The following is a 112,367-nucleotide window of genomic DNA, read 5'->3' on the forward strand; positions in this document are numbered from 1 at the left end:
TGCTCCTCGGCGCCGCTGCGGTCATCGTCGGCGACATGAACGCCGACCGGCTGGCGCAGGCGCGGAGCTTCGGTTGCGAGACCGTCGACCTCACCAAGGGCGAGCCGGCGGAGCAGATCGAACAGATCCTCGGTGTCCCGGAGGTCGACTGCGCGGTCGACGCCGTCGGGTTCGAGGCTCGTGGTCACGGCGGCGACGCGGGTCACGAAGCCCCGGCGACCGTGCTCAACTCGCTCATGGACATCACGGCGGCCGGCGGTGCGCTCGGCATCCCCGGGCTCTACGTGACGGGTGACCCGGGCGGTATCGACGAGGCCGCGAAGAAGGGTGCGTTGTCGCTGAGCCTCGGTACCGGCTGGGCGAAGTCGCTGTCGTTCACCACCGGTCAGTGCCCGGTCATGAAGTACAACCACGGCCTCATGATGGCGATCCTGCACGACAAGGTGCACATCGCGAAGAACGTCAACGCCACCGCGATCACCCTCGAGGACGCCCCGCGCGGGTACGCCGAGTTCGATGCGGGGGCTGCGCAGAAGTTCGTCCTCAACCCGAACGGGTATCTGGACGCCGCGTAGGCGGCGCTGCGACATCACCGAGAGCGCCCGTTGCGTCGTCTGGAGAGCTGCAGGACGACGGAACGGGCGCTTTCGGCTGCCCTTCGACAGGCTCAGGGACCGAGAACAGCCAGCTCCGGGGCCGAGAACAGTCAGCTCAGGGACCAGGCGCCGGAGGGCGGATTCACGTTGTCACCGGGAGGTCTCGACTACTGAGTTTTCACCGAAACGCGTCCTGCAGGGCATCCGGTACAGCGTTGTCTGACGAACTGCTGAGTGAACCGTGAGATTCCCTCCTCTCGGTCCGTCTCTCCAATGACGCGGGAAACCGACGGGGCCCTGGGGCCCGTCCCGCGACGAAGAGACCCCCACTCGCACAAGGACGACCATGCAACACTCCTTCCTCGCATCCGAATCAGATCCGGAGAGCGACTCCAACACCGGCCCGCTGCTCGGCAGCACGAGCAGCTCGGTGTCGACGGTTCCGATCCGCAAGGTCACGGTCAGCGGCGACGACCCGGCGGTCGCCCGGCAGAACTACGAGCGCGCCTACGACGGCAGCCGATTCACCGTCACCCGCGGTACCGATCCGTTCTCGTTCCAGTGGGTGTCGATCGGCGACGACCGGGTCTCGCTCCGCACCGCGACGATGACCGGGCACGTCACCGGCGAGACCCCCGGCCTCACCGACTACGTGGTCTCGTGGGTCCAGACCGGCGGTGGCTGGATCGTGCGTCGCGACGGCCAACGGATGGAGATCCCGCGGACGCCATTCGTCCTCCCGTTCCACCGGCCGTACACGGTGCACCTCACTCCGCACCGGCAAAACTCCGTGCTGTTCTCCGCACCGTACCTCGAGGACATCGCGACCGAGATCCACGCCGGCCCGAGTCAGCAGGTGTCCTTCGACCTCGAGGCGACGCCGACAGCCGAGGCGATCGAGCGCTGGCGCGTGGCGCTGAACGCCTCCACCCCGGTGCTCACCGACGAGTCGGCGCCTCCGCTGCTCCGCATGAACGCCCAGCGACCGCTCGCCCTCGCGCTGCTCCAGCTCGCGCCGTGGGCGGTGGTCGACCTGCCGGAGCCGCTCCGCGAGCCCTCGATGGCGCGCACGCGCCTCGCGGTCGAGTACCTGCACCACCACGCCGCCGAACCGATCACGCCTGCCGACGCGGCGAAGGCGGCCGGGCTGCACACGAGGACGCTGCAGCTCCACTGTCGTCGCGAGCTCGGCATGTCGCCCACCGCCTACCTGCGGGACATCCGACTCGACCGCACCCGGCGCGACCTCGCCGACAGCTCGCCGCAGGAGACGACGGTCGGCGAGGTCGCGAAGCGGTGGGGGTTCGTCCACCTCGGCCGCTTCGCGTCCGCCTACCGGACCCGCTTCGGCGAGGGCCCGAGCCAGACTCTCCGCGGCTGATCGACCGACTTCGGATATCCAGAAAATGAGTGCTTCGGGACAAATCCACGATCGACCGTGAGGTTCGGGCGTGACGCGCAGTCTCATAGATGTCGCCCGGAACACGGGCACCGCGACCGGGCATCCGGAACGCGAAACCGCAGTACCAGCCACCGAAGGAGCAACACCATGTCGAACACCACCGACACCGCGAACCACGCAGCCACCACCTCCACGGGCAAGAACGTCATCGCCGATGGCGTCGTCCAGAAGGTCGCCGGCATCGCAGCCCGCGAGGTCCCCGGCGTGCACGACCTCGGCGGCGGAGCAGCTCGCGCCATCGGCGCCATCCGCAACGCCATCAACGCCCAGGACCGCGGTCAGGGCGTCTCGGTCGAGGTCGGCGAGAAGCAGGTCGCCGCTGACATCGTGATCGTCGCCGAGTACCCCGTCGACCTCCAGCGCGTCGCGGACGACGTCCGTCGCAGCGTCACCGACGCGATCTCGAACGTCGTCGGTATGGACGTCACCGAGGTCAACGTCACCGTCTCCGACGTCCACATCCCGTCGGACGACGACAACGACGCTGACGAGAGCCGCGTCCAGTGACCACGACCGATCGCGGCATCCTCGTCGGAGCCGTCCTGGCACTGGCGGCCGTCGCATTCGGGTTCTGGAGCATGATCCTCGTCGCGCTGTTCATGCTGATCGGATTCGGCATCGGACGCGTCCTCGAGGGCAAGCTCGACCTGCGCGGTGTCGCCGACGCGCTCCGCGGGCGGCGGTCGTCGTGACCGCGGCGGTGACGGCCGAACAGGCCGTGCATGGTCGCAACACGATCAGCTCCCGCGCCGTGCGTCGCGTCGTGTCTGCCGTCACCGCGGAGGAACTCGGTGTGCGGGCGTCGGAGGTCTCGGTCGAGCTCTCCGACGCCCAGGGGGCCCTCACGGTCACCGCGAGCACGCCCATCCACGTGTCGCCGCTCGGCGCCGGATCCCGGACCTCGGGAACCGTCCTCGAACGCCTGGCACGCGCACAGACCAGCATCCGTGAGCGGTGCCTGGACCTGACCGGGTCGACGATCGGACGCGTCGACCTCCACATCACGGGCGCGAAGCTCGAAGAACGAAGGAGGGTGTTGTGAGCACCCCAGCCCTGTACCGCCGCGCGGTGCGTCGCGAGACCCACTCGCCGCGGTCGACGCTCGCGATCACGATCGCGATCATCCTCGCGCTCGTGCTCGCCTGGCTCGGCACCGAATCGGTCCTGGCCGCGATCGGGCAGCCGGCGCTCCTCGTCGCACCGAAGGACATCGTCACCGCGGTGCTGACCGCGGCGACCGCTCCGGCCCCGCTGCTCGTCGCCATCGGCGCGGTCGCGGCGGTCATCGGCCTCGTGCTGATCGTGCTGTCGCTGGCTCCCGCCCGCCAAGGGCGTCGCGGGTCGATCGCCGACCGCACCGCGGCCGTCGTGGACGACCGCGTGATCGCGCAGTCGCTCGCCCGCGTCGCCTCGTACGCCGGTGACATCGACCCCTCGCAGGTGAGTGTCAGCGTCGGCGCCCGGAGCGCCCGTGTCGACGTCACGCCGACGAGCGGCCGACGCGTCGACCAGCGCGAGATCCAGCAGGCCGTGGACGCGGAGGTCGCGTCCTACGACTACCGACCGGCGCTCCGCGCCAAGGTCCGCGTGAGCAGCAAGGGAACGGTGGCCTGATGAACTCCACGAATCGATTCCTCAACCGGTTCTTCATCCTCGTCGTGGGACTCGTCGTCCTCGCGGCCGGCGCGGCCCTGTCCGTGGGTGCGCTCCTGCCGGACGTGCAGCGCACGATCAGCGAGAACGCCGAGCGGGCCGTCGGACCGACGAACGACACCATCGACGCCCAGCCATGGATCCTGTGGGTCGTGGCGGTCGTCGCCCTGCTGCTCATCCTGGTCATCCTCTGGTTCGTCTTCCGGCAGGGCCGTGGGCACACCGGAACGCTGCTGCAGGTCGACGAGCAGCGGACGAAGGACACCCCGACCGGTGGTCGCGTCGTGCTCGACGTGAAGGTCGCCGAGCAGGTCCTCGAGGAGGCGATCGGGCGCAACCCCGACGTGGTCGCCGTCGACGTCACCGGCTTCCGGATCCGCAAGCAGTCCACGCTGCGCCTCACCGCACACGCTCGTCGCGGCGCCTCGCCCGTCCAGCTGCGGCGCGACATCGAGGCGGCCATCCACGAGTGGGACGGCGTCCTCGGGACGTCCACCCCGGTGGTCATCCAGATCGTCAGCGGACTGCGCACGCGGCTAGCCAGCACCAACCGGGTCGTCTGACCCGACACTCCGCGGTGCCACCGCGGCACCCGAATCGACAGCAGCAGGACCGATGCACCGCCGACGCGGTGCGAGGAGGATCGCATGAGCGACGACACGAAGCACCCGGACCAGCACCACATCCCCACCCCGGCCGAGGTCCGGGCGGAGCACCCGACGGTGCTCGTGCCCGCGCATCCCGATGACGAGGTCCGCCGCATCGAGTCGCACGACGGCGAGCACGCGGGTGGGACCGCGCCAGCTCCTGTGGTCGCGCCGGCGAACGGGGCTGTCGCTGGTCCGGAGGCCGCTGAACCGGCCGTGGCCGACTCGGTCTCCGCCGAGACGCCGACGGTGACGGTTTCGGAGCCGGTGGCTTCGCCGGAACCCGCGGACGCACCGGTGGTCGAGCTCGACTCCGGCCGGCGACGTGAGCAGGAGGCCGACGAGCTCGCCCAGGTCATCGCCACGACGGCCGAGACGGTCCCCGGCGTGCACGCCCTCGGTTCCCCGACGGCCCGCGCCATCGACAGCGCCCGTACCCGCCTGCTCGGTCGCACCGCCGTCCCCGGCGTCAACGTCCTGGCCGACGACGACGTGCTGAACGTCGAGGTCTCACTGGTGGCGGAGTACCCGGCCAGCATCGACGAGGTCGCGGACACCGTCCGGGCCGACGTCGCGGCCGCGCTGGAGGCCCGCCACCCCGGACCGGTCGACATCGACATCAGAGTCACCGACATCCACGGGCCGTTCGACCCGATCGAGCCCGATCCGGGCGAGGCGATCGACGACGCGAAGGCCGCCATCGGCAATGCGACGTCTGCGGCGGGTGCCGCGATCGGCGATGCAGCAGAGGCCGCCGGGGATGCCCTCGGCACGGCGAAGGCTGCTGCATCGGACGCGGTGGACTCGGCGCGAGCGGGAGCGGCCGACCTGGCCGATGCCGCTGGCGACGCGGTGGAGCAGCGGACCGACCGGTCCGAGGGCGACGACGGCCGGTCGCTGGAGAACGAGCAGCCGGGCGCGGCCGCCGGTGCCGACGGCGAGCTCGTGGCTGACGGCGACGTCGCCGGTGAACCGATCGACGCGGTGGTGTCGGAACCCTCCGACGACGTGTCCGAGGAACTCGCTGAGGCCGCCCGTCAGCTGGCCACTGCGGCCGACTCGCTCGCGACCGTCGCCGAGGAGGTGACGCACGGCGCCGACCCGAACCTCGCCGACGCTGAGCCCCTCGGGGCGGCTGACGCGATCCACGACGCTCCAGCGGAAGAGCCTGCCGCAACGAGCGCGGATGCCGACCTGGTTTCGGCCCCCGAGCAGGACGGCGGCGCCGCGGCGCCCGTCGACGGTGTCCCGGAGGCGCTCGAGCCCGTCGACGAGGACACGCAGGACCAGCCTGCCCCGAAGGTCGCTGACGTCACCGAGGTGGCGGACGGGGCGGACGCCTCCGCCGAGGCAACGGCCGTCCAAGCTGCTGCGCCGACGAAGGAGCAGTGACATGCCGCTCTTCAGCCGGACCACGTCGTACGGCGCCCGCCCGCGTCCGCGTGCCGTGTGGGCCGCCGCGATCACGGGGGTCGTCCTGCTCGTCCTCATCGTCGTCGGCGTGCTGATCCCGATCCTCGGGCTCATCGGCGCCGCCGACGGCGCGACGGTCGGTGCGCTCAGGGTCCCCGTCGGCGGCATCGTGGTCGCGCTGCTCATCGGGTACGTGGTCGCGCTGCTGTTCCTGCTCGGATGCGTCCGCAGTCGCAACGGCGCACTCTCCTGGGTGCTCGCCGTCGCCGCGGTGATCTCGGCGCTCCTCGTATCGCTGTGGCCGCTGCTGGCGGTCGCCTTCGCGGGCGTCGACCAGGCGTCGGACGTCGTGCCGTTCATCCAGGACCTCATCCGCCGGGTCACGGGCGGCTGAGCACAGGAGATCCGCGCGGCAGCAGGAGGTTCTCCCTCAGGATCTCCTGCTGCCGCGCGGATCTCCTGTTCTCAGCTGAGGCGGTGGGTGAGGTGGACGTCGACGGTGTCGCCGATGTCCTTGCCGAGACGCTTCCGGAGCTTCGCGCTGATGGACAGCATGTGACCACCGGAGCCGGTCGGCATGAGGCCGACGTTCGGGAGCTCGACACCGTCGACGGTCGCGTCGACGCGGACGGATTTGCCGGTGCCGAAGAACTCGGCCGAGCCGGGCATCTCGACGCAGGACCAGACGTCGCCCTTCACATCGACGCCGATCGGCGCGGTGAAACGGTGATCGAGCTCGGTCGGTTCGATGGCCATCGGTGGCGCCCCTCGTCGGTCGTGGTCGGCGGGGCCATTGTCGCGGCTGAGTCCGACCCGTGGCAAGGGTGGGACCAGGGACCGCCCTTCGACAGGCTCAGGGACCAACACCACCCGCCGGTCCCTGAGCTTGTCGAAGGGCCAGCCCCCGCCGCGCGAACCTCAGTTCTGGGGGAAGCCGAGGTTGATGCCGCCGTGGGAGGGGTCGAGCCAGCGGGAGGTGATGGCCTTCTGCTGGGTGAAGAACCGGACGCCCTCGGCGCCGTGGGCCTTGGTGTCGCCGAACAGGGAGTCCTTCCACCCGCCGAAGGAGAACGTCGCGACCGGGACGGGGATGGGCACGTTGATGCCGATCATGCCGACCTGGATCTCGTTCTGGAACCGTCGTGCGGCGCCGCCGTCGTTGGTGAAGATCGCGGTCCCGTTGCCGAACGCACCGCCGTTGATCAGCGCGACACCCTCCTCATACGAGGCCACCCGGACGACGGCGAGGACGGGTCCGAAGATCTCCTCCGTGTACACCTTCGACGTGGTCGGGACGTTGTCGATGAGGGTCGGGCCGAGCCAGAACCCGTTCGGGTCGCCGTCGATGGGGGTGTTGCGGCCGTCGACGACGATCGTGGCGCCGTCCTGTTCGGCGATGTCGAGGTAGGAGGCGACCTTGTCGCGGTGCACCTTCGTCACGAGCGGGCCCATGTCGCAGTTCCGACGTCCGTCACCGATCCGCAGGGTCGCTGCACGTTCGGCGATCTTGCCGATGAGTTCGTCTGCGACGGGCTCGACGGCGACGACGACGCTGATCGCCATGCACCGCTCGCCCGCGGAGCCGAAGCCGGCGTTGATTGCGGAGTCGGCGACGAGGTCGAGGTCGGCGTCGGGCAGCACGAGCATGTGGTTCTTCGCCCCGCCGAGCGCCTGGACGCGCTTGCCGTGTGCGGTGCCGGTCTCGTACACGTACTTCGCGATCGGCGTGGAACCGACGAAGGAGATCGCGCGGACGTCGGGGTGGGTGAGGAGCCCGTCGACGGCCTCCTTGTCGCCGTTCAGCACCGTGAACACGCCGTCGGGGAGGCCGGCTTCCTTCCAGAGCTTCGCGAGCCAGATCGCCGCGGACGGGTCCTTCTCGCTGGGCTTCAGCACGACCGTGTTCCCGGCGGCGATCGCGATCGGGAAGAACCACATCGGCACCATCGCGGGGAAGTTGAACGGCGAGATGATGCCAACGACCCCGAGCGGCTGCTTCGTGGAGTACACGTCGACACCGGTGGAGACCTGCTCGGAGAACTCACCCTTGAGGTGGTGCGCGAGGCCGGTCGCGAACTCCACGACCTCCTGCCCGCGCGTGATTTCGCCCAGCGCGTCGGAGAGGACCTTGCCGTGCTCCGCGGTGATGATCTCCGCCAGCTCGCCCTTCTTCGCCTCGAGCAGCTCACGGAACTTGAACACGATCTGCTGGCGCTTCGCGAGCGGCAGGTCGCGCCAGGCCGGGAAGGCGGCGGCGGCGGATGCGACGGCGCGGTCGATCTCCGACTGGTTCGCGAGCGCGACGTGCTTGGTCGCGACACCGAGCGCCGGGTCGTAGACCGGGGCGGTGCGACCCGAGGTGGACGGGGCCTCGGCTCCGTCGATCCAGTGCGGGACGACCGGCAGCGAACCGGCGTCGGTGGTGGGGGTGGTGCTCGTGGCGGTGGTGGTCATGCGGAGGGCTCCTGGGCGTCGTGGGGTGCAGGGGTGCTGGGTGCTGGTCGTGTCGGGACGGGTGCCGGGAGTCCCGACACCGAGTCCCAGAACGGGTCCGGGTCGCCGCTCATGCGCGCAGCTCCCCGAGGGCGGCATCGATGATCGCGATGCCCGAGGCGACCTCGTCGGCGGTCACGACGGCGGGCGGGACGACGTGGATGCGGTTCTCGCTGATGAACGGCAGGAGGCCGGCCTCGAGCAGGGACGACTTGAACCGACCCATCGCCGCCGCACCGAGCGGTGCGCGGGTGTCGCGGTCCTCGACGAGCTCGACCGCCCAGAACACGCCGCTGCCGCGGACCTCGCCGATGAGCTCGTGGCGCTCGGCGAGGGAGCGGAGCGCGGGGCCGATGTGGTCGGCACCGATCGCCTTGGCGTGTTCGACGACGCCTTCCTCGGCCATTGCGGTGAGCGTCGCGACGACACTCGCGGCGGCGAGCGGGTGGCCGGAGTACGTGAGCCCACCGGGGAACACCTGCTCGTCGAAGACGCGGGCGATGTGCTCCGAGACGATGACGCCACCGAGCGGCACGTAGCCGGAGTTGACGCCCTTCGCGAAGGTGATGAGGTCTGGGCGCACGTCGAACGCGTCGAACGCGAACCACTCACCGGTGCGGGCGAAGCCGGCCATGACCTCGTCGAGGATGAGCATGATGCCGTAGCGGTCGGCGATCGCGCGGACCCCCGCGAGGTAGCCGGGCGGCGGGGTCAGGATGCCGGCGGTGCCGGGAACGGTCTCGAGGAGGATCGCGGCGATCGAGCCGGGGCCTTCCGCCTGGACAGTGCGCTCGAGGTGACGGAGGGCGCGCTCCGACTCCTCCTCCGGCGTCGTCGCCCAGAACTCGGTGCGGTAGAGGTAGGGGCCGAACACGTGCACGTGACCGCGCGCGTACTCGTTGGGGATGCGGCGCCAGTCGCCCGTCGCGACGATGGCCGCGCCCGTGTTGCCGTGGTACGAGCGGTAGGTCGAGATGACCTTGTCTCGGCCGGTGGCGATGCGCGCCATGCGGATCGCGTTCTCGTTCGCGTCGGCGCCGCCGTTGGTGAAGAAGACCTTCTCGAAGCCCTCGGGCGCACGCTCGAGGATGAGCCGCGCCGCCTCGGCGCGGGTCGCGTTCGCCGCAGCGGGCGCGATCGTCGTGAGCTGCGCCGCCTGCTCCTGGATCGCCGCGACCACCTTCGGGTGCTGGTACCCGAGGTTCACGTTGACGAGCTGGCTGGAGAAGTCGAGGTAGTGGCGTCCGTCGTGGTCCCACACGGTACTGCCGAGCCCACCCGCGATGGGGAGTGGCTTGAGCGTGCTCTGGGCGGACCAGGAGTGCAGGACGCGCTGGGTGTCGGCGTCGCGGACGCCGGCGTTGTCGAGGCCGGAGAGGAAGTCATTGATCACCCCTGCAGCCTGGCAATCGATGCTGCCGATGTACATGGCGGGATCGGTGATAGCTTCGGCACATGCCCACCACTTCAGTGATCGCTGGCGAGGTCGGCCGTGCGTCCTCGAACGTGTCCCTGCGCACGCTCATGGCCGAGCCGGTCTTCAAGCTCGGCCTCGTCGTCGCGGGTGACGCCGACGTCCTCGACCGCGACATCGCCTGGGTGCACAGCTCCGACCTCGGCGACCCGACGCCCTGGCTGGAGCCCGGTCAGCTACTCCTCACCGACGGCATGCAGTTCACCGGCGAGATGAGCGACGAGCTCGCCGACCGCCGCGCCGACGAGTACGTCCGCCGCCTCTCCGCCCGGGGCGTGCTCGCGCTCGGGTTCGCCACCGGGATCATCCACGCCGACATCCCGCAACGGCTCGTCGACGCCTGCGGGCGTCACGGGTTCACCCTGCTCGAGGTGGGGGAGCGGACCCCGTTCATCGGCATCATCCGGTTCGTCGCCGACGCGGTCGCAGCCGCGCGCGTGGCGTCGCTCGAGTGGTCGCTCGCCGCCCAGCGTGCGGTCGCGAGGGCGGCGCTCCGACCCGACGGCCTGACGGCGATCCTCGCGGAGCTGGGGCAGCAGCTCGGGTGCTGGGTCGCGCTCTACGACGCGCTCGGCAACCGGGTCACGACGAGGACGCGTGAGCCGGTGCCGGAAGGTGTGGAGACCGCTGTCGCCGAGGTGCTGCGCCGCGGGTCGCGGGCCGGCCTGCACCTCGCGGACGGAGCGGAGGGCGCGACGCTGCTGACGCTCGGTCGCCGGGGCGAGCTGCGGGGCATCCTCGCCGTCGGGTCCAGCGTGCCGCTCGACCACGCCGAGCACGACCTCGTCTCCAGCGTCATCGGCCTCGCGAGCATCGCCCTCGAGCAGCACAGTGCCCTGGACCTCGCACGCCGGCAGTTGCGCTCCGGGCTCCTCGAGCTGCTGCTCTCCGGTGACCGCGCCGTCGCCGAGCGCACCGCCCAGCGGCTCTGGGGGCCGCTGCCGCCCGACCCGATCCGCGTCGCCGTGGTCGACATCCCCGAGGGTGAGCTGGGCTTCCTCTCGGAACTCGACGTGCAGGCCGCGGCGCACGGCGGCAAGCTTTTCTTCGCCGAGCAGGACGAGCGGATCGTCATCGTGTCGAGCGACGCGGACACCGGACTCTGGGACGCCGTCGTCGGCCGCCACGGGCTGTCCGGCGGGGTGTCGGCGATGACGAGCTGGGAGGGTTTGCGGAACGGGCTGGCCGAGGCGGAGCGGGCGCGCGCGTCGGCCGGGGAGACGCCGCGGCTCGTGCGGTACGAGGCGCTCGCCGAGCAGGGGTTGCTCGGGTTGCTGAGTGCGTCGGGCGGGTCGGTGCTGGCGAACCGGCTGCTGGAGCCGTTGGGCGGGCTCGGAGCCGAGGCTCGGGCGGTCCACGTGGAGACGGCCCGGGCATGGTTGGAGGCGAACTGCGTCACCGATCAGGCGGCTGGCCGACTCGGGATCCACCGGCAGACCCTCCGCGCGCGCATCGGCACGCTGGAGTCGCTGCTCGACCTCGACCTCTCGCGCTTCGGCGACCGTGCCGAGCTGTGGAGCGCCCTCCAGCTCACCGACGGCTGAAGGTCCTTCGGGCCCAGGTCACCGAGCCCATCCCGGTCACCGAGCCCAACCCCGGTCACCGAGCCCAACCCCGGTCACCGAGCCCAACCCCGGTCACCGAGCACAACCCCGGTCACCGAGCCCAACCCCGGTCACCGAGCCTGTCGAGGTGCCTCCGTGGGCCCTTCGACAGGCTCAGGGAGCGGAGAAGGTGCTCGGCTCGGGGTGACCGCCGCTTGCAGACGAACCCCAGCGGGGTTCCGGTCCCCCAAGTCGCACCCTGCCGTCCAGGTCCCCGAGCCGCACCATCCCGGTCCCTGAGCCGCACCATCCCGGTCCCTGAGCTTGTCGAAGGGCAGCGACCGCACGACGGGACCGCACTTCGACAAGCTCAGTGACCGGAAAGCGTTCCGCGGGTGAGGAGCGCGGTGAGCGGGTGCACCGTGTCCCGGTCCTCGCGCGCACCCCATCCCGGTCCCTGAGCTTGTCGAAGGGCGGTCGACATGGGGCGGGACCGCACTTCGACAAGCTCAGTGGCCGGATGGGGGCGTCAGTGACCGATGGTGCGAGCTCAGTGACCGGTGGTGTGAGTTCGGCGACGGCGGCCGAAGCGCCTACGCGATGCGGATGAGCTTCTTGTTGACGAACTCGTCCATCGCGGGCTTGCCCATCTCGCGGCCGGTGCCGGAGCGCTTCACGCCGCCGAAGGGCAGCTCTGCCGCGTCGCCGAGGACGAGGTTGATCCACACCATGCCGGCATCGATCCCGTCCGCGACCCGCAGTGCCTGCTCCTGGTCGGTCGTGTAGACGTAGGAGCCGAGGCCGAACGGGGTGTCGTTCGCGAGGCGCACGGCCTCCTCCTCGGACGAGACCCGGTAGAGCGACGCGACGGGTCCGAAGAACTCCTCGTGGAACGCGTCCATCTCGGGGGTCACGTCGGTGAGCACGGCCGGCGGGAAGAAGTTCCCATTCGGCTCGCCCGATGCCAGGATCGTCGCACCCTGTGCCTTCGCTCGTCCCAGCTGCTCGCCGAGTCGCTCGGTCGCGGCGGCCGACGACAGCGGGCCGAGCTGCGTGCTCTCCGCCATCGGGTCGGCCGGCGCGTTCGCGGTGAAGACCTCGGTGAACTTCGCGGCGAAGTCGTCGAACAGCTCGTCGATGATGATGAACCGCTTGGCGGCGTTGCAGGACTGTCCGTTGTTGTCGATGCGGGCGTTGACGGCGTCCTGGACGGCGGCGTCGAGGTCGTCGGTCGACAGCAGGATGAACGGGTCGGACCCGCCGAGCTCGAGCACGACCTTCTTGAGGTGCTTGCCGGCCAGCTCGGCGACGGCGGAACCGGCGCGCTCCGAACCGGTGACCGAGACGCCCTGCACGCGCGGGTCGGCGATGACCGTCGCGATCTGGTCGTTCGTGGCGAAGATGTTCACGTACACGGAATCGTGGGCGCCCAGCTCGGCTTCGGCGTCGTCGAAGATCTGCGCGATCGCCAGCGCCGACTCGGGGCACTGCGGTGCGTGCTTGAGGAGGATCGTGTTGCCGTTGACGACGTTCGGGCCGACGAACCGGGCCACCTGGTAGTACGGGAAGTTCCACGGCATGATGCCGAGCAGCACGCCGAGCGACGCGCGACGGATGAACGCCGAGCCGGTGCCGTCGGACAGCTCGATCGGCTCGTCGGCGGAGAAGGCCTCGCCGTTGTCGGCGTAGTACTGGTAGATCGCGGCGGCGAAGTCGACCTCGCCGAGCGCCTGCTCGTACGTCTTGCCCATCTCGCGGACGGCGATCTCGGCCAGCTCCTCACGGCGCTCCGTGTGGAGGGCGGCGACGCGGGCGATGAGCGCAGCGCGGTCGGCGACGGGAGCGCGACGCGACCACTCCTCGTGGGCGGCGGACGCGGCGGTGATCGCCTGCTGCAGCTCCTCGTCCGTGATCGTCGGGTAGTCGCGGAGAGTCTCTCCGGTCGCGGGGTTGACGACGGCGTAGTCGCTCACTGGTGTGCTCCTTTGTCTGAGGTGCTGCTGGTGCGGTGCGGTGTCCGTTGCGGGCCGACGCGAGCTGTGCGGGTTCGACGTGAGCGGGACCACCACCTGCACCGTATCGAACCAGGCTCCGCCTGTCATGGGTTGGACGGCGGCTCCTGCGTCGAAACCCGGCTCAGGAGTCGAAGCCAAGCCCGACGGCGTCCATCACGCGGAGCCAGAGCCCGCGTTTGCCCTCGTTGCGGTCGGCCCGGGCCATCTCCGACAGCGAGATGCGCGCGCCGATGAATGCGAGCGGGTCGGGCGGGAACGGCGTCGGCTTCTTCTGGACGAAGTCCATCGTCGTGCGCTCGGTCGGCGTGCCGGCGAGGAGGTCGAGCATGACGTTCGCGCCGTATCGCGTCGCGCCGACGCCGAGGCCGGTGAACCCGGCCGCGTGCGCGACCTTGCCGCCGTGCGCGGTCTCGAAGAAGGAGAAGAACCGCCCGCAGGTGTCGATCGCGCCGCCCCACTTGTGGGAGAAGCCGAGGTCGGCGAGCTGCGGGTAGGTGTGGGCGAAGTGGGCGGCGAGCTTGAGGAAGGACTCCTCACGCTGGTCGAACCGGGGCTCGACCCGCCCGCCGTAGTTGTAGACCGCGTCGTAGCCGCCGTAGAGGATGCGGGTCGACCCGTTCGCGTCGGTCGTGAGCCGCGAGTAGTGGAACCGGTTGTCGAGGTCGGAGATGCCCTGCCGGCCCTTCCAACCCAGGCTCTCGAGCTGCTCGGCGGAGAGCGGGTTCGTCATGAGCGCGTAGTCGTAGACCGGCACCGTGTATTTCCGGGCACTCGGGATGAGGGCCTTGAAGACGTTGGTGCCGAGGGCGACATGCTTCGCGACGACCGAGCCGTGCGTCGTCGTCAGGGTGACCGACGTCGCGTCCGACCGGATCGAACGGACGTGCGTGTACTCGTGGATCTCCACACCCAGGTCGAGGCAGACGCGTCGCAGCTCCCACGCCAGCTTCGCCGGGTTGACGAGCGCCGCACCGGTCGGCTCGAACAGGCCGGCCTGGAAGATCGGCGAGTGGACCTCCGCCTGCATCGCCTCGCGGTCGAGGAACCGCGCGCCGTGCTCCTCGGCGCTCTCCCGCAACCAGTCGACGTGGTGTGGAGCCGTCGCCGCCTGCAGCAGCCCCGTCTCCTCCCAGTCGCAGTCCATGCCGTACCGGGCGATGGTCTCGCCGATCTCGCGCAGGTTCTCGCGCCCCAGCTCCTCCAGGCGGTCGAACTCGTGCGGCAGGCGGCTCTTGCCGTTCGACGATCCGTGGGTGAGGCTCGGCTCGCAGAACCCGCCGTTGCGGCCGGACGCCGCCCACGCGATGCGCCGGCCCTCGAGGAGCACGACCCGGCGGTCCGGGTCGCGCTCCTTCGCGAGCAGGGCGGTCCACAGGCCCGAGTACCCACCACCGACGATCGCGAGGTCTGTCTCGACGTCCGCCTCGAGGCGGGGGAGTGGAGCGGGCCGTGCCGGGTCGTCGAGCCAGTACGGCTCCGGTTCGGCCGAGTCCAGCTGGTCCCGCAGGCGTGCGGTGTCGGCGAGCTCTTCGGCCAGTTCGTAGGTGGTTCTCATGGTGGGTCCCCTGTGGTGCGTGGTTCGGTGCGGTCGCGTGGTGCGCGGTCAGTCGGTGCGGGCGGCGTCGGTGCGTTCGGCCTCGGCACGTGGGGTTCCGGCGGATGCCCCGTCGGTCCCGAGCCCCACGTCGCGCTTGGTGCTCCGTTGGACGAACAGCCAGATGACGACACCGAGCGCGAGCAGGCCGAGCGCGATGCCGAGCTCGAGGAACCCGCCGTAGCCCGTGGTGGAGAAGCCGGTGGCACCGACGATGAGGATGATCGCGAGGATGACCGACAGCACGACCGACAGCGGCACGAAGAAGCGCGGCAGGCGGATCGGGCGGACGGCGTCGGGGCGGTCCTTGCGCAGCAGGAAGAAGCCGGAGACGGCGAAGAAGTGCGTGAGGATGTAGCCGAGGTTGCCGGTCACGATGATCGCGAGCGGGTTCTGCAGCACGACGAGGATCACGACGTTCATGACGAGCATCACGTTGAGCGAGCGGAACGGCACACCGCGACGGTTGAGCACGCCGAGCGACGGGACGGTGACGCGCTCCTTGCCCATGTTGAACAGCACGCGTGAGGCGTCGGCCACCGAGGTGGTCATGATGAGTAGCAGCGAGGCGATGAGGCAGAGCACCATGACGTCCGCGGCGCCACCGACGAGCGAGGCGAAGCTGGCGACGAAGAAGGTCGCCGGGTTGTCGGCGATCGCTGCTTCGCCCGCGTAGCCGCCGAGGGTCAGCGGGATGACGAAGAAGACGCCGAGGCAGAAGAGGACGGAGGCCTTGATCGCCTTGGTCGTGTCCTTCACCGAGTCGCGGTATTCCGGGGCGAAGGTCGCGCAGACCTCGATGCCGAAGGTGGTCCACGCCATGATGTACAGCCAGACGATCGCGGTGTGCAGGCCCTCGATGCCCTCGAGCTTCCAGGTGAGGTCGAGCGGTGCCCAGTCGGCGCTGAAGAGCGGGAAGACGATGAACACGAACAGGGGGATGAGCAGGATGCCGGCCGTGATGTAGACGAACGCCATCGTGACGCGGACGCCGATGACGTTGATGAGGTACATCACGCCGATGACGCCGAGTCCGATGAGGATCGGGAAGGTGATGGAGATCGGGCCGAGCTGGATCACCCAGTCCTCGTTCGGGAACCACTGCGCCTGGATGAGCGCGCCGGTCACCGCGCCGTAGGTGGCGAGGTTGGTGCCCCAGGGGAGCCAGTAGCCGACGCCCGTGATCGGCGCGACCCAGGGCGCACGCGACTTCCACGCTTCGGCCGCGTAGTGCGCGATGCCGCCGGAGGAGTTCGGGAACATGGTGGCGAGCTCGGTGTAGATCCAGTTGACGCCCATGGCGAGGATCATGGAGATCGCCCACAGGACGGCGGCCCCCCAGCCGCCGAGACCGGTGATGGACGCGCCGAGGGTGGCGATGAGCGCGGCTGGCATGGTCATCGCCATGGCGAAGCCGTCGAACCAGCGCATCCGTTTCGGCAGGTGCGTGGTCTCGTCGGTGCTGGTGACGTGTTCGGTCGACATGGGCTCTTCTCGATTCGTGGGGGACGGGACGTCGCTGTCTCGCTGCTGGTGCACTCAATGTGCCGAAGAATTGTTGTGACGACAAGATCGTGTCGGTCTTGTTGTTGTAAGCGTAACTTTGACGAAACAATACTGCTTGTTCGAGGAATCGCAAGGTCCTAGGCTGATCCCACATTCTCCCGACGACATCCGCACGACGCTGTTCGGCGTCGTCGGCCCAGCCACGACACCAGGAGGTCCGGAATGACCACGTTGCCGACACCCACTCGCACCCAGCTCTTCATCGCCGGCGAGTTCACCGACGGATCCAGCTCGGAGCGCTCAGAGGTGATCAGCCCCGTCACCGGTGACGTCATCGCGTCGATCCCCGTGGCCGGCACCGCCGAACTCGACGAGGCGGTGCGACGTGCGCACGAGGCGCAGCGGGAGTGGCGCAAGCTCGGCGTGTTCAAGCGTGCCGAGATCTGTCACCGCGTCGGCGACGCGATCAACGCCCGCGTCGAGGAGCTCGCCCGCCTGCAGACGCTGGAGCAGGGCAAGCCGCTCGCCGAGTCGATCGCCGACATCGCCGAGGCCGCGCAGCTCTTCCATCTCCACGCCGAGGACGCCCTCCGTCTCTACGGTGAGACGCTGCCGTCGAGCGACATCGACAAGCGCATGTTCACCTGGCGCGCGCCGGTCGGCGTCTGGGGCATCATCACGCCCTGGAACTTCCCGCTCCTCATGTTCAGCGAGTTCGTCGCCCCGGGCCTCGCGACCGGCAACGCCTGCATCGTCAAGCCGCCGAGCAACACGCCCCTCGCGGTCCTCGCGGCGATGGACTGCCTCGTCGAGGCGGGCGTCCCGGCCGGGCTCGTCAGCGTCCTCCCCGGCGACGGCGCGTTCGGTTCCGAGCTCGTCTCCCACGACGGCATCGACGCGATCGGCTTCATCGGCTCGTCCGCCACCGGGGCGAAGATCGTCCGCACCGCAGGCCTCAAGCGCTCGCTCATGGAGTGCTCCGGCAACGGCCCGATCGTCGTCCTCGAGGACGCGAACATCGAACGCGCTGCGAAGGCCGCCGTCGACTCCGCGTTCTACAGCGGCGGGCAGGTCTGCTGCGCGACCGAGCGGCTCATCGTCCACCACAACGTCCACGACGCCTTCGTTGAAGCCGCCCTCGCCTACGCGAAGGCCACCGTGCGACTCGGCAACCCCTTCGACGAGGGGATCAACCTCGGCCCGCTCAACAACGAGGGCGTCGCCGCGAAGATGGACCGCCACCTCGACGAGGCCCGCTCGCTCGGCTTCGACATCCTGCTCGGCGGTGGTCGTGCCACCGGCCACCCGACGGACCTCTACTACGACTTCACGATCGTCGACGGCGTCTCCGAGGACAGCCTGCTGTCGCGGGAGGAGTCGTTCGGTCCGGTCCTCCCCATCCTCACGGCCAAGGACGACGACGACATCCTCCGCATCGCCAACGCCGACGCGCTCGGCCTGCAGTCCGCGGTGTTCACCGAGAGCCTGTCGAAGGCCTACCGCTTCATGGAGGAGCTCGAGACCGGCCAGGTCATCGTGAACGACTCCAACGGCTGGTGGGACATCAACATGCCGTTCGGTGGCGCGGGCGGCAAGGGCACCGGCTGGGGTCGGATCGGCGGCATGTACACGCTGCACGACATGACCGACCTCCGCACCGGCGCGATCCACGTCCGCTAGTCGGACCGATCCGCCGATCAGCGACCTCCCTCGGTCCGCTCGATCGGCGTCGCCCCGGTCGACCGCCCGCGTTCGGGTCGGTCGGTCGGCCGGGGCTCGTGGCTCGGGTGGGGCGGACACCGCACCCGGGCCGCACGGCTTCCCTCGCTACGCTTGCCAGATGACCATCCGCCCGCTGCCGGAGGAGCCACATGAACGACCTTGACGACATCGATCGTCGGCTGATCGCGATCCTGCAGCAGGACGGACGGAAGGCGTTCTCTGAGATCGCCACCGAGACCGGGCTGCCGGCATCGTCCGTCCGCTACCGGATCCAGCGACTCGAGGACACCGGGATCCTGCAGATCGTCGGCATCGCGAACCCGCTGTCGATCGGCTTCGACCACCTGGCGCTCATCGGCATCCGCTGTGAGCCGGGGATGGCGCGTGGGGTGTGCCAGGAGCTGTCGAAGCACGCGGAGACGAGTTACGTGGTGCTCACGAGCGGCGGCTTCGACGTGATGGTCGAGGCCGTGTGCCGTGACATGGACCACTACAAGACCTTCCTCCTCGACACCCTGCAGCCGACGCCCGGGGTGCGGTCGACCGAGACCTTCTTCGTGCTCGAAGCACACAAGCTCGCCTACGGCTGGGGCGTCGGGTAGGTCGTCGGGCTGCGCCGACCCCGCTCGTCTCCTTCTTGCTCAGAGAGGTACCTCATGACCGACCACCTGCTCGCTCCGAATGCGGTGCTCCAGGGTGCCGACGTGGCGCTCGCCGACAACCCGCTCGCGCCCGAGGACGTCGTCTCGGGGTCGCCGCGGAGCGGGATCGTGTCCCTCACGGCCGTCGGTGACACCGAGGTGGGCGTCTGGGAGCTGGGTGTCGGCGTCGTGCAGGACACCGAGATCGACGAGGTGTTCGTGGTCCTCTCCGGCGAGGCGACGGTCGACTTCGCCGACGGCACCCCGTCGCTGGAGCTCCGTGCCGGCTCCATCGGCCGACTCGCCGCCGGCGCCCGCACCACCTGGACCGTCCGCGAGACCCTCCGCAAGGTCTACGTCGCCTGACCCGCGCGACTCCCGGCGCGGCAGCAGGACATCCGCCCGACAGCAGGACGCTTCGCGCCCGCCCGTCCTGCTCTCGCGCCGATCTCCTGCGTTCCTGCCACTCCGGTCCCTGAGCTCAGCCTCATCCGGTCCCTGAGCTTGTCGAAGGGCTCCGGGGTGACCTCCTCTCTCGGGGAGGTGTTCTCGGTGTGCACTTCGACAGGCTCAGTGACCGGGGTGGGTTCTCCGATCGGGTGCCTTCTTTCGGTCCCTGAGCTTGTCGAAGGGTTCTCGGGCTGGCCTCTGCTCGCCGGGTGGTGTTCGCGGTGTGCACTTCGACAGGCTCAGTGACCGGGGTTCGTTCTCCGATCGGGTGTCTTCTTTCGGTCCCTGAGCTTGTCGAAGGGCTCCGGGGTGACCTCCTCTCTCGGGGCGGTGTTCTCGGTGTGCACTTCGACAGGCTCAGTGACCGGGGTGGGTTCTCCGATCGGGTGCCTTCTTTCGGTCCCTGAGCTTGTCGAAGGGTTCTCGGGCTGGCCTCTGCTCGCCGGGTGGTGTTCTCGGTGTGCACTTCGACAGGCTCAGCGACCGGTGGAGGGCTCAGTGACCGGGGTTCGTTTTCCGACCGAGGTCCGTCACCGCGGCCGCAATAGGCTTGTCGCATGAACCTGCGCACCGTCGAGCTCGACCACACGGACCACGCCGCCCTCGACCTCTGGTGGGGTGCAGCGTCCCGCGGCTTCCTCTCGAAGCCCGACACCGACGTGGCGGTGCGTGCCGAGCGGCGTCAGCTCCTCGTCGGCAGCTCCATCCTCGGGGTCTACGACGACACCGCGGCCGAACCACTCGTCCCCGTCGGCACGCTCGGCTCCTTCCCGACCGCCCTGTCGATCCCCGGTGGCTCCGTCCGAGCCCTGGCCATCACCGAGGTCACCGTCTCGACCTCGCACGAACGTCGCGGTATCGCCCGATCGCTGATGGAGAACCGACTCCACCACGCGAAGGCCACCGGTGCCGCAGTCGTCGCGCTCACCGCGAGTGAGGCGACCATCTACGGCCGCTACGGCTTCGCCCCGGCGACCTGGGAGTTCACGCACGAGGTCGACCCCAAGCGCGTCGCTTGGCGGGGTGCGCCGCCCGCCGGCCGCGTCCACACGCTCGACCCGCGCTCGCTCGCCACCGTCGCACCCGGGCTGTTCGAGCGCTCCCGCAGCACCGGTGACATCGACCGCGGGGTCGCGTGGTGGAAGCAGGCCCTCCGTGAGGTGACCATCCGGCACTTCAGCCACGGTGAGGGAGACACGCTCGCCCTCCGCTACGACGACGCCGACGGCGAACCACAGGGTTACGCGCTCTACCGCGTCGGCGAGGAGTGGGGCACGATCGTCGTCGACGACCTCGTCGCCACCACCCCGGAGGCCCGCTACGCGCTCTGGCGGCACCTCACCGGGATCAGCCTCACCACGAAGGTCACCTTCCACCAGGCTCCGACGGTCGAAGCCATCCAGTGGCGACTTGTCGACCGCCGCGCCGTCAAGACCACCGCGCGAGCCGACTCGCTCTGGCTGCGCATCGTCGACGTGCCGGCCGTGCTCGGTGCGCGCCGGTTCACCGTCCCCGGGGCATCCGAACCTCGCGAGCACCTGCTCGACGTCGAGGATGCCCTCGGACTCGCCGGCGGTCGGTTCGCGCTCCGCATCGACGAGCACGGTGCCGCGGTCGCAGAACGCCTCGGCGACGTGCCGGAGTCGGCCGACGACGACGCCGCTGTGCGCCTCACCATCAACGAGCTGTCGGCCGTCCTCCTCGGCGGCCCGCGCGTGTCGGCGCTCGCCGAAGCAGGGCTCATCACCGGTTCATCGGAGGCGGTCCGAGCGCTCGACCTCGCATTCGTGACGGAGCAGGCGCCCTTCCTTCGGACGCACTTCTAGGTGCTACCCGCCAAGGTGATGTAGCTCGGCCGATCGATCAGGGAGCGGTTGCGCCGAGGAGGATCGCCGCGGCCGGGAGGGCGAGCAGCATCATCCAGCCGGTGATGAGCGCACCGACGAGGCCTGCCAGGAGGGTGAAACCACCGATGGTGGCGGCAAGGGTGCGGCACAGCTGGCGTTGCTCGGCCGGGATGCTGCGACGCAGGGTGCGGGGAAGTGCCGCGAGCTGCGGGCGTGGGGTGGGGATGGAGCCGGTGGTGGCTGGGTGCTGCAGGGTCGTCATCGGGGTCGGGTGGTTCCTGGTCGGGTTCGGATGGGAGGCGCGCTTCGGGAACGGCTGATCGGTCGGATCCGGATCTGTATTTCGAAGTGCAGATTTGTTATACACCGTGGTAGATGTGCCTGCAAGTCGTCGAGGCGGCATCGTCGACGGTGCACAAGCTTGACACCGCTCCACAGGCACCCGATCCGCGCTCGCCGCGTCATGCCCGCCAACTGTCGAGCCGTCGACCGGCTCCCGATCGATACCGTCGCTGCAGCATCGCGACGGCCATCGTCGCGACACACGGCCAGACAGGAGTAGGCGTGGACACGATCCCGGACGAAATGACCACCGATGCGCGCGCGGAGGCGCCGCCAGGGCGCCGTTCCAGGTCGCTCGGGCGGCGCTCGATCATGGCGATCGTCGTCGCGGTGGTCGCCCAGCTGAGTGTGTTCGCGCTGGTGATCGTCGCCTGCACGGGTCAGGTCGGGGAGCCGCGGGGTGATCGTGCTTCGACGGTGCCCGAGGCGCCGGCGATCGACCCGAGCGCTCCTCAGCGTGACGACGAGCTTCCCACCCGAGACGAGGTGTTCGCCGTGGCTGCAGACCTCCTCGGGCAGATGGTCAACACGGCGACGGGTGGGCAGCCGTTCGCGTTCTCGCCCCAGGCCTCGGAGGCGCCCTGCAGCAGTCTGGCGCCGTCCGGTCGGGCCACGAAGCTGGCGCGCATGGCCGTCGAGGTCGAGCTGCCGGTCGGAACGAGTCGCGCCGTGCTCGTCGACCTCATCAACGGGTACGCGCCGCCGCTCGAACTCGCGGCCGACTCGGACGAGTTCCGGTCGGAGCTGATCGTGCCCTCACCCGGCGAGCTGGAGCTGTCGGCGCAGCTCCGCGACGACGCCATCATCTTCGAACGCGAGCTCCGACCCGATGCCGACGTGCTGCGGATCACGGTCGAGAACGGCTGCTTCCTCCCGCCGATAGAGTGACATCCGTCGAGCAGAGGGGAGTGTCGCATGAAGATCGTCGTCGCAGGAGGCAGCGGGATGGTCGGGCGACACGTCGTCGCGGTGGCCCAGGAGCGCGGACACCGGGTGGTCGTGCTGTCGCGTGCCACCGGCGTCGACCTCGCCACTGGAGCCGGGCTCGCCCAGCAGTTGGAGGCCGCGGACGTCGTCATCGACGTGACGTCGACAGCCACGCAGTCTACCCAGCAGTCGCGCCAGTTCTTCGGGGCGGTCACCCGCAACCTGCTCGAGGCCGAGGGCGCCGCAGGCGTGCCCCACCACGTCGCGCTGTCGATCGTCGGAAGCGACAAGGCACCCTTCGGCTACTACGCGGGCAAGGCGCTGCAGGAGGAACTCGTCAGCACCGGGCGCATCCCGTGGACGATCCTGCGCGCGACGCAGTTCCACGAGTTCGCGCAGCAGATGGTCGAGCGGTTCCGCTTCGGGCCGGTCACGATGGTGCCCACGATGGCCTCGCAACCGGTCGCCGCGCGCGAAGTCGCCGAGCGCCTGGTAGAGCTGGCCGAGGGCGAGCCGCAGGGGCGCCCGGCTGATCTCGCGGGCTCCGAGGAACTTCGGATGACCGCGATGGTCAAGGCCTACACCGCCGCCACGGGCATCCGTGGCCCGGTCGTGCAGATCCCGCTGCCCGGCGGCTTCGGCAAGGCGATGCGCGACGGCACCACCCTCGCCGGGCCAGATGCGCAGCGCGGTGTGCAGACCTTCGCGCAGTGGATCGACGGGCTCAGCGCCGCTCGCTGAGCGTCAGCTCCGCTGAGCCGCCCGGACGTCCTGCATGAGTCGAGGCGTACGCCACTCGCCGATCCGCTTGAACCACACGGGCGGTGGGTAGGCGAGCCGGACGACGAAGTAGTTCACGTATTCGGTGGCGCCCAAGAGCCAGACGAATGGGATGCCGATGGCCGCGAAGGGGTGGGCGGGGAACCAGACGATGATGCCGACGAGTCCGGCGAGCAGCAGGACCGCGTCGAGCACGCGGAACCCGCGGTAGGTGGCGGCTAGTCCAGGAGGCATGGTGCCCTGCTTGACCCACCGCCGGGCGAGCAGCCAGTAGACGCCGGCCTGCACGAGGATCAGCAGCAGCGGTACGAGGGCCGACCAGAACGCGAGCGCATCGGTCGGCTGTTCGAGCAACGGCAGCGCCGAGACGAACGCGACCCAGATGAACACGACGGCAGCGAACAGTTCACCGAGGCCGAGGCTCAGGTACCGGCCCCGGAGGACCGTGCGGCGATCGTCGGTCATGTCACCAGCCTAAACACGGTGTGCCGGGCCGGTCGAGTGCGCTCGACAGATCTTCAGATGCTCAGAACGTGACGGTCGGCAGCGTCATGATCTCGGCGCCGTCCTCGGTGATCGCGATGGTGTGCTCACTGTGGGCCGTGCGGCTGCCGGTCACGCTGCGGAGGGTCCAGCCGTCGGCGTCGGTGACGAGCTTGTCGGTGTCGGCCATGACCCACGGCTCGATCGCGAGGAGCAGGCCCGGGCGCAGCTTGTAGCCGCGGCCGGCGCGACCGTCGTTCGAGACGTGCGGGTCCTGGTGCATCGTCGTGCCGATGCCGTGGCCGCCGAACTCCATGTTGACCGGGTAGCCGGCGCCACGCAGCACGGTGCCGATCGCGAAGGAGATGTCGCCGATCTTCGCACCCGGCTTGGCAGCTGCGATTCCGGCGGCGAGGGCCTCCTGGGTGGTCTCGATGAGTGCGAGGTCTTCGGGGGTCGCCGTGCCGACGACGAAGCTGATGGCCGAGTCTGCGGCGATGCCGTCGAGGAGGACGGCGAGGTCGAGGGTGAGGAGGTCGCCGTCGGCCAGCGTGTAGTCGCGGGGGAGGCCGTGGAGGACGGCGTCGTTGACGGCGGTGCAGATGTAGTGGCCGAAGGGTCCGCGGCCGAAGGAGGGGGCGTAGTCGACGTAGCAGGAGACGGCGCCGGCCTCGAGGATCATCGCCTTGGCCCAGCGGTCGATCTCGAGGAGGTTCGTGCCGACCGTCACGCGGTGCTTGAGCGTGTGAAGGATGTTCGCGACCAGCTCGCCGGTGCGACGCGCCTTCGCGACCTCGGTGGGGGTGAAGATCTCGATCATGCGGGGCCCTTCCATCGGCGTGCTGCGTGCGTGGTGCGGTGGTGTTCGTGCCGCGAACGGCGCTCGACCAATAACTATACCGGTCAAACTATCCCGTACTACACTGGGCGCATGGTCCGCCTCCCGCTCACCCCCACCGACGTCGAACGCGGTCAGCGCCTCGGTGCGCTCCTGCGCGAGGCCAGAGGTGAGCGTTCGATGCTCGACATCGCGCTCGATGCCGGCCTCTCGCCGGAGACGCTGCGGAAGATCGAGTCCGGCCGGGTCGCGACGCCGGCGTTCTCGACGATCGCCGCCATCGCCGAGGTGCTCGGCCTCTCCCTCGACGAGGTCTGGGCGACGATCAGCCCGGCCCGGCGCGACACTGCCCCGTCCGGCGAACGCCTGCGCGAGCGACTCGTCTCCTAGCTCCTCGGTCGCTCCCGCTCCCTGAGCCTGTCGAAGGGCCCACGCAGTCCCGCGGCCGTATCCGCCCGACGTGCCGCGCCGGTCCCTGAGCTTGTCGAAAGGCGCGCGCAATCGCGCGGCCGCGTCTGCTCGACGCACCACGCCGGTCCCTGAGCTTGTCGAAGGGTCTATGTTCGATCGCTACTGCGTGTCGCTCGTCGTCGGTTGGACCGGGCGGGTGAAGACGTTTTCGCTGATCTTCGTCCAGTCCTCAGCGGGGTCGAGCGCAGTGTCGACGACGGCGTCGGAGAGCACCGTGTACTCGTTGACGCTGTCGCTCATGCCGACGCGGTCGCCGCTACCGCAGGCTCGGAACGGCTGGGTCTCCGCGAAGACGATGATGCAGATCCGAGATTGCCCCTGCTCGGTCGCCGATGCGAGGAAGATCTCCGTGTCGCCTTGGACGGCGACGAGTCGGGTCGAGTCGGCGTCGATGGTGAACGGGTCGTCACTGCCGGCTCCGGTGGTGCTTGCCGGGAGACGATCCTTGTCGGCCTGGTCGCGCTCGAGGTCCGCGTAGCTCGTCACTCCGCCGGTGCAGGCGCTCAGCCCGGCGGCGAGTGTGAGCGCGATGAGTCCTGCTGCGATGCGTCGATGCATATGACGTCCCCCGATGTCGATTCCCGACAGCCTACGTCTCCTGCTCCGGGACGGCAGCCGCGACGGCCGACTCGCGGCCGGCGAGGGCGATAGCGAGGATCCCGAGGAAGACGGGGCCGACGACACGGACCCACCCGTCGAGGATGACGATGATCGGGACGAAGAGGGACACGTTCGAACCCGCCGCCACGACGATGATCTGCTGGACGACCCACGATGCTGCTGTCACCGCCACGACCCAGAGCGGCGCGAGGTGCCAGGGGCGGGGCACGGTTCCGGCGCGCGCGATCTGCGTAGTCGCGATGGCCGCGAGCAAGAACTGGATGAGCAGGTCGATGTAGCCGAAGCTCAGGAACGTCTCGACGGCTGCCGGGATCGTCGCCAGACCGCGGACGAACGAGCTGATCGTCATCCAGACGCCGAGCGCGATGAGGGCGCCGGTGCCGAGCGGGCGCCTCGCGGTCACGCTGCTGGAACGGTCCGAGCCGATCGCGAACAAGGCGATCGAGAAGACGGACAAGAACGTCGCGAGGATGCCACCGGTCGGCCCGAGGAACGACCCGATCTGGACGAGTGGGCCGAGGAGGACCGACCCGACCAGGAGCGCGCCGGCGACGATCCACACCTGCTTGGACCCTGACGTGACTGTGTTCGTTTCCCCCATGGGCGCCCAGTCTACGGACGGCCCTTTTTCCGCTTCGTGGATCCCAGGTCTCTGAGCCCGTCGGAGGGCGCGCAACTGTCCCCGGTCCCTGAGCGTGTCGAAGGGCGGCGGCCCCCTCGCGGTCCCTGAGCCTGTCGAAGGGCCTGCACGCAGGACCCGAGCTGTGTAGCGTGGCACGGATGACCGAGGAGCAAGCCGACCCGCACACCACCGGTTTCGTCGACGTGGACGGCGGTGCGTCGATCTTCGTCGAAGAGTCCGGCACCCCCGACGGCGTCCCAGCGCTCTGGCTGCACGGCGGCCCCGGCGGGTCGCTCGGCTCCGGCTGGTATCGCTCGCACTTCGATCTGTCGCGGTACCGCCTCATCGGCATCGACCAGCGCGGGAGCGGCCGCAGCATCCCGAACATCGTGGACGCGCGCGAGCAGCTCGACGAGCACACGACCCAGCGTCTGATCGCCGACATCGAGGCGGTGCGAGTCGCCTCGGGTGTGGAGCGCTGGGTCGTGGCCGGGGTCTCGTGGGGAACGACCCTCGCGCTCGCCTACGCGCAAGAACATCCCGATCGGGTGATCGCGCTGGCGCTCGTCGCGGTGACGACCACGAGCCGCGACGAGGTCGACTGGATCACCGAGGGCGTCGGCCGCGTCTTCCCCGAGGAATGGGCGCGGTTCGAGGGTGACAGTGGTCGGCGGGACGGCGAGCGGGTCGTCGAGGCCTACGCGCGCCGCCTCCGAGAGGGCGACGCGGCGGACCGCACACACGCCGCGACCGCCTGGGACCGCTGGGAGAGTGCGCACGTGTCACTCGACCACCCCGAACGCGTCGGCCAGCTGTTCGCCGACGCGACCGTGCGCGAGGCGTTCGCGATGCTCGTCACCCACTACTGGAGTCACGACGGTTTCCTTACCGGCGACCGGGCGGTGCTGTCGCGGATGGACCGCATCGCGCAACTCCCCGGCGCGCTGGTCCACGGCCGCAGGGACATCAGCGGACCGGCCGCGACCGCCTGGCGTCTCCATCAGCTGTGGCCGGCGAGTGAGCTGACGATCGTCGAGACCGAGGGCCACGGCGGCACCGAGGAGAGCGCCGTGCTCCGTGCGGCCCTGGACCGCTTCGCGGCGCTGGGTCCCTGAGCCTGTCGAACGGCCGCCCCATCGTGCGGCCGACAATCAGCCGTCAAAGGCCGAGAACGGCGCCACCTGCGCATCCTCGCTGAGGACATTGACGATCTCCGCCGCGCAGTGTTCGTCGGGTTGCCCCGCCTCGTGGTCGGAACTCCAGCCGACGACCACTCCTCGCTCGAACCGCACTGTCGCCTGGAAGCAGGTGTACACGGCCGGGTCGACTTCGGTGCCGGTGACGATGATCCCCTGGAAACTGGCCTCGTCTCCGGCGTCGACCAGGTTGTAGATGACCGCTCCTCCGTCCTCCAGCCCGAGCGACGCCGGGTCATCGTCGCCATTCCAGTAGACGCTGGGGAAGCTGCCGTCGGTGCTGCGGAGCTCGGCGAGGAACACGTCATGATCGATCGCATGCGCGTCGGCCAGGGCTCTCATCAGCGGATCCTTGTGCTTCCAGATGGCGCGGGTGGCCGGTCCACCGACGTCGACCGGGGCGTTGGTCTGCGCACACGAGCTGAGCGCCGCGATCGCCGCGACAGCGATGGGGACCCGCAGCGCGCGTCGAACCGCAGGGGTGGGCGAGCTTCGCGGGTACATGCGGGCAGCCTACGCAGGACCCGCCAGCCCATGCGACACTCGACCCATGGAACCCGAGGTCGTGATCCGCGTTGCAACGTCGGCCGATGCCGCCGGGCTCGCCGAGCTGAAGCTGATGATGTCGCCGCCGGCCGCCCCGCTCGCCGACTGGGAACGGGCGCTGTTCGCACACGACCTCGTCTCGTGGATCGCCGTCGACCCCGACTCCCGGGTGTGCCTGGTCGCCGAGGTCGACGATCGGCTCGTCGGGATGGCTTGGCTCGTCGTGTTCTCCCGCGCACCCAACATCGGGGCACTCCGCCGGCTGACGGGCGACGTGCAGAGTGTCTTCGTCCGCCCGGAGTTCCGTGGTCGCGGCATCGCCGGTCGCCTCGTCGACGGGCTCCTCGACGCCGCACGCGCTCGCGACATCGGCCGGGTCTCCGTCAGCTCGAACGACGCGGGTGCGCCGGTCTACCGCCGCGCCGGGTTCGAGGAAGCGCCGCTGCTCCTCGAGTGGCGGGCCGACCCACCGGGTCACTGAACGACGAATCGCCCCGAATGGTCGCTCCAGGACCTCCTGGACGACCACTCGAGGCGATTCGCGATGCGGCGTGACTTACATGTCGCGGTAGCGCTTGGCCTCGGCGACGAGTTCGCGCAGCTTGTCGGCGTCGACGTCCGGACCGTAGCCGGGGGTGTCGCGCTGGATGCGCCATCCTTCGGAGAGCGCGCCGATGTCGAGGGGCTCGAACCCGAAGGAGTCGATGAGCGCGGCGACCGTGGCCTTCGCGTCGGCGTCGTCACCGGCGATGACGAGGGCGCGGCGGTTCGGGGTGCCGGACGGCTTGCCCTTGGTGGTGAGGTCGGCGGCGTAGATGTGGTTGAACGCCTTCACGACCTTCGATTCCGGGAGGTGCGCTTGCAGCATCTCGGCCGTGGTGGTGGTCTCCTCGTCGAGCTCGGCGATGTGGCCGTCGCGCTCGGGGTAGTAGTTGTTCGTGTCGATGACGACCTTGCCCGCGAGCGGTGCGACGGGGACGGTGTCGATCGCGTGCAACGGGATGGTGACGATGACGATGTCGCCACGCTCGGCCGCGTCGAGGGCGGTGCCGGCGGTGGCGTGCTCGCCGAGCTCCGAGACGAGGTCGGTGAGCGTCTCCGGTCCGCGCGAGTTGGACACGATGACGTCGTGACCCTGCGCCACCGTGAGGCGTGCGAGCTGAGAGCCGATGTTTCCTGAACCGATGATTCCGATGGTTGTCATGGTCAGGGGAACGGTCCGGGCGCGCTGGGTCATTCCTCACCCTGGGTGATTCCCAGCGGACGTTCATCCGCGACGACGGCGGGGTGCCGGCGGGGCGACTCAGTCGATGGACGCGACGCCGAGGAGGGCGCCGATCGCCGTGTCGAGTCGGGTACGGACCTCGTCCTCCAGCTCGGGGTCGTAGGTGAGCTGGGAGGCGACGCCGCCCGCGAGCGCCCAGACGGCCCAGGCGGCGGTGTCGGGATCGACCCACGCGGGGATCTCGCCCTCAGCACGCCCGCGTGCCACGAGCGAGGCGATGAGCCCGCGGAGTCGGGCGTCGCTCTCGGCGATGGCGGCGGCGATGTCCGGATCGACGAGCGCGACCTGCGCGAACACCTCGCCCTGGCGGTGTGCGGCTCGGCGTGCTTCGTCGAGCGGGAGGACGCCGATGAACAGGTCGACGAGCCACTGCCGCAGATTCGGGCGGCCCGGTTCGCCGGGTGGCAGGGGCGCGGAGGTGTCGCGGAGTCGCGTGAACGCTGCCGCTACCATCCGCTGCTTGCTCGGGAACGCCTTCTGCACGGAACCGAGCGAGCAGTCGTCCTCACTCGCGACGGCGCGGAACGAGAGGGCGCCCAGGCCGGACCGTGCGACGATCCGCAGCGCCGCGTCGGCGAGTTGGGTTTGGCGGTCGGTCAGGTCCACGTTCTCAGGGTAGGGCTGGGGAGCCGGTCGCTGATCCGTCCGACCGCGAGGACGTTCGTCGCCCGAGGAGCACCGCGTAGCCGAGCATGACGACGCAGGCGGCGCCGAGTCCGACGAGTGACCGGCTGTCGGTCGCGTCGCCGCCGATGAAGCTGACGAAGTTCCAGGCGGCGTGCCAGGCGATCGCAGGCCAGAGGCTGCCGGTCAGCACGAGGAGCTGGGCGGCGACGAGGCCGAACAGCGCTGCGAACGCCACCTGCAGGATGGATGAGCCGACGTCCGCGCCGCCAGCGAGGTTCGCCAGGTGCAGGACGCCGAAGAGGGCGGAACTGCCGACGACGGCCGTGCGGGTGCTGCGTGCGCGGAGGATCGCGAACACGATGCCGCGGAACCAGGTCTCCTCGTTCAGCGCGACGGCGACGACGAGGATTCCATACGCCGCGATGGTCGGTGTGTCGACCCGGACGCCCTGGGTGCCGAGGATGATCAGGACGGTGGCTGCGGCCGGGATGAACCACAGTGCGGCGCGCGCTCGCCGCGGACGCCGGAAGCCGTAGTCGCGGACTCGAGGCGGCGACAGGCGCATGACCACCAGGCCGAGGAACGCGGAGACGGCTGCGCCGGCGGCGAGCGTGAAGGCTGCGCCGGCCTCGCTCGCCCCGGAGAGTTGCGCTGCTGCTGACGCGCCGGCCGTGAACACCACGGGGACGAGCGCGAAGGCGATGGCGACGAGCCACGGTGCTCGTACGTGCCAGCTCGCGGTGGGGTGGTCGCCAGGCGGTCCTTGCTCGGGGGAGGGGGCCGGTGCCGAGGCTGAGTCAGGGAGAGGAGGCATACCGAAAGAATACACATGTATTCCGATTGGCGCGGCTACCGGACGCGATCGGGTGCGGGGCGGCCCGCCCAGGCCGTCACCGAGCGCCCTCCTCGGTCTCTGAGCACCCTCCTCGGTCACTGAGCTTGTCGAAGTGCGCCCTTGGACCGGCTCAGGGACCGGAGCTCGGCCGTGGGGCCGTTCGCCTCACTCCACCGGCGGCAGCAGCTCGAACGCCAGCGGCTCGGTCGCGACCCCGTTCACCTGCAGCGCGATCCCGTGCGCACCCGGGTGGTAGCGACGGGTAGTGATCGCGCGGAACGAGTGCTCGCGGGTGAGAAGGATGTGCTCGCCGGGCGCCAGCTCGGTCGTCGTCAGCTTGAACGTCTTCGTCGTCTGCGAGCCGTTCGCCTTCTGGTGGTGGACGACGTAGTCGATCGCGAGGCGGGCCGTCTCGGCACCGGTGTTGCGGACGGTCGCGACGAATCGGACCGTTCCACCGAACGCGATGTGGGCGCTGTCGACCGCGAAGCCCTCGACCTCCGTCGTCGCCGCGCCGAAGCCGAGGGCCGCGAGGGCACCTGGGTTGCCGCGCTTCACGAGGGTGCGCAGTGCGTGCCGGACGAGCGCCGGGGTGTTGGCGTCGGGGTCGGCGAGCCAACGGTCGGCAGTTGCGACGACGAGGTCGGGGTCGTCGCGACTGAGGTCGTTGAGGTGGTTGGCGACGGAGCGGCGCACATATTCGCTCGGGTCGCGGTAGAGGGCGTCGAGGATCGGGACGGTGACGCCCGGGTTCGCGACGATCTCCCGCACGCGCACCGCCCACGGCAGGTAGGGGCGGGTGCCTTCGCTGGCGAGCCGGCGGATGTGCTCGTTGTCGGAGGTGGTCCAGCCGAGGACGATGGCGAGCGCGCGGTCGAGATCGTGGCGGAGCAGGGTGCGGATGGCGAACTCGGCGCTGAGGCGCTCGGTGAGTTCGGCGAGGAGTCGCATGGCGTCGTCGAAGGCGTCGGCGGTGCCCTCGTCGACCGCGCGGGCTGCGACGGCGCTCGTCACCGGCCAGATGAGCCAGCCGGTGAACGCGGGGTTCGTCGCCTGGGCGGTGCGGATGACGCCGGCGAGCGTCGCGTAGTCGCCCGGGACGTCCTCGAGCAGGGCGTCGCGCAGGAGGTCGGCCCGCTCGCGGAGCGCGAGACCGTCGAGTCGCTCGGCTGCCTGAGCCGTGGCTTCGAACGGGCTGCCCGGCGCGGCCTCCTGGAGCGAACGGGTGAGGGTGCGGGCGACGGCGGTGCCGAGGAGCTCGTCTGCGAAGGGCATACGCCGATCATGGCGGGTACCGCTGACAGGTGTGCTGCTGGGCCCGGGCTGAGTCGCCCGGAAGTGTTCTCAATCCGCGCAATCTGCGACAGATCCAGGCGACTCAAGATGCTTGGGCGTCGCCGCCTGTGCCGAGTCGCCCGAAACTGTTCCGATCTCGCCCGATTCGCAACACATTCGGGCAACTGAGCGGGGTAGGACGTCGCGGCACTTCCTGCGCCATCACCGAGGTCGGGTCGACACCCAACCGACCCAGTGTCAGACTCAAAACGTGACGATCGGCGACCGACAACAGCACTCCCAGCAGCTCAGCGGCGGGCTCCACGGAGCTGATCACGACCTCCTCGAACGCCTCAACGCGGCACATTCCGAAGCGCAGATGGTCGGATGGGACTTCTCACGGTTGGACGACGCGCTGATCTCCGACAGTCCATGGTGGGACTTCGAAGCGGACTGCCTGCGCGCGCTGCGTGACTCACGCATCGGAGCCCTGGATCTGGGAACGGGCGGTGGGGAGCGGTTGTCCGCGCTCCTGGAATCGCTCTCCCGCGAGTCCGCACGTCTGCCCCTGGTCGTCGCTACTGAAGGATGGCCACCCAACGTCCCCGTAGCGAGAGCGCAGCTCGCACCCCGCCACGTCGCGGTGCTGCAGTACGACTCGGATGCCGGCGACGACCTCGGCCTCCCCGATCAGAGCCAGGATCTCGTGATGTCTCGGCACGAGTCCTACGACGCGGTCGAGGTCGCCCGCGTCTTGGCGCCCGGCGGCAGGTTCCTGACCCAACAGGTGGACGGCTTCGACGCACCCCAGATCCATGAATGGTTCGGGAGTGAGTACACCCACCCCGATGTCACCGTGGAAGCCCACGCGGAGGCTCTGCGGGAAGCGGGGATGCGGATCGACCAGGTCGACTCGTGGGAGGGATCGATGCGGTTCAAGGATGCTGTCGCCCTCGTCACGTACATCGGCCTCGTCCCGTGGGATGCTCCCGACTTCACCGTGCAGGCGCATGATCAGCGACTCTCGGAGTTGAACGTTGCAGCCCCCATCATCGTGACGCAGCGCCGGTTCCGGATCTACGCCACCAAGGAATAGCGGCCGACCGGCGTTCCGCCTCCGTTCACCCGGTCGCGATAGCCTGGCGCGCATGACTGCATCGCTGACTGCCCTGGCCGAAGAACTCACGCGTCGGGGCCTCGTCGCCTCTCCGGAGATCGAGGACACCTTCGTCTACGGGCTCGCCCGCTTCGACGCGATCGACGCTGAGGTCATGCTCAACGTCGACCCCGAGCCCGAGGAGCAGGAGGGCGAGCCGGAGCCGGCGGCGCTCGCCGACTTGGCGCAGCGGGTCCTCTCGACGCCCGCGGCGGAGTGGAAGGTGCTGCTCGACCGGGTGGCGTCGGAGATCGAGGAGGCCGTCGAATCGGACGAGGTCATCGAGACCGCCGACCTGCGTGACGACCTCGTGCTGCGCTCGGTGATCGTCTTCATCGACGCCGTGCTGCTCTCGTTCGACGCGCCGAAGCAGTTCCCCGACAGCTCGGTGCTCGTGCAGCTCGACGCCGACCTCGCGTTCGAGGCCGTCGAGGTCGAGGCTGATGACGACGAAGAAGAGGGCGTCGAGTCGATCAAGTTCTCGACCGTCGAGGAGCTCGTGCGCCGCCTCTCGATGTGAGTGTCGTGTGGGAGTGGCGGTATTGACCGCGAGTCGACCGTCAGTTGCGACGTTCCCGCCTCCTGAGGCCGGTGCCGTCGCCTTCGTGACGAGTTGTGTCATCGGACGCTGGCCAGGAGCCGCCCGCACCGCCGACACTGTCCGCATGACTCTCCTCACGAACGACTTGGCCCCCGTCCCCTCTGTCTCCGCAACCGAGCGCGCGGACCGGCTCGCCGCAGCTGGCGCCTCCTGGTCTGAGCGGATCGCCTCTGCTCCATCGAGTGCGGCGCTCACCTACCGCGTCTCCGGCTCCGGCGAGGGCTCGGTCGCGAGTGCGATCACCGCGGGCAAGCACCGCTTCCTCGTCGACGAGCCGGCCGCGCTGGCCGGTGACGATGTGGCCGCCAGCCCGGTGGAGTTCGCGCTCGGGGCGCTCATCTCCTGCCAGATCGTCGTCTACCGGTTGTATGCGAGCGCGCTGGGCATCCAGGTCGACGACATCAGCGTCGATGCGGAGGGTGACCTCGACGTGCGCAACCTGTTCGGCATCACCGACGAGGTTCGCGCGGGGTTCTCGGCGATCCGGCTGAACATCAGCATCAGCGGCCCCGAGACCGAGGACCGGTACCAGGAGCTGCGCGCCGCGGTCGATGCGCACTGCCCGGTGCTCGACCTGTTCCAGAAACCGACGCCGGTGGAGATCAGCGTCTCGAAGGGGTGATCGACCCTAGCTCCATTTCAGCGTGGCACGGTTCCAGACTCGTCCTGCGGCGCTGCCATCGAGTGCAGGCTCGATGAGCGATCGAGCCAGCGACTGTGCGTCACCGATGGTTCGGAACTGTTCGCAGGCGGGCACACTTTTCGCGAGCTTTGCATAATTGGCGCCCCAGTGTGGCGGCACGTGGAACGTGTGGGGCAGGTCGAGCGATCGCATGCGTGCCTCAACCTGGAGAGCGGTTGTGAGCTTCGCGCCATCGATGTCCTGGGTCACGGCGAGCACGACGAGGTCGACCAGATCCTTCTCACGGCTCGACGGGCGGCCGTTGTAGAGCGAGAGTGTGGCGCACACCTTGTCCGCGATCTGATCGACGACCGAATACAGCCGATAGGGGTGGTTGGCCAGCTTCGGCAGATCGAGCGCATTGGCTGGCGAGGCGAATTCCGGGTCGTCCGTGGTGATGACGTTCGATACAAGGTCCACGTGGAGCTGGCCCTTGCGACTTGCCCCGATCGAGACGTCGAAGCTCACCCGGTATCCGTCGACGTAGGCCTGCTGGTCCCCACCGATCGACGGCACATACCCGGTGTAGTCGAAGCGGAAGAAGTCTCCGAGGTCGGTCTCGGCGAGACGGCGAAGCTCGCTGAGAGCAGCATCGAGGGAATGACCCCTCCGAGTGAGGTCGACGTCGATGGTCGCCCGTGCTGATGCCACCCGCGCGAGCATCCCGGTGCCGCCCTTGAGGATCCAGCCGGACACGTGGCCTTCGGAGAAGACCCGGCTGAGGAATCGGTTGAAGTACTCGAGGCGAATACGCTCGCTCGTCGTCAGCGATGGATTCGAGCGAGACGCGGTGCGCGCGGCGGCGGCGATGGCGGACTCCACGGCGGCGGGAGTCGCGTAGCGTTCCTCTGCGCTCACTCTTCGATGCTCCGGCGGGGCCTCGATGTCGCTGCAGCGATGAAAGCCCAGTCGTATCCCTTCAGGGCTTCCGCCATGCTCGCGCGAATGCTGGCCGTTGCGGGTTCTGCGATAGACGCGGTCAGCGCGTGCAGGTGTTCCAGTTGCGGTGCAACAGCTTTGCTCAGCATTGCGTTGATGCCATCGATATCCGGGAACATCCGCTTGAAATCGAACTCGGGCAGCTGGCTGAGGTAGTTAGCCGTGATGAGTGCCCCGAGGTCGGGGATGGTCGCCAGGCGTTTCGCAACCGATGCGGCGTCGATGCCTGCGATCTGCAGCAGCTCTTCGAGGAGCGCATCCCCATCACCCTTGCGGTGGCCGTTCCGTTCGGCGAGCGGGCCGAGGAGCACGCTGAGGCGGTCGAGACCGAGACGGGACTGCTGCGCGGCATCGCGGAGGACGCCAGCGACGAGGCTGAGATCCTGTCGATCCTCGACCAGGTCTGCGATCGTCCGTTCTCGCGTCGTGACAGGAAGACCGTCGCGGACCACCACATCCTGCTTCGGAAGGGACCGAGTGCGGTACCGCACGTCGGTGCGCTGCGTCTGCTTGCGCGTGGGCGTCGTGAACTCGCTTCTGGAGGCGCGCAGATCGCCGATGGCATGGAGTCGGCTGGCCGACTCGCCGGAGACGACCGCGGTGTTCGGCAGGTCCTCGAGTCGCTCGTACGCGAGCTTCTTGGGTTCGATCGCGAGCCAGGCTGCGCGGAGCGCCTCGTGTTCGACGCTCGGCGCGCCAGCATCCCGGTACACGCCCTGCGCCAGTCGGACCAGGCTTCCTGACTCGGTCAGCCTGGTGAGGTTCATGTGGCTGATGCCGCGCGCGCCGGCCTGCGCGGAGGTGACCATGCCCCACTGGGACTCGGTCACCTCCGCGAGTGTGCGGAGCGACTCTCGGGATTGCATGCTTGGATTCTAACGCTCCGGGCGTTAGTAACCAAGCTCTTAGTCGACTCCACGCCTACGCGGGCGCGACCAATGGGGACTCGACGTGGAGTGGTCTGCTACTCGTTGAGGTCCAGGCTCGAGGCGGTGCAGGACGCCGACGCGTACGCGCCGGTGGAGGTGTGCTCGGCGACGACCTCGCCGTCGACGGTGATCTTGCAGCTGATGTCACCGGCGTCGTCGGCTCCGTTCATTGCCATCAGGTAGAACGAGCTGTAGTCGAAGGTGCCGCCGGCCTTGATCGTGAACTCCTTGGTGAAGGGGAGTGCCTGATCCTTGACCTGCTCGGTGCCGCTGTTGCTGTCCGTGTAGGTGGAGTACGTGATCGACGAACCGGCCGACGTGCCGGTCACCTCGTAGACGACGGTGACGTCGCGGTCGGCTTCAGCGGACGACTCGGCCTGCGCGGTCTTGATGCCTTCGCTCACGGCGCCGGCGAACCCGGCGGTGTAGGTGATCGCGAGGATGATGCTGAGGATCATCGCGATGAGCGACAGGACCGTGCCCGCGATGGCGAGGCCCTTCGACTTGTTCTTCAGGAAGAGGGCGATGATGCCGAGCACCAGGCCGACGAAGGCGAGGAAGCCGGAGACGAAGTTCACGAACGGGATGAACGCGCCGATGAGTGCGACGACACCGATGATGAGGGCGGCGAGTCCGAGGCCGTTGCCGGTCTTCGCGGGCGGCGGCGTCGGCTGGCCGAAACCGGGCTGGCCGTAGGGTGCCTGGCCATAGGGCTGCGGGCCCTGGGGCGGCTGGCCGTATGGCTGCTGACCGTAGGGCTCCTGCGGCGACGGAGGCTGCTCGGGGTAGGACATGGCGGTGGTGCCTTTCTGCGGTGTGGTCGGCCGGCGTGCTGGCGTCGGCCGGTGGTGCGGGGAAGCGAGGGGAGAACGCCTGGTCAGTGCTGCGTGCGCGACCTGGATGCCCGGCGGGTCAGTAGGGGTACGCGATGAGGCGTCGGTTGGCGGTGTCGACCTGCGACTGCATGGTGCAGAGGTCGATGATCCACCACACGAAGGCGGCGAGGATCGCGACGAAGCCGATGCCGAAGACGCTCAGCGCCCAGCCGCCCCACCAGAGTGCGATGAAGCCGATACCGGCGCCGACGTTGCCCAGATAGAACTGGTGTGCACCGAAGCCGCCGAGGAGGATCGCCAGCAGGTAGCCGGTTCCGCTCTCCTTGAGCGGACGGGCGTACGGGACCGGTGCCGGGTAGGGCTGGTGGTTGTAGGGCATGGGCGCATACGCGGCTGGAGCCGCGGGTGCTCCGTACTGCTGTGGTGCGGGAAGCATCGGCATCGGCCCGGTCGGAGCGAGCGGTGCGACGGCCGAGGTCCAGGCGGTGCCGTCCCAGTACTGCTGCTGACCGGGTCGCTGCGGGTTTGGGTACCAACCGGCCGGGATGTGTCCGGGCTGCTGCGGGACGAGCGTCATCGAGGTGCTTTCGGAGAGGGCATGCACCGGCGGAGGGTTCAGCGGGCAGGCGGCGAAGTCAGGTTCACGCCGTGAGGCCCCCTGGGTGTTCAGTCTGATGTCCGCACTGTGGGGGACATCAGTCCCAATGTGGGGCACGCGACCAACTTCGGAGAGGGGGTTATCCCCTGGTCTCGCGTTGGATCGTCTATGTCGCTGTTGGGAGTGCGGTCGACTGCCTGAGGCCGCGAGAAGCTTGGGTTCTCGACTGTACGAGACGGGCACGCAGTTGCGGTTGAGTCGGAGCCGTGATGGAAGTGTCGGCCGGTGGCGCGAGTATGGCTGAATGACAGAATCATCAAGATGCGAAGCCGTCGCCGATGCGTTCCACCGACGGAAGCGCTATCCCGGTGTTCGATGCCATCTGTCCGCAGACCACGTGCTGAGAGCATATCCCGTGACGCGATCGCACACCGCCTCCGTCGCTGGGGCCCTCTTCTTTTGGACCGACTCAGACTGGGACAAACGCGAGCGAAAGTTCATCACTCGCTACTGAACTGATGCCAGCCAGGTGAGGGGTGATGCGAGGTTCTGGCTCGGGGTACGTCGAGACCGATCGATGATGAGCTCAAGAAGGTGTCTCGAGCCGAGGCGTGTGGGGAGCCCGCGATCCCACCAAAGCGCGCCGCAGACCTCACGATTATGAGTCGTACGCACTCCGAGTGCATGCCGCGCATTTCGTCATCGCGGACACCTCTTCCTACTTGTTCTCCGTCACCCCATCGACACCCGACGCAGAGCACGCCACCGACGCGTACGCGCCGGTCGAGGTCTGCTCGGCGACGACGTCACCATCGACGGTGATCTTGCAGGTGACGGACCCGGTGTCCTCGGCGCCGTTGGTCGCGACGAGGGAGAACGCGGTGAAGTCGGTGTCGCTGCCGGCCTTGACGGCGAGCTCCTTGATGAACGGGAGCGCCTGACCGGTGGACTGCTCGGTGCCGTTGGTGCCGGCCGTGTAGGTGGAGTAGACGATGGAGGCGTCGGTGGCGGTGCCGTTGACCTCGTAGACGATCGAGATCTCCTTGTTGGCCGCCTCGGAGGACTTCGCTTCGGCGGTCTTGACGGCGTCGCCGATGAGTCCGGCAAACCCCGCCGTGTAGGTGATCGCGAGGATGATGCTCAGGACGATCGCGATGGCAGAGACGATCGTGCCGGCGACGGCGAAGCCCTTCTTCCGGTTCTTGAGGCACAGCGCGATGATGCCGAGCACAAGGCCGACGAGTCCGACGAACCCGGCGACGTAGTTCAGGATCGGGATGAACGCTCCGATGAGTGCGAACCCGCCGACGATGAGGGCGGCGATGCCGAGCCCGTTGCCACGCTTGCCGGTCTTCACCGGAGCCGGGCCGGGCACCGGGAGCGGGTAGGGCTGGTTCTGGGCGGGCGGCTGATTCGAATACGACATGCGCGTGGTGCCTCTCTGCTGCGTTGCATCCACCGTACCGAGGTCGACGCTCTGGATCACTGCCGTCTTCGGTTCGCGGTCCAGGCCGACAGCGAAGGGGCGGGGCATGTCCGCCCCGCCCCTTCGTTTGCCAGCGCTGGTTGCTACCGGCTCGCGTCGCGGACGAGTGCCGTGTCGACGAACTGTTCGAAGCGCACGATGAGCCCGCCGCGGACGACGAAGTGGTGGGCCACCCGGGCGTTCAGGTGCTTGCCCGTGCCGCGGTGCGTCGCGGTGTACCGCGCGAGCACCACGACGTTCTCGCCGTCGACCACGTAGGTGTCGTCGTGCGCGGCCCAGTCGGCCCAGTCCGCGCCGAGTCGTTCCATCACGTTGCTGGTGACGCCCTCCGGCGTCCGGTACGTGCCGGCGAGCGGGAAGCCGGCCATCTCGGTCCACTCGACATCGGGAGCGAGGGTAGCGCGCAGTGCGTCGAGGTCGCCGGCGGCGGAGGCGAGGTACTGCCTCCGCACGACGTCCCGAGGTGCCGAGGACGGTTCGGTCGTGGTGGTCTCGTTCAGCCCCATGTCATCTCACCCTTCGCGACCTTCGGTCCGATCTGGGCGGCGATGAGCATGCCCGAGGACGGGTACTGCTCGACGAGCGCCTGCGTCGCGGCAGCACCATCGGCGGACGCTGCGACGATCGTCTCGAACGCCTGCAGGTACGAGCGCGTGTAGTCGATGGCGGTCGCGTCGTTCGCGGTGTCGGGGAGGCGGTGCCCGGCGATCACGAGCTGCGGGTTGAGGGCCTGCATCTCGTCGAGGAGCTCGATCCACGCTGCGCGGAGTTCCGGCGTCGCGGTGTCTGCGGTCCACACGTGCTCCTGCTGGAAGAGAAGGACACCACCGAGGATGGCGCGGTGCTCCGCATTCCAGAGGTACTGGCGGTCCGGGAGGGCGGCTGAGGCGCCCTTGAGCTCGAGGCGCTGGCCGTCGACGACGAGTGCGTCGCCGCTGAGCGGGGTGAGGGGGACGAGTCGGGTGGGCAGGTTCGCGCCGAGGGAGGCCCAGGCGGTCAGTTTGCCGTCGAATGACGCGTCGATGTGCTCGATGACGATGGGGGTGGCGACGAGCGCTGCGTCGGGGAAGGCGTCCGCGACGACCTCGAGGCCGAAGGAGAAGTCGGGGTCGGCGTGGCTGACGAACACCGTGGTGAGCGTTTTGCCGGAGTCGAGGATGGCTGCGACGAGGCGGTGGCCGTCCGCGCGGGTGAAGCCGGCGTCGACGAGGAGCGCCTCGGTTTCGCCGGTCACGAGGACGGCGGACTTGTTCTTCGAACCTGCGGGGAAGTCGAGGTCGAAGACGTCGAAGTTGAGCGTCATGGTGGTGGATCCTTCGGTTGGACGAGGCTCGGTGCGCCCGAGTCGATGCCGCGGTGCGGCGTACATGAAGGTGCAACAAAAGCTGACTCGTCAGCTATTCCCGATCCTTGCACGAAGATCTCCCGACCGGTCGGCGGCCTGTCCCCGGCGTCTACTGTGGAGACGTGACGACTGAGAACGAGTTCGCTTCGGCGAAGGAGGCGGCGAGTGATGCGCGCATCCTGGTGTTCGGTCGTCTGTTGGGCGCGGCGAACGGGCTCGAGTACCTGCTGAGCAAGGAGCTCGAGGAGCAGACCGGCCTCAGCCATTCGCTGTTCGAGCTGTTGCTGATCGTCGGTCGGGCCGGAGTCGGCGGGCTGTCGGTGCGGGACATCGCGCAGGCGAAGGTCGTCACGTCCGGTGGGGCGACGCGGCTCGTGCATCGCGCCGTCGAGCAGGGGCTGGTGAGTCGCCGGGCATCCGCCGAGGATGGCCGGGTGCAGCTCATCGAGCTGACGGCGGAGGGGGAGCGGGCGGTCGTCGAGGCTGCTGGTCTGCATGCGCGGAACATCGAGCGCCTGATGCTGTCCGTCCTGCCGGCTGAGAACCGCGCGGTCTTCGAGGAGTCGGTGAAGACGTTGAGCAAGCACGCCTCGGGGGCACTGCCGGTGATGCCGTAGGGCGCGTCGGCTCGTGTTCGACCCGTCGGTTTCGGTGCCTGCCCTCTGGCTCGCCGAGCACCCGCTTGGTTAGGCTCGCCGCATGAGCAACGATGTCCCTCTCGCCCCGGGTGAAAACGCCTTCCCGCTCCACATCTTCGATGCCCTCGGCTTGGACCCGGTGGTGTTCAAGGACCGCATCGGTGGGTCGGTGATGGTGATCGAGAAGCGGCCTGAGGACGGGCCGGTGACGATCCTGACGTCCGGGGTGTCACGGCTCGCGACCGACTCCGGCGAGCGGATCGAGCTCGCCGTGGAGGTCGTCGACGGTCAGCAGGGTGCCGCGATGGTCGCGCTGCGCATCGTGATCAACGAGATCGCGACTAACCGTCGGGTGCCACCGGTGCTCGCGCCGTGGCGCAACGGGACACCGTTCCTCAATGGGACGGAGATCTCCGCGCTTCTGGTGACGCCGTCGCGCTGGGGAGCGTCGTTCGACGAAATCCGGAACGAGGCCGGCCAGGTGGTCGGGCACGTGCGGACACTGCGGTTGCTCACGGACGGCGAGGCCGCGGTCGCGGGGGAGCGTGGGTGGGATGCGCTTGTCGCCGAGGTGGGGTCGGTGGATGCGTTGTTGGATGTGGAGCGAGCGGAGCGGACGCCACAAATAGGCAGTGAGCGCAACCGATGCGGGTCAGCGAGCTTGAGGACTGGATGATTCAAGCCCGAGGCTATCGGCCCTCAATCTCGAGCGAAACTGGTCCCAGGGCGCGCACTAGGTGGCTCCGCTGAGGCATTGGAGGCCTATCGTGGGTCGCGCGCCGCTGCGACTCGTCAGGCACGCCAGTCGGCGATGCGTCACATATTCTAGATCGGGGAAGCGATTGTCATGCAGCCCGCCGATCGTGAACCGGTAGCCAAGTCGTGCAGCGGCGTGCGACACTCTGTGAGTGCACAGCGGGGAGGCGAGTATCGGGACTGTAGCGATCATCGGCAGCTTTCGAAAATATTACGCAGACGTACTTCAGGCCCATGCGACTTTTCGAGAGGGTGGCATCACTGTCACTACGCCGCTTGCTACTGAGATTTCATCAGGAGACGAGTTTGTGCGTTTCATCTCCGATCCCGTCGAGTGGGATGACCACCTCATTCAGTCGACTGCGATGCATCGCATACTTCGCGCCGATGCGGTGTACGTAGTTGCGCCTGGAGGGTACGTGGGAAGGACAACCTGCTACGAGATTGGAAGAGTTCTCCAGGTGAATCGACCACTCTTCTTCAGCGAGCACCCAGCTGACCTCCCGATTCGTGTGGACACGTCGCATATCGTCTCGCCGAAGGCGCTCGCCTCCGGCATACTTGGAGGCATGATCCTGTCTAACTACTCAGATGACAGCGACCACTCGTTACTTGAACGGAGGCTTCAGGTCGGTGACTACGTCAATGATTAGCGAGCGCCGGATCGTACTTTGCGGCTCAATGCGAGCGTTCGAGGCCATGCTTCAGGTGCGAAATCAGCTGGCTGAAGATGGTATAACCGCGATATTGCCTGATGAGGACTGCGTGTCTATTCGCGCGAGCGCCGCACAACTAGAGGCACATAAGCGCGATGCTTCGCTGCGCCATTTTTCATGTATCCAGGAAGATCAGACAGCTGCGATCCTGGTCGTCAATATCGACAAGGATGGGGCGCGGGACTACATCGGGCCAAATAGCTTCGCGGAGATTGCTGTTGCATTTGCCGCAGGTCGAGCGGTGTATCTCCTGCAATCAATTCCATCGCAGTACGAAGATGAGCTCCGCGCGTGGGGGGTTCGAGAACTTCGGGGCGAGATTTCAAGATTTAGGACCGAATACTGGAATAACCCTTCGCTTCTCGCATCCGCTTAGAGGCGAACCTTTTGTCAATGGTGACACCAATTCCACGTCTTTTCCTGCACTTTTTCGACCTTCATTATTTGCAGCACGCAGCCGCGCGAGCCGATCGTTTGTTCATTGAACAGGAAGCTGAACTGGCGGTTCGGCTAGCGGTGCTTGTCGGGGGCGAGGTGTTTATTCCGGCATCTTCTTACTTTGAGTCCCCAATCTGTGCCAGGATCATCAACAAGTTGTCGCCCCTCTGTGCCGCGGGCGTGATTTCACTCATCGGCGGCGAGGCAACTGTTCAAGATTACGCTCAGTCGAAGCTCGACAGCTACGACGATGGTGGCAATCAGCATTCCGCGTATGCAGCGGCTCTTTCAAGCGCATACCCTCTACCTGCGTTCCGTACGCGAGGGCGCTCGGCAACGCGAGACCTCAATGTTGCTTGGCTGGATCATGCTGCATCGCCCGACTTTCCCAACCGTCTATTCGGGCGAGTAATGCAAGACATGGGCGCGGCCGTTCTTGACCGTTGGACGATAGTCCCGCAGCTCTTAGGGGATCGCGCATTCACGCCTGAATACGTGTCGCCAATCTTGTTTGGGCAAGAACTGGTGCCTCTCGCGCGATCCCGTGTTGCCAGCTTCATAAATACAGAGTACTTTAGAAGCTATAGCGATGAGCTACAGGCAGGATATGTAACCGAACTCAACGTGCTGAACGCGGGATATAAACTCGACAATCGATATGGCAACATTTCGTATCGTACGGCGCAAAATAACCTGCGTGACATTGGACTCATTTCTCGAATACTCGATGCGAGCACGAATGAGCTACTCGATTTACGAGCTGATCCGAAAATAGTTCGCGCCCTGTCTCCGGCGCTCATGGGTACTCCTGGAGCTGACTTCGCGCCTGTGCGTCTTAAGGTGGGCATTGACCTCGCGGATTCAGTCGCCAAGCTTCGAGCGATTCCCTCCGGAAAAGAGAAGGCGACTGCATATCAACGAGCCGTGACCCTAATCCTTGATGAGATCTTTGTGCACAGCCTTGGCAATGGACGGTTAGAACAGCCCATGAATGAAGGGCGCAAGCGCCTGGATATTGTGTGGCGAAATGAACTCACCGTTGGTTTCTTTCACTGGATACATAATGTGCACTATGCACCGGTGGTATTCGGTGAATGCAAGAACTACAAGAACGATGTCGCAAACGCTGAGATTGATCAGCTGCTTGGCCGAATGTCTGATCAGACCTCTCGCTTTGGGTTTTTGCTATGCAGGCGGATTCGGAAGCGAGAGCTGCTGACGAAGCGATGTCGTGACGCATATCAACGTGGACAGGGTATCGTGATCGCGCTCGATGACGATGATGTGGAGTCACTGGCAGATCTGGACAATAATCCTACCTGGAGACACCCGCTGGCAGAATTTCTCTACAGCCGCGTTCAGGAAATTGTCATGTAACTCCTCGCCCCCGTGCCTTCGTTTTCGAGATCTGTGTGTTGCAGGTTGGGCGAGTCAATGCGTGACTGGTCGGGTGATTGAGGTCGTTGTATGTTGTTGCCCGATTCTGGGTCAGCAGACATGAGTCCGGTGAGGCATGAGACGTTTTCGGTCTGGGCTAAGTCAACGAGTTCTTCGTGCAATGTCATTCAGAATTCGATCTGCACCCCACGCGGAGGCCGCTAGCCATGCAAGTTCGCGCCTGGTCTCCGCATCCAAGTCGCCCTTGTATCCTAAGTCGTGCTGCGGTTCGGCCCAGGCGTGCATGAACAGCGTGCGAATCTGAAGCTCAAAGGTTGTGGGCATTCGATCCAGCTTTTCCCAACCCGAAGGCTTGTAGTGCTCGGGGATCACGAAGACAAAGTGGTCAGACTCGTATCCGAACTCCGCTGGTCCACTCGGGACCTTCGTCTCGTGCTCCACTGAACCAAACCAGGACGTGAGCTGGTCACGCACCGTGGCGATGTCGTCTCTGAAGAAGGTGATAACTCGACCTGCTACCTGATCCTCTAGCTGAGTGAGTGGATCATCGTACTTGCGAATTGAGGAACCTTGATCTCGCGTCTTCAGTGCCTTCGCAGTAAAGGACGTGGGATCCTTTGCGCGGAAGGTGATTCTATCGATGTGCCGGACCCCATCCAGCGCCTGTTGCGTATTCTCTTCGAGTTTGGCCGCGAGTGCCTCGAGCAGGGGTCTCCTGTTAGCATATTCTCTTGTGATGTCATGCACGTGTTCGCACCTGCTCCTCCTCGATAATGCCTTCGACCATGAGGTGACGCTCACCGTCAAGATTCCTAATCGTTACGCCGCCCTCGCCGTCTGTTGAAACGAACGGAGCGGAGACAACCACGCCGTTCGCTAGCTGAAAGCGCTTATACTGCACGAGGTGATCAAACCTTGAATGGTCCAGGCCGAAAACAGCGTTGATCTCCTCGGGTCGAACATGAGTCAGGACTGCAGCGGCGGCTGCTCCGGAAAGAAGCGTGTTCGCGACTGCGCCGATAGACCAGCGTGGTTGATTAGAGACTCTGATTCTCGAGATCGCGGCGCTGATCTGTTCTTGGGCGTCGACGTCATCTCGAGTCTGCATGTGCGCTTGGCGCAGGACCCTGGCGAGCAGGTGGGTGCCTTCAGTGTCACTTATTTGAAGACGCGCGTCCAGGAATTTGACGATCCACAGATCGGCGACAGCGCGGTCCGTAGCTGTTGACTGAAGATCCAGCACTCGGGCTGTGAGCATTCCAGTTGGTTGGTTGGGCCCCTCGAGGAGTGCGGCCTTGCGCAGGCTGGATTCTCTGTTGAACGCCTCCAGAAGTTCGAGTCGCGCTTGGCCGGCTCTCAGCCGGAGGTTGAATACTTCCTGTTGCGGGAACGTCCAAATGATGAGACGTTTACTCCCCGTGAGGCTGGAGTCGTGAAGAGTAATCATCAGTAACGAGGGTTTCGATCGGTTATCCATGGAGTCCCCCAGGCGTGCCGCTAGAAGTGAGGCCGCGCGAGACTGATCTCCGGTCGTGAACGCGGTCCTCATTGCCATGTCGCGTACGGCATGACTCCTCGCTGGTTTGGTGTCATCCACCGCAAACGTCACGGATGGTGCGGTCGCCAGTCGAGAACGATCGAAAGTGCTGTCGAGGGCGCTTTGCAGTTCGGCTCCCGTCGCAACTGAGCCACCTACGAAATCAGAGCTCTGCTTTGGTGATACTTCATATGCATACGCCGCCGTTAACCTGCCAGCTCCCACAGTGCTCCCCTTACATCCATCGAGACGGTACGCCTGACAATTGCATACGAAGCGCGGGAGGGCTAGAGGTGATCGTTGTTTTGGCCAAGGACGTCCGTTTGCGCCTGCTGGTAATGCAGTTCCTCCGGAACCTGAGCCTTTGTGCGGGGCCGCGTTCCCTTCTGGTCCATGCAGAGGCAACCTTGCGAGCCAGCTTGCTCCGTGCATCGGTATGGGCCACGCGGAGCTCTTGAGCACGGCTGAGTGCCCGGCGTCACCATAGGCGGGTTCGCCGCTGGTAGATTGACCGAATGGCGGACCCCTCACTGCGCGACGAGCTCGCCGATTTTGTGGCCGAGCGTGATTGGGCACAGTTCCATACGCCGGAGAACCTTGCGAAGAGTATCTCCATCGAGGCAGCCGAGCTCCTCGAGTGCTTCCAGTGGGGACCGGATGCCGACACCGGTCGCGTGCGCGACGAGTTGGCCGATGTCCTCACCTACTGCTTGTTGTTGACGGATCGGCTCGGTCTCGATGCGGAGACCATCGTCCGCGACAAGCTCGAACGTACGCGGGAGAAATACCCGGTGGAGAAGGCGCGGGGGCGGTCTGCGAAGTATGACGAACTTTGAGATCACGAGTCTCGACTTCACAACGACCGAGGTAAAGCTCTGGGCGGCGGGCGATCGGCGGTTCAGCGATTGGCCTGTCGTGTATCTGTTGGATGGGCCGGTCGGGTCGTCCAAGGTTCCTTCGGCCTCGCGACGGAGGCGGGTCGGAGTCGCCGCCGAGCGTGATGTCTATGTCGGTGAGTCGCTCAACGTCGCTGCGCGTATGCGTCAGCACTTCGAGTCCACAGCGAAGGAACATCTCACCGGCCTTCGGGTGATCGTGGATGAGACATTCAACAAGTCGGTTTGTCTCGATCTCGAATCCTTCCTCATCCGCATGCTCGCCGGGGACGGCGCCTACCAGGTGCTCAATCGCAACGACGGCATCGTCGATGCCAACTATTTCGATCGCGACCGCTACCGCGAGTCCTTCGAGCACGTCTTCGATCGACTCAGGGCGGATGGTGTCTTCACTCGATCCCTTCCCGAGATCGAGAACAGCGACCTCTTCAAGCTGTCGCCGTTCAAAGCGCTCACACCTGATCAGACCATCGCTGTCGAAGGCGTGCTCGAGGGGCTCTTCGAAGACCTCACCCGGTCGCAACGAAGTACGACCGTGGTTCAAGGCGATCCCGGCACAGGCAAGACGGTCGTCGCGATCTACCTGCTGAAACTGATCGCTGACATCCGAGGCTCAGCTGCCCTCGACGAACCTGACGATGACACGCTTTTCTCGTCGTTCTTCACCGAGCGTCACCGCGAGCTGCTGCAGGGTTTCAAGGTCGGGATCGTTGTCCCGCAGCAGTCATTGCGCGCTTCGATCAAGCAGGTGTTCCGCAAGACGCCAGGCCTGCACCCGGACATGGTGATGACCGCGTTCGATGTCGGGGCATCCGACGAGGAATTCGATCTCCTCGTCGTCGATGAGGCGCACCGGCTCAATCGGCGTGCGAACCAACCATCCGCGGCACAGAACAAACAGTTCCGCGAAATCACGACCACATTGTTCGGCGCGGATGACAAGTCGAGGACTCAGCTCGACTGGATCATCGCGAAGAGCGCGCACCAGATCTTCCTGCTCGACGCCGGACAGAGTGTCCGTCCCGCGGATGTCCCCGCTGAGCACCTGCACGAGCTGGTCGCCAGAGCGCAGTCTGCTGATCGTTACGCCGGCCTTGCCTCGCAGATGCGTGTGCGCGCGGGGTCGGGTTACGTGGATTACGTCCGGAACATCCTCGGAAACCAGGTGGAGATCGAGCTGGCGCCGGACTTCGGCGAGTACGACCTCAGGTTGTTCGACGACCTCGCTGAGATGCGAGAGGAGATCCGCCAGCGGGACGCCGAGTTCGGACTCGCGCGAATGGTCGCGGGCTACGCCTGGGAGTGGAAGACGAAGAACGACAAGGACGCGTACGACATTGTGATCGACGATGTCTCCATGCGCTGGAACGGCACGCAGACCGACTGGATCGCGTCGCCGAAGGCGCTCGAGGAGGTCGGCTCGATCCACACAGTTCAGGGATACGACCTGAACTACGCAGGAGTGATCATCGGACCAGACCTGCGGTACGACGCTGAGACGAACCGCATCGTCTTCCATCGAGAGTCCTACTTCGACAAGAAAGGCAAGGAGAACAACCCGGCTCTCGGCCTGACCTACTCAGACGACGATCTCCTGCGGTACGTCACGAACATCTACACGGTGCTGTTGACGCGCGGTATTCGCGGGACGTACGTGTACGTGAGTGATCCTCCGCTAAAGGCCCATCTGGCGCGCGTCATCTCGTCAACGTCGCCAGCGACATAGCCGGCTATCTGGTGCCCCACCGTGAACATCGCGGCGACAGTGTGGCCAGTGCCCGGCATGTGAGTAGACAAATGACGATGTATGCCCTTGCAGCTACCTTCTGAGTATGGAGGCGAAGAGTTGGGCGACCACCGCGGGCACACGCCGGAGCATGCGGAGCAATCGGGGGCGTGACACGAAGCCCGAGATCGCGGTGCGACGGTTGGTCCACGCCCAAGGCCTGCGATACCGAGTCAGCGCGCGGCCTGAACCGGATCTCCGGCGAACAGCCGACTTGTTGTTCACCCGTGCTCGCGTCGCTGTCTTCATAGACGGCTGCTACTGGCACGGATGTCCGGTCCATTACACCGCGCCCGTTGCGAATGGTCGATTCTGGGCCGAGAAGGTGGCGCGCAACCGAGAGCGGGATGGTGAAACCACAGCGGTACTGAAGTCACGTGATTGGACGGTGCTCCGTTTCTGGGAGCACGAATCGGCCCATCTGGTGGCAGATGAAATCGTGGCCACGGTCCGGAACAGGCGGACTGTAGAGCTCGGCAGTGCTCGACGAGCTACTAAAGCCGGTGAAGTGACTCGGACGGATCAGAGTTGATCCGCAAGCACAGCTGCGACGGCTTGACCGAGAGGAATGGGTACGGCGTTTCCGATCTGCCGAGCGATGGCGGTCTTCGATCCTACGAACTTGTGGTCGTCAGGGAACCCCTGGAGCACGGCGGCCTCGTAGTGTGTGATCGCGCGGTCGGCAGACGGGTGCAGGTAGCGACCCTTCTCCGGCTTGAAGAACTCCGTGCGAATTGTCACCGAAGGACGGTCGACTCGCAGTCGCCCCATTACGTCGCCTGAGCCGGACTTGTGCTTCTTCCAGCAGTCGGCCAGCAACTCGTCCGGGAGGTCGAATCGGTTGCCACCAGCGGGGATGGCCGCAAACCTGGCACGGGACAGCTCCCCGTAGCGACGTCCTAGATGGAGCTCTTTCGAGGTGAACGGCCCGGCGAAGATTTTGCCAGCGAATGAAGTCTCGTCTGTATGGGGAAGGTCGATCCCGTCTGTTTCGATCAGGATCTCCGAGAATGCCTCGCCGACCGTCCGATGACGTCCGACATGCGTCGCGGCAGGGAACCCGGGAAAACCGAGGTCGCGACGGTACCCGATGATCACCGTGCGTTTGCGCGCCTGGAATGCGCCGAAATCGGCGGCATTGAAAATCTCATACTCGAACGCGTAGTCCTCCAAGATGCCCCCTGGGGACGTCGCCTCCTGAAAGTCTCGGAACTGCTTCGACTTTGCGAACGCAGCTACGTTCTCGACGACGAAGTACTTGGGCTTTGCTCGAACAATCGTCTCGGCGTAGTACTGCCACAACGAGTTCCGATCGTCCTCTTCGTCCTGCTTGCCGAGCGTGGAGAATCCTTGACAGGGAGGACCTCCCACGATGACGTCAACCTCGGGAACCGTCTCCGTCGCCAGCCAGTCTTGGATACTGCCGGGATAAACGATCCCCTCCCCGAATGTCGCCTCGTAGGATGCTGCTGCAGCCAGGTCCATCTCAACGGCCCGTACGGTCTTGAAGCGCTCGGAGGCGGCATGGAAGCCCGCAGTAAGTCCGCCAGCCCCGGCGAAGAGGTCGAGGACGCGGATCGGGTCAGTGCTCACTCTGGTCAGTGTAGCCGGCGGGGGCGACATCGTCGGATCGCGTAGCACGCGTGTTCGCCCCAGGATCGCGGCGACAGGAGCCGGGCATGCCTTGCGCGGGTGTGATCCGGCATCGATGGGTCGTAGGGCAGTCGAAGTGCCCAGGGATAGCTCGTTAACGGAACGAGACCATCGAGCATTGGGTCACCGTCTCGGACTAAAGTGATCGCAGAGTCAGGACAACGGGGTGGGGCAATGTCAGAATTTTATCCTATGTTCGCCAGTTGGGCGAAGAGTTTCGGGGTTGAACAAGCGACGAACAGGGCGAGGTCGCTGGTCCGCCTGTCGGGCGGCGAGGTGGCCGTGGTTGAAGAGATGGCGCTCAGATATCAAGCCGACGTCGCGAAGATTGAGTCCGGCGGACCCGCGATCATAGCCGCAGGCAAGCCCGCCTGGTATAGCGGGCCATCGGACGGTTCGATCTATTGGCCACCGGTCGGCGACTTTTTCGTGAACGAGGAGAATTGGCCAGCAAAAAGAATGGCGGACCTCAACCGAGCGAGCAACATAGTTGTCGCCCACACGCCGCGGACAGATTCTGCCACATTCAATTCGAGGGGTTTGGTGGTTGGGTATGTCCAGAGCGGCAAGACCACGAACTTCATTTCGGTCATCGCGAAAATGGCCGATGAAAACTATCGACTGATAATTGTGCTCTCCGGTGTTCACAATGGTCTGCGCAAGCAGACGCAACAAAGACTGTCACGTCAACTCAGCGAGACCCTGCCCGAGAAGTGGAAGCTACTGACCGACGAGACACGAGACTTTCACGCTCCGCCTGGAAACCCTTTGGCAACTCTCACACCGGACCAGACGGCGGTTGCTGTTGTAAAGAAAAATGCGGCAGTTCTTACAAGGCTTGTGAAGTGGCTGGAGCTGCAGCCATCCCAACAAGCTCTCCGCGCACTCCCGGTTCTGATTATTGACGACGAGGCGGACCAAGCTTCAGTCGCGACGAAATCAATCAACCCCCTGATTAGACGTCTTCTCAAATTGGCAAAAAAGTGCACCTACATCGGGTACACAGCCACTCCGTTCGCGAACGTATTCATTGATCCTGCGTCAGAAGATTTGTACCCCAAGGACTTCATCCTCAACTTGCCTCGACCGGAGGGGTACTTCGGTCCAGAGAAGATTTTTGGTCGGGATATCGTGGAGGGCGAGGACGATGAACCAGATGCAGCTGGGAGAGATATGATTCGAGTTGTCCCTCCGGAGACGCTCAACCTATTGCGCCCCTCTAGCGTCGCCGAAGTTTCTGGATTCGCGCCCTCGCTCACCAGCGAGCTGAAGGACGCGATCATCTGGTTTTGGCTCGCGACTGCCATCCGCAGGCACCGGGGCGATGTTGGCCACAGCACGATGTTGATGCATGTCTCTGAAAGGATCACCGTTCAGGAGGCGTACCGACAGCCTCTCCTCGAGTATCGTGATCAGATTCTCACCGGCGTGAAGGGTCAGGATGCCGACATTCTCCAGCAAATCAGACGGGTATGGGATCGAGAAGCTGTCGCCGTGCCGCGGCCTGACGCGCCACTGGATGTCGCGCTATTTGAGCAAATTCTGAACGGCTTACCACCAGTCATTGAATCGGTTCACGTGATTGTGGACAATTATCGGAGCAAGGATCGGCTCAATTACGGCGACGAGCCGCAAATCGCGATTGCCGTTGGTGGAAACACTCTTTCTCGAGGCCTGACGCTGGAAGGGCTAGTGGTGAGCTTCTTCGTACGAACGGCCAGAGCCTACGACACGTTGCTCCAGATGGGGCGGTGGTTTGGCTATCGTCCAGGATACGAAGATCTACCCCGTATTTGGATGACGGAAGAGCTTCGACTTAACTTCCGCCATCTCGCTTCTGTGGAAGCAGAGATGCGCGCCGACATCGAGGGGTACCAGCGAGTTGGTCTAACTCCCATGGACCTTGCCGTAAAGATACGCACCCATCCGGCACTGCAAATCACCGCTAAGATGGGAGCCGCTCAACCTCAATTCATCTCGTTTGCTGGTCGTCGTTTACAGACCCGATTCTTCAAGTCCGAGGATCCTGAGTGGCTGGGTGCGAATAGAGTTGCAGCGGACAAGCTAATCAGGTCCGCGCTCAAGTATGGGCAAGAGGATGTTGAGGCGTCGCGTCGACTCGTTAGGGACGTTCCGGCCAGAATAATTCTTGACTTTTTCGAGAGTTACAGTGTTCACGAAGACTCACCTGATCTCGACCCAGCCTTGATTCGTAAATACATTGAGACTCAGACTTCATCTGGCGGTGGGCTTGATTATTGGACGATTGCTATTATGGAGAGTGACGCTGGTCAGGTACCTCTGGGGGGCATAAATGTGAGGGGCGTGACGCGCTCAAAGCTTGATGACGGTCGGCCGGGAAGGGCTGATATCAAGACACTGATGAGCAGGCGGGATCGCGTTCTTGATCTCGATGTGCGAGCTACCGAGGCCGGCACGTTAACTGAGCCGGAGCTCATGGCCCTTCGGAATAGTGATGCTCTGCACAAGAGCCGAGGTCTGCTCGTCGTCTACCCCATCGAGCCGATGAGTCCACCGATGGACCAAAGCAGGGATCGCGTACCTCTGGATGCTCAGGACTGGGTGGTCGGGATCGGAATCGTGTTCCCTGGCGAGGCCTCCGCGGGAACCCGCTTGAGTGCCACCCATCTAGCCGTCTCCCTCGACGATGTCGCACTGCTCGACGAGGCAGAGGCATACGAGACGGACACCGAGGAACCGTTCGATGCCTAGTCTGCAACTGACGACGATCAAGGCGGCCTGGGAGATGCTGGAGATTCCCACCGTATCTGAGCTGGTTGCTTTCCCTTTGCCAGTAGGCGGTCCAGACATCCGGCTTGCTGTCGACAGGAGGGGCGGCCGGCACCTCCTCGTGCAAGTGCAGGACGATACCGTGCAAGTCGGCCCGGGGACACACCTGGTCGAGGCTGTGAGGTCACTTGCATTCGCCGGGGGTGTGCACAGCTATTTGGACATCTCGGTATCGGACCATCGGCTCATGGACGAGTTCGACATGCTCGTGCTGGACGTATTGAACGGGCCTGATTTGCCATCCGCGCGCCGCATCCATGCGGCCTTGGAACGCTGGCGAACGTTGTTCCAGATCCTGGCTCGCCGCACGATGTCCCGTGAACAACTTCTGGGCTTGGCGGGGGAGTTGGCAATGCTCCGCTTGTTGCTAGAGCGGCGCCCGGAACTAGTTCGAGCTTGGAGAGGGCCCTTTGGTGCTCCGCATGACTTCGTGCTCGAAGGCGGGTGTTTTGAGGTCAAGTCCACCACGTTGGACTCGAAAACAGTCACGATCCACGGGCTAGAGCAGCTTGAACCCTATCCTGATCGACCACTGTTCCTCGTGGTATCGGTATTTGAGGAGGTAGATTTCGGACCCACGATGTCCGAACTCGTGGACGCGGTGAGAGACCTTGCGTGCGACCGCGTCGCGATCGACGAGGCACTTCGGCAAGCAGGCTGGTCCTCTTCGGCTCCTGACCTGAAATTCCTTGCCCGAGGCACCTTCGTTGTTCGAGTCTCGGACCTAACCCCACGTTTACGTCCAGCGACGTCAGGTGGAGTGCCAGTTGGAGTGGTCCACGCCGACTACAAAGTGGACGTGGAACGATTGGAGTCGATGTCCGAGTCGTTGACCTTGGAGTCGATCCTGGGGGATGTATTGGCATGACTGGTAGATGGTGGTCCCAACCGTTCGCAGAGGAGGGGTCTGCTACCGCGGACGGTATTCTGCGACAGCTCGGTCGACCAGGGCTCGACGAGCTTACGGTGCTGGTGCGCGAGGCCGCACAGAACAGCTGGGACGCACGGATTGGGACGTCGATCGAGTTCGGAGTTAGGATATGGCGCCTCGCTGATCGTCACGCGGCCTGGGCTGACGCCATGGGTTCCGGCGTTTCACAGCTGTCGGTAGATGAGCTCGGTAGTGTCTTTCAACCGGACTCCTATCTCATCTGCCTATCCGACCGCGGAACTGCCGGTTTGGGAGGACCAGTAAGGGCAAGCGTGCAACCGCTGCCAGGCGAGGAGAATGACTTTGTTCAATTCCTTCGGAATGTGGGCGAGCCTCGAGACACCCTCCTTGGGGGCGGAACATACGGATTTGGTAAGGGGATCCTCTACAGAGTCAGCCGTGTCAACACCATTCTCGTCGATACCCAGGCTCTAGTCGAAGGCAAGGTCCAGCGTCGTGTCATGGCTGCCTCGCTGGGGCAGCGATTCGATAGCGGCGGTGTACGTTTCACCGGTCGCCATTGGTGGGGGAGTATTGCAGAGGACGGAATACCTGACCCTCTGATTGACGATGAAGCGCACCATATAGGCAGGATCCTTGGCCTTCGCGGTTTTGATGGTGATGAGACTGGCACTGATGTGTACATTTTGGGTGCCGATTTCGGTGTGACCGTAGATGAAATAGATGATGACTCGGTCGAGCGGAGCCCGGAGGAGGCCGCTAGCTTCATCGCATCGGCAATTTCATGGAATCTATGGCCGAAGATGGTCGGCGATCCGGAGGAGATACGCTTCCGGGTTGAGCTGGAAGACAAGCCGGTGACGATTCCCAGTCCCAGTTCTGATGTTCAGCTACTCCCTTTTACGCGGGCGCTCCAATCGTTGCGATTAGGTCGTGGCCAAACCTACCTGCGGCCAAAGTTCGGGGAGGTCGGCAGGTTTGCAGTCGAGAGTGTCGTGGTTCCTCTCGGGGCTGAAGGATCGACCGACCCGGCTGCTAGGGCCTTCCAAGGCGCGAGTCATCACGTAGCACGGATGCGGGACACTGAGCTGGTGGTCGACTATCTGGAAGGTCCGGTGCCCTCCGACGTGTTGTTGCAGTATGGTGCCGTCTTTCGAGCGTCTCCGGAGGCCGACGAAGAATTTGCCAGCGCAGAGCCGCCCACACACGACAATTGGGTCGAACAAGGTTTAGCTCCGCCAGCGCTCGCCATCGTTCGGGGCGCACGTCACTGGATCCGGGGCAAGCTGCGATCTCTATACGAACCCTCGGGTGTCGAGGTCGATGGGATCGGGGGCCTCGGCGGGCTTTCGAGCCGCCTCGCGAGTTTGGCGCCAGCGCTGGAAGCGGGGGGCGCGGGTTGGGTCTCCGCCCGGACGCCCAACAAGGGAAATGCGGCGAGGCGAGGTGGTTCCATCCGTGTCGGACCGCCCAAGATCGAAGTACGCGATCAGTCGGCGGTCGTCGTAAGTGAGGTAAGCCTCGAGGTCGTCGATCGTCAGCGCAGACTGACCTGCGTTCCCTCAGTCGTGGTCGATGGCAGTCGGGAGGGTAGAGCGCCGGCAGGTCTTCGAGCCCCAAGAGTCCTTCGATGGGAGACCTGCAGTGGCGTGGCCCTGTCCTCGGGCGACACCTTAGATGTGGATGCGTCCTCACCCAAGTGTCTCATTGTCGTGACCGAGCTACTTCCTGACGCGGTCACGCGAATCGACGTACGGGAATCTGGGCTGCATGCGTGATCTGAGGCCGTATTTCGTTCCTGCCGAGGAGCTTGTGGTGGCTACTCCTTGGGCGCTCGCGGGCAAGGTTCTCCCTGATTTTCTCGAGGGGTGGGATCCCCAGACCGATCTGGAACTTTCCTGCGCTATCGCGGTAGAAGTGGATGAGTTCCTTACTATGGCTCGGCTACCCGCTGACACGCGCCTAAGACTCACTGTGTCCTGGTCCAGCTCAACGTCAGGCATGAGCGACTGGGTCTATCTGGAAGATCTCAGGCGAGCGCAGACTGTCGACGCACTTCTACCCGGAGAACGTATTGGCGGAACTGTTGTACTACGCACGACCATCACTCTGGCAGAAGACCGCCAACCCATGGGCCCGGGAGAGGTTCACCGAGCCGGCTCTGTCCTCTGGGAGAGGCTGCAGTCGGTCCGTTTGCATGGTGAGGGCTCGATGTTTCCCATCGGAGTGGCCGACTTCGCAGGTACGCCGTACGGTGCGAATGCGAGCTGGTATCTCCAAACCTCGGAAGATTTGTCCGCTCCTTTCCTGGGCACTTTTCTTCTTCTGGTCAACTCTCGAGACGAAGCGTTGATCGCGGCGATCAATCAGAAGAAGACCTCTCCGTTAGGTCAACAATTGCTCAGTAACCTGGAGGCGGGGGTGGCGATGATAATGATCGAGTTGGCATTGGGTCACGAGGGCGCCGATCTCGGCTCCTATTCCGACGATTCCGTCGGAAGCGTGCTGAGTCGATATCTAACTATGGCCCATCAGGAAGGCTTGACCTCAGCCGTTAGGGCGGATGATCCAGGTCGCTTTCGGTCGCTCGCGGAGAGCATCGTGCGGGCTCACGGCTACGGCAGGACATTTGAATGAAGGCTCTTTTGCCAAGGCTGCCAGCTGGTCTTGCCGCTAGTCTGTTCGACGACGGGGTGGCTAACCTGAAGCCGTCACTTTCCCACCCGGCTCAGGTCTATGCGCCTGTTGGCGGTGCGCGTGCTGATGAGCACAAGCTCGCGGAAGCGCGAACGATGCTGTTTGAGGTCGCTGTTGCGTTTGGCTTCCCGGATGTTCCTCCAGATGCAGGTCGCATTGCATTTGATCGTGCTGCTGCTGCTGTGATCGTTATTGCATTTGACTTGACTTGGGCCGAGGCGGGAGCTCGCGATGTTTGGTCCTTCGTGTCCCTCGTGCTTATGCCCGATATCACGCGGTGGCGTTTTAGCGATAGTGTCAACCGCGAGCGCTGGATTGCGACAGACCTCACGAGACACATGTGGAGTCGCCTATGGTGGCAGGGGACCATTTTCGGTAATGACGACGATCTACTACGTGCTCTCTCCGAAAGCGACCTGAACCAGCTACTGGAGAGACGTTCCATCGGGGGTGACCCCAACCTGGTGCGCAGCTTGGGGAGGGCCGTGGTGCAGAGCGAGCGTCAAGTTACTCGTCGCGAGCTCATCCGCGAATCGACTGCGCGGATTCGACGAAGGTTGGCTTTCATCGACGCGAGGACGCTGAGCCAGCTGCAGCTGGATGCAATGTGCGCGGCGATCGTCGACGAAAGCGCAAGCGCGATCCTGGACTGGAAAGCTGCGTCAACCGAGGCAGTATCTCTGTGAGGGGTTGTTGACAGCATCCCTCTGTGGCTCTGTGGCTCTGTGGCTCTGTGGCTCTGTGGCTCTGTGGCTCTGTGGCTCTGTGGCTCTGTGGCTCTGTGACGTGCTTCGTCACAGGTCTGTAGGGTTTGCTGAGGTCGACCACACACCCTTGGGCTAACCGCCTTTGGCTTGCGTGACGGCTTGGTCCGAGCAGGATCGAAACGTGGTTTGAGGTCGCTAGGCCGTTGGCCCACCTACCCACTCGATGAAAGGCCGCAACCGTGGACGCTTCTGAACTCAACTCCATCGTCGGTCAGGGGCTGGAGCAGCTTGGATTGGGGCTTCTCCCCGTCGTCGAGGGCGCCTTTGCCGAGGCAGTTCCAGGGGTCGAGTGGACTCGGATCCTCGAGGAGAAGGACCGCGCAGCCGGGGGCGGGCATGGGCGGTACTCGGCGACCGACGTGTCGCTCATGCTTCGGGCGATGACCGAGCGGATCGGGGAGCTGGGGTACCCGTTCGACCGCGTGCTGTCGCGGAGCGCTCGCGGGTATGCGAGTGAGCTTCGGGAGGTCCGGAACGCCTGGGCGCATAACGCAGCGTTTACGGAGCAGTCGGCGTATCGGGCATTGGATTCGATGCAGTTATTGCTGGAGAGTGTTGGGGCGGCGGAGCAGGCGGCGGTTGTGGGGGAGTTGAAGGGGCGGGTGTTGAGCCCTTCGACAAGCTCAGGGACCGGAGAGGTGGGCTCCGGGAACGAAGGGGCGGGCGCAGGGAACGAGACGGATGCGTTGGGCGGGATGGCTGACGGTGGGGAGATGGGCCCTTCGACAGGCTCAGGGACCGAGAGTGTTGCGTTGACAGGAGAGGCCAGCGATCGCGGAGCGGACGACGAGCAGAGCGCCGCAGGCTCCTCGTCTGCAGCAGACGCAGCCCCCGCATCCGTCTCCATCCGCGTCAGCGCGACTCCGACGCTCAGTTACGCGATGGCGCACTGCAGCATCGCGGTGATCGACGAGATCGTCCTCGAGAACCACGGCGGGGAACGCCGGGCGGCGTCCGTCGAGATCGACGTCGTCACCGCCGACGGCGCCCTCGCCGACACCAAGGTGCTCCTCGCCGACCTCGGCGAAGACCGCACCACCCTCCTCCGCAGCCCCGAGGTCCTCCTCGACCCACGCCGCATGCTCCTCGTCGACGAACAGCGTCCCGGCGTCATCCGCGTCACCGTCCGCGACGCCGCCGGCACCCAGCTCGGCGCCGTCGAGAGCCCCGTCACCGTGCTCGCGTCCAACCAGTGGATCGCCGCACCCGTGCAGCTCGGCCTCGAGCTCCTCGCCGCGCACGTGCAGCCCAACGCCCTCGTCGTCAGCGAGCTCATGCTCGAGGTCTCCGACCTCCTCGAGAAGCAGACCGGCAACAGCTCCCTCGGCACCTACCAACTCGACGACCCCGCCCGCATCGACGCCATCGTCGCCGCCGTCTGGGACGCCACCCGCGCCCGCGACATCCGCTACGCCGAACCACCCGCCAGCTGGGGCCAGAGCGGCCAGAAGGTCCGCACCCCCGAGGAAGTCCTCACCAGCCACCTCGGCACCTGCCTCGACACCACCATCCTGCTCGCGTCCGTCCTCGAAGCGATCGGCATCCACCCCCTCCTCTGGCTGCTCAAGGACCACATCTTCCTCGGCTACTGGCGCGTCCAGACCACCCTCGACGTCGTCGCCAGCACCGACGTCTCCGAAGCCGTCAACTCCCTCGAACTCGGCCGCATCGGCGTCGTCGAGACCACCATGCTCACCGGCACCTCCGCCACCTTCGCCGAGGCCTCCCGCCGGCCCCACACCGACCACCTCGCCGGCTCACTCGACGACTTCATCGGCGTCACCGACGTCGTCCAGGCCCGCCTCCGCAAGATCTACCCGCTGCCGAGCCGCCGCATCAACGCCGAGGGCGAACCCGTCGTCACCCTCTACCAAGCGCCTGAAGCCCGCGCCCTCACGCAGGACGCCCCGGCCACCGCCGAATCGACCGCCGCCGGTCACGGCCCCGACGTCCCCAAACGCGTCTCCACCTGGAAGAACGCCCTCCTCGACCTCAGCCTCCGCAACAAACTCATCAACTACACCGACCGATCCGGCTTCGAGCTCGCCGTCCCCGGCCCCGCGCTCGGCCGCCTCGAGGACAGCATCAACCACGGGACCCCGCTCACCCTCGTCGCCTCCGACACCGTCGCGACGATCGACCAGCAGCGCGGCATCCGCTTCGGCCGCGACCTCGCCGAGAGCGACCGCATCACCTTCCTCGAAGACAAGAAGAGTGCCTTCATCGACGTCACCGAGGCCGCCTACCCGACGAAGCTCCGTGCCCTCGCCTACAAGGCCAAGACGATCGTCGAGGAGACCGGCGCCAACAACCTCTACCTCGCGTTCGGCATGCTGAGCTGGCGCTTCGGCGACCGCGACCTCCGCTCACCCCTCGTGCTCGTGCCGGTCACGCTCACGACGACGAGCCGCGGTTCGTCCTACCGCCTGACCCTCGATGAGTCGGGCTCTTCCACGCCCAACTACTGCCTGCTCGAGAAGCTGCGACTCAGCTTCGGTCTGGAGATCCCCGGACTCGCCAACCCCGTCGAGGACGGCTCTGGCATCGACCTCCCGGCCGCGTTCACCGCCGTGCGCCAGGCGATCCTCGACGCCGGCCTCCCGTTCCGCGTGGAGGAGACGGCGTCGCTGTCGATCCTCCAGTTCGCGAAGTACCGGCTGTGGAAGGACCTCGACGAGAACTGGGAGACGCTCGCCTCCAACAGCCTCGTCGACCACCTCATCAACTCGCCGCTCGAGGCCTATGCCGACCCGACGCCCGCGCAGACCGACACCGACCTCGACCGCCTCGGCCTCGACTGCCCGGTCGCCGCCGACTCCTCCCAGCTCGACGCCGTCGCCGAAGCGGTCGCCGGCCGCACCTTCGTGCTCGAAGGCCCTCCCGGCACCGGCAAGTCGCAGACCATCACCAACCTGCTCGCCCGCTCGCTCGCCGAGGGCAAGAAGGTCCTGTTCGTCGCCGAGAAGCGTGCGGCGCTCAACGTCGTGAAGCAGCGACTCGAAGACGTCGGACTCGGCGCGTTCTCGCTCGACCTCCACGACAAGGGCGCCAGACCCAACGTCGTCCGTGCGCAGATCAAGACCGGCCTCGACCTCCGCACCAAGGCCGACATCGACGCGCTGAGCACCAACCGCGAGCTGTCCGAGTCCGGCCTTCGCACCCTCACCCGCTACGCCGACCGCCTCCACGAGGTCAATGCCGCCGGCTTCTCCCTCTACTCCGCGCGGAGTCGACTGCTCGCGATGGACCACGACCTCGTCCCGATGGCGATCCCCGAGCAGCTCGTCGCCGCCGGCACGCCCGAGGCGTTCGAGGAACTGCGGCAGGTGTTCCGCGACTTGCCCGAGCGCTCCGACCTCGCACGCCCGAGCACGACGCACCCGTGGGCGTTCCTCGACGGCCCGTCCGCTCCCGGGCTGGACGCCGCGACCGTGCAGCAGGCCGCACGCGCGCTGGACGCAGCTCTGGCCGTGACGCTCGACGCCGGCCTCCCGATGGACGCCCTGCGTCTCGCGTCGCGACCTGACCTCCTCGGCCTCTGGTCGACCGCCGTCGCCGCGCCGCGTCTGCCGATCGGTGCGCTCATGGCGGGAACGCGACCCGAGGACTTCACCCGGCTCGACGACGCCCTTGCCGCCGCCGAGCAGCTCCGCGACGCCCAGGCCGAGTGGCGCTTGACCTTCACACCCGCGATCCTCGACCGCGACATCGCCGGCCCGCTCCACGCCGCCGAGCAGGCTGCGGCGTCGAGCTTCTTCGGTCGCAAGAAGCGGCTGAGGGCCGCGCTCGCCCAGCTGAGTGACGTGCTGGCCGTCGACGCGACCTCGTTCAAGGTGAAGCAGCTCGTGCCGCAGCTCACGGAGGCGAAGGCGGCGCAGGACCGTCTCGTCCAGCTGCGCAGCACGCTCCGATCCACCGCGCTCCCGCTCGTCGGCGACCGCTGGAACCCGCTCGTCGAGCCGACCCAGCCCGTGCGCGAACTCCTCGGCTGGTACCGCTGGCTGTCGGAGGGCTTCCGCCTGCCGGGCACGCCCGACGACACGTTCATCACCGCCGTCCGCGACCACTACGCCACGACCCAGCCGTCGCAACAGGCGGCCCAGGCGCTGACGACGCTCGCGAGCACCTGGAGCGACTTGCTGCGCACCGCGTCCGTCAGCACCGAGCGTCTCTCGGCGTGGTCGGGTGGCGAGGGCTTCCTGCAGGCCTGGTGGTCGACGCGCGACGCCCGCCGTCTCGACGCCGCCGAGCCGGTCGTCCTCGAACGCTGGCTCGACCTCGTCCGGGTCATCGAACCGCTCCGCACCCACGGACTCGACGACGTCCGTGCCGCGATCCTCGCCGGTCGGATCGAGACCGAGGACGCGACGCTCGCCTTCGAGAAGGGTCTCGCGCAGGCGTCGATCGACGAGCGCGAGCGCACCACCACGCTCGACGCCTTCGACGCCACCGCCCACAACCGCAGCGTCACCCGCTTCACCACGAGTGTGAAGGCCGTGCGCGAGGAGCTGCCGCGGGCGATCCCGGCGTTGGTGCTCGGGCTGCGGACGTTCAGTTCGCAGTCGGAGAGCGGTCAGGTCGGCGGGCTGCGTCGCCAGATCGACCGTCAGCGCGGCGGGATGAGCGTCCGTGCGCTGCTCGAGAACTTCGGCGAACTCATCACGCAGATCATGCCGTGCACACTCGCGAGCCCGGAGTCGGTCGCGCGGTTCTTCCCGGCGGCAGCCGAGCTGTTCGACATCGTCGTGTTCGACGAGGCGTCGCAGATCCGGGTCGCCGACGCGATCGGGGCGATGGGGCGTTCGCGCTCGGTCGTCGTCGTGGGCGACAGCAAGCAGATGCCGCCGACGACCTTCGCCGAGGCGGGCGCGACGATCGACGACGACGCCGATTACACGAGCGAGGTGCTGCAGGACGAGGAGTCGATCCTCTCCGAGTGCGTGCAGGCGCGGGTGCCGAGCAAGTGGTTGTCGTGGCACTACCGCAGCCAGGACGAGTCGCTCATCGCGTTCTCGAACCATCACTACTACGACAGCCAGTTGTCGTCGTTCCCGGCGCCGTTCGCGGGCGCGGGCGACGGTGGCGTGGCGGGTCACGGTTTGGCGTTCGTGCGACTCGACGGGCAGTTCGAGCGGGGCGGCCGCGGTAAGTCGCTGCGGACCAACCCGGTGGAGGCCCAGGCGATCGTCGAGGAGATCTCGCGGCGCTTCGAGGCATCGCCGGACGAGACGCCGTCGCTCGGGGTCATCACCTTCAACGCGCAGCAGCGGACGTTGATCGAGGATCTGCTCCGAGACAGCGCCGACCCGCGGATCGCGCTGGCGCTCGATGAGCAGGACGGTCTCTTCGTCAAGAACCTGGAGAACGTGCAGGGTGACGAGCGCGACACGATCCTGTTCTCGATCGCGTTCAGTGCGAACGAGAAGGGCGTGATCCCGTTGAACTTCGGGCCGCTCACGCGGGCCGGTGGTGAGCGGCGGTTGAACGTCGCGGTGACGCGGGCGCGGCGACAGGTGGTGCTGTTCGCGAGCTTCGACCCGTCGGAGCTACGGGCGGAGCAGACGTCGTCGATCGGCATCAAGCACCTGAAGGCGTATCTGGAGCTGGCGCAGCGGGGCAGCGAAGCCGCCGGCGAGGATGGGCGTCGTCAGTCGATCATCGACCGCCACCGCGACGAGATCGCCGACGAGCTCCGATACGCAGGGCATGCCGTGCGGACGGACGTCGGTTTGTCGGACTTCCGAGTCGACATCAGCATCGCGACGGAGGCGGAGCCCGACCGGCCGCTGGTGGCAGTGCTGCTCGACGGGGCGTCGTGGCGTGAGCGTCGGACGGTCGCGGACCGAGACGGACTCCCGGTGGAGGTGCTGAGTGGCCTGATGCGGTGGCCGGGCGTCGAGCGCGTGTGGCTGCCGGAGTGGTTGCACCACCGTGAGGAGGTGCTGGACCGGTTGGTCGCGGCGGTTGAGGCTGCGGCTGAGCGGGCTGCTGAGCGGGCTGCTGTGGGGAGTGCGGTGGCGGAGGTGTCGGTTGTTGCGGAGTCGGATGCCGCTGATGCGTCGGTTGCCGACGAGGATTCGGATGCGCCCGCCCCGGTTCGCAGCGCCCGCGTGCGCGAGTGGTCGGAACGGCTGGCGTCGCTGGAGACCCTGTCGGAGTTCCGCGACCGCAAGGTCGGTTCGGCGCAGCCCGTCGAGGCGGCGCCGGTGCCGGACACGTCAGCGCGGCACCCGGAGCTCTCGGAGTACGAGCCCTGGGACGCTCCCACGTTGGGTCGGATCGAAGTGCTCGACCGCTTGCCCGGGCGGCAGTCGGTCGTCGCGGTGCAGGGCGCGATCCGTGCTGCGGTGGAGGCCGAGGGACCGATCCACGTGACGCGTCTGGCGAAGCTGGTCGCGGGTGCGTTCGGTCTCGACCGGGTGGTGGGTTCGCGGGCGAAGTCGATCCTCGACAAGGTCCCGACCGAGTTGCTGGGTCGCTCCGACGAGCCGTTCGCCTGGCCGACGTCGATCGACCCGCTCACCTGGCGCGGTGCGCGTCAGTCCTCGGCCGAAGCGGCCCGAGTGATCGAGCACATCTCCCTGGTGGAGATCGCGAACGCGATGGCGATCGCAGCCGAGGAATCCGCCGGCCTCTCGCCCGACGAACTCCGCCGCGAGACCCTCGCCATCTTCGGTGGCAAGCGAGTCACCGCCGCGATCGGAGCCCGCCTCGACGAGGCCCTCGAGTTCGGGCTGGCGTCCGGGCGTCTGGCGCGGAGCGGATCGACTCAGATCGTCTCTGGCTAATGAAAGCTGGCTGGGCGTGGCACGTCACAGGAGGGGAACGGTTGGTCAAGACAATCCTGGTCTTCGGGCTTGAGCCCGGTGATCTCGCAGGCTGGGCCGCTGTGCTCTTTTCGCTTGCCACCAGCGTCGTGGTCGTTTGTGTGTGGTTCCAACTTCGGCAGCGTGAGCGACGAATAGCGCTCACAGACCTGCACCTTTCCATAACGACAGGCGAGACAGCCGTCGCGCGGGATGTGTTGGGGACTCTCTTTTATTCTCCGAGGGAGGGCGGGGATCAGCCCACGCGGGCTGACGCTATCTCTTCGTACTTCAAGCTCATCTGGGCATTGCAGCGCGCAAGGAATGTCTTCCATGCATATGGGTTCACCTGGACCACCCTAGATACGTCCCCCTCACGGCTGGAGGCGGGGCGTCGCAGACGCGGTGGCGAGGATGCTGCCCGAATCATGAGCTGGAACCTGATAGAGATGGCCAGGAACATCGTCATGTTCCACGACACGTACGGAATCGATTGGTCTATCGCCGACGAGGACGCGTGGAACGAAATGGCGAGCTACCTGAATGCAGACGGGATTCGACTGCAATTCGACCGAGAGAATGAGGCTGCGACTTCTTCTTAGGTCCGCGCTCAGGTCAGCGTTGCACAGGGGCTCAAGGCCTTTTGTCGAGGATCTCCTCCCGAGCTACAGCAGCCCGAGTGAAGTCACGAAAGCCTGCAAAATCCGGAAACAGAACGGCTGCACGGCGGTTGTAGGAGTTTTCTAGCCGAACACGCACGCGTTCCTTGAGCTCTTGTGGAATGAGAACAGCGACAAATGGAAATTGGTCCGTCGGGCCGACGCGAGACGAACTCCGGGCTCGTAGCCGCTGACGCAACAGGTCGGGATCGGTCCGCTGGAAAGGAATCTGGAGGCTCGTGAACGGATCTCCTGGTTGGAGTGTGTCTGGAATTTTGCCAGCGAGGAAGAATCCCTCCTGAGCGCGGAGACGATCGTTCGGCACCAGGGATTCGACGACAAATGGCTGCTCATTCTGGAGAGCTGACGACAACTCCCATCCCTGGGGGTCATCCTGCGCCGAGTACGTCAAGGGTTGCCTCGCTCGCCCGTATCGGCTCCAGGTTGCGGTGTTTATTGCAAGAAGTACGCCGTCTCCGGCCACGTCACCAGCGTCACGAGGATCCTGGCAGGCGAACCAGAGCGCAGTCATCGGGTTGCTCGTGACATCGATCAGTCGAGTGCTGGTTCCGTAGTGCTGCAGATCTGCGAGGAGGTGCAGGTCGGTCATCCACCCGCCGGGTCCGAAACCCAAGCCCCACTCGCGGGCGGCTTCCAGGATGGTGAGCTCCGCTTGGCGCAGCCTGGGTTCCGTGTCGTTTCCGGGGACCCGCTGTAGCGAGGAGACCAGGTCAAAATCGCTGCTAGCCATTCCTCTCCAGGCTATGCGTGAGTTGGAGCTGTAGCCACCTAACGACCCCACGAAGGAGAAGAGATCTCTGCTCCCTTTTGCGCGGTGATACCAACCAGTTTGACGCCACTTGTCTTCGCTCACGCGGCTCATTTTCCTTCGCATTGGTGCTCGGAGCAACCGATCAGTTGCTCCTGGGTGGTCTCAGTATCCGGTCCGGCTACTGGCGTCCTTCGCGCACGAACGCAGTGATTCGTTCCAGGAGAGGGTCCCGATCGTCGGGCTCATTCGCCGGCTCGAGGCCGTGGTCTCCTAGATACTTCAGAGCGCGCTCAACAGCCTGGATTTTGCGCTTGAGTTCCTTCAAGCTGGGAGACTGCTCGTCGGAGAACTCATCGAGGCGTTCATGCTCTCTACGGACCTCGATCTCCGTCTCGACGAGCACGCGCCAGACGGTCGGGTCTGAGTCGAGATGCTGCAGCTCGCGGAGAATCTCGGCAGCCAGTCGACGTTCGATCACCGCTTCAAAGGTCTCGGCGGATGTCCCGGGGCTCGCCAGTCCGAATGCGATTCCTCCGCCGCCTGCGGTTACGAGAGTACCTGCGGTCAACAGACCACCGATCATTCCGCCCGGGCCGAAGCTTGCAAGCGCGCTCGTGATGACCGCTGCCCCCGCCAGGCCTGGTGCGGCGGCCAGGGCCAAGCCACCGGTGGCTACTACGATCGCCGCTGCTCCGACGCCGATCGCACCCCACTTGATCCAGTTCACTCCGCGTGGCCCGCTCAAAGCACTCTGTGCCCGTTGACTCGCATCGAAGACGTCCGTGCCGAACCGGCTTCCGAGGCCCATCTCGGACGCAAGGTCCCGCATCGTCGCTTTCCAGAGGTCCCGAGAGATGTTGATTTCGAACGGTCGAATGACGTTCTCCGCGGCGAGCACGGTCAGTAGGACGACGGCTTCATCCTTTGGGAGGTGGAAACTCGGGCGCGGCTCAGGGACGACTGCTTCGGGATCCGAGAGGTCGAATGCGAGCCTCGCGATCGCTGCCGGCAATGGGCGATGTTCGTCGGCGTTCCTGCGCGCGATCAGGTCGACTGTGGCCGCTTGCACATGTCTCAACGCCCCTCTGTAGCGATCCTGCTTGTCCTCATCGCCCATCAACATCGGCGTCATGAGATGCGCGTAGCGCAGGGCTACCAACGCGAGCTGCTCCGGGAAGTCCAACGGGATGTCGGGCGAGTTGTCGAACACTTCGACTTCGGTCGACTTGGACCCGAATAATGCGTAGCCGATACTCTCGGCCACGGTCGTGTTGGCGAGGTATGCCGATGCTGCATGAGCGGGGATTCCGAAGTGCTTCGTGTTAATCCCAATGTCGATGAGCCATGGGAAGACTGACGACACACCTCGATGGGCTGCGACCGGGTCGCTGAAGTTCCAGAAGTTGACCCACCATGAAAGGTTTGTCGGCGGTTCGGACATCGATGCTCGTAGTTTGTCGACATCGAATCCGCCGTGCGCCAACGGGCTTCCGATCGTCACCATCCCGGCGACCTCCAGACCCTGAGGCAGCCGACGCAGGAGGTCGGCGGCGATCACGGAGCCGAGGCTGTGGCCCACGATGACAATGGGCCCGGACTCCGGAAGCTGGGCGAGTATTCGATTGAGGATGTGCGCACGAATCTGCGGGTCGGACACGTATTTCCTCGCTTGAGCGAGGATGGGCAGCACGAGACCGACCCCGACGGCGACGTCGACGATGCCCTCGACTTCGGGTGAGATGTGACCACGGTGGTGCCGCCCGAGGCGGAACTCGAGAGCGCCGATCCGGCGCTCGAAGTCTCGGCGGTTCTGCTTCGACGCATCGCGCGAGGGCTGCTTGACTCTCTCGCCAGGCAGCGATTCCTTCTCATCCCAACCTTTTAGTGCATGGGCGTACTGAGGAGCGACGACGTGGACGGACGACAAGTCCGGGTACCCAAGGCCGACCAGTGCGTCGGTGAGCGGAATGTTCCAGTTGCCTTCAGGGTCGCCTGGTCCCACTCCGTGGAGAAACAGCAGGGTGGGGATGCTCGACACAGTGACTCCAGTCGGTTGGGTGAAGAGGTCAGGTCCGCGACGTCAGACCCAGAGCAGTTCAAACCGCCCGAGTACCAATGTCGCGCAGCACGGCGGCCGACGCGCGGACGCCGTCCATCGCGCCCTGGATGGTGGCCGGGTCGCCGCCCGAGACCGCGGTCGTCAGAGAGTCGAGGTTGGTCTGCAGTCCGACGAGGGCGGGTGCCCACTCGGCGGCGATCGATGTCGGCACGTCCAGCGATTCCAGCTGACCGAGGTTGAAGCTGATCTCAGCCGTGTTCGAGATCAACCGCCAGGTGCCACCTTCGGCCAGCGTGGTGACCATGTCGTCGAGGTCCTTGTCGATGTCCGCGGTGTGCTTGCTCGCGCCCGCCTGGAACGCGGCGACATCGACCACGGCGGGCGCAGCGGGTTCGGCAATGGGCTCGACCGTCGCGGTCGGAACCGGTGTCGGCGTTGCCGAAGGCGTCTGGGTTGCGGTCTGCGCGACGGCGACCGGCTCGGTCCGTCCGCCGTTGATCGCATTCGAGACGCCACCGACGAGTAGGAGCGAACCGACGACAGCGCCGGCGATGATCCAACCCTTCGCTTTGCCGCTCATGCCGGACGTGGTGCCGGGCTGCGTGGCATACGGCGACGGAACCGGCGCGGTGGCGAACGCGGGCGGCGCGGACTTCTGCAACTGGAGCGGCTGGCTGACGAGCGGAGCGGTCGCCGCCTGCTGCGGAGGCATGACTGCAGCGGGCGCAGTGTGGGTGGTCCATGCGGCACCGTCCCAGTAGCGCTGCTGTGTCGGGTCCGAGTAGTCGGGGTACCAGCCAGCGGGCGTGGCAGAGGGCGGGCTGGTCGAGCTCATGGGAACGGTCCTTGCATCGGGTCAACGCGACCCGCAGCAGCATCGGATCATCGACGGCAGGTGACGGACCCGCGAACCGGGCCAAGCACAGTCTGGCGGGGGAGGGGCGGGGGTCATCAGTCCCAGAATGGGTCACGCGCCCGAGTTGTGGGAGGGTAGCGGAAGGTGGATCGACGAGCCCGGCATTCCCGGCCAGCATCGACCACCCGACTCGACCCGATGGAGAGTGACCTCCGCATGTCTGAAGCGCAACCCGAAATCGATCCCGGGGGAGACCCACCCGCGCCGATGAAGTTCACGCGAACGCCGGCGGGACAGTTGCTGATCGCATGCTCGATCATCGGTGCGATCGGTGCGATCGTTGTCGTCGGCGGATCGCGTCCTCCAGCAGCCGTCCAGTCGGACAGGCAATCGTCGGTGCAGTCGTCGCCAGCTGACGCTCCTTCGCTGCAGGCTGCAGATGATCCGATCGAACAAGCACGCGAGGTGGTTGGCGGCTCGTACTCCTACGAACGAGTGCAGCAGGCGACCGCCGCAGCGCTGGTCGCAACCGGTACGCCGGTCACGACCGACAACTCCTTCAAAGCCTGGAGTTCGGTCCTCGCTGTCACCGACAAGCTCGGTATCCAGCCGATGGAGGTCATGTTGTGCGTGCCAGAGCTCGCTTCCTCCGAATCGGGCCTCACCTTTCCAGAGGTCGCTGCGCTCTGTGCCAGTGAGATCTATCTCGGCAAGCGGTGACGAGGGCGACCGACCACCGACTCTGAGCGGACCCGCTGGCGTTGGCGTCCTCGCGAGCTGATCCTTAGCCGCACCCTCATGGGGCGCGCGATCAGCGGCGGGGTAGCTGGTCTCGCGGACAACGCGTGTGGCTTATGTCATCAGTGCATTGACCTCACTTCACGCCGCGTCTAGCGTCGGTGAGATGCTCGGAATCGGTCGATCCGCAGCGAGGGAGGAGTCTGGTGAGGAAGCCCTGGTACATCTTCACGGCGGCCGTGGCAGGCGCCATCATGCTCGTATGGCTCGTCCAGACGGCTCTCTGGCCGGAGATCCCGCTGCCGATGGTGAGCGCTGCCTACGCGGTGATCGTCATGTCGTCGGGCCTGGGATCCAACATGCTCCGGGATCGTCTCCTCGCGAAGGGTCGGGTCGACGAGTCGGCTGGTCTTGAGCGTGACCTATCGGTCACCGCCCGGGCCGGGAGCTTCAACGATCTCCTGCTCGTCTGCCTCGGGCTCGGCGGAATCTTCCTGCTCAGCGGCAATACCATCGCCGGGCTCGGCTGCATCGGCCTGGTCATCATCGCGATGATCAGCGTCGAGACGCGGGTGGCGCTGCTCAGACGTCGTCAGCCCGCGACCCGTTGAGACCAGGATCCGCGGCGGTCGACCGCGCCCGACAAAGCCTGGGGCATGAGCACGTTCGAGCGATCGACTCTGAGTTCGACGCCACCCGTCGTGTTGTCGAGCCGGCCTGGGGCGCTCTCACCTCTCACCTTGCGTTGTCACTCGAGATGTCTGGCCCAGAATCCATCATCGGCCCAACTCGCGGGTACCCCCATCCCTGTGAGGTTCATCAGCGGCCTGGTGACGAGGAGGTTGTGCAAACGACGCGACCATCCGCTGTGAGGCGAGATGGTGTTCAGAACGGACTGCAGCGAGATGAGCACGGGATAGAGACGCTTCTCGGACCGACGAGGAAGAGCGCCGGGAGCCTCCAGCCAGGACACTGTCTGTGATGTTGGAATTGCCGGGTACACGCCCAGACCGACGTTCCAGAGGCGTCCATGGTGCGCACAGATGTTCCGTACGCGGACGTAGCTTCGCAGCCACGATGTCAACACTCGTTCATTGAGTCCAATGCTCGCAGCGATGGCGCTTCTGTCCGAGCGACGCTTCAAGTTGCCGACAAGACTGTCCAGCTGGCCGATTGTCAGTGCTTCAAGCATCAGCCAGGATGGCCGAAGTTCCGGTTCGTCGTACGTGGTCAGATAGTGCTCCAGAGCGGACCGGTGGACCAACGCGTCTTCGCCCGCATCGGGCGCACCTCGTAGCCGTTCGTCGCATGACTTTCGAACGATCTGCAGCAGCCCGGCGTGCATTCGGACGTCGCGGAAGTGCTCGGCATTCATGTACCAATGGGCATCTCCGTATGCCGTCGACATTTGGTCGGTGACCGCAGCCCGCACGGCGACTTCGACACGCTCCAACGCATCCATCACGAGCAAGCGAAGAGCCCGGTCGAACACATAGAGGTCGAGCACGTCGTCGAACGAGGTTACGTCGCGGAACAGATGGTCTGTCCCTGGACTCCGGAATGGAATCGTGTATGGAGATAGGCGGAAATAGCCGATGTGTCTGAGGTACCGACGAGTTCGGTCTCGGTCAGCGATCGTCAGACCGCGCTCTTCGAGTCGACTCACGAGCGCGTCAAGGCTGAGCGCCTCCTTCTCATAGCGAAGGGTGCCGCGGGGTCGAGGTGGTCGAGGCAACGATGGTCCTCCCGAGTGAACAAAAAAATCCCCCAAGTGCGCTTCAACGAGAGGCGTGGGGGATGTGGTGAGTGAAGCCTAGCATTCAGGCGCTGACGGTGGGGCGGCGGCGTTGAGGCTGTGCAGAGCGTTGACCACGAGATCCGCGACCACCTCGACCTTGAACCCCGCCTCGTTCTCGAGCCAGCCCGCGTAGTGCTGCTGGCCACCGGCGTGCGGATAGCGATCCTGGTACAGCGGTCGCCAGCCGTGTTCGGGGCCCGCCGCCATGATCGCGTCGACAGCATCCCGCCTGCCTCCGCGGAACGCGAGATGGTTCACACCCGGCCGTCGCCGATCATGCGTTGACGCACTGAGGTTCGGCGACGCCGTCAGCGTGACGTAGGTGTCGCCGGCCTCCCAGGACTCGCCGCCCGGCCATTCGCTCTCCTTGGAGAACCCGATACGCGACAGCAGCCAGGCCCAGCCCGCCCGCTCCGCCTCGACGTCCGCGAGCCACACCTCGACGTGATGCAGCCCGGGACCGGCCGGCGCCGACGGACGCTCCCGCTGCAGCGCATCAGCTCCGTCCTGCAGTCGCTCCAGCGTCCCCGCCACCGCGACCCGCGCGAGCGCATGCGGTCGCGCGAGCACGTCGATGTTCCGGGCGATCCGCACGTCCTCGAGCGGCACCAACACCAGTCGCGGATCGGCCCGCGGCGCCGTGTACCGGGGGAACAACGCCAGCAGCTCCCCGCCCACGATGAGCGACGCGGCCAGGTGGTAGTCGTTCACCCGATGCGCCCGATGGAACCGCACCCCAGCCGTCGCCTCGACCACCCCGAGCGCGACATCCGGCGCGAAGCCCGCGTGGGCGGCGATCCACGACTCGTCCGCGAGCTCGGCCGCCGACACCGATGACCGGCCCGCGAGCGAATGGTCCACCGACATCGCCACGTCGAACGGCTCGCTCAACAGCGTCGTCACCGACAACTGTTCCGACGGCCACGGCTCGTCATGGTCCATCCGGTGCGCGATGACGAGGTCGTACTGGTCGACGAGCTCGGCGAACTCCGGCTGCGCGACATCGTGCTCGCCGAACACCAGCGACGGTCCACTCTCAGCGTCCTCCAGCAACCCCGGCAGCAACGCCTGCCCGGCACTCTGGAACGCCGCCACCCGCACCCGCGCGCCGGTGTCGCCGCCGTACTCGCGCACCGTCTCGGCCGCACGGTCGATCAGTGTGTGGACCGTCCCCGCCATCTCGGCCAGCGCCATGCCCGCCTCGGTCAGGCGGATCTCGCGCCCAACCCGATACGTCAACGCGACGCCCAGCTCGCGATGCAGGGCGGCCAGCTGCTGCGAGATCGCCGGCGCCGTGACATGCAGGTGCCGCGCGACCGCCGCGATCGTCCCGCGCTCGGCCAGTTCGCGCATGATCCGCATCTGAGAGAGATTCATCAGCTCAAGCTAACTGGTCACGTGGAAACCCTCAATATTCATGACGGATCGATCTGACTACGTTGGTCACCAGGACAGCGCAACGACGCCCGTCCGCGACAGCCGGCACCACCCGCCGCCGCCGCTCCCGCAGGAAGGAACGCCGTTGCTCGCCCTCTGGAAACGACCCGACACCGCCGGTTTCGAACTCGTCGAGCGCGCGATGCCGGCCATGGGATCGGACGACGTCCTCATCCGCGTCCACCGCACGGGCATCTGTGGCACCGACCTCCACATCGAGTCGTGGGACCCGTGGGCGGCCGGCGCGGTCGACGCCCCGCTCGTCCCCGGCCACGAGTTCTCGGGTGAGGTCGTCGAGGTCGGCAGCCGCGTCGAGGGGATCCCCGTGGGTGCAGCGGTCTCCGGCGAGGGCCACCTCGTCTGCGGCACGTGCCGCAACTGCCGCTCCGGCCGCCGCCACCTCTGCCGTCACACCCGCGGCCTGGGCGTCAACCTCGATGGCGCCTTCGCCGAGTACGTCGTCCTGCCGGCCACCAACGTCTGGGTTCACGGCGACCAGGTCACCCCCGACCTCGGCGCCCTCTTCGACCCCCTCGGCAACGCCGTCCACACCGCCCTCAGCTTCCCGATCCTCGGCGAAGACGTCCTCATCACCGGCTGCGGACCCATCGGGCTCATGGCCATCGCCGTCTGCCGAGTCGCCGGGGCGCGCAACATCGTCGCGACCGACGTCGTCGGCGACCGCCTCGAGAAGGCGCTCGCCGTCGGCGCGGACCGCGTGGTCGACGTCTCGAAGGAGCGGGTCGCCGACGCCCAGGCCGAGCTCGGCATGCTGGAGGGCTTCGACATCGGCCTCGAGATGTCGGGACAGGCCGCCGCCGCCAGCGAGCTCATCGAGAACCTCAACACCGGCGGCAAGGTCGCGCTGCTCGGTCTCCCCTCGACCAACATCGCGATCGACTGGACCAAGGTCATCACCCGCATGATCACCATCAAGGGCATCTACGGCCGCGAGATGTTCGACACCTGGCACCACGCGAGCGCCATGGTCGACCACAGCCCCGAGCTCCGCAACGCCCTCGAGTCGCTCGTCACCGCCCGCTTCCCACTCGCCTCCTGGCAGGCCGCGTTCGACACTGCACGCGGGGGAGCGGCGGGCAAGGTGCTCATCGACTGGACCGACACCCGCGACGTCGTCATCACCGGCGTCATCGACGAACAGGCACCGGTCGCCGCCCACACCGCGACCGCCGCCTGAGCGACCGCCACACTCAGCTCAACCGCCCACTCGACCCCGAGGAGACGACATGTACGGCACCATCAAGACCCAGTTGCGCGACCAGCTCGACCGCATCGAGGCCGACGACCTCACGAAGCGCGAGTTCGCGATCACGTCCCGCCAGGGCAGTCACGTGACGATCGACGGCCGCGAGGTGCGGAACTTCTGCGCCAACAACTACCTCGGCCTCGCCAACGAGCCATCGATCGTCGACGCCGCCAAGCTGGCGCTCGACGAGTGGGGCTACGGGCTCGCGAGTGTCCGCTTCATCTGCGGCACCCAGCAGATCCACCGCGACCTCGAGCAGGAGCTGAGCGCGTTCCTCGGCACGGAGGACACCATCCTGTTCTCCTCCTGCTTCGACGCGAACGGAGCGGTCTTCGGTGCGCTGTTCGGGGAGCACGACGCGATCATCTCCGACGCGCTCAACCACGCGTCGCTCATCGACGGGATCCGTCTGAGCAAGGCCCGCCGCCTGCGCTATCGCAACCGCAACATGGCCGACCTCGAGCAGCAGCTCATGAATGCGGCCGACGCTCGTCGGACCGTCATCGTCACCGACGGCGTGTTCTCGATGGACGGCTTCTACGCGCCCTTGGATGAGATCTGCGACCTCGCCGACCGCTACGGCGCGCTCGTGCTCGTCGACGATTCCCACGCCGTCGGGTTCGTCGGCCCGGGTGGTCGCGGAACGCCGGAGTTGTTCGGCGTGCAGGACCGCGTCGACATCCTCACCGGCACCCTCGGCAAAGCGCTCGGTGGTGCGTCGGGCGGGTATGTGAGTGCGAAGCAGGAGATCGTGGACGTGCTGCGGCAGTCGGGGCGGCCGTACCTGTTCTCGAACAGCCTGGCGCCGTCGCTCGTCGCCGGGGCGCGTCGGGCAGTCGAGCTTGCGGCGGAGGGTGACGAGCTGCGCGAGGGACTGTTCCGCAAGGCGGACCTGTTCCGTGCCCGCATGACCGAGGAGGGCTTCCGTCTGCTGGAAGGTTCGCATCCGATCATCCCGGTGATGTTCGACGACGAGCAGCAGGCGGTCCAGGTCGCGGCGCGGATGTTGGAGCAGGGCATCTACGTGATTCCGTTCAGCTTCCCGGTGGTGCCCCGCGGCGAGGCCCGCATCCGGGTGCAGATCAGTGCCGCCCACAGTGAGCAGGACATCGAGGACTGCGTCGCGGCGTTTGTAGCGGCGCGGGTTCAATAGGGGTTCTTGCCGCGATCGCTCCCTCGTGTCACTGTGTGATGTATTACACGAAGGGAATTTTTTGGGGGTAGTGATGCGAGTAAAGCTGCGCGCAGGCGGGTTCGCCATCTGCGAGGCGAACAAGGTGACGTTCGACGAATCGTTCTTGTCTCTGTGGGATCACGGAACACTCGTTGCCCAGTACCGGCTAGTCGACGTTTCTGGACTTGAGGTCGTAGGTGGTCAGGATGCAGAACCGGATGTCGCACAGGGGAAGGCGTATTCGGTGGAGGTGGTCCGAACTCAGCACCCGAATGCGTACCAGCGGTGGACGCCAGAGGAGGACGCTGAACTCATGAGCGCCCACGCCGACGGAGCATCCACGAAAAAACTTGCCGCAACCTTCGGCCGGCAGGAGAGCGCTGTGCGGTCCAGGGTCAACAAGCTCCTGTTCGAGGGGCATGGCGTAGCAACCGAGGAGGGAAGCTCAAAAGCAGGGCCGAGGTTTACCGCGGGCGATTGATGCGGACGGTGTCGCGCCGAACTGAGGGCGAGGCCTAACTCGCCGCACGAGTGCGGCGGGCCGAGCTGCCTCGTCTCGCAGCCGCGAACAGCGGCATGCTCAGCACGTGCCGCACCGACCCGTCCGCGCCGAGGTCGTCGTCCACCCGTCGCATGCCGATCTTCTCCGCCACGCGCGACGAAGCCCGGTTGTCGGGGTGGACGATCGCGACGAGCTCGAGCGAGTCCGTGTGCTCCAGGGCGAAGTCCCGACTGGCGGCGGCGGCCTCGGTCGCAAACCCCCGCCCCTGCCAAGCGGGGCTCACGTGGTACCCGACCTCGAGCTTCAGCTCGCCGTTGACCCGCTGCCACGTCAGGCCGCAGTCACCGACGAAGTCGCCGTCGTGGGTCTCGATGATCCACAGACCGAGGCCGTAGGACGTGTAGTTGTCCTCGTTCCAGGCGATCCACGCCGCGGCCTGCTCGCGGGTCTTCGGCGCCGGGTAGAACTGCATGACCGCAGGGTCGCCGAGGAGCTTCGCCATGTCGTCGAGGTCTGCCAGCGTCATGCGCCGGAACCTGAGGTGCTCCGTGTCGTCGGGTAGTGGCATCGGTTGCATGGCCTCTATTGCGGCAGGCCGCGTCCTGCGGCGGCTCGGCGCTCGGCCTGTGTCTCTGCATGGTGCTTCCGAAGCGCGGACAGGACCGCGGTCCGGATGATGAAGATCCACAGCAGCACGAACAGGATGAAGCCGAGCAGCCCGGCAGCGCTGTAGGCGATGATGATGGCGGTCGGGTCGAGGTTCACCCGTGAAGGCTACCGAAGTCGTGCGCCCGGGTAGTCGGGGGTCGCTCCTCAGTGAGGCCGATCAACCGCGCCGCATGCTGCGCGCAGCGAACCCGTCGAGCGCTGCCAGAACGGGAGGCGCAGTCCAGAGACGGTTCCGCTGTCGCGACGAGCCGACTGTGAGGATGCCACGGTCGACGAGGGTGTCGAGCGCGTTGAAGACCGTGCGATCTGAGGCGTCGAGATGCTCGCGCACGAGTCGACTGTTCATCACCGGATGTTCCAGTGCCAGTGCCGTGATGCGATGCGCGGCCGAATCGGCGCGGATGTCGCGCAAGGCCTGCTTCCATGCGGCCCGGATGGTCTCGATCTCCTCCACCAACGTCCGTCCGTTGGCGATCGCGAGGAACACACCGTCGGCGAACACTCGGACGATCGGCTCGACGTCGCCCTGCCGATAGCTGGTGAGCGCAGCGAAGTAGTCGTCACGCTGCTGCAGGATGCCGGCTGAGATGGGCACCGTGACCCCGCTGGTCAGTCCGACTCGCCGGAGGGCGGCCTGCACCAGCGCTCGACCGGTGCGCCCGTTGCCGTCAGGGAACGGGTGGATGGTCTCGAATTGCGCGTGAGCGACGGCGATCGCAGCGAGCGGGAGCGGTGCCGGTCGGAGGGAGTAGGCGATGAAGTCGTCCATCGCCGCTGCGACACGGTCATGGTGCGGCGGAACGAAGTCTGCTTCATGCGGACCAAAATTGCCGCCCCCGATCCAGACCTGCTCGTCGCGATATCGGCCGGTGATCTCCGGTGCCGATGTGCCGAGGAGCTGCTCCTGCATGGCGATGATCGTCGTGTTGGAGAGCTCGTCCGATGCCGCGAGTGCTGCCTCGAGAGCTCGGACATTGGCGACGATGAGCGGTGCGTTCCCGGTATCACGCTCGTCCAACTCGGCCTCGGCGATCGCCTTCGCGCTGCTCGTCAGGTTTTCGATCTGCGAGCTCGACGCCGATTCGATCCGCAGCAGGATCGACGAGAAGGGCGCGGTGGCGTGACCGACCTCGCTGTCGAAACGGATGATCCGTTCCTGCGCTTCGCCCAGCAGCTCCACGAGATCATCCGACAAGCGGATGTCGAGGTCCGCGATCGGCGGCGGGACCGCGGCGTCGTATGGCTGTGCGAGGAGCAGCCGCTCGCGCTTCGGCAACGCGTCGGGAGCGATACGCGACCGCCAGGGCCGCTGTTCATACGTGACAGCGGTCGTCATCGTCCCCTCCTGTTTCCCGGCCGAAGTTGCACTTACGAGAGCCGTTAGTGAAGTTTAAACACTTATCCTTCACTAAGGAACCTTCGGGGTGCAGTTTGGGCGCCGATGTCAGCGGTTTGACTCTCCCGTAGGGGGAGGCGTGATGCTTGGATCATGTTGCATATCGGAGAATTCGCAGGCATGACCGGGTTGAGCGTGAAGGCGCTCCGCCACTACGACGAGAAGGGCGTCCTGGTTCCGGCCGACGTCGATCCCGACTCCGGCTACCGCCGCTACGGCGAAGAGCAGGTGCGTTCGGGCGTGATCGTGAAGGCCCTCCGCGATGCCGGTGTTCCCCTCGCCGCAGTGGGCGTCTCCGTCGCCGGCGCCGACCCGTCGACCGCTCTCGACGTGCACCATCGCCTGGTCCTGGAGCAGCGGGAGCAGGAGGACCACGCGTTCGCGCAGGCCCGCTCGGTCGTCGCGTCACTCGCGGCACCGGTCGAGATCGTCGAACGCGCGCTCCCACCCCAGCCCTACGTCGGCCGCGTGCTCACCGTGCCGCGCGGCGACGAGGACGCCGTGACGAACGACGACGCGAACGAGCAGTTCTCGCAGCTCTACGTCGCCCTGCAGGAGGCCGGCGTCGGTCCGACGGGCACGTTCTGGACCGCGCTCCGTCCGGGCGAGCAGGGGGCGGTCGAGATCGTCTGCTGCTGGCCGACCTCGTCGCAGCTCGAACCGACGTGGGGTGGTGACGAGACCACGGTCAATGTGCTGCCCGAGCGGACCGAGCTCGCTGCGGTCTGGCGATCCGAACCCGGCGTCGAGCTCCCCGAGGGATCGACCCACCCCGCGGTGGTCGCCCTGTTCGACGCGATCGCGGAGCGGGGGATCACGATGCCGACCACCGAGCTGCGGCAGCGGGTGCTCGGCCAGACCGCCGACGAGTACACGGTCGAGGTGTCGATCACCCTGCCGTGAGGTCGCGGTCCCATCGCGCTTCCCGGGGGCGTGTCAGGCCGGGTCGTTAGGCTGGAGTCGTGGCCAACAGCAAAGATTTCGACACCCGGTACGAGCTCCGCGAGTTCCCGTTCGCGAACGGGGCAGACGGCGAACCGACGCCCGAGAGCCTTGCGGCCCTCGACGCCATCGGATTCGGCTTCCACGAGTCCACCCCGAAGCCGGAGGCGCGCAAGCGCAAGGTGAACGAACTCATCGCCGACGAAGCTGTGCTGCTCGGCGCCTATGTCCGCAAGCCGCAGCCCGGTTCGGTCGACGAGACCTGGCCGGCGGGGACCTTCTCCTGGTTCCCGAAGGCGCTCAGCTGGGGCGACGGCGCCAGCATCAACACGCAGGCGATCTCCGACGTCACGGTCCGCCCGACCGAGCGTCGCCGCGGCATCCTGCGCCGCATGATGACGCAGGCTCTCGAGCGCGGCGTCGCCGACGGCTATGCGGTCGCGGCCCTCACCGCCAGCGAGGGCACGATCTACCGTCGCTTCGGGTTCGGCTCCGCGATCCGCGAGCGCAACGTCGTCGTGAAGCGCGCGAAGGCCCTGCCGTTCCTCGCGCCGACGAGCGGCATCGTGTCCGTCGTCACGCCCGAGTACCTGGTCGACGGCGTCGCACGACAGGTGTTCGATCGCTTCGACGAGCGCTCGATCGGGTCCATGGTCCGCAACACCGGGTCGTGGCCGCTGGTCCTCGGCACGCTGGGTCGCGATGGTGAACCGGCGAAGGACACCCGCGCCGCCGTGCACCGTCCCGCTGACGGCGAAGAGGTCGACGGCTACGTCACGTGGCGCATGGTCGAGCAGCCCGGCGGACAGACCGGTATCGAGATCATCGACCTCGTCTACGCGACCGACGCGGCTTACCTGTCGCTCTGGGAGTTCCTGCTCTCCATCGACCTCAACGACGTCGTGAAGTACAACCGCGCCAGGCTCGACGACCCGATCGTCTCGGCCATCGGTGACAACCGTGCCTACGACATCGAGCACGAAGAGGACCACGTGTGGCTGCGCGTCCTCGACCTCCCGGCCGTGCTCGCGTCACGGCCGTTCGCGGTCGACGGCACGTTGACGATCGCCGTGACCGACGCCCTCGGCTACGCGGCGGGCACCTTCCGCCTCGAGGTGACCGGTGGCCGTGGAACCGCCACGAAGCTGAGCGATGAGACCGACGCGGCCGGCGCCGACCTCGCGCTCGACGTCGCCGACCTCGGCTCGCTCCTGCTCGGCGCGGTCTCCCCGGTGTCGCTCGCCGCAGCCGGTGTGCTGCAGGCGGCCGACCCCGCTGCGCCGCTCCTGCTGCGATCGATGCTCCAGACGCCGCGCGCGCCGCACGGGATCACCTTCTTCTAGGGCGGTCCCGAGCAGCGACCCGCGGACATCGCGCTGTCGCGGATCAGTCGCGTTGCTCGATGAGGGTGAGCTGCGTGCCGTCGGGGTCGATGAGGAATCCGGCTCGGAGTCCCCAGTCCTGCATCCGGACCGGGTGCAGGCGAGGCGTGCCGACGGTCGCCTCGGGGACTCCTGAACGTCGGATGGCGTCGTAGAGTTCGTCGACGTCGGCCACACGCAGGCAGCACATGAAGTTACTCGACGCGGGGTCGAGGTCGGGTGCCGGGAAGAACTCGAGCTGCAGACCACCGCGGACGAGGATCAGCCAGCCCTCGTCTCGGAACGTGCGCTCGAAGCCGAACGCCGAGTAGAACGTCTCCGTCGCGTCGAAGCTGCGGGACGGCAGGTTCGGTGTCGCGCGGTCGTGTCGTGTCGAGGTCATGGAGTCGATGATCGCAGCGTGTCGGCCGGCTGGGAAGGTCAGGCCTGCGTGGTCGGTGTCGCGAGTCGTTCGCGGAGGAAGGCGACCACGCGCTTGCGGGCTTCGAACGCCGGGTGGCCGTCGCGCTCGCGGACCTCGCCGGTGAGGACCGAGTGGGCGGTCTTCGAGAAGCCGGCGGCATTGCCGGGGGAGGAGTCGAGTTCGATGACCTCGAACGCGTCGCCGAGTTTGGCCGCGATGGTGGCGAAGCGCTCCCGCGGGACAGCTCGATCCTCGCTGAAGCGGAGGCCGAGTGCGCAGACCGAGCCCCGAGCCGCACGGGCTGCGACGGCGTCGAACTCGGCGGCGGACATCCCGGGATCGATGCGGCGGGCGCGGCTGACGGGGAACGGCGTGGACGGCTGGCTCATGACGGAAGCGAGGACGTGCTCGTCGACGGCAGCTGCGAGCGCGAATCCGCCGGTGAAGCACATGCCGATGACGCCGACGCCAGGACCCGGCGTGCGGGCCGCGAGGTCGCCGGCCAGTGCCCGGACGTGGTCGGCGACCGGTCGGTGGGCGCCGGTCGCGAACGCCTTGAACTCGGCGGAGACGCAGACCTTGCTGACGCTCGCGAGCGTGTAGCCGAGGGTCCCCTCGTGTCCGGGCGTCCCGAACGGTGACGGGATCGCGACGGTGAAGCCCTCCGCGACGAGGTGCTCCGCCAACCCGAGGACCTCGGGCGTGAGCCCGGGCAGCTCGGGGATGAGGACGACGCCCGGCCCGGACCCCTTCTCGAAGCGGTCGTGCGTGACGCCGCCGCCGGTGAACGGGGTCCGCACCCAGCCGGTGAGGTCTGCGCGCGGAGCGGTGTCGGTGATCGCATCGTCGGTCATGGGGTGAGCGTAGTCCTGGTCGCTGCGGCCGATCTGCTGGATCGTGGCACGTCCCGCCTGGGAAGCCACCCGCCGTTCACCTCCCGGTCACCGCCGCTCCTCCACCCGGCCACCCCACGCCGATGGGATGGGACGTGATCCCCGTCCCTTCGTGCCCTGGAGACCCATGCCCCGCCTCAACCGCGTGTTGACGATGACCGCCGCGTGCGCCATCGGTGCAACCGCCCTCATCGCGACGCCAGCCGCCGCCATCGCCGCCCCAGCGCCGGGGCTCCAGATCAACGAGGTCGAGTCCTCCGGGGGCGTCCCCGGCGACTGGATCGAGTTCACCAACACCGCGTCGACCGCGGTCACGCTCGACGGCTGGGTCGTGAAGGACAACAAGGACGACAGCAACTACGCGTTCCCGGCCGGCACCGTCGTCGAGCCCGGTGCGTTCCTCGTCGTCGACGAGGACCAGCTCGGGTTTGGCCTCGGCAAGGAGGACTCGGTCCGCCTGTTCGACCCGACCGCGGCGATCGCCGACGAGTACTCGTGGACCGCACACGCGCCGGTCACCTACGGCGTCACCGCCGACCGCGCCGGCTGGGCCGAGACCACCGAGTCGACGAAGGGCGCCGCGAACGTCTTCACCGCACCCGAGGTCCTCGAGACCGACGGTGAGATCCGCATCAACGAGATCGACTCCCAGCCATCCGACTGGGTCGAGTTCTTCAACCCCGGCACGACGGCCCTCGACATCTCGCGCTACGAGATCCGCGACAACTCCGACGACCACCGCTGGCAGTTCCTGCCCGGCACGTCGATCGCTCCCGGCGAGTTCCTCGTGGTCGACGAAGCGACGATCGGCCTGGTCGGCGGCACCGAGACGCAGGGCGCGTTCCGCGACCCGATCGGCATCGGCAGCGCCGACGAGATCCGCCTGTTCGACGCGACCGGCACGCTCATCGACCGCTCGGGAACGTGGAGCGGCCACGCGGCCATCGACGGTGACTTCATCGCCGCGACGCTCGCCCGCTGCCCCGACGGTGAAGGCGACTTCACGCTCGCACGCATCACCAAGGGTGCCGCGAACGACTGCGTCCTCCCGAACGTCGCGATCAACGAGGTCGAGTCGAGCAACGACGCGACCGACTGGGTCGAGATCGTCAACCTCGAGGCGACCGCGCTGGACATCTCCGGCTGGACGCTCATGGACAACGACCCGGTGAGCCACGCCGCCGAGACGACCCCGCTGCCCGCGGGCACGATCCTCGAGCCCGGCGCCTACTTCGTCTTCGACCAGAATGTGAACTTCGCGTTCGGGCTCGGCAACGGCGACACCACCACCGTGCGGAACGCCGCCGGCGCGACGGTCGCCGAGTACACCTACGCGGCCCACGCGGACGGCGTGTTCGCGCGCTGCCCCGACGGCACCGGCGAGTTCGTCGACACCGCCGTCTCCACCAAAGGCCTGCGGAACGCGTGCGGCAACCCCGTGCGCATCAACGAGGTCGAGTCCGACGGCGGATCGCCCGACGACTGGATCGAGCTCGTCAACCCGACGACCGCTGCGCTCGACGTCTCCGGCATCGTCGTGAAGGACGACGACGACACCCACGCCTACGCCATCCCCACCGGCACGAGCATCGCGGCCGGCGGCTACCTCGTCATCGAGCGCGCAGCCCTCGGCTTCGGGCTCGGCGGCGGCGACACGGTCCGCCTCTTCGAGGGCGACGCACTGCTCGACTCGACCACCTGGGGCGAGGGGCACCCGGCGAACACCTGGGGACGCTGCCCCGACGCGACCGGCGCCTTCGCAGCGACGGCCGAGGCCACCAAGGGTGCGGCCAACGTCTGCGCCGGTGAGATCCCGGTCGGTCCGTGGCCCGGTTCGCCCGACGTGACGGTGCTCGACACCACGCCGATGTTCCTCGAGGACAGCTCCGGACTCGACACCCAGGTCGCCGCCGACGGCGCGTTCCTCTGGGCGGTCGACAACGGCACCGGCTCGTTCTGGAAGCTCGCGATCGCCGCAGACGGTTCGGTCTCGTTCGTCGACGGTTGGGAGAACGGCAAGCGCGCCCGCTTCCAGAAGGACGCGTCGAACCCGTCCGCTGCCGGCCCCGACACCGAGGGCATCACGGTTGACGGCGCAGGCTCCGTCTATGTCGGTGTCGAGCGCGACAACAGCGTGAAGGGCACGACGCTCAACGCCGTGCTCAAGGTCGACCCGAACGCGCCAGGCCCCGACGTCGTCGCCTCCGAGGAGTGGGACCTCACGGCCCTGCTGCCGACGGTCGGTGCGAACCTCGGTGTCGAGGCCGTCGAGTGGGTGGCCGACGGCGACCTCGCCGGCAAGCTCTTCGACGACAACACGAAGGCGACGTACGACCCGGCGAACTACGCGGGCCATGGTGACGGACTGTTCTTCGTCGGCGTCGAGGACACCGGCGACGTGTACGCGTTCGCCCTGAACGCCGACGGCTCGGCCACGCTGATCTCGACGATCGACCCGGGCCTCCCGGCGGTCATGGCGCTCGACTACGACACGACGCTCGGCGTGCTGTGGGCAGTGTGCGACGACGGCTGCGCGGGTACCGGTGCGCAGATCACGTTGAACGGGACCGAGCAGCCGGGGATCGCTCAGGTCGAGCGCCCGGCGGGGCTGCCCAACCTCAACAACGAGGGCTTCGCGACCGCGCCGGCCTCGCTGTCGGTCGACGGCAAGCGTCCCGTGTACTGGTTCGCCGACGGCTACGCTTCCGAGGCCCTGCGTCTCGGGTCGCTGCCCGGAACGACCACGCCGCCCGTGACGCCCCCGACCGGCGGGGTCACGCCACTGCCCGGGACGAGCCTCACCGAGGCCAACCGTGGTGCGATCACGCTGGCCGACACGGTGCGGCGGGGCGACACCGTGACGGTCGGCCTCGAGGACCGCTTCGCGACCACGGCCGTCGAGGTGTGGCTGTACTCGACGCCGGCGCGGGTCGCCGCCGGCACGACGAACGCCGCCGGTGACCTGCTGGCGACGATCCCGGCAGACGCGACGCTGGGCGACCACCGCGTCGCGGTCTACGCGGCGGACGGCTCGCTCATCGGTTGGACCGAGGTGCGGATCGTCGCGGCCGACGGGACAAGCGTCGACGGCGCGGCGTCGGGCGGCTCGCTCGCGACGACGGGTACCGAGCTGCCGTTCGGCACGATCGGCGCGGGGGTCCTGCTAGTCCTCCTCGGTGGTGTCCTCGTCGCGATGCGTGCGCGTCGTCGGGCGGCCTGACCGACTGAACGTCCGACGGCCCCGGGAGCACGCAGCTCCCGGGGCCGTTCGCGTCACCGGTCGGGCTCAAGCGGTGTGTGGTGGTGGTGCCAGCGCGGTGCTGTGACGTGAGCGCGGGTCTGGCGCGTGGGCGCGGGTCTCCGGAGGGGCGCGCTCGCGGGTGTGGGGTGCGCTCGGGCCGGGAGGTGCACGCTCGCGCCGAGTGGGGCGCGCTCACTCCAGCGCACCGCGCTGGCGAGGTCGGGATCGTGGTCAGCGCGGTGCGCTGGGGCCGAGCGCGGGTCTGGCGCGTGGGCGCGGGTCTCCGGAGGGGCACGCTCGCGCGGGTGGGCCGCGCCCACGCCGGGTCGGGTGCATTCGCGTCAGCGCACCGCGCTGGCACGAACCGGGTGGGGGAGGTGTCAGCGTGCGGTCGCCCGCGCACCGTCGCGGAGGGCCGGAGGGACGGCCTCGCCGCGTCGCTCGTCGCTGTAGACCATGAGTGTCGAGCCGATGAGCGCCAGCACGATCGCGATGGTGCCGAAGATGCTCGGCAGGGTCTGGTAGACGACGAGCGAGACGAGGATGGTGAGCACCGGCGCGAGCGCGTTGGTCGTCGGCGCCACGACGGACGCCTTCCCGCGGCTGAGCGCCATCACGAGGAACAGCGCCCCGACCGCGTTCAACAACTGCGTGCCCGCCGTCAGCACCGGTGCCTGCCACGGTGCGTCGAGCGGGAGCCCGCCCATCGCGATGATCGCGAACGGCGTGAGGATGAGGCCGCTGATCGCCATCCACGAGAAGGTCGTCGCATCGTTCACCCCGATGGTCGCGGCCTTGCGCATGAAGAACGCCTGGACGCCCCAGGCGATGCTCACGAGGATCGCGATGATCAGCCACGGCCCTGACGCACCCTCGGCGGACCCGCTCGACACACTGAAGAGCACGATCGCCGCGAGTGCCGCGACGAGCCCGACGACCGCGATCGCGTTCAGCCGCTCCCGCAGCAGGATGACGGCCATGATGACGGTGATCGCGGGGGAGATCGAGATGATCGGGAAGATCAGGTAGGCCGGGCCGGTCGACAGGGCGTTGAACAGCAGCAGCTGCCCGCCGGCGCCGGTGAGTCCGATCAGCAGTCCGTAGACGGCAGCTCGTGGTCGACGGTCGAAGGTCTGGCCGCGCAGCGCGAACACGGCGGGGATGATCATCACGACCGCCCAGATGACGTAGACCATCTCGTCCGGGTAGCCGTACAGCGTGATGGGGAGCGAGGAGAACGCTCCCCAGACACCCCAGAACAGCACCAACAGTCCGGCGTACAACATCCAACTCTGGGTCTTCTTCACGATGGTCTTCCTTGACTGCTGATTCGGGCAGGAGTGTGCACCTCGACGGTCGTCGAGGTGATGGTGATGGCGTCCGCGGATGCGGGCGGGGTCGAGCGTCAGCGGGAACCCAGGCGGTCCAGGGCCGTCTCGGCCAGTGGCGAGCCGTGCTGCTTCGCCGCGTACAGGGCGGCGCCCACCGCGGGACCGAACATCGGGACGCGGAGTTCGTACGCCGGCGGCAGCGTGTGCAGCGCCTGCTCGAAGCCGACTCGGATCGCGTCCGCCGTGAACATGCCACCGGAGTAGGACACCGGGACGACCTCGTCGTCCAGGAAGCCGAGCGCGACGCGGGTCGCCTCTACGATCTCGACCAGCTCCCCACTCGCCTCCCGCAGGATGGTCGCCGACGCCTCGTCACCGTGGCCGGCGGCGTCGACGACCGTCTTGGAGAGGTCGGCGATCAGCGCACGCTGCCCCTTCCACTCGTTGACCACGACGTCGATCACGTCGAGATCGCTCGTGATCCCGACCCGCGCCTTCATGAGGTCGTAGAGCGGCCCGCGCGCCAGGCGGCCGTCGCTCATCCGCGTGAAGGCGTTCAAGCCCCGGGCGGCGATCCAGTACGCCGAGCCCTCGTCGCCGAACAGCTCGCTCCAGCCGCCGACCCGGTGCCCGCGGCCACGGCGCTCGCCGTAGGTCATCGACCCGGTCCCGCTGATGACGTTGATGCCGTCGACGGCGCCGAGCGATCCGGCCCAGCCGCACACCATGTCGTTGTCGCACGAGTACCGTTCGTGGCCGAGCACCTCGCCGGGGATCGCGTTCAGGCGGTCGAGGTCGGAACTGACCTCGCCGTATCCCGGCAGACCGAGGAACGCCTGATCGATGTCGGACGCCTCGGCCCCCGCCCGCGACGTGACCGCCGCCACACCCTCGGTGAGGATCCGACCGACGAGCTCGATGCCGTCGTCGAAGTAGTAGCAGCTGGCCGTCTGTGCTTCGGCGACGACGTGTCCGCCGTCGTCGAGGAGCACGAACGCGGTCTTGGAGCCGCCGCCGTCCACACCGAGGAACAGTGACACGCCTACCGCTCCTCGGGTGCGGTGCCCGCTGCGCCGGAGGTCACCGGGTGGATCCGCACGCCCTGCACGACGCGGTTCACCGTGCCGCTCGGGAACGGGTTGTCCGGGGTCGCGCCGAGCTGGAGCGAGTACGACAGGCCGAGCAGCTGCGCGACGAGCACGTAGCCGATCGCGAGCTGCGCGTCGTCCAGGCCGGCGAGCTCGGGCAGCACCCAGTCGTACGCCGTGGCGCCGTCGACCGGCTCGGAGGAGATCGCGATCACGCGCTCCGGCGACAGCGTCGCGCGCAGTTCGGTGACGATGTCGAGGTCGTACCGCCGCGTGTACGGATCGGACGACAGGTAGACGACGACGAGCGTGCTGTCGTCGACGACCGCCTTCGGTCCGTGACGGAACCCGAGCGCCGAGTCGTAGTAGGTGACGATCCGTCCGGCGGTCAGCTCGAGGAGCTTGAGCGCCGACTCGCGGGCCAGCCCGGTGAGCGGGCCGCTGCCGATGTAGACGACGCGTTCGCACCCTTCGTTGGCGAGCGCGCGGATGTCCACCTCGCGCTGGTCGAGGATCGTCGTCGCTCCGGCCGCGAGCGCCTGCACCGCGGCGTCGTCCGCGCCGCCGAGGATGAGGAGGACCGAGAGCAGCATCGAGCTGAAGCTCGACGTCATCGCGAAGCCCTCGTCGTTCGACCGCAGGGGCATGAGGACGGTGAGCGACGAGGCGCGGTCGTGGTGGCGTCGGTACAGCTCGCCGGTCTCGTCGCACGTGATCACCAGGTGGTGCACCTCGGCGAGCGACCGGTCGGCGAGTTCCGTCGCGGCCACGCTCTCCGGGCTGTTGCCGGAGCGCGCGAACGACACGAGGAGCAGCGGGACGTCCTCGGCGAACGACTCCTGCGGGTTGGAGACGATGTCGGTGGTCGCGACCGCGTCGATCCGGCGGCGGAGCGTCCGGGTCAGGGCCGGTGCCGCGATCTCGCCGATGAAGGCCGAGGTCCCCGCCCCGGTCAGGACGATGCGCAGCTCGGGCCGGGCCAGGAGCGGTGCGAGGAACGCGTCGATCTCCTCGCGCCGGGCGGCGATCCCCGTCGACGCCTCGAGCCAGACGTCGGGCTGCTGGGTGATCTCGCGGACGGTGGCTTCCGAACCGACGATGGTGGTGATGGACACGGGTTGCTCCTGGGGTGGGTCGAGGTGACGAGGGGGAGTTGCGAGGTATCGATGTTGGTTGAGCGTTCGACGCGCGCGCGGCGATGGACGTGATCCTGCCACGCCGGGATCGGTGCCTACCCCTTGAGGCCTGAGAAGGTCATGGTCGCCACGAACTGCTTCTGGGCGAAGAGGAAGAACACGATCAGCGGGAGCGTGGCGACGACGTTGCCGGCCATGAGGAGCGCCCAGTCGGTGCGGCGCGCGCCCTGGAAGTTCGTGATGCCGAGCTGCAGCGTGAAGGCCTGGTCGTTGTTGATCGCGATGAGCGGCCAGACGAGGTCGTTCCACGAGCCCAGCAGGGTGAAGATCGCGAGCGTCGCCAGCGCGGGCTTCGCGAGCGGCAGGATCACCCGGAAGAACACCTGGAGTCGGGTGCAGCCGTCGATGAGCGCGGCCTCTTCGAGCTCCGCCGGCAGCGACAGGAAGAACTGCCGCATGAGGAAGATGCCGAACGCGGACGCCAGCCACGGCACGATCGCCGCCCCGAGGCTGTCGATGAGCCCGATCCGGGAGAACAGGATGTAGGTAGGGATCATGAGCAGCTGCGTCGGGATCATGATCGTCGCGACGATCATGAGGAAGCCCATCGTCTTCCCGCGGAACTTCAGGCGCGCGAACCCGTAGCCGGCGAGCGAGCAGAGCACGAGGTGGGACAGGACGGCGACCGTCGACACGATGACGGTGTTGCCGAGCCAGAGCAGGATGTTCGACTCGGAGAAGAGCTTCGCGAACCCGTCGAAGGTGATGTGCGACGGGAGGATGCGAGGCGGGTAGGTGTTGATCTCCGACTCCGGCGTCACCGAGGTGATGAACATCTGCACGAACGGGATGGCGAAGATGATCGCGATCGGCGCGAGCACGAAGTGCCAGGGGCTGAAGCGTCGACGCGTGCGTCGTTCGGCGGGCGGAGCGGTCTCGGACGACTTGCCGGTGGCGGCGTCACCGCGTGGCGGGGTGGTCAGGACGGTCATCAGAATGCCTCCACGTTGGAACGGCGGGAGTACAGGACGACACCGATCGTGGCGATGAGTGTCACCACGAACAGCCCGTAGGCGACCGCGGAGCCGTACCCGAACTGCAACTGCTTGAACGCCGCGTCCCAGAGGTAGAACACGATCGTCTGGGTGGCGCCGAGCGGGCCGCCCCTGGTGGTGGTGTACACGAGGTCGAACAGCTGGATCGCCTGGATGAACTGCCAGATGGCGACGAACACGGTGACCGGCCCGAGCTGCGGGAAGGTGATGCGCCAGAAGGACTGCCACGCGTTCGCACCGTCGATCCGCGCGGCCTCGAGCAGTTCGGAGGGGATGTCCTGCAGCGCCGCGAGGTAGATGACGGTCGTGAAGGCTGCCTGCCCCCAGAGCGACATGATCGTGATGACGACCATCGCCTGCCCCTGGTCTTCGAGCCAGCCCTGCGCCGGGAGTCCGAGGAACCGGAACACGGTGTTGAGGAGCCCGAACTGCGGGTTGAAGAGGTACGTCGTGAGGATGCCGGTCGCGGCCGCGGAGGCGACGAAGGGGACGAAGATCGCCGTGCGGTAGACGCCGATGAAGCGGATCCGGCGGTTGAGCGCGACGGCGAGGAAGAGTCCGAGCCCGAGCGAGGCGGGGACGAACAGCAGCGTGTAGACGACCGTGTGGATGACGGCCGCCTGCAGCTCGTCGTTGCCGATCATGCTGGCGTAGTTGTCCAGCCCGACCTGCTCCGGCTCGCTGAAGCCGTCCCACTTCTGGAGCGACAGGAAGAACGCCCAGATCGCGGGGAAGATCGACAGGCCCAGCACGATGACCATGGCCGGGGCGACGAATCCCCACCCGGTGAGGCTGTCGCGGAGTCGGTTCTTGGCTCGCCGGGGCGGAGCCGGGAGGCGTTCGGGTCGCTCCGGCTCCGTCCTGGGGGTCGTGTCGCGTCCGGCGACCGTGGACATCAGTCCTCCGCCAGAGCGTCGTCGGCGGTCTTCGCGGCGTCCTCGAGTGCTTGCTTCGGATCGCCCTGGCCCTGCAGCACCGAGGAGATCGCCTTGCCGATGGCCTCCGACAGCCCGACGTAGCCGGGCACCGTCGGGCGGGCCTGCTTGGCGTTGACGCCGTTCTCGGCCATCACGTCGAGGCCGGGCAGCTGAGCCACCTGCGCCTGGAACTCGGGGGTGTCGATCTCGCTCGAGCGCAGCGGGAGGTTGCCGTAGGCGACGTTCCACTTGAGGTCCTGCTCCGAGTCGGTGAGCCACTTCGTGAACTCGTACGCCCAGTACTCGCGGTTCTTGTCCTTGTGGTCGAACAGCGCCCAGACGTCGGGGCCGGAGACGGTCTGGTGGTCGCCGTCGGTGCCTGGGAGGACGGTGACGCCGTACTTCGTGCCCTTCGTCTGCAGCGTCGACAGCTGCCACGGACCGGAGGTGATCATGCCGATGCGGTCGCTGGCGAAGAGGTCGCCGAACTTCGTGTCGGTCTGGTCGAGGTAGACGCTCTTGTCGTCGACCGCCATGTCGCGGAGGAAGGTCAGTGCGTCGACGCCCGCATCCGAGGCGAACTCGGCCGTCTTGGCGTCGTCGGAGATGATCGACCCGCCGTTCTGCCAGAGGTGCGGCCAGAACTGCCAGGTCGTCTCCTCGCTGCCGGAGACCGAGTACGCGTAGCCGTAGGTGTTCGTCGCCGGGTCGGTGAGCTGCTTCGACGCCTCGCGGAAGTCGTCCCAGGTCCAGTCGGCCGTGGGGTAGTCGACGCCGGCCGCATCGAACACAGTCGTGTTGTAGAGGAGGGAGATGTTGTCGACCACGGCGGGGAAGCCGATCGTCTTCTCGCCGGTCGGCTGCACCGTCTTACGGGCCGCCTCGGAGAACTCGTCCCACTTCACGTCGGGCTCGGCCACCTGGTCGGTGATGTCGAGGGTGCGGCCGGACGCTTCGAGTCGGCTCGCCCAGGAGCCGAAGGCGTACGAGACGTCGGGGTAGTTGCCGCCCGCGAAGCTCGCGGAGAGCTTCTGCAGGAGGTCCTCCGTGGACGGCGCGCCCGAGGACACGTCGATGGTCACGTTGGGGTGCAGCTTCTCGAAGTCGTCGACGAGACCGGTGAGGATCTGCTGTGCGGCGTCGGCCTGCCCGGTCCAGAAGGTGAGCTTCACCTTCGCGTCCTTGTCGAGCGTGGTGGCGCCGGAGGATCCGCCGGCGCACCCGGAGAGCGCGAGCGCTCCGGCGGCGAGGACGGCGGTCGCGGTGATGAGGCGACGTGCCCGGCGGGCGTGCGGTGAGGTGGAAGCGTGGATCGTGGAACGGGGTGGGAACATCGGTGGTCGTCTCCTGTGTCGATCGTTCGGGAAGGATTCGGTTCGGCGGTGCTTCGGGTCGGTCAGATGCGGTCGGCGGGGATGATCTCCCGCAGAGGCTCCGGCAGCAGCTCGCCGTGCGCGGCGACGAGGTCGTTGCACAGCTCCCAGATCTGCTCGGGCGTGAGGGTGGACGAGGCGTTCGGGTCCATGAGGACCGCCTGCCGGATGAGTGTCGGGTTGCCGGTGCGGGCCGCCTCGATCGTGAGTTCCGCGACGGAGACGTACGGGCGGTTGAGCGCGGCGCACTGCACAGGCAGGGCGCCCATGGGCTGCGGGGCGATGCCGTTCCCGTCGACCTGGACGGGGACCTCGACGACAGCGCCCTGCGGCAGGTTGTCGATGAGGCCGCGGTTGACGACGTTCCCGTGGATGAGTCGCGGGGTGTCGGTCACGAGCGAGTGGATGAGCTGCGGGGCGTACTCGCTCGCCCCATCCTCGAGCGTCAACGGGGTCCCGGCGGCGAGGGCGGCCTTCGTCGCCTCGAACTCCGCGACGTTCTCCTCGCTGATGCCGAGGTACTCGAGCGGCTGGAGGCGGAAGCGCTCCACCTGCTCGGGGGAGCGGAGGAACCACGACAGGTACTCGGAGGAGTGCTCGCTCGTCTCGGTCGGGTAGTAGCCGATGCGGCGGAACATCTCGACGCGCACGCGGCGGCTGAGCTCCGGGTCCTCGCGGATGCGGTCGCGCAGGGCCGGGTAGAGGTCGCGGCCCTCGTGGGTCCACTCGAGCAACCACGACTGGTGGTTGACGCCGGCGGCTCGGTAGCTGGTGCCCTCGATCGGCACGCCGACGAGCTCGCAGAGGTCGTTCACCGTCCAGAACACGCTGTGGCAGAGGCCGATCGCGCTGATGTCGGGGGCGACGACCGACGCCCACCAGATGTTCATCGCCATCGGGTTGGTGTAGTTCAGGAGGTGGGCGTCGGGGCAGATCTCCCGCATGTCGGCGGTCAGGGCCGAGAGCAGCGGGAAGGTGCGGAGGGCGCGGAAGACGCCGCCGACGCCGGTGGTGTCGCCGATGGTCTGCAGGAGACCGCGGGCCGCCGGGATCTCGAGGTCGGAGACGGTCGCGCGGATGCCGCCGACCTGGACCATGTTGATCACGAAGTCCGCGCCGGCGAGGGCGCGACGACGGTCGGACTCCGCCGTGATCGTCGCCCGGCCGTCGAGACGCTCGTCGACGTGGCGGGCGGTGCCCTCGGCCACCGCGAGGCGTTCGGGGTCGATGTCGTGCAGGACGATCTCGAGGCCGGCGAGGTCGCGGTAGCGGAGGAGGTCGGCGATGAGTTGGCGGGTGAAGACGACGCTGCCCGCCCCGATGAAAGTCACTCGTGTCATGGAGTGATCATCGACTACAGTGATCGAACCGAGCAAGAACTTGATCGGAAATCGATTGAAATGATCACTTTCGCTGAGCAGAGCTGTCGGCGACGAGGGAAGGGTTCGCCGTGGGAGGACCGACCGCAGCCGAGCTCTCGCGACACGCTCCGTCCGGGAAACGCAGTCAGCGGATGCGCGCCATCCTCGCGCTCCTCGCGGCGGAGGACGCCGTCGTCTCGATCGACGACCTCACGACCCGGCTCGACGTGTCGGCCCCGACGATCCGTCGCGACCTCGCCGATCTCGACGACCTGGGCCTCGTCCTCCGGACGCACGGTGGCGCCCGGGCGGTGGAGTCGCGCGACGAGGTGCCCGTGCGGTTCCGCGACACGCAGTTCCGTGAGGCCAAGCGTCGGATCGCCTTGCGCGCGGCGGAGATGATCCCCGCGGGACCATACGCGATCGCCCTAAGTGGTGGCACCACCACGGCGGCGGTCGCCAAGGAGTTGAGCAACCGGGCGGAACTGACGATCGTGACGAACTCACTCACCACGGCGACCGAGATCGCCTCCCGGCCGAACCTGCAGGTGATCATGACGGGAGGCCTGGTGCGCTCCTCGTCGTTCGAGGCGGTGGGGGCGCTCGCCGAGAACACCTTCAGTGCGATCAACGTGGGTACCGCGATCCTCGGGACCGACGGCATCAGTGCGCAGGGCGGTGCGACGACGCACGACGAGCGTGAGGCGCGGACGAACCTGGCGATGGTGCGGCACGCGCAGCGGGTCATCGTGGTCGCCGACGGATCGAAGGTCGGGCGGGTCACGCTCGCACGCATGGCCGAGTTGGGGCAGATTCACGACCTCGTGACCGATTCCTCCGCCGACCCTGATGAGCTCGAGCGCCTGGCGGCCGCGGACATCGCCGTGCACGTCGTCGCCCTCTGACCGCTCCTCCTTCCTCTGCTGCGGCTTGGGCCAGCGCGGTGCGCTGACGTGAGCGCGGGTCTCCGACGTGAGCGCTGGTCTCCGGAGGGGCGCGCTCGCGGTTGTGGGGTGCGCCCGCGCCGAGTGGCGCACACTCGCGTCAGCGCACCGCGCCGGACCTCAACCCCACAGATGTCGCGGGCACGGACGGCATTGTTCTAGTACCATTGTAAACATGTTGTTCCGCGTCGATCCCACCTCCGCGGCCTCACTCGCCGAGCAGATCGCGGTGCAGGTGCGCTCCGGCATCGCGACGGGCGCGCTGGCACCGGGGGAGCGCCTCCCGCCTGCCCGCGACCTCGCCCGCGCACTGCAGATCAACATGCACACGGTCCTCCGCGCCTACGGAGAGCTCCGCGACGACGGACTCATCGGGATGCGACAGGGCCGCGGCGCGTGGGTGAACGAGGACGCAGCACCGGGCCTCGTCCGGGTCAATGAACTCGTCGCCCAGCTCGTCACCGAGGCACGCAAGTTCGGGATCACCCCGACGGACCTCAGCCGGATGATCGAACGCACCTGACCATCCCCGACGCCAACCGCACGACCACGTCGGCCGTCACCACCGACGATCGGACCACCTCAGCAGCTCAGGGGGAGCACATGCACGACACCACCACCACACCGCCACCGGCAGCACCTGCGCGCGGACGGATCCTGCTCGCCGGCGTCGCCATGGCCGTCCCGGCGATCGCGATCGCACTCACCCGGCTCGTCTGGGGCGATGCGATCCCCGTCGACGTCGCCTCGCACTGGTCGGGCACCGGGGCACCGGACGACTCCCTACCCGCCGCGGGGGTCTTCCTCGTGACGCTGATCATCGCGTCCGTCGCCGCGATCGCAGCCATCATCCTGCTCGCCCTGCCGAAGCCGGACATGCGCACCAAACGCATGATCGTCCTCTTCATCGGCATCGCCGCCGGGTCGGCCGCGTCCGTGTGGATCATCCCCACGTGGCTCACCGTGCAGGCGGGATCGGTCGACGGCGCGGTCCTCGGCTGGTGGGTCGTCCCGCTCGCCGCGTGCTCGCTCTGGGGCGTGATCCCCGCCGTGATCCTGCCGGCTCAGCCGCTGCTCGCCGGTGCAGCTGCACGACCGGCGCCGATGGACCTCGGCGAGACCGAGGTCGGTGCCTGGAGCCGGAGTGTCACAGCCCTACTGTTCCTCTGGCTCAGCCTCGCCCTCGTCGCGATCGGCGCCGTCGCCTACACGCCGATCCTGCTGGGCGGCGAGTCGGGTGTCGCGATGTTCGGTCTGTCGATCCTCGCCGTCGCGACCCTCCTCTGCGCCTCCTTCATCCGCCTCCGCGTGAGCGTGGACTGGCGCGGCCTCCGCGTCGTCTCGCTCTTCGGCATCCCGATGAAGCGCATCCCCCTCGACCAGGTAGACGTCGTCGAGGCCACCGACATCCGCCCGATGGACTGGGGCGGCTGGGGCTACCGGATCATGCCCGGCCGCTCGGCCGTCGTGCTGCGCTCCGGCCCCGGACTCGTCGTCACGAGCACCTCTGGCAAGCAGTTCGCGATCACGATCGACGACCCCGAGGAACCCGCCGCGCTCCTGCAGGCACTCGCCGCCCGCGCCGGCTCGCGCGTCTGACGTTGCACCGCGTGACGAACCGGACGTCGAACCTGTCCTGACGCCGTACGGTGAATCCATGAGCGAAGCACCCCTGGCCACGGAGCCGTCCACGACCGCGCTGCCCTCGACCACGATCGGCGCGGGCGACACCACCACGGAGGTCGGCGCCATCGGGTACGGCGCGATGTCCATCGCCGGTACCTACGGGGCGATCGCCGACGCCGATGTCACCGCCATCCTCGACGCCACCCTGGCGAGCGGCGTGAACCTCATCGACACCGCCAACGTCTACGGCGACGGCCGGAGCGAGGAACTCCTCGGCCGGTACCTGGCCGGGCGCCGCGACGACGTCTTCCTCGCGTCAAAGGTGGGCATCGTCACCGGCGGCGGCATCGGCAAACGAGGGATCCGCGGCGACCGTGCACACCTCCACGAGCAGATCGACGGGACGCTCACCCGCCTCGGCACCGACCACCTCGACCTCTACTACCAGCACCGCGTCGACCCCGACATCCCGATCGAGGAGACCGTGGGGGCGCTCGCGGAACTGGTCGCCGCCGGCAAAGTCCTCCGCATCGGTCTGTCCGAAGCGACGGGCGACGAACTCCGCCGCGCGCACGCCGTGCACCCGATCGCCGCGATCCAGTCCGAGTGGAGCATCGTCAGCCGCGACATCGAGACCTACGTGGTCCCGACGGCGGCGGAGCTCGGCGTCACGGTCGTCGCGTTCTCGCCGCTGTCGCGCGGGCTGTTCACCGAGGACTTCACGGCCGAGACGGTGCCGCTCGGTGGGACGCGAGCGAACTTCCCGCGCTTCCAGCCCGAGCACCTCGCAGCGAACCTCGAACTGGCGGCCCGATTCCGCACCCTCGCCCACCGCATCGGGACGACCGCCGAGGCGCTCGCGCTCGCCTGGGTGCACGACCGAGGACAGCAGCTCGGTGCACGGGTCGTCTCGATCCCCGGCACCCGGAGCGTCGCGCACCTGCACGCGAACCTCGAGGCGTTCCAGGTGGAGCTGACGGACGAGATCCGAGCCGAGATCGACACCCACGCCGACCAGGTGAGCGGTCCGCGGGCCGCCGACCCGAACTGGGTGTCGGGCGGTCGCGAGGGGCTCATCTGATCGGGACCGAGCTCGAGCACGGTTCCGATCACGCGGTCAGCAGCCGATGGCTGGTTTGCCGGGGCGGCAGGGTTCGTCGACGCCGACGGTGGAGTTGCGGACGATCTGCACCGCGTGGGGTTCGTCGGTCGGGATCGACAGGGTTCCGACGACGGGGAGCCAGCCGCTGTCACCGATGCGGTACTCGGCGGCGTACTCGACCTCCGCGGTGATCGTCTTCGTCCCAACCGTCGTGTAGCGGTGGCTGGTCGGGGTCTTGGAGAACTCGGCGAGCCCGAGGGCGGCCCACGAGGATCCACCGGTCCGGGTGGTGGTCGTGTCGCCGTCGCCGTCGCCGTAGTCGAAGGTGAAGGCGACGGGGATGAAGTTCACCTCTGCGACCTGGCCGAGGAGCGTGCCGGTGCGAGTGTGTCCGGAGGCACCTGCGATGACGTTGGTGTGGAGCCCGCGGACACCCCAGGCGGCGGGTTCGGTGGTGACGGTGGGTGCGGCGGGGGCGAAGCTGGCGACGTCGCGGATCGTGACCGGGGCTGCGGGTGCTGCTCCGAGTTCGGTGCCGAGGTCGCCGGGGGTGAAGGTGTAGCACTCGTCCGGCCGCATGAGGCTGCAGACCGTCCGCTCACCGTTGGGCCCATCGGTCACACCGGGCGGAAGCTCGGCGGAGCCGCCTCCTTCGTAGTCGCCTCCGCCTGTTCCGCCGCCGGAACCGCCGCCTCCACCCGAACCGGGTTGCTCGATGCTGCCCCCGATGTCGACCGAGCCACTGCCGACACAAGCTCCTTCCAGCTGACCCTCTGAACCGCATGAGGTGGCGAACGCGGCGCTTGCGGGTGCGAGCGTTATCGCGACGAGCAGGGCCGTCGCGGTAGCCAACGCGCATCTCAAATTTCGCATGACTCTCCTTCGGCGTCTACGTCGTGTTCGAGAAGGACGAAGTCGGACTGCCCCGTGCCACCCACACCTACGTCGTAAGCCCAAGTGCGGGTCCGCGGGCGGTCAGGGCGTACCGTCGAGTTGCCCGCAGCGTCAAGAACATCGACAGAGCTGAGATCGATGCAAGACTTCGCCTTCGCAATGACACCGAGGGAGTCTGGAGTGGAGTACCACTCTGAGATGCGGGTCGAGACGAGTGTCGGTGCACCCACAAGTGTCTTTCCCGCAGTAGCGAGTTCGATGAGGCTGCCGTGCTCGAACTCGGCCAACTGGTCTCCGACGATGACGTCGATTCGATCAACGTCGACACCCCCTTCGACGAGGATCGTGTTCGAGATCCGCATGAACTCCTGATAGGTCTCCGTCACCGCAGCCAGTGCCTGTTCCTCGTTCTCGAAGACCGGCGGAGTGCTGCTCGGAGGGGGAGCCGGTTCGACTTCCGTGCACGCGGTGAGCGCGAGGAGTCCCACCGCCAGTGCGAGTGTGGAGAAGGTTCGAGGTGAGGAGATCGTTGACATCCCTCGACGCTACGGGCGGTCGAAGAGGCCGCTCGGGTTATCCACAGTGCAGATATGCCTACACCGACATATGTCGCGCATGAGGCCGTTGTGCCAGCGCGATGCGCTGGCGTGAGCGCACCCCAGGGGACGTGAGCGCGGGTCTCCGGAGGGGCGCGCTCACGTCAGGGACCCGCGCTCGCGTCAGCGCACCGCGCTGGCGTAAGACCCAGGCCCAGGCCCAGGCCCAGGCCCAGGCCCAGGCCCGGGCCCAGGGTCAGGAGCGGCCGAGCCACCAGGCAGGGGAAGCCGCGATGACGGTGCGGGCCGCGGCGTCGATGTCGTCGAGGTCGCCGGATCGCAACCACTCCTCGATCGCCGCGACCGTGCCGGCGCCGGCGTAGGCCACGAGCATGCGCACGTGTCGCTCCGGCGTGATGCCGTCCTCGCGAGGTGGGGCGATGTGCGGGTGTCGGTCGAGGTGGTGCGCGAGCGCCTGCTCGATCCGCTCGGTGAGCGCGTCGCGCAGGGGTCCGATGAGCCGGGGGTGCATCGAGTTCCGGTAGATCGTCGCGTGCTCGGCCACGTGGCGCAGGAGGTCACGCTCGGACTCGTCGAAGACGCTCAGCGTCGAGTCGCTGCGCGCCGGAAGATCGGCGTGCGCACGGAGCGTCTCGTCCAGTTCCTCACCGAGCACGTCGGCGAGCAGGTGGACCGGTGTCGCGGCGTGGCGATAGAAGGTGTCGCGCGTGATCCCAGCCACCCGGGACACCTCCGCCACGGTCACCTGATCAATGCGCTTCGCCGCCGCGAGGGTGTGGATCGCGTCGCGGAGGGCACTGCGCGTTCGTGCCTGACGGGGGTCCATGCGTTCACTCTAGTGAGACTCGACCGGGCGGCTCGTGCCCCAAGTTGCACCACGGCTCGAAGAGTGCAATACTGCACTTCGTGATGCAGAGTGCAACTTCGACGAATCGACTGTCCGACCGGATGGCCGCCACTGCCGCGCGCCTGACGACCGTGTCGCGTCGACTCACGGCCGCCCAGGGACTCAACGGCTTCACGATCGAAGAACTCTGCGAGGAGGTCGGCGTCTCGCGCCGCACCTTCTTCAACTACTTCCCGAGCAAGGAGGACGCCGTCCTCGGCGTCGACGAGACCGAGGAGACCGAGCGGTTCGCCACCGAGTTCCTCGCGCTCGGCTCGCGGGGGTGGCGCGCCGTGCTCGACGACTTCATGCTCATCGCGGCCGGCCACGCGGAGCGATCCGGATTCGGCCTGGCCGAGCACGTCGACTTCCACGCCGCCCTCGAGCGCGAACCGAAGCTGCTGGTCCGGTTCATGGGCCTCAACCGTGAGCGCGAGCAACTGCTCGTCGAGCTCATCGCCGTGCGGGAAGGCGTCCCGGCAGACGACCCGCGTGCCCGCGCCTGCGCCGACCTCTTCGGGATGGCGATCAAGACGACGATGGCGCGCGTCTTCGGCAGCGGCGTCGCCGACCTCGGCCAGGGCGGCGAGTTCGACATCGTCGGCTCCATCCGCGAATGCCTCGCGACGTATCGCACCATCCTCGAGCCCGCCGACCCCGAATCCGCCGACGCCGGACCCACCGCCGCCGCGCCCCAGAACCCCCACACGAACCCCACTCCCCGAAAGGACCTCCCGTGACCGCCGCCACCGCCGCACCCACCGAGGGCCCGATGCTGCTCACCAAGCGCCGCATCTGGATCATCTTCGCCGCCCTCATCGCGGGCATGCTGCTCTCCAGCCTCGACCAGACGATCGTCTCCACCGCCATGCCGACGATCGTCGGGCAGCTGGGTGGCGTCGATCACCAGGTCTGGCTCACCACCGCCTACCTCCTGGCGACCACGATCGTCATGCCCGTCTATGGCAAGTTCGGTGACGTCCTCGGCCGTCGTCGCCTCTTCCTCGTCGCGATCGCCCTGTTCACGATCGCCTCCGTCGGCTGTGCGTTCGCGGGTGACTTCACGCAGCTCATCGTCTGGCGTGCCGTCCAGGGCCTCGGTGGCGGTGGCCTCATGATCCTGTCGCAGGCGATCATCGCCGACATCGTGCCCGCCTCCGAGCGCGGCAAGTACCTCGGGCCGCTCGGCGCCGTGTTCGGTCTCTCCGCCGTCGCTGGCCCGCTCCTCGGTGGCTTCTTCGTCGACCACCTCACCTGGCAGTGGGCGTTCTACATCAACATCCCGGTCGGCATCGCGGCCTTCGCGATCGCGTTCTTCACGCTGAAGCTGCCGAACAAGAAGGCGACCGCGCCGATCGACCTCCTCGGCGTCATCTTCCTCTCGGCGTTCACCACCTGCCTCATCTTCTTCACCGACTTCGGTGGCGACGCCGCGCACGGGTGGGGTGCCATCGAGACCTGGATGTTCGGCATCGGCATGCTGCTCGCCGCGCTGCTCTTCGTCATCACCGAGGCACGCGCCAAGGACCCGATCATCCCGCTGTCGCTCTTCAAGAACCCGACGTTCATCAACGCGACCGCGATCGGCCTCACGCTCGGCCTCGGCATGTTCTCAGCCATCGGCTTCGTGCCGACCTTCCTCCAGATGTCGTCCGGCACCTCGGCAGCCGCATCGGGTCTCCTCATGATCCCGATGATGGTCGGCCTCATCGGTACCTCGATCGTCTCGGGCAACCTGATCACGAGGACCGGTCGCTACCGGATGTTCCCGGTCATCGGCACGCTCGTCACCGCCGCCTCCATGGTCGCGTTCACGACGCTCACGGCGGACACCCCGATCTGGCTGATCTGCGTCTTCCTGTTCTTCTTCGGCGCCGGTCTCGGCCTGATCATGCAGGTCGTCGTGCTCGTCGCCCAGAACTCGGTGGACGCGTCGATGGTCGGAACCGCGACCAGCACGAACAACTACTTCCGCGAGGTCGGTGCGTCGCTCGGTGTCGCCGTGTTCGGCACGATCTTCACCACGCGGCTCACCGCCAACCTCAAGGACGTCTTTGCGAGTTCGGGAGCCAGCGCTGGGGACGCCTCCAACGCGGCGGCGACGATCGACCCGCAGACGCTCAGCCAGCTTCCGCCGGGCATCCGCGACGGTGTCGTGACCGCCTACGCCGACGCTCTCGCCCCGGTGTTCTGGTACCTGCTGCCGTTCATCGGCGCGGCCTTCCTGCTGTCGTTGTTCCTCAAGCAGATCCCGCTGTCCGACGTCGCCGGGCTCGTCGCCCGTGGTGAGGCCGTCGGTGGGGACGAAGCGGAGTCACTCGAGGCTGCAGCGCGCGGCAAGGTGCCGGCTTCGACCGCCGGGGCGCCCTCCTTCGACCGGGCCTCGACCGACGATGGTGAGCTGGCGGACGCCGATCGCGAGCAGTCACCGCGGTAGGGTTCGCCGCTGCCTGACGCCGGCCCTGGGAGACACCGTCCCGGGGCCGGCGTCGTCATGCTGCGGGTCGGTTGGAACTATCTGACATGTGACTGATAGATGCGTATGCTGGAGGTGCTCGCCAGAGCCGGCGAGCAGAATGGAGCCGCATCATGTCGAATGAATCCATCCAGGGTCGGTTCGCCGGCAAGGTCGCGATCGTCACCGGGGGCGTGTCCGGCATCGGGGCGAAGATCACCGAACGGCTGGTCGCCGAGGGCGCCTCGGTCGTCGTCGCGGACATCAACGCCGAGCTGATCGCGAGCGCCGCCGAGACTTTCGGCGATCGCGTGTGGGGTCGGCGCACCGACGTGACCGACGAGGCGGACTTCTCCGCGTTGGTCGCCGAGACCGTCGAACGCTTCGGCACGCTCGACACGCTCTTCAACGTCGCCGGTGGATCACGTGCCGGGACGATCACCGACATCTCCTTCGAGGACTGGGACTTCACGGTCCGGCTGAACCTCTACAGCGCCTTCAACGGCACACGGCTCGCCGCCCGTCAGTTCCTCGCGGAGGGCAAGGCCGGGTCGATCGTCAACATCGCTTCGCTCAACTCGCTCGTCCCCATGCACTTCGGTGTCGGTTACACGGCGTCGAAGGCCGGCGCGGTCATGTTGACCAAGCAGGCGGCCCTCGAGCTCGGTGAGCACGGCATTCGCGTGAACGCCGTGTCGCCAGGTCTCGTCGCGACGCCGTTGACGAAGTCGTTGACGGACATCCCCGGTGTGCAGGCCGCGTACGACGAGCGCATCCCGCTCCGTCGTGCCGCTGCGCCGGAGGAGATCGCCGCAGCCGCCCTGTTCCTCGCGAGCGACGACGCGTCGTACATCTCGGGCGACAACCTCGTGGTCGACGGCGCCTGGCAGACCACGGGGTACCCGGACCTGCGACCGTTCATGAGCTGATCAGGTGGGGCCGACGGCTAGCCCTTCGGGGAGACGACCTTGATGCGGGAGTGACCCGAGGGGCCGCCGGTCGACTCGATGTAGGTCTTGAACGCCTCGAGCGTCCCACGGACGACCCGTCCGGCGAGCCCGAGCGCCGCAGCGGTCCGCTCCACCGCGGACACCGGCTTCCAGTGCACCGTGACGTCCACGCGGGTCTGCTGCTTGTCGATCGCGTCGAAGGTGGCGTCGCCACTGAACCAGACGTCGCCCTCGATGGTGCGCCAGACCAAGCGCTCCTCGGGGAGCTGCTCCAGGATCTCGACGAGGAACTGCCGCGAGAGTTTGCTGATCGCGACGGTCCAGCGACTGTAGACCTCGCCGGTCGTCGTCACCTCGCGCACCGCCGGGAGGAACTCCGGGTACGACTCGAAGTCGACCCACTGCTTGTAGACGGCGGCGATGGGCAGGTCGACGACGATGCTGTGCTGCACGGTCGAGACCCCGTCCTCTGCCGTGCGGGTGCGCTTGGGCTGCTCCTCGCCCTCCTGGCCGGGCTTCGTCTCGTCGTCCTCTTCGGCTGCTCCGTCGCCGCGCCGGGTCAGGCGGGCCATCCAGTCGTTCAGAGGACCGGACCGTCGTTGTCGGTCGTGCTCCGTCGGGTGACGCGTTCGCCACTGTTCGGGTCGACGGCCGAGCGGGTGGTCGACGAGACCTGGCGGTGACGCAGCATGAGGATCAGCGAGATGAGGAACACGACGGCGCCGGCCGCCATGAGGATGTACCCGATCATCGTGAGGTCGACAGCGGGCACGTCGACGTTGATGGCGAAGGCCAGGATGGCGCCGATGACCACCAGTGCGATTCCAGTTCCGATACCCATGACGGACTCCACTTCTCTCGGCCTTCGCGGTCCCGAGCGGCAGGCTCGAGCAGTGCAGGTCCCGCGACCGACTCAACCCAGTATCGGGGTGATCGCCGCCTGGCAGACGGGGGTTGTGGCGGCGGAAGGCGGGGGAGTATGGGCGGAGGCGTCATGTTGGCTCGGGGCCTCATCCGGCGTCGAGCAGGAGTTCCGGGCATTCGCCGCCGGGGACGGTTGCCAACTCGAAGTGCCAGATCTCGTTCGCGTAGGTCTGGCAGAGGCCGTAGTCGGCGCCGTGCTCGATGAGCCAGTAGTCGGCGTCCGTCGCACCGATGTCGACTGCCGCCCCGCGCGTGTGCGAGGAGCCGTCGGGCGTCGCGACGTACTGCCGGGCGGCCGCCTCACTGCCGTACTGGAGGATCGCCTCGTCGAGCAGGTGCTGCTGGTACGCCGTGCTCCGCCAGCCGGAGCTCACGTACAGTGCGATGTCGTCCTGCGCCGCTGCGTCGGTCGCCTGCTGGACGGCCTCCAGGAGGTCCGCATCGAGGTTCGCGATGGCCGGGAGATCGGTGTCGTAGGCCGAGTACCGGTTCTCGTCCAGCACGCCGTCGTCGGTTCCGAACGCGCCGTCCGTCGTGGTCGTGGTTCCGGCACCCGCGTCTCCCGACGGGCGCTCGGCCAGCGCGGTGATCCCGCGGGTGATGGTCGGCGCGACGCCCGTGCACGCGACCAGGGCGATCGCGGCGGTGAGGGCGACGGCCGTGGCGGCGAGGATGACGACGGCTCGGTTGGAGCCTCTGCGGGCGACGGTGCTCCGTCGGCCCGGGTGCCGGTGCGGCTGCTGCTGCTGGTGCTGGATGTCGTGCTGCATGGTTCCTCCTCGGTCGGTCGTCGGTGTTCGGCACGCGACGACCAGGCCCCCAGTCCAGCTCGACGACGGTTGCGCGGGCGTCGGCCGATCACCAGACGGTTCCGAAACACGGTGCCGCCTACGATCGACACGACGCCCATCGCGGGCGCCGGTGTGACGCCATCGACGCGTCATCCGTCCCGAACACCGGAGGTCCCATGCGTGTCCTGATCGCTGAGGACGAGCAGTACCTCGCCGAGAGCATCCTCGAGGGTCTGCAGCACGAGGGGCTCGCCGCCGATCTCGTGTTCGACGGCGACACCGCGCTCGAGCGGCTCGCCGTCAACGCCTACGACGTCGTGGTGCTCGACCGCGACCTCCCTGGCACGCACGGCGACGACGTCTGCCGCTGGATCATCGCCCAGGAGCTGCCCTGCCGGGTGCTCATGCTCACCGCTGCCGCCGACCTCGACGACAAGGAGAGCGGCTTCGAGATCGGCGCCGACGACTACCTGACGAAGCCGTTCGAGCTACGCGAGCTCGTCCTCCGGCTCCGGTCGTTGGCGCGTCGACCCAAGGCGTCGCTCCCGCCCGTCCTCGAGTACGCCGGTGTGCGGCTCGACCCGTTCCGCCGCGAGGTGTACCGCAACGGCCGGTACGTGCGTCTGGCGAAGAAGCAATTCGCGGTGCTGGAGATCCTGCTCGCGGCCAAGGGTGGCGTCGTGAGTGCCGAGGAGCTGCTCGAGCGCGCCTGGGATGAGCACGCCGACCCGTTCACGAACGCCGTGCGGGTGACGATGTCGACGCTCCGGAAAGTGCTCGGCGAGCCGTGGATCATCCACACCGTGCCGGCCGTCGGCTACCGGGTCCTCCCGCCAGGTGAGACTCCCGCTGAGACGAGCGGCGCGGACGCCGACGACGAGGACGACGAGGACGACGAGGTGGGCGCATGACCGCCGCTCCGGCCGTCGGTGACAACGCCCGGCCGACGTGGATGACCGCTCGCGTCAAACTCACCGCGACCTACGCGGCCTTCACCGTCGTGACGGGACTCATCGCGCTCATCGTCATCAACGTCATCATCTGGCGGTTCCCCAGCTATCCGCTCGCGCCCGCCGAGGACAGTCGACAGATCTACGCCATCTCCCGCGGCGAGATCCGCGACTCGCTCATCAACTACTCGATGCTCGCGCTCATCGCGATGGCCGTGATCGGTACCGGCGTCGGCTGGATCGTCGCTGGACGGGTTCTGCGGCCGTTGCGCGATCTCAACGCGGCTGTGCGTGCGGCAGCGGAGGGCTCGCTCGACCACCGCATCGCGATGACGGGTCGCCGCGACGAGTTCCGCGAGCTCGCCGATCGCTTCGACGACATGCTCGCACGCCTCGAGCAGTCGTTCCTGACACAGAAGCGGTTCGCGGCCAACGCCTCGCACGAACTGCGGACGCCGCTTGCGACGATGAAGATGCTCATCGAGGTCGCCCAGGCCGACCCGGAGGGCCGCGACGTCGGCCGCGCGTTGCGGCGGCTGCACGAGACGAACGAGCGGGGGATCGCGATCGTCGAGGCGCTCCTGCAACTGAACCAGCTCGATCGCCGACCGCTCGTGACCTCGCCCGTCGACCTCGCGTCGGTGGCTCGCGACGCGTCGCAGCTCATCTCGTCGGAGGCCGCCGACGCCGGGGTCACGATCTCGTCGACCCTCCGGAGCGCATCCGTGCGAGGCAACCGCGTGCTCCTCCAGCAGTTGTTGACGAACCTGCTGTCGAACGCCGTGCGATACAACAGCGGTGCGGACGGTTGGGTCTCGGTGTGGGTCGGACCCGACCCGCAATCGCCGGGACGCGCCGTCGTCGTGGTCAGCAACTCGGGACCGCTGCTCGACGAGGCTGAGGTGGCGCGGTTCGTGGAGCCGTTCGACCGGCGGGACGCCCGGATGGCGCGGGCTGCCGGGCGCGACCGGGGGAACGGTCTCGGGCTGACCCTGGGTGCGCGCATCGTGGAGCTGCACGGTGGGGCACTGCGGCTCGCGCCGTTGCCGGCGGGTGGACTCGAGGTGACGGTGCTGCTGCCGGCTCACGACGCCGACCCGGCCGGAGCCTGACCGCGGAACGACAGGACACGGAACGACGGAACGGCCGACCGATCACAGGATCGGTCGGCCGTTCCGGCTGGTGCGGAGGTCACTGCACGGCGCAGGCCCTGGCCTCATCGAACAGGTCCTCCGGCAGGTCCCACACCCCGTTCGCATCCGGGTCCGGGACGTCGAACCCCTGGTCACGCAAGCACTGGGCGCGGAGCCGGAGCTCGTCGGAGATCTCGGCCTTGCTGGGCTGGTCGGGGTTCGCTGGCGGCGGGCCGAGTTCGTCGGCGCAGGCATCGTAGGCCGTGTTCATCGCCTCGCTGCCGTCGATGGTGATCGCGGTACCGGGTTCCGGGTCCTCGACGTCGAACCCCTGGTCGCGCAGGCAGCCCGCGAGGGAGATCGTGTAGTTGTCGAACGCCTCGGCGTAGGAGTCGGCGGTCGACGGCGATCCACCGCCCGACGGTGCTTCCGCGGATCCGGAGCAGGCGGTGAGCCCCAGCATGAGGGCGAGGACGGGGACGGCGAAGCCGATGGCTGTGGGTCGGCGCATGGATGGACCTTTCTGACAGGTGACCGGTGTCGGTCACCCAGCCATCCCATCAACCGGCCTGTTCCGTCCTCGTCTCCCGATCACCAGACGTTCCCAACATCCCGCCCCTGCCCGCGAACTGTCACCAACCGCTAGTCGGGGCGGCCCGGACTGGCAGCAAGTGACAGTTCGCGGGCAGGGGCGGGTCAGTTCATGCGTGAGACGATCCAGACGATCAGCGTTCCGACGACGAACGCGACGGGGATCCACCTCCCGGATCGTCGCAACCTGCGGCCGGATGAAGCGACGCCCGGCGGCGGGGTGAGCAGTCCGATCGCGGGAGAGGCGGTCTGAGCGCCGGGTGCGAGCGGGTGCTCCGGAGCTCCGGACGTCTGTGGCTGCAAGCGGTCGTCCCGCCACCGAGCCCACTGGTCCAACTTCGTCATCAGCGCGTCGACGATGCTGAACAGCCAGGCCCAGGTGTCGGGATCGAGGGTCGACACCTCCCGTTTCGTGTAGAGGAACAGCCAGTCGTCGATGATCTCGACGTCGAGCTCGGCGGCGTGGTCGATGAACCTCGCCATGATGTCCGGCGTGAACAGGTAGAGCGCGTCGCGTTCGTAGCCTTCGGGGCAGTAGAGCGTGAAGTGCCGGTCGAAGTCGCCCTCCAGGGAGAGTCGCTGGGCCCGTTGGAACGCTGCCGGGAGGTTCGAGCCGAACCCGTTGTTGCCGATCGCATCGAGCACGATGTTCGGCAGGGGGACGTCGAGCTTCACCGCGACGTATCCCCAGTGGTGGGTCGTCGAACTCTTCCCGTGACGGACCGTGTACCGGTAGTTGCCGAACTCCACGGCGCGGGGACGACCACCCCGCAGCACGTCGGTCGACTGCCGCGACGATCCGATCCCGAAGATCATGCCGGGGAACGGAGGGTAGCTGAGGTCTGCGGTGAAGGTCATCCCGTTGGCCGCGGCGAATTGGGAGAGGCGGAAGCGCTTGATGCGTCTCGTACGCCAGGAGAGGACTGCGAACACCGCGACGGCGGCGGCCGCGAGGAGCCCGATCCCGAGCAGCGGCGTCGGGCCGGAGCCGCCTTGTGAGGGCGAGGGCAGCGTTCCCAACAGGACGAACCCGGCGACGGTGACCACGACGATCGCCGCGAGCAGGCCGATGAACAGCCGGGCGGACGGCGCGCGATGGTACGAGGGCGCCTTCGCCATGGCGTCACGGTCGATGGGGTCGATGAGCGCTCGGGTGTCGATCGTGCCGTCCATCCCCTCACGCTACCTGCCCGCGAACTGTCACCAACGGCTCGTCCGAGCGGCCCGGACTAGCGGCAAGTGACAGTTCGCGGGCAGGGGGAGGGGTCACATCGAGCGGCGGAGCCAGCTTTCGACACCGGAGACGTGGACCGTGACCAGCGCACGGGTGAGTTCGGTGTCGCGCTTCTCGAGGGCGTCGACGATCGCGTGGTGCTCCTGGAGGGTGCGAGCGACGGCCTTCTCCTCGGTGAGGCCACGCCAGATGCGGGCCCGGACCGTCTTGCTGCCGAGCGCGGCGAGCAGACTCGCGAGGTAGGCGTTGCCGCTCAGTTCGATCACGCGGGCGTGGAACTGCAGGTCGTGCGCGACGAGGTCCTCGACCGTCGTGGACTCGTCGACCTCATCGACCATGCTGCGCAGCTCGGCGATCCGCTCGTCGTCGAGGTGCTGGATCGCCATCACCGACGCGGAGGGTTCGAGGATGCGGCGCACCTCGAACATCTCGATGAGGGAGGCGTCGGCGTGCATGTCGATGACGAACGACATCGCCTCGTGCAACAGGCTCGGCTCCAGCGTCGTGACGTAGGTGCCGTCGCCGCGACGGACGTCGAGCACGCGGATCAGCTCCAGCGCCTTCACCGCCTCGCGGAGGGAACTGCGGGAGAGCCCCAGGGTCTCGCTGAGCTCCTTCTCCGGAGGGAGGCGCTGGCCGGGTGTGAGGTCGCCGGCGACGATCATCGCCTGGATCCGCGCGATCGCCTCGTCCGTGACTGCCATGCGACCCCCTGCTCGAGCGAGACGGTCACGTGGAACACCGCCTCGCGCCATGATACATCCGACGTTTCCACGGGCCGCACCCCGACCAGGCTCCACGCAACGCCGACACCGGGCACCTTGTGTTACGTCAGGTTGAGCGCCCTCTCGCGGCCCGTCCGATCACTCCCTACTGTTGCTGCAACCCGACGTCCCGGTGCGCCCCGATCGCTCCGACAGCGGACGCCGGCACGCTCCACCACCCCCTGCACCGTCCCGCACCCCACCGTCATCTGGAGTCCCCATGCGTCGTCGATCGCGCCTCGCGCTGTCTCTTGTCACCCTGGCCGTCGTGGCCGGCCTCGCCACCGGCTGTTCTCTCAAGCAGTCCTCGTCCAGCGAGTCGACGAGCGGCGCCGCTGCCAGCTCCGCCGCCTCCGACGTCGACGTCCCCTCGCTCAAGGGCAAGACCGTCGGCGTCGCCGCCAAGGACGTCGTCCGCGACTTCGGCCGCCTCACCTACCAGGGTGTGCAGGACCGCCTGGAGGAGCTGGGCGCCAAGGTCGTCGCCACCCAGGCCGACGCACAGGACGACAAGCACCTGGCCAACGTCGAGAACCTCGTCTCGCAGAAGGTCGACGCGATCGTCGTCATCCTCGGTGACGCGACCACGCTCGCCCCGGCGCTGCAGCAGGCGAAGGATGCCGACATCCCGGTGTTCACGATCGACCACGCCAGCGAGAACTCGGTGAACAACATCGGTTCCGACAACTGGCAGATCGGCTCCACCCTCGCCCGGACCCTCGCCGAGGACATCGGCGGGAAGGGCAAGGTGCTCGTCTTCAACGGCTTCTACGACGTCACCCCCTGCCAGATCCGCTACGACGAGTTCAAGCTCGTGCTGAAGAACTACCCGAACATCGAGATCATCGAGCCCGAGCTGCAGGACATCTACGAGGGCACCATCGAGGACGCCAAGCAGAAGACGAACGACGCGCTCACCCGCTACCCCAAGGGCGAGATCTCGGCCGTGTGGTCGTGCTGGGACCTCCCCGCGATCGGTGCCTCGCAGGCCATCGACGCGGCGGGCCGCGACGAGATCAAGGTCTACGGCGTCGACGCCGAGCCCGGAGCGCTCGACCTCATCCAGGACCCCGACTCGGTGTACCAGTTCACGGTCGCGCAGCAGCCGACCCTGTTCGGTACGACGAGCGCGAACAACGTCGCCCTGTACCTCGGTGGCAAGCAGGACGAGGTGCCGCTGAGCACCTACCTCGACGCCGTGTTCATCGACAAGGCGAACGTCGCCGACGAGCGCAAGCGACTCGGCCTGGAATGACGCACGACACCTCGATCGACGGTCTGACCGCCCAGCGCTCGCTGGGCGGTCGGCCCGGTGCCGCCACGGCCGAAGCCTCGGCTCCCGCCGTGAGCATGCGTGGCATCGCGAAGGACTTCGGCGGCGTCCGGGTGCTGGACGACGTCGACCTCGAGGTGTACCCCGGCGAGGTCGTCGCGCTCGTCGGCGAGAACGGCGCGGGCAAGTCGACGCTCATCAAGATCCTCACCGGCCTCTACACGGCGAGCGAGGGTGCCATCGAGATCGACGGCGAACCGGTCGTCATCCGCAACCCGGGCGACGCCGAACGCCTCGGTGTCCGCGTCATCCACCAGGACCGCCACCTGGCCGGTCGGCTCACGGTCGCGGAGCAGCTCTTCCTCGGCTCGCGCTCCGCGTTCCTCACCGGCCGGCAGCTCGACCGCCGCGCCGAGCGGGAGCTGCTCGACCTCGTCGGGCTCGACGTGCCGGGCAAGACCCTCGTCGACGAGCTGAGCGTCGCCGAGCAGCAACTCCTGCAGCTCGCGATCGCGACGATCACGCGCCCACGGGTCCTCGTGCTCGACGAACCCACCGCGCCACTCGCCGCCGGCGACGTGGAGCGGCTGTTCCGCACCGTCCGGACCCTGCAGAGCCAGGGCGTCGCCGTCATCTACATCTCCCACTACCTGCAGGAGGTGCGCGACATCGCGTCCCGCGTCGTGGTCCTCCGCAACGGTGAACGCGTCGGTGCGCTCGACCTCGCCGATCCCGACGCGACCCTCGACGCCATCGTCCAGCTCATGGTGGGGCGGAGCGTCGAGGAGTTCGGCGACCGGGAACGGATCGTCGCCGACGCCGGTGCAGAACCGGTCCTCGCGATCGACGGCCTGACGGTCCCGGAACGGCTGCACGGCGTCTCGATCGCCGTCCGTCCGGGCGAGATCGTGGGCGTCACGGGTCTCGTCGGCTCGGGCCTCGAGGAACTGGCCGACGCGCTCACCGGCTTGCGTGCGCACGGCGGAACCGTGCGGCTCGGCCGGGCGACGATCCGCTCGCCGCGGGCCTTCGTCCGGGCCGGTGGGGCGTACGTACCGGCGAACCGCCACCGCGACGGCATCCTGAACCGACAGTCCGTCCGCGAGAACCTCACGCTCGCCGCGCTCGACCGCGTCACCGGGCTCGGCGGGATCCTGCGTGGGCGACGCGAGCGCGAGATCGCCGCGGACCTCGTCACGAGGCTCGACGTCCGGCCCGCGAACGACACCGCGGTGGCCGGAAGCCTCTCCGGCGGCAATCAGCAGAAGGTCGTGCTCGGTCGGTGGCTCGCGGCCGGATCGACGGTGTTCGTACTCGACCAGCCGACCTCCGGCGTCGACATCGGGTCGCGTCAGCAGATCTACGCGGAGATCGACGCGCTCGTCGCGCAGGGCGCCGGCGTCCTGCTCGTGAGCGTCGACCTCGAGGAACTGATCGGGCTCGCCGACCGCGTCCTCGTGCTGTACCGCGGGACGATCCGGACCGAGCTGCCCCGATCGCAGGCGACCGCCGACACGATCCTCGCCTGGTCGACGGGCGCCGCCGAGGTCGCCTCCACGCCGTCGGCCCCCTCGGTCTCGCCGGTCCCTGAGCTTGTCGAAGGGCATGAACCGCTTGTCGAAGGGCATGAACCGCTTGTCGACGTGCCCACCTCGTCAACCGATGCGGATTCTGACAAATCAACCGCCCCGGTCCCTGAGCTTGTCGAAGGGCCCACGTCGTCTACGCAGGCTGATCCCCCGAGGTCTGCCCCGTCGGCAGGCCCTGGAGGCGGCACACTGCCCACCAGAGGAGCCTCCGCATGACCGCCCTCTCCGCTCCACCCGCTGCGCCCTCGGCCGCGGCGGAGTCTACGACGAAGCGTCGCCCGGTCTCCCGGCTGGGACTCATCGGCTACGCGATCGTCGTCATCGAGGTCGTCGTCTTCGCGGTCGCCTCGCCCGGCTTCCTCGACCCGGCCAACCTCGCGACGATCCTCACCCAGTCGGCGGTCTACGCGATCGCGGCCTTCGGACTGTCCATCGTCGTCGTCACGGGCGGTGAGGACGTCGTCCGCGGCGGCATCGACCTCTCCATCGGCGCGGTCCTCGGCTTCTCCGGTGCCCTCGTCGCAGTGCTCCTGCAGGCCGAGCTCGGTCTGCCGCTCGCGCTGCTCATCGGGCTCGGTGCCACGGCGGTCATCGGGCTCGTGAACGGTCTCGTCGTCGTCGCTGGGATCCGCCCGCTCCTCGTCACGCTCGCGATGATGAGCATCGTCACGAGTCTCACCATCGTCATCACGAACAACGTGAAGGTGCCGGTCTCCGACGCCGGGCTGGTTTGGTTGCGGAGCGGACACGTCGTCGGTGTGCCTGCCGCGGTCGTCGTGCTGCTCCTCGTCTTCGCGGTCGTCGCCTTCGCCACCGGGCGCACCAGCTGGGGCGTCAAGAACGCCGCGGTCGGGCAGAATCCGACGGCCGCCCGGGTGGCCGGGATCGATGTCAACCGCCACATCGTCGTCAGCTACGTGCTCGCGGCGGTACTCGCAGGGATCGCGGGCGTTCTCATGACCAGTCGGTTGTCCGCTGCACTGCCGG

At 67.3% G+C, this 112,367-nt stretch carries 109 protein-coding genes and 2 pseudogenes (2 of these 111 running past the window's edge); 58 read left to right on the top strand and 53 right to left on the bottom strand.

Annotated features, from left to right (window positions below):
* The 9 genes from fdhA to ITJ66_RS13905 all read left to right on the top strand — a co-directional run.
* Positions 1-575: the final stretch of a formaldehyde dehydrogenase, glutathione-independent gene (fdhA, locus tag ITJ66_RS13865; protein WP_079706515.1), read on the top strand. Its footprint begins 646 nt before the window's first position; the window shows 575 of its 1,221 coding nt (coding positions 647-1,221); its start codon lies beyond the left edge, outside the window; the stop codon is at positions 573-575.
* Positions 576-942: 367 nt separating this feature from the next.
* Positions 943-1,977 (top strand): helix-turn-helix transcriptional regulator, encoded by a 1,035-nt coding sequence (locus tag ITJ66_RS13870; protein WP_194644991.1) that lies wholly within the window; start codon positions 943-945, stop codon positions 1,975-1,977.
* Between the two features lie 168 nt (positions 1,978-2,145).
* Positions 2,146-2,565: an Asp23/Gls24 family envelope stress response protein gene (locus ITJ66_RS13875; protein ID WP_079706516.1), complete on the top strand. Its 420-nt coding sequence runs from the start codon at positions 2,146-2,148 to the stop codon at positions 2,563-2,565.
* Positions 2,562-2,750 carry a DUF2273 domain-containing protein gene (locus tag ITJ66_RS13880; protein WP_064296821.1) on the top strand — a complete coding sequence of 63 codons (189 nt, stop codon included), beginning with the start codon at positions 2,562-2,564 and terminating at the stop codon, positions 2,748-2,750. The genes ITJ66_RS13875 and ITJ66_RS13880 overlap by 4 nt, the downstream gene beginning before the upstream one ends.
* Positions 2,747-3,100: a hypothetical protein gene (locus ITJ66_RS13885; RefSeq protein ID WP_064296820.1), complete on the top strand. Its 354-nt coding sequence runs from the start codon at positions 2,747-2,749 to the stop codon at positions 3,098-3,100. Before ITJ66_RS13880 ends, ITJ66_RS13885 begins: the two co-directional genes overlap by 4 nt.
* On the top strand, positions 3,097-3,672 hold the full coding sequence (locus ITJ66_RS13890) for a DUF6286 domain-containing protein (protein WP_192019199.1): 576 nt from the start codon (positions 3,097-3,099) through the stop codon (positions 3,670-3,672). Before ITJ66_RS13885 ends, ITJ66_RS13890 begins: the two co-directional genes overlap by 4 nt.
* A complete protein-coding gene (locus tag ITJ66_RS13895; protein ID WP_192019200.1) occupies positions 3,672-4,274 on the top strand; it encodes a hypothetical protein in 603 nt (200 codons plus the stop codon). The genes ITJ66_RS13890 and ITJ66_RS13895 overlap by 1 nt, the downstream gene beginning before the upstream one ends.
* An 84-nt stretch (positions 4,275-4,358) precedes the next feature.
* Entirely contained in the window at positions 4,359-5,750 is a 1,392-nt protein-coding gene (locus tag ITJ66_RS13900) for an Asp23/Gls24 family envelope stress response protein (RefSeq protein WP_194644992.1), read from the top strand.
* Between the two features lies 1 nt (position 5,751).
* Positions 5,752-6,165, top strand: a complete 414-nt coding sequence (locus tag ITJ66_RS13905) for a hypothetical protein (protein WP_194644993.1) — start codon at positions 5,752-5,754, stop codon at positions 6,163-6,165.
* A gap of 71 nt (positions 6,166-6,236) precedes the next feature.
* Here the strand turns inward: ITJ66_RS13905 and ITJ66_RS13910 are convergent, their stop codons facing one another.
* From ITJ66_RS13910 to ITJ66_RS13920, 3 genes are all read right to left on the bottom strand, one after another.
* Positions 6,237-6,527: a DUF1905 domain-containing protein gene (locus ITJ66_RS13910; protein ID WP_194644994.1), complete on the bottom strand. Its 291-nt coding sequence runs from the start codon at positions 6,525-6,527 to the stop codon at positions 6,237-6,239.
* Positions 6,528-6,689: 162 nt separating this feature from the next.
* A complete protein-coding gene (locus ITJ66_RS13915) occupies positions 6,690-8,225 on the bottom strand; it encodes a CoA-acylating methylmalonate-semialdehyde dehydrogenase (RefSeq protein WP_194644995.1) in 1,536 nt (511 codons plus the stop codon).
* Positions 8,226-8,334: 109 nt separating this feature from the next.
* Entirely contained in the window at positions 8,335-9,657 is a 1,323-nt protein-coding gene (locus ITJ66_RS13920; RefSeq protein WP_370582659.1) for an aspartate aminotransferase family protein, read from the bottom strand.
* Positions 9,658-9,719: 62 nt separating this feature from the next.
* Here ITJ66_RS13920 and ITJ66_RS13925 point away from each other — a divergent pair, with 62 nt between their 5' ends.
* On the top strand, positions 9,720-11,282 hold the full coding sequence (locus ITJ66_RS13925) for a PucR family transcriptional regulator (RefSeq protein WP_194644997.1): 1,563 nt from the start codon (positions 9,720-9,722) through the stop codon (positions 11,280-11,282).
* 593 nt (positions 11,283-11,875) lie between these two features.
* On the opposite strand, the gene ITJ66_RS13930 is transcribed toward ITJ66_RS13925, so the two are convergent.
* From ITJ66_RS13930 to ITJ66_RS13940, 3 genes are all read right to left on the bottom strand, one after another.
* A complete protein-coding gene (locus ITJ66_RS13930) occupies positions 11,876-13,255 on the bottom strand; it encodes an NAD-dependent succinate-semialdehyde dehydrogenase (RefSeq protein WP_194644998.1) in 1,380 nt (459 codons plus the stop codon).
* Positions 13,256-13,418: 163 nt separating this feature from the next.
* Complete coding sequence (locus ITJ66_RS13935; protein ID WP_194644999.1) at positions 13,419-14,852, bottom strand: FAD-binding oxidoreductase; 1,434 nt, start codon at positions 14,850-14,852, stop codon at positions 13,419-13,421.
* Between the two features lie 48 nt (positions 14,853-14,900).
* Positions 14,901-16,376, bottom strand: coding sequence for an APC family permease (locus ITJ66_RS13940; RefSeq protein ID WP_194645000.1), 1,476 nt, complete (start codon positions 16,374-16,376; stop codon positions 14,901-14,903).
* Positions 16,377-16,619: 243 nt separating this feature from the next.
* On the opposite strand from ITJ66_RS13940, the gene ITJ66_RS13945 reads away from it, so the two are divergent.
* From ITJ66_RS13945 to ITJ66_RS13960, 4 genes are all read left to right on the top strand, one after another.
* A complete protein-coding gene (locus ITJ66_RS13945) occupies positions 16,620-18,077 on the top strand; it encodes an aldehyde dehydrogenase (RefSeq protein ID WP_194645001.1) in 1,458 nt (485 codons plus the stop codon).
* Between the two features lie 191 nt (positions 18,078-18,268).
* The gene (locus ITJ66_RS13950) at positions 18,269-18,721 is read left to right on the top strand and encodes an Lrp/AsnC family transcriptional regulator (protein WP_056013555.1); all 453 of its coding nucleotides are present in this window, start codon (positions 18,269-18,271) and stop codon (positions 18,719-18,721) included.
* A 54-nt stretch (positions 18,722-18,775) separates the two neighbouring features.
* Positions 18,776-19,126 carry a cupin domain-containing protein gene (locus ITJ66_RS13955; RefSeq protein WP_124767512.1) on the top strand — a complete coding sequence of 117 codons (351 nt, stop codon included), beginning with the start codon at positions 18,776-18,778 and terminating at the stop codon, positions 19,124-19,126.
* A 641-nt stretch (positions 19,127-19,767) separates the two neighbouring features.
* The gene (locus ITJ66_RS13960) at positions 19,768-21,036 is read left to right on the top strand and encodes a GNAT family N-acetyltransferase (protein ID WP_194645002.1); all 1,269 of its coding nucleotides are present in this window, start codon (positions 19,768-19,770) and stop codon (positions 21,034-21,036) included.
* Positions 21,037-21,073: 37 nt separating this feature from the next.
* On the opposite strand, the gene ITJ66_RS13965 is transcribed toward ITJ66_RS13960, so the two are convergent.
* A complete protein-coding gene (locus ITJ66_RS13965) occupies positions 21,074-21,319 on the bottom strand; it encodes a hypothetical protein (RefSeq protein ID WP_194645003.1) in 246 nt (81 codons plus the stop codon).
* A 302-nt stretch (positions 21,320-21,621) separates the two neighbouring features.
* Between ITJ66_RS13965 and ITJ66_RS13970 the strand changes: the two genes are divergently transcribed.
* Both ITJ66_RS13970 and ITJ66_RS13975 read left to right on the top strand, forming a co-directional pair.
* Positions 21,622-22,287: a hypothetical protein gene (locus tag ITJ66_RS13970; protein WP_194645004.1), complete on the top strand. Its 666-nt coding sequence runs from the start codon at positions 21,622-21,624 to the stop codon at positions 22,285-22,287.
* 27 nt (positions 22,288-22,314) lie between these two features.
* The gene (locus ITJ66_RS13975) at positions 22,315-23,067 is read left to right on the top strand and encodes an SDR family oxidoreductase (RefSeq protein WP_194645005.1); all 753 of its coding nucleotides are present in this window, start codon (positions 22,315-22,317) and stop codon (positions 23,065-23,067) included.
* A 3-nt stretch (positions 23,068-23,070) separates the two neighbouring features.
* Here ITJ66_RS13975 and ITJ66_RS13980 read toward each other — a convergent pair whose 3' ends face one another.
* Together ITJ66_RS13980 and map are read right to left on the bottom strand one after the other, a co-directional pair.
* Complete coding sequence (locus tag ITJ66_RS13980; RefSeq protein WP_194645006.1) at positions 23,071-23,571, bottom strand: hypothetical protein; 501 nt, start codon at positions 23,569-23,571, stop codon at positions 23,071-23,073.
* A gap of 61 nt (positions 23,572-23,632) precedes the next feature.
* A complete protein-coding gene (map, locus tag ITJ66_RS13985; RefSeq protein WP_079706538.1) occupies positions 23,633-24,409 on the bottom strand; it encodes a type I methionyl aminopeptidase in 777 nt (258 codons plus the stop codon).
* Positions 24,410-24,520: 111 nt separating this feature from the next.
* Between map and ITJ66_RS13990 the strand changes: the two genes are divergently transcribed.
* Positions 24,521-24,817 (top strand): helix-turn-helix domain-containing protein, encoded by a 297-nt coding sequence (locus tag ITJ66_RS13990; RefSeq protein ID WP_192020049.1) that lies wholly within the window; start codon positions 24,521-24,523, stop codon positions 24,815-24,817.
* 180 nt (positions 24,818-24,997) lie between these two features.
* On the opposite strand, the gene ITJ66_RS13995 is transcribed toward ITJ66_RS13990, so the two are convergent.
* Both ITJ66_RS13995 and ITJ66_RS14000 read right to left on the bottom strand, forming a co-directional pair.
* Entirely contained in the window at positions 24,998-25,456 is a 459-nt protein-coding gene (locus ITJ66_RS13995; protein ID WP_192020048.1) for a hypothetical protein, read from the bottom strand.
* A gap of 31 nt (positions 25,457-25,487) precedes the next feature.
* Positions 25,488-26,120 carry a hypothetical protein gene (locus ITJ66_RS14000; protein WP_194645007.1) on the bottom strand — a complete coding sequence of 211 codons (633 nt, stop codon included), beginning with the start codon at positions 26,118-26,120 and terminating at the stop codon, positions 25,488-25,490.
* Between the two features lie 179 nt (positions 26,121-26,299).
* On the opposite strand from ITJ66_RS14000, the gene ITJ66_RS14005 reads away from it, so the two are divergent.
* Positions 26,300-27,256 (top strand): alpha/beta fold hydrolase, encoded by a 957-nt coding sequence (locus ITJ66_RS14005; RefSeq protein WP_194645008.1) that lies wholly within the window; start codon positions 26,300-26,302, stop codon positions 27,254-27,256.
* 36 nt (positions 27,257-27,292) lie between these two features.
* Here the strand turns inward: ITJ66_RS14005 and ITJ66_RS14010 are convergent, their stop codons facing one another.
* Entirely contained in the window at positions 27,293-27,640 is a 348-nt protein-coding gene (locus ITJ66_RS14010) for a hypothetical protein (protein WP_194645009.1), read from the bottom strand.
* Between the two features lie 247 nt (positions 27,641-27,887).
* Between ITJ66_RS14010 and ITJ66_RS14015 the strand changes: the two genes are divergently transcribed.
* On the top strand, positions 27,888-28,364 hold the full coding sequence (locus ITJ66_RS14015) for a GNAT family N-acetyltransferase (RefSeq protein WP_194645010.1): 477 nt from the start codon (positions 27,888-27,890) through the stop codon (positions 28,362-28,364).
* 75 nt (positions 28,365-28,439) lie between these two features.
* Here the strand turns inward: ITJ66_RS14015 and ITJ66_RS14020 are convergent, their stop codons facing one another.
* From ITJ66_RS14020 to ITJ66_RS14035, 4 genes are all read right to left on the bottom strand, one after another.
* The gene (locus tag ITJ66_RS14020; RefSeq protein WP_370582660.1) at positions 28,440-29,120 is read right to left on the bottom strand and encodes an NADPH-dependent F420 reductase; all 681 of its coding nucleotides are present in this window, start codon (positions 29,118-29,120) and stop codon (positions 28,440-28,442) included.
* Between the two features lie 66 nt (positions 29,121-29,186).
* On the bottom strand, positions 29,187-29,774 hold the full coding sequence (locus ITJ66_RS14025) for a TetR family transcriptional regulator C-terminal domain-containing protein (RefSeq protein ID WP_194645011.1): 588 nt from the start codon (positions 29,772-29,774) through the stop codon (positions 29,187-29,189).
* Between the two features lie 4 nt (positions 29,775-29,778).
* Complete coding sequence (locus ITJ66_RS14030; protein WP_194645012.1) at positions 29,779-30,609, bottom strand: CPBP family intramembrane glutamic endopeptidase; 831 nt, start codon at positions 30,607-30,609, stop codon at positions 29,779-29,781.
* A 186-nt stretch (positions 30,610-30,795) separates the two neighbouring features.
* Positions 30,796-31,905 carry a DNA alkylation repair protein gene (locus tag ITJ66_RS14035; protein WP_194645013.1) on the bottom strand — a complete coding sequence of 370 codons (1,110 nt, stop codon included), beginning with the start codon at positions 31,903-31,905 and terminating at the stop codon, positions 30,796-30,798.
* Positions 31,906-32,176: 271 nt separating this feature from the next.
* Here ITJ66_RS14035 and ITJ66_RS14040 point away from each other — a divergent pair, with 271 nt between their 5' ends.
* The 3 genes from ITJ66_RS14040 to ITJ66_RS14050 all read left to right on the top strand — a co-directional run bounded on the left by ITJ66_RS14040 (position 32,177) and on the right by ITJ66_RS14050 (position 34,284).
* Entirely contained in the window at positions 32,177-33,001 is an 825-nt protein-coding gene (locus ITJ66_RS14040; protein WP_370582661.1) for a class I SAM-dependent methyltransferase, read from the top strand.
* Between the two features lie 52 nt (positions 33,002-33,053).
* A complete protein-coding gene (locus ITJ66_RS14045; RefSeq protein WP_194645014.1) occupies positions 33,054-33,581 on the top strand; it encodes a cytochrome C5 in 528 nt (175 codons plus the stop codon).
* A gap of 145 nt (positions 33,582-33,726) precedes the next feature.
* A complete protein-coding gene (locus ITJ66_RS14050) occupies positions 33,727-34,284 on the top strand; it encodes an OsmC family protein (RefSeq protein WP_194645015.1) in 558 nt (185 codons plus the stop codon).
* A 6-nt stretch (positions 34,285-34,290) separates the two neighbouring features.
* Here ITJ66_RS14050 and ITJ66_RS14055 read toward each other — a convergent pair whose 3' ends face one another.
* From ITJ66_RS14055 to ITJ66_RS14085, 7 genes are all read right to left on the bottom strand, one after another.
* Positions 34,291-35,202 carry a nucleotidyl transferase AbiEii/AbiGii toxin family protein gene (locus ITJ66_RS14055; RefSeq protein ID WP_194645016.1) on the bottom strand — a complete coding sequence of 304 codons (912 nt, stop codon included), beginning with the start codon at positions 35,200-35,202 and terminating at the stop codon, positions 34,291-34,293.
* Positions 35,199-36,149 carry a type IV toxin-antitoxin system AbiEi family antitoxin domain-containing protein gene (locus ITJ66_RS14060; protein WP_228501927.1) on the bottom strand — a complete coding sequence of 317 codons (951 nt, stop codon included), beginning with the start codon at positions 36,147-36,149 and terminating at the stop codon, positions 35,199-35,201. The genes ITJ66_RS14055 and ITJ66_RS14060 overlap by 4 nt, the downstream gene beginning before the upstream one ends.
* A gap of 98 nt (positions 36,150-36,247) precedes the next feature.
* Positions 36,248-37,006, bottom strand: coding sequence for an MmpS family transport accessory protein (locus ITJ66_RS14065; RefSeq protein WP_194645018.1), 759 nt, complete (start codon positions 37,004-37,006; stop codon positions 36,248-36,250).
* A 118-nt stretch (positions 37,007-37,124) separates the two neighbouring features.
* A complete protein-coding gene (locus ITJ66_RS14070) occupies positions 37,125-37,652 on the bottom strand; it encodes a DUF2510 domain-containing protein (protein WP_194645019.1) in 528 nt (175 codons plus the stop codon).
* 712 nt (positions 37,653-38,364) lie between these two features.
* Positions 38,365-39,072: a DUF4190 domain-containing protein gene (locus tag ITJ66_RS14075; RefSeq protein WP_194645020.1), complete on the bottom strand. Its 708-nt coding sequence runs from the start codon at positions 39,070-39,072 to the stop codon at positions 38,365-38,367.
* Positions 39,073-39,215: 143 nt separating this feature from the next.
* A complete protein-coding gene (locus ITJ66_RS14080; protein WP_194645021.1) occupies positions 39,216-39,638 on the bottom strand; it encodes a nuclear transport factor 2 family protein in 423 nt (140 codons plus the stop codon).
* Complete coding sequence (locus ITJ66_RS14085) at positions 39,629-40,435, bottom strand: MBL fold metallo-hydrolase (protein ID WP_194645022.1); 807 nt, start codon at positions 40,433-40,435, stop codon at positions 39,629-39,631. The genes ITJ66_RS14080 and ITJ66_RS14085 overlap by 10 nt, the downstream gene beginning before the upstream one ends.
* Before the next feature lie 164 nt (positions 40,436-40,599).
* On the opposite strand from ITJ66_RS14085, the gene ITJ66_RS14090 reads away from it, so the two are divergent.
* From ITJ66_RS14090 to ITJ66_RS14110, 5 genes are all read left to right on the top strand, one after another.
* The gene (locus ITJ66_RS14090) at positions 40,600-41,094 is read left to right on the top strand and encodes a MarR family transcriptional regulator (protein WP_194645023.1); all 495 of its coding nucleotides are present in this window, start codon (positions 40,600-40,602) and stop codon (positions 41,092-41,094) included.
* 82 nt (positions 41,095-41,176) lie between these two features.
* Complete coding sequence (locus ITJ66_RS14095) at positions 41,177-41,791, top strand: suppressor of fused domain protein (protein ID WP_194645024.1); 615 nt, start codon at positions 41,177-41,179, stop codon at positions 41,789-41,791.
* A 232-nt stretch (positions 41,792-42,023) separates the two neighbouring features.
* Positions 42,024-42,524, top strand: coding sequence for a hypothetical protein (locus ITJ66_RS14100; RefSeq protein WP_194645025.1), 501 nt, complete (start codon positions 42,024-42,026; stop codon positions 42,522-42,524).
* Complete coding sequence (locus ITJ66_RS14105) at positions 42,517-42,963, top strand: hypothetical protein (protein ID WP_194645026.1); 447 nt, start codon at positions 42,517-42,519, stop codon at positions 42,961-42,963. Before ITJ66_RS14100 ends, ITJ66_RS14105 begins: the two co-directional genes overlap by 8 nt.
* 17 nt (positions 42,964-42,980) lie before the next feature.
* A complete protein-coding gene (locus ITJ66_RS14110; protein WP_194645027.1) occupies positions 42,981-44,402 on the top strand; it encodes a hypothetical protein in 1,422 nt (473 codons plus the stop codon).
* A gap of 162 nt (positions 44,403-44,564) precedes the next feature.
* On the opposite strand, the gene ITJ66_RS14115 is transcribed toward ITJ66_RS14110, so the two are convergent.
* Together ITJ66_RS14115 and ITJ66_RS14120 are read right to left on the bottom strand one after the other, a co-directional pair.
* Complete coding sequence (locus tag ITJ66_RS14115; RefSeq protein WP_194645028.1) at positions 44,565-45,170, bottom strand: hypothetical protein; 606 nt, start codon at positions 45,168-45,170, stop codon at positions 44,565-44,567.
* On the bottom strand, positions 45,163-45,870 hold the full coding sequence (locus ITJ66_RS14120; RefSeq protein ID WP_194645029.1) for a hypothetical protein: 708 nt from the start codon (positions 45,868-45,870) through the stop codon (positions 45,163-45,165). The genes ITJ66_RS14115 and ITJ66_RS14120 overlap by 8 nt, the downstream gene beginning before the upstream one ends.
* 605 nt (positions 45,871-46,475) lie before the next feature.
* Here ITJ66_RS14120 and ITJ66_RS14125 point away from each other — a divergent pair.
* From ITJ66_RS14125 to ITJ66_RS14135, 3 genes are all read left to right on the top strand, one after another.
* The gene (locus ITJ66_RS14125; RefSeq protein ID WP_086474770.1) at positions 46,476-46,796 is read left to right on the top strand and encodes a nucleotide pyrophosphohydrolase; all 321 of its coding nucleotides are present in this window, start codon (positions 46,476-46,478) and stop codon (positions 46,794-46,796) included.
* Positions 46,783-48,582 carry a DUF2075 domain-containing protein gene (locus ITJ66_RS14130; protein WP_194645030.1) on the top strand — a complete coding sequence of 600 codons (1,800 nt, stop codon included), beginning with the start codon at positions 46,783-46,785 and terminating at the stop codon, positions 48,580-48,582. The genes ITJ66_RS14125 and ITJ66_RS14130 overlap by 14 nt, the downstream gene beginning before the upstream one ends.
* Positions 48,583-48,688: 106 nt before the next feature.
* Positions 48,689-49,174 carry a very short patch repair endonuclease gene (locus ITJ66_RS14135; protein ID WP_194645031.1) on the top strand — a complete coding sequence of 162 codons (486 nt, stop codon included), beginning with the start codon at positions 48,689-48,691 and terminating at the stop codon, positions 49,172-49,174.
* Here the strand turns inward: ITJ66_RS14135 and ITJ66_RS14140 are convergent.
* Positions 49,165-50,235, bottom strand: a complete 1,071-nt coding sequence (locus ITJ66_RS14140) for a DNA cytosine methyltransferase (protein WP_086474773.1) — start codon at positions 50,233-50,235, stop codon at positions 49,165-49,167. The genes ITJ66_RS14135 and ITJ66_RS14140 overlap by 10 nt on opposite strands.
* A 252-nt stretch (positions 50,236-50,487) precedes the next feature.
* Between ITJ66_RS14140 and ITJ66_RS14145 the strand changes: the two genes are divergently transcribed.
* From ITJ66_RS14145 to ITJ66_RS14175, 8 genes and pseudogenes are all read left to right on the top strand, one after another.
* Positions 50,488-53,028: a Z1 domain-containing protein gene (locus ITJ66_RS14145; protein WP_194645033.1), complete on the top strand. Its 2,541-nt coding sequence runs from the start codon at positions 50,488-50,490 to the stop codon at positions 53,026-53,028.
* Positions 53,021-53,974, top strand: coding sequence for a PD-(D/E)XK motif protein (locus ITJ66_RS14150; RefSeq protein ID WP_165767067.1), 954 nt, complete (start codon positions 53,021-53,023; stop codon positions 53,972-53,974). The genes ITJ66_RS14145 and ITJ66_RS14150 overlap by 8 nt, the downstream gene beginning before the upstream one ends.
* A 335-nt stretch (positions 53,975-54,309) precedes the next feature.
* Positions 54,310-55,776 (top strand): hypothetical protein, encoded by a 1,467-nt coding sequence (locus ITJ66_RS14155; protein ID WP_133060012.1) that lies wholly within the window; start codon positions 54,310-54,312, stop codon positions 55,774-55,776.
* Positions 55,769-56,635, top strand: a complete 867-nt coding sequence (locus tag ITJ66_RS14160) for a hypothetical protein (protein ID WP_194645035.1) — start codon at positions 55,769-55,771, stop codon at positions 56,633-56,635. Before ITJ66_RS14155 ends, ITJ66_RS14160 begins: the two co-directional genes overlap by 8 nt.
* The gene (locus ITJ66_RS14165; protein WP_133060014.1) at positions 56,632-57,381 is read left to right on the top strand and encodes a DUF6339 family protein; all 750 of its coding nucleotides are present in this window, start codon (positions 56,632-56,634) and stop codon (positions 57,379-57,381) included. The genes ITJ66_RS14160 and ITJ66_RS14165 overlap by 4 nt, the downstream gene beginning before the upstream one ends.
* A gap of 260 nt (positions 57,382-57,641) precedes the next feature.
* A pseudogene (locus tag ITJ66_RS20205) lies at positions 57,642-58,010 on the top strand (Swt1 family HEPN domain-containing protein); the annotation flags it as partial.
* 204 nt (positions 58,011-58,214) lie between these two features.
* On the top strand, positions 58,215-64,250 hold the full coding sequence (locus tag ITJ66_RS14170) for a DUF3320 domain-containing protein (RefSeq protein ID WP_370582711.1): 6,036 nt from the start codon (positions 58,215-58,217) through the stop codon (positions 64,248-64,250).
* Between the two features lie 41 nt (positions 64,251-64,291).
* The gene (locus ITJ66_RS14175) at positions 64,292-64,870 is read left to right on the top strand and encodes a hypothetical protein (protein WP_194645036.1); all 579 of its coding nucleotides are present in this window, start codon (positions 64,292-64,294) and stop codon (positions 64,868-64,870) included.
* A gap of 31 nt (positions 64,871-64,901) precedes the next feature.
* On the opposite strand, the gene ITJ66_RS14180 is transcribed toward ITJ66_RS14175, so the two are convergent.
* From ITJ66_RS14180 to ITJ66_RS14190, 3 genes are read right to left on the bottom strand one after another with little or no spacing between them, the layout of a single operon-like run.
* Positions 64,902-65,822, bottom strand: a complete 921-nt coding sequence (locus tag ITJ66_RS14180; protein WP_370582662.1) for an FRG domain-containing protein — start codon at positions 65,820-65,822, stop codon at positions 64,902-64,904.
* 55 nt (positions 65,823-65,877) lie between these two features.
* Positions 65,878-67,737, bottom strand: coding sequence for an alpha/beta fold hydrolase (locus ITJ66_RS14185; RefSeq protein ID WP_194645038.1), 1,860 nt, complete (start codon positions 67,735-67,737; stop codon positions 65,878-65,880).
* Positions 67,738-67,795: 58 nt separating this feature from the next.
* Positions 67,796-68,593, bottom strand: a complete 798-nt coding sequence (locus tag ITJ66_RS14190; protein ID WP_194645039.1) for a DUF2510 domain-containing protein — start codon at positions 68,591-68,593, stop codon at positions 67,796-67,798.
* Positions 68,594-68,830: 237 nt separating this feature from the next.
* On the opposite strand from ITJ66_RS14190, the gene ITJ66_RS14195 reads away from it, so the two are divergent.
* Positions 68,831-69,334, top strand: coding sequence for a hypothetical protein (locus ITJ66_RS14195; protein WP_194645040.1), 504 nt, complete (start codon positions 68,831-68,833; stop codon positions 69,332-69,334).
* A 224-nt stretch (positions 69,335-69,558) separates the two neighbouring features.
* Positions 69,559-69,963, top strand: a complete 405-nt coding sequence (locus ITJ66_RS14200) for a hypothetical protein (RefSeq protein WP_194645041.1) — start codon at positions 69,559-69,561, stop codon at positions 69,961-69,963.
* A 137-nt stretch (positions 69,964-70,100) separates the two neighbouring features.
* On the opposite strand, the gene ITJ66_RS14205 is transcribed toward ITJ66_RS14200, so the two are convergent.
* From ITJ66_RS14205 to ITJ66_RS19835, 3 genes and pseudogenes are all read right to left on the bottom strand, one after another.
* Positions 70,101-71,018 (bottom strand): Abi family protein, encoded by a 918-nt coding sequence (locus ITJ66_RS14205; protein WP_370582663.1) that lies wholly within the window; start codon positions 71,016-71,018, stop codon positions 70,101-70,103.
* A gap of 147 nt (positions 71,019-71,165) precedes the next feature.
* Positions 71,166-71,642, bottom strand: coding sequence for a VOC family protein (locus ITJ66_RS19830; RefSeq protein ID WP_228502027.1), 477 nt, complete (start codon positions 71,640-71,642; stop codon positions 71,166-71,168).
* Between the two features lie 24 nt (positions 71,643-71,666).
* Positions 71,667-72,527 (bottom strand): annotated as a pseudogene (locus tag ITJ66_RS19835) (LysR family transcriptional regulator); the annotation flags it as partial.
* A gap of 145 nt (positions 72,528-72,672) precedes the next feature.
* Here ITJ66_RS19835 and tdh point away from each other — a divergent pair.
* From tdh to ITJ66_RS14225, 3 genes are all read left to right on the top strand, one after another.
* Positions 72,673-73,785, top strand: coding sequence for an L-threonine 3-dehydrogenase (gene tdh, locus ITJ66_RS14215; protein WP_194645697.1), 1,113 nt, complete (start codon positions 72,673-72,675; stop codon positions 73,783-73,785).
* A gap of 49 nt (positions 73,786-73,834) precedes the next feature.
* Positions 73,835-75,007 (top strand): glycine C-acetyltransferase, encoded by a 1,173-nt coding sequence (locus ITJ66_RS14220; protein WP_194645044.1) that lies wholly within the window; start codon positions 73,835-73,837, stop codon positions 75,005-75,007.
* Positions 75,008-75,131: 124 nt separating this feature from the next.
* Entirely contained in the window at positions 75,132-75,509 is a 378-nt protein-coding gene (locus ITJ66_RS14225) for a hypothetical protein (protein WP_194645045.1), read from the top strand.
* A gap of 34 nt (positions 75,510-75,543) precedes the next feature.
* On the opposite strand, the gene ITJ66_RS14230 is transcribed toward ITJ66_RS14225, so the two are convergent.
* The 3 genes from ITJ66_RS14230 to ITJ66_RS14240 form a co-directional block, all read right to left on the bottom strand.
* The gene (locus tag ITJ66_RS14230; protein WP_370582664.1) at positions 75,544-76,107 is read right to left on the bottom strand and encodes a GNAT family N-acetyltransferase; all 564 of its coding nucleotides are present in this window, start codon (positions 76,105-76,107) and stop codon (positions 75,544-75,546) included.
* Between the two features lie 5 nt (positions 76,108-76,112).
* The gene (locus ITJ66_RS14235) at positions 76,113-76,295 is read right to left on the bottom strand and encodes a hypothetical protein (protein WP_194645046.1); all 183 of its coding nucleotides are present in this window, start codon (positions 76,293-76,295) and stop codon (positions 76,113-76,115) included.
* A gap of 61 nt (positions 76,296-76,356) precedes the next feature.
* A complete protein-coding gene (locus tag ITJ66_RS14240; protein ID WP_194645047.1) occupies positions 76,357-77,535 on the bottom strand; it encodes a Fic family protein in 1,179 nt (392 codons plus the stop codon).
* Positions 77,536-77,688: 153 nt separating this feature from the next.
* Here ITJ66_RS14240 and ITJ66_RS14245 point away from each other — a divergent pair, with 153 nt between their 5' ends.
* Entirely contained in the window at positions 77,689-78,498 is an 810-nt protein-coding gene (locus tag ITJ66_RS14245; protein ID WP_228501930.1) for a MerR family DNA-binding transcriptional regulator, read from the top strand.
* Between the two features lie 59 nt (positions 78,499-78,557).
* Positions 78,558-79,880 carry a GNAT family N-acetyltransferase gene (locus ITJ66_RS14250; RefSeq protein ID WP_194645049.1) on the top strand — a complete coding sequence of 441 codons (1,323 nt, stop codon included), beginning with the start codon at positions 78,558-78,560 and terminating at the stop codon, positions 79,878-79,880.
* A 43-nt stretch (positions 79,881-79,923) separates the two neighbouring features.
* Here ITJ66_RS14250 and ITJ66_RS14255 read toward each other — a convergent pair whose 3' ends face one another.
* Positions 79,924-80,301 carry a bleomycin resistance protein gene (locus ITJ66_RS14255; RefSeq protein WP_194645050.1) on the bottom strand — a complete coding sequence of 126 codons (378 nt, stop codon included), beginning with the start codon at positions 80,299-80,301 and terminating at the stop codon, positions 79,924-79,926.
* A gap of 38 nt (positions 80,302-80,339) precedes the next feature.
* Positions 80,340-81,176 (bottom strand): dienelactone hydrolase family protein, encoded by an 837-nt coding sequence (locus ITJ66_RS14260; protein ID WP_194645051.1) that lies wholly within the window; start codon positions 81,174-81,176, stop codon positions 80,340-80,342.
* A gap of 166 nt (positions 81,177-81,342) precedes the next feature.
* On the opposite strand from ITJ66_RS14260, the gene ITJ66_RS14265 reads away from it, so the two are divergent.
* Complete coding sequence (locus ITJ66_RS14265) at positions 81,343-84,435, top strand: lamin tail domain-containing protein (RefSeq protein WP_194645052.1); 3,093 nt, start codon at positions 81,343-81,345, stop codon at positions 84,433-84,435.
* A 401-nt stretch (positions 84,436-84,836) separates the two neighbouring features.
* Here the strand turns inward: ITJ66_RS14265 and ITJ66_RS14270 are convergent, their stop codons facing one another.
* The 7 genes from ITJ66_RS14270 to ITJ66_RS14300 form a co-directional block, all read right to left on the bottom strand.
* On the bottom strand, positions 84,837-85,763 hold the full coding sequence (locus ITJ66_RS14270; RefSeq protein ID WP_370582665.1) for a DMT family transporter: 927 nt from the start codon (positions 85,761-85,763) through the stop codon (positions 84,837-84,839).
* A gap of 98 nt (positions 85,764-85,861) precedes the next feature.
* Positions 85,862-86,827 (bottom strand): BadF/BadG/BcrA/BcrD ATPase family protein, encoded by a 966-nt coding sequence (locus tag ITJ66_RS14275; RefSeq protein ID WP_370582666.1) that lies wholly within the window; start codon positions 86,825-86,827, stop codon positions 85,862-85,864.
* Positions 86,828-86,829: 2 nt separating this feature from the next.
* Positions 86,830-87,990: an SIS domain-containing protein gene (locus ITJ66_RS14280; protein ID WP_194645053.1), complete on the bottom strand. Its 1,161-nt coding sequence runs from the start codon at positions 87,988-87,990 to the stop codon at positions 86,830-86,832.
* A 116-nt stretch (positions 87,991-88,106) separates the two neighbouring features.
* Positions 88,107-89,003 (bottom strand): carbohydrate ABC transporter permease, encoded by an 897-nt coding sequence (locus ITJ66_RS14285; RefSeq protein ID WP_194645054.1) that lies wholly within the window; start codon positions 89,001-89,003, stop codon positions 88,107-88,109.
* The gene (locus ITJ66_RS14290) at positions 89,003-89,962 is read right to left on the bottom strand and encodes a carbohydrate ABC transporter permease (protein ID WP_194645055.1); all 960 of its coding nucleotides are present in this window, start codon (positions 89,960-89,962) and stop codon (positions 89,003-89,005) included. Before ITJ66_RS14290 ends, ITJ66_RS14285 begins: the two co-directional genes overlap by 1 nt.
* Positions 89,962-91,317, bottom strand: a complete 1,356-nt coding sequence (locus tag ITJ66_RS14295) for an ABC transporter substrate-binding protein (RefSeq protein WP_194645056.1) — start codon at positions 91,315-91,317, stop codon at positions 89,962-89,964. Before ITJ66_RS14295 ends, ITJ66_RS14290 begins: the two co-directional genes overlap by 1 nt.
* A gap of 62 nt (positions 91,318-91,379) precedes the next feature.
* On the bottom strand, positions 91,380-92,696 hold the full coding sequence (locus ITJ66_RS14300) for an alpha-glucosidase/alpha-galactosidase (protein WP_194645057.1): 1,317 nt from the start codon (positions 92,694-92,696) through the stop codon (positions 91,380-91,382).
* 110 nt (positions 92,697-92,806) lie between these two features.
* Between ITJ66_RS14300 and ITJ66_RS14305 the strand changes: the two genes are divergently transcribed.
* From ITJ66_RS14305 to ITJ66_RS14320, 4 genes are all read left to right on the top strand, one after another.
* Positions 92,807-93,622, top strand: coding sequence for a DeoR/GlpR family DNA-binding transcription regulator (locus ITJ66_RS14305; protein WP_370582667.1), 816 nt, complete (start codon positions 92,807-92,809; stop codon positions 93,620-93,622).
* A 214-nt stretch (positions 93,623-93,836) separates the two neighbouring features.
* A complete protein-coding gene (locus ITJ66_RS14310) occupies positions 93,837-94,184 on the top strand; it encodes a GntR family transcriptional regulator (protein ID WP_194645058.1) in 348 nt (115 codons plus the stop codon).
* A gap of 80 nt (positions 94,185-94,264) precedes the next feature.
* A complete protein-coding gene (locus tag ITJ66_RS14315) occupies positions 94,265-95,260 on the top strand; it encodes a hypothetical protein (protein ID WP_194645059.1) in 996 nt (331 codons plus the stop codon).
* Between the two features lie 58 nt (positions 95,261-95,318).
* Positions 95,319-96,368, top strand: a complete 1,050-nt coding sequence (locus ITJ66_RS14320) for an aldo/keto reductase (RefSeq protein ID WP_194645060.1) — start codon at positions 95,319-95,321, stop codon at positions 96,366-96,368.
* A 36-nt stretch (positions 96,369-96,404) separates the two neighbouring features.
* Here ITJ66_RS14320 and ITJ66_RS14325 read toward each other — a convergent pair whose 3' ends face one another.
* The 3 genes from ITJ66_RS14325 to ITJ66_RS14335 all read right to left on the bottom strand — a co-directional run bounded on the left by ITJ66_RS14325 (position 96,405) and on the right by ITJ66_RS14335 (position 98,666).
* Positions 96,405-97,010 carry a hypothetical protein gene (locus tag ITJ66_RS14325; RefSeq protein WP_194645061.1) on the bottom strand — a complete coding sequence of 202 codons (606 nt, stop codon included), beginning with the start codon at positions 97,008-97,010 and terminating at the stop codon, positions 96,405-96,407.
* A 239-nt stretch (positions 97,011-97,249) separates the two neighbouring features.
* A complete protein-coding gene (locus ITJ66_RS14330) occupies positions 97,250-97,819 on the bottom strand; it encodes a hypothetical protein (RefSeq protein WP_191941864.1) in 570 nt (189 codons plus the stop codon).
* A gap of 256 nt (positions 97,820-98,075) precedes the next feature.
* Positions 98,076-98,666 carry a TetR/AcrR family transcriptional regulator gene (locus tag ITJ66_RS14335; protein WP_194645062.1) on the bottom strand — a complete coding sequence of 197 codons (591 nt, stop codon included), beginning with the start codon at positions 98,664-98,666 and terminating at the stop codon, positions 98,076-98,078.
* An 83-nt stretch (positions 98,667-98,749) separates the two neighbouring features.
* Here ITJ66_RS14335 and ITJ66_RS14340 point away from each other — a divergent pair, with 83 nt between their 5' ends.
* The 3 genes from ITJ66_RS14340 to ITJ66_RS14350 all read left to right on the top strand — a co-directional run bounded on the left by ITJ66_RS14340 (position 98,750) and on the right by ITJ66_RS14350 (position 102,110).
* Positions 98,750-99,466, top strand: coding sequence for a TetR/AcrR family transcriptional regulator (locus ITJ66_RS14340; protein WP_228501931.1), 717 nt, complete (start codon positions 98,750-98,752; stop codon positions 99,464-99,466).
* Positions 99,467-99,498: 32 nt separating this feature from the next.
* Positions 99,499-101,163, top strand: coding sequence for an MDR family MFS transporter (locus tag ITJ66_RS14345; protein WP_194645701.1), 1,665 nt, complete (start codon positions 99,499-99,501; stop codon positions 101,161-101,163).
* A 152-nt stretch (positions 101,164-101,315) separates the two neighbouring features.
* Entirely contained in the window at positions 101,316-102,110 is a 795-nt protein-coding gene (locus ITJ66_RS14350; protein ID WP_194645064.1) for an SDR family NAD(P)-dependent oxidoreductase, read from the top strand.
* Positions 102,111-102,127: 17 nt separating this feature from the next.
* Here ITJ66_RS14350 and ITJ66_RS14355 read toward each other — a convergent pair whose 3' ends face one another.
* The 3 genes from ITJ66_RS14355 to ITJ66_RS14365 form a co-directional block, all read right to left on the bottom strand.
* Positions 102,128-102,703, bottom strand: coding sequence for an SRPBCC family protein (locus ITJ66_RS14355; protein ID WP_194645065.1), 576 nt, complete (start codon positions 102,701-102,703; stop codon positions 102,128-102,130).
* Between the two features lie 8 nt (positions 102,704-102,711).
* Positions 102,712-102,972 (bottom strand): DUF6458 family protein, encoded by a 261-nt coding sequence (locus ITJ66_RS14360; RefSeq protein ID WP_085513906.1) that lies wholly within the window; start codon positions 102,970-102,972, stop codon positions 102,712-102,714.
* Positions 102,973-103,141: 169 nt separating this feature from the next.
* A complete protein-coding gene (locus ITJ66_RS14365) occupies positions 103,142-103,825 on the bottom strand; it encodes a M15 family metallopeptidase (RefSeq protein ID WP_194645066.1) in 684 nt (227 codons plus the stop codon).
* 197 nt (positions 103,826-104,022) lie between these two features.
* On the opposite strand from ITJ66_RS14365, the gene ITJ66_RS14370 reads away from it, so the two are divergent.
* Together ITJ66_RS14370 and ITJ66_RS14375 are read left to right on the top strand one after the other, a co-directional pair.
* On the top strand, positions 104,023-104,757 hold the full coding sequence (locus tag ITJ66_RS14370; RefSeq protein ID WP_194645067.1) for a response regulator transcription factor: 735 nt from the start codon (positions 104,023-104,025) through the stop codon (positions 104,755-104,757).
* On the top strand, positions 104,754-105,908 hold the full coding sequence (locus ITJ66_RS14375) for a HAMP domain-containing sensor histidine kinase (RefSeq protein WP_228501932.1): 1,155 nt from the start codon (positions 104,754-104,756) through the stop codon (positions 105,906-105,908). The genes ITJ66_RS14370 and ITJ66_RS14375 overlap by 4 nt, the downstream gene beginning before the upstream one ends.
* Positions 105,909-105,987: 79 nt before the next feature.
* Here ITJ66_RS14375 and ITJ66_RS14380 read toward each other — a convergent pair whose 3' ends face one another.
* The 3 genes from ITJ66_RS14380 to ITJ66_RS14390 all read right to left on the bottom strand — a co-directional run bounded on the left by ITJ66_RS14380 (position 105,988) and on the right by ITJ66_RS14390 (position 108,458).
* Positions 105,988-106,440 carry a hypothetical protein gene (locus ITJ66_RS14380; RefSeq protein WP_194645068.1) on the bottom strand — a complete coding sequence of 151 codons (453 nt, stop codon included), beginning with the start codon at positions 106,438-106,440 and terminating at the stop codon, positions 105,988-105,990.
* Between the two features lie 185 nt (positions 106,441-106,625).
* Entirely contained in the window at positions 106,626-107,693 is a 1,068-nt protein-coding gene (locus ITJ66_RS14385) for a hypothetical protein (RefSeq protein WP_194645069.1), read from the bottom strand.
* Between the two features lie 93 nt (positions 107,694-107,786).
* Complete coding sequence (locus tag ITJ66_RS14390) at positions 107,787-108,458, bottom strand: FadR/GntR family transcriptional regulator (protein WP_064295672.1); 672 nt, start codon at positions 108,456-108,458, stop codon at positions 107,787-107,789.
* 280 nt (positions 108,459-108,738) lie between these two features.
* On the opposite strand from ITJ66_RS14390, the gene ITJ66_RS14395 reads away from it, so the two are divergent.
* The 3 genes in view from ITJ66_RS14395 to ITJ66_RS14405 are tightly spaced (each overlapping or abutting the next) and all read left to right on the top strand, a layout consistent with a single transcriptional unit that may run on beyond the window.
* On the top strand, positions 108,739-109,773 hold the full coding sequence (locus ITJ66_RS14395) for a sugar ABC transporter substrate-binding protein (protein ID WP_079706592.1): 1,035 nt from the start codon (positions 108,739-108,741) through the stop codon (positions 109,771-109,773).
* Positions 109,770-111,596 (top strand): sugar ABC transporter ATP-binding protein, encoded by a 1,827-nt coding sequence (locus tag ITJ66_RS14400; RefSeq protein ID WP_194645070.1) that lies wholly within the window; start codon positions 109,770-109,772, stop codon positions 111,594-111,596. The genes ITJ66_RS14395 and ITJ66_RS14400 overlap by 4 nt, the downstream gene beginning before the upstream one ends.
* Positions 111,593-112,367 carry the 5' portion of an ABC transporter permease gene (locus ITJ66_RS14405; protein ID WP_191941852.1) on the top strand. It continues 239 nt past the right edge of the window, so 775 of the gene's 1,014 nt are visible here — the first part of the coding sequence; its start codon is at positions 111,593-111,595; its stop codon lies off the right edge, out of view. The genes ITJ66_RS14400 and ITJ66_RS14405 overlap by 4 nt, the downstream gene beginning before the upstream one ends.

Origin of the sequence: Plantibacter sp. VKM Ac-2885, from assembly GCF_015351205.1 — a bacterium.
Taxonomy (GTDB): Bacteria; Actinomycetota; Actinomycetes; order Actinomycetales; family Microbacteriaceae; genus Plantibacter; species Plantibacter auratus.

What these genes read in the sequence shown, in the direction of transcription:
- ITJ66_RS14260 (WP_194645051.1), bottom strand. Translation starts at nt 81,176, where the DNA reads ATGACCGACGATGCGATCACCGACACCGCTCCGCGCGCAGACCTCACC.
- ITJ66_RS13915 (WP_194644995.1), bottom strand. Translation starts at nt 8,225, where the DNA reads ATGACCACCACCGCCACGAGCACCACCCCCACCACCGACGCCGGTTCG.
- ITJ66_RS14245 (WP_228501930.1), top strand. Translation starts at nt 77,689, where the DNA reads ATGTTGCATATCGGAGAATTCGCAGGCATGACCGGGTTGAGCGTGAAG.
- ITJ66_RS14295 (WP_194645056.1), bottom strand. Translation starts at nt 91,317, where the DNA reads ATGTTCCCACCCCGTTCCACGATCCACGCTTCCACCTCACCGCACGCC.
- ITJ66_RS13955 (WP_124767512.1), top strand. Translation starts at nt 18,776, where the DNA reads ATGACCGACCACCTGCTCGCTCCGAATGCGGTGCTCCAGGGTGCCGAC.
- ITJ66_RS13905 (WP_194644993.1), top strand. Translation starts at nt 5,752, where the DNA reads ATGCCGCTCTTCAGCCGGACCACGTCGTACGGCGCCCGCCCGCGTCCG.
- ITJ66_RS13875 (WP_079706516.1), top strand. Translation starts at nt 2,146, where the DNA reads ATGTCGAACACCACCGACACCGCGAACCACGCAGCCACCACCTCCACG.
- ITJ66_RS13870 (WP_194644991.1), top strand. Translation starts at nt 943, where the DNA reads ATGCAACACTCCTTCCTCGCATCCGAATCAGATCCGGAGAGCGACTCC.
- ITJ66_RS14160 (WP_194645035.1), top strand. Translation starts at nt 55,769, where the DNA reads ATGCGTGATCTGAGGCCGTATTTCGTTCCTGCCGAGGAGCTTGTGGTG.
- ITJ66_RS14265 (WP_194645052.1), top strand. Translation starts at nt 81,343, where the DNA reads ATGCCCCGCCTCAACCGCGTGTTGACGATGACCGCCGCGTGCGCCATC.
- ITJ66_RS14380 (WP_194645068.1), bottom strand. Translation starts at nt 106,440, where the DNA reads ATGCGCCGACCCACAGCCATCGGCTTCGCCGTCCCCGTCCTCGCCCTC.
- ITJ66_RS14370 (WP_194645067.1), top strand. Translation starts at nt 104,023, where the DNA reads ATGCGTGTCCTGATCGCTGAGGACGAGCAGTACCTCGCCGAGAGCATC.
- ITJ66_RS14110 (WP_194645027.1), top strand. Translation starts at nt 42,981, where the DNA reads ATGGTGACACCAATTCCACGTCTTTTCCTGCACTTTTTCGACCTTCAT.
- ITJ66_RS14075 (WP_194645020.1), bottom strand. Translation starts at nt 39,072, where the DNA reads ATGTCGTATTCGAATCAGCCGCCCGCCCAGAACCAGCCCTACCCGCTC.
- ITJ66_RS14095 (WP_194645024.1), top strand. Translation starts at nt 41,177, where the DNA reads ATGAGCAACGATGTCCCTCTCGCCCCGGGTGAAAACGCCTTCCCGCTC.
- ITJ66_RS14085 (WP_194645022.1), bottom strand. Translation starts at nt 40,435, where the DNA reads ATGACGCTCAACTTCGACGTCTTCGACCTCGACTTCCCCGCAGGTTCG.
- ITJ66_RS14290 (WP_194645055.1), bottom strand. Translation starts at nt 89,962, where the DNA reads ATGTCCACGGTCGCCGGACGCGACACGACCCCCAGGACGGAGCCGGAG.
- ITJ66_RS14285 (WP_194645054.1), bottom strand. Translation starts at nt 89,003, where the DNA reads ATGACCGTCCTGACCACCCCGCCACGCGGTGACGCCGCCACCGGCAAG.
- ITJ66_RS14120 (WP_194645029.1), bottom strand. Translation starts at nt 45,870, where the DNA reads ATGATTACTCTTCACGACTCCAGCCTCACGGGGAGTAAACGTCTCATC.
- ITJ66_RS13965 (WP_194645003.1), bottom strand. Translation starts at nt 21,319, where the DNA reads ATGACGACCCTGCAGCACCCAGCCACCACCGGCTCCATCCCCACCCCA.
- ITJ66_RS13995 (WP_192020048.1), bottom strand. Translation starts at nt 25,456, where the DNA reads ATGCATCGACGCATCGCAGCAGGACTCATCGCGCTCACACTCGCCGCC.
- ITJ66_RS14350 (WP_194645064.1), top strand. Translation starts at nt 101,316, where the DNA reads ATGTCGAATGAATCCATCCAGGGTCGGTTCGCCGGCAAGGTCGCGATC.
- ITJ66_RS14125 (WP_086474770.1), top strand. Translation starts at nt 46,476, where the DNA reads ATGGCGGACCCCTCACTGCGCGACGAGCTCGCCGATTTTGTGGCCGAG.
- ITJ66_RS14365 (WP_194645066.1), bottom strand. Translation starts at nt 103,825, where the DNA reads ATGCAGCACGACATCCAGCACCAGCAGCAGCAGCCGCACCGGCACCCG.
- ITJ66_RS13945 (WP_194645001.1), top strand. Translation starts at nt 16,620, where the DNA reads ATGACCACGTTGCCGACACCCACTCGCACCCAGCTCTTCATCGCCGGC.
- ITJ66_RS14330 (WP_191941864.1), bottom strand. Translation starts at nt 97,819, where the DNA reads ATGTCAACGATCTCCTCACCTCGAACCTTCTCCACACTCGCACTGGCG.
- ITJ66_RS13950 (WP_056013555.1), top strand. Translation starts at nt 18,269, where the DNA reads ATGAACGACCTTGACGACATCGATCGTCGGCTGATCGCGATCCTGCAG.
- ITJ66_RS14180 (WP_370582662.1), bottom strand. Translation starts at nt 65,822, where the DNA reads ATGCGAAGGAAAATGAGCCGCGTGAGCGAAGACAAGTGGCGTCAAACT.
- ITJ66_RS14300 (WP_194645057.1), bottom strand. Translation starts at nt 92,696, where the DNA reads ATGACACGAGTGACTTTCATCGGGGCGGGCAGCGTCGTCTTCACCCGC.
- map (WP_079706538.1), bottom strand. Translation starts at nt 24,409, where the DNA reads ATGATCGAGATCTTCACCCCCACCGAGGTCGCGAAGGCGCGTCGCACC.
- ITJ66_RS14195 (WP_194645040.1), top strand. Translation starts at nt 68,831, where the DNA reads ATGTCTGAAGCGCAACCCGAAATCGATCCCGGGGGAGACCCACCCGCG.
- ITJ66_RS14165 (WP_133060014.1), top strand. Translation starts at nt 56,632, where the DNA reads ATGAAGGCTCTTTTGCCAAGGCTGCCAGCTGGTCTTGCCGCTAGTCTG.
- ITJ66_RS14340 (WP_228501931.1), top strand. Translation starts at nt 98,750, where the DNA reads ATGCAGAGTGCAACTTCGACGAATCGACTGTCCGACCGGATGGCCGCC.
- ITJ66_RS14315 (WP_194645059.1), top strand. Translation starts at nt 94,265, where the DNA reads ATGCACGACACCACCACCACACCGCCACCGGCAGCACCTGCGCGCGGA.
- ITJ66_RS14130 (WP_194645030.1), top strand. Translation starts at nt 46,783, where the DNA reads ATGACGAACTTTGAGATCACGAGTCTCGACTTCACAACGACCGAGGTA.
- ITJ66_RS13960 (WP_194645002.1), top strand. Translation starts at nt 19,768, where the DNA reads ATGAACCTGCGCACCGTCGAGCTCGACCACACGGACCACGCCGCCCTC.
- ITJ66_RS14000 (WP_194645007.1), bottom strand. Translation starts at nt 26,120, where the DNA reads ATGGGGGAAACGAACACAGTCACGTCAGGGTCCAAGCAGGTGTGGATC.
- ITJ66_RS14390 (WP_064295672.1), bottom strand. Translation starts at nt 108,458, where the DNA reads ATGGCAGTCACGGACGAGGCGATCGCGCGGATCCAGGCGATGATCGTC.
- ITJ66_RS14135 (WP_194645031.1), top strand. Translation starts at nt 48,689, where the DNA reads ATGGAGGCGAAGAGTTGGGCGACCACCGCGGGCACACGCCGGAGCATG.
- ITJ66_RS13910 (WP_194644994.1), bottom strand. Translation starts at nt 6,527, where the DNA reads ATGGCCATCGAACCGACCGAGCTCGATCACCGTTTCACCGCGCCGATC.
- ITJ66_RS14255 (WP_194645050.1), bottom strand. Translation starts at nt 80,301, where the DNA reads ATGACCTCGACACGACACGACCGCGCGACACCGAACCTGCCGTCCCGC.
- ITJ66_RS14355 (WP_194645065.1), bottom strand. Translation starts at nt 102,703, where the DNA reads ATGGCCCGCCTGACCCGGCGCGGCGACGGAGCAGCCGAAGAGGACGAC.
- ITJ66_RS14375 (WP_228501932.1), top strand. Translation starts at nt 104,754, where the DNA reads ATGACCGCCGCTCCGGCCGTCGGTGACAACGCCCGGCCGACGTGGATG.
- ITJ66_RS14005 (WP_194645008.1), top strand. Translation starts at nt 26,300, where the DNA reads ATGACCGAGGAGCAAGCCGACCCGCACACCACCGGTTTCGTCGACGTG.
- ITJ66_RS14395 (WP_079706592.1), top strand. Translation starts at nt 108,739, where the DNA reads ATGCGTCGTCGATCGCGCCTCGCGCTGTCTCTTGTCACCCTGGCCGTC.
- ITJ66_RS14230 (WP_370582664.1), bottom strand. Translation starts at nt 76,107, where the DNA reads ATGCAACCGATGCCACTACCCGACGACACGGAGCACCTCAGGTTCCGG.
- ITJ66_RS14015 (WP_194645010.1), top strand. Translation starts at nt 27,888, where the DNA reads ATGGAACCCGAGGTCGTGATCCGCGTTGCAACGTCGGCCGATGCCGCC.
- ITJ66_RS14020 (WP_370582660.1), bottom strand. Translation starts at nt 29,120, where the DNA reads ATGACCCAGCGCGCCCGGACCGTTCCCCTGACCATGACAACCATCGGA.
- ITJ66_RS13895 (WP_192019200.1), top strand. Translation starts at nt 3,672, where the DNA reads ATGAACTCCACGAATCGATTCCTCAACCGGTTCTTCATCCTCGTCGTG.
- ITJ66_RS14400 (WP_194645070.1), top strand. Translation starts at nt 109,770, where the DNA reads ATGACGCACGACACCTCGATCGACGGTCTGACCGCCCAGCGCTCGCTG.
- ITJ66_RS13975 (WP_194645005.1), top strand. Translation starts at nt 22,315, where the DNA reads ATGAAGATCGTCGTCGCAGGAGGCAGCGGGATGGTCGGGCGACACGTC.
- ITJ66_RS14150 (WP_165767067.1), top strand. Translation starts at nt 53,021, where the DNA reads ATGCCTAGTCTGCAACTGACGACGATCAAGGCGGCCTGGGAGATGCTG.
- ITJ66_RS14345 (WP_194645701.1), top strand. Translation starts at nt 99,499, where the DNA reads ATGCTGCTCACCAAGCGCCGCATCTGGATCATCTTCGCCGCCCTCATC.
- ITJ66_RS13980 (WP_194645006.1), bottom strand. Translation starts at nt 23,571, where the DNA reads ATGACCGACGATCGCCGCACGGTCCTCCGGGGCCGGTACCTGAGCCTC.
- ITJ66_RS14080 (WP_194645021.1), bottom strand. Translation starts at nt 39,638, where the DNA reads ATGGGGCTGAACGAGACCACCACGACCGAACCGTCCTCGGCACCTCGG.
- ITJ66_RS14045 (WP_194645014.1), top strand. Translation starts at nt 33,054, where the DNA reads ATGACTGCATCGCTGACTGCCCTGGCCGAAGAACTCACGCGTCGGGGC.
- ITJ66_RS14145 (WP_194645033.1), top strand. Translation starts at nt 50,488, where the DNA reads ATGTTCGCCAGTTGGGCGAAGAGTTTCGGGGTTGAACAAGCGACGAAC.
- ITJ66_RS13925 (WP_194644997.1), top strand. Translation starts at nt 9,720, where the DNA reads ATGCCCACCACTTCAGTGATCGCTGGCGAGGTCGGCCGTGCGTCCTCG.
- ITJ66_RS13935 (WP_194644999.1), bottom strand. Translation starts at nt 14,852, where the DNA reads ATGAGAACCACCTACGAACTGGCCGAAGAGCTCGCCGACACCGCACGC.
- ITJ66_RS13990 (WP_192020049.1), top strand. Translation starts at nt 24,521, where the DNA reads ATGGTCCGCCTCCCGCTCACCCCCACCGACGTCGAACGCGGTCAGCGC.
- ITJ66_RS14385 (WP_194645069.1), bottom strand. Translation starts at nt 107,693, where the DNA reads ATGGACGGCACGATCGACACCCGAGCGCTCATCGACCCCATCGACCGT.
- ITJ66_RS14105 (WP_194645026.1), top strand. Translation starts at nt 42,517, where the DNA reads ATGATTAGCGAGCGCCGGATCGTACTTTGCGGCTCAATGCGAGCGTTC.
- ITJ66_RS14310 (WP_194645058.1), top strand. Translation starts at nt 93,837, where the DNA reads ATGTTGTTCCGCGTCGATCCCACCTCCGCGGCCTCACTCGCCGAGCAG.
- ITJ66_RS14060 (WP_228501927.1), bottom strand. Translation starts at nt 36,149, where the DNA reads ATGCAATCCCGAGAGTCGCTCCGCACACTCGCGGAGGTGACCGAGTCC.
- ITJ66_RS14335 (WP_194645062.1), bottom strand. Translation starts at nt 98,666, where the DNA reads ATGGACCCCCGTCAGGCACGAACGCGCAGTGCCCTCCGCGACGCGATC.
- ITJ66_RS14360 (WP_085513906.1), bottom strand. Translation starts at nt 102,972, where the DNA reads ATGGGTATCGGAACTGGAATCGCACTGGTGGTCATCGGCGCCATCCTG.
- ITJ66_RS14240 (WP_194645047.1), bottom strand. Translation starts at nt 77,535, where the DNA reads ATGACGACCGCTGTCACGTATGAACAGCGGCCCTGGCGGTCGCGTATC.
- ITJ66_RS13900 (WP_194644992.1), top strand. Translation starts at nt 4,359, where the DNA reads ATGAGCGACGACACGAAGCACCCGGACCAGCACCACATCCCCACCCCG.
- ITJ66_RS14030 (WP_194645012.1), bottom strand. Translation starts at nt 30,609, where the DNA reads ATGCCTCCTCTCCCTGACTCAGCCTCGGCACCGGCCCCCTCCCCCGAG.
- ITJ66_RS14050 (WP_194645015.1), top strand. Translation starts at nt 33,727, where the DNA reads ATGACTCTCCTCACGAACGACTTGGCCCCCGTCCCCTCTGTCTCCGCA.
- ITJ66_RS13940 (WP_194645000.1), bottom strand. Translation starts at nt 16,376, where the DNA reads ATGTCGACCGAACACGTCACCAGCACCGACGAGACCACGCACCTGCCG.
- ITJ66_RS14065 (WP_194645018.1), bottom strand. Translation starts at nt 37,006, where the DNA reads ATGTCCTACCCCGAGCAGCCTCCGTCGCCGCAGGAGCCCTACGGTCAG.
- ITJ66_RS14320 (WP_194645060.1), top strand. Translation starts at nt 95,319, where the DNA reads ATGAGCGAAGCACCCCTGGCCACGGAGCCGTCCACGACCGCGCTGCCC.
- ITJ66_RS14035 (WP_194645013.1), bottom strand. Translation starts at nt 31,905, where the DNA reads ATGCCCTTCGCAGACGAGCTCCTCGGCACCGCCGTCGCCCGCACCCTC.
- ITJ66_RS14190 (WP_194645039.1), bottom strand. Translation starts at nt 68,593, where the DNA reads ATGAGCTCGACCAGCCCGCCCTCTGCCACGCCCGCTGGCTGGTACCCC.
- ITJ66_RS14220 (WP_194645044.1), top strand. Translation starts at nt 73,835, where the DNA reads ATGTACGGCACCATCAAGACCCAGTTGCGCGACCAGCTCGACCGCATC.